86 protein-coding genes and 1 tRNA gene (2 of these 87 running past the window's edge) are annotated in these 115,343 nt (G+C 69.7%); 51 read left to right on the top strand and 36 right to left on the bottom strand.

Features of this window, described 5'->3' with window-relative positions:
* Positions 1–1,996: the 3' portion of a carbohydrate-binding protein gene (locus NYO99_RS00730; RefSeq protein WP_268165182.1), read on the top strand. 605 nt of this gene lie to the left of the window's left edge; the window shows 1,996 of its 2,601 coding nt (coding positions 606–2,601); its start codon lies off the left edge, out of view; its stop codon occupies positions 1,994–1,996.
* Positions 1,997–2,105: 109 nt separating this feature from the next.
* Here the strand turns inward: NYO99_RS00730 and NYO99_RS00725 are convergent, their stop codons facing one another.
* Positions 2,106–4,790, bottom strand: coding sequence for a TonB-dependent receptor (locus NYO99_RS00725; protein WP_268165181.1), 2,685 nt, complete (start codon positions 4,788–4,790; stop codon positions 2,106–2,108).
* A 173-nt stretch (positions 4,791–4,963) separates the two neighbouring features.
* On the opposite strand from NYO99_RS00725, the gene NYO99_RS00720 reads away from it, so the two are divergent.
* The 5 genes from NYO99_RS00720 to NYO99_RS00700 all read left to right on the top strand — a co-directional run bounded on the left by NYO99_RS00720 (position 4,964) and on the right by NYO99_RS00700 (position 12,538).
* The gene (locus NYO99_RS00720) at positions 4,964–6,022 is read left to right on the top strand and encodes an asparaginase (protein WP_268165180.1); all 1,059 of its coding nucleotides are present in this window, start codon (positions 4,964–4,966) and stop codon (positions 6,020–6,022) included.
* Positions 6,023–6,079: 57 nt separating this feature from the next.
* Positions 6,080–6,733, top strand: coding sequence for a TetR/AcrR family transcriptional regulator (locus NYO99_RS00715; protein ID WP_268165179.1), 654 nt, complete (start codon positions 6,080–6,082; stop codon positions 6,731–6,733).
* Entirely contained in the window at positions 6,730–8,139 is a 1,410-nt protein-coding gene (locus tag NYO99_RS00710) for an efflux transporter outer membrane subunit (RefSeq protein ID WP_268165177.1), read from the top strand. Before NYO99_RS00715 ends, NYO99_RS00710 begins: the two co-directional genes overlap by 4 nt.
* A 184-nt stretch (positions 8,140–8,323) precedes the next feature.
* Positions 8,324–9,451, top strand: a complete 1,128-nt coding sequence (locus tag NYO99_RS00705; protein ID WP_268165176.1) for an efflux RND transporter periplasmic adaptor subunit — start codon at positions 8,324–8,326, stop codon at positions 9,449–9,451.
* Between the two features lie 12 nt (positions 9,452–9,463).
* Entirely contained in the window at positions 9,464–12,538 is a 3,075-nt protein-coding gene (locus NYO99_RS00700) for an efflux RND transporter permease subunit (protein WP_268165175.1), read from the top strand.
* A gap of 18 nt (positions 12,539–12,556) precedes the next feature.
* On the opposite strand, the gene NYO99_RS00695 is transcribed toward NYO99_RS00700, so the two are convergent.
* The 7 genes from NYO99_RS00695 to hutC all read right to left on the bottom strand — a co-directional run bounded on the left by NYO99_RS00695 (position 12,557) and on the right by hutC (position 19,249).
* Positions 12,557–12,838, bottom strand: coding sequence for a 2TM domain-containing protein (locus tag NYO99_RS00695; protein WP_268165174.1), 282 nt, complete (start codon positions 12,836–12,838; stop codon positions 12,557–12,559).
* A gap of 134 nt (positions 12,839–12,972) precedes the next feature.
* Positions 12,973–14,526 (bottom strand): methyl-accepting chemotaxis protein, encoded by a 1,554-nt coding sequence (locus NYO99_RS21325; protein ID WP_326494811.1) that lies wholly within the window; start codon positions 14,524–14,526, stop codon positions 12,973–12,975.
* Positions 14,527–14,594: 68 nt separating this feature from the next.
* Positions 14,595–15,965, bottom strand: a complete 1,371-nt coding sequence (gene hutF / locus NYO99_RS00680; RefSeq protein WP_268165173.1) for a formimidoylglutamate deiminase — start codon at positions 15,963–15,965, stop codon at positions 14,595–14,597.
* Entirely contained in the window at positions 15,959–16,753 is a 795-nt protein-coding gene (hutG, locus tag NYO99_RS00675) for an N-formylglutamate deformylase (protein WP_268165172.1), read from the bottom strand. The genes hutF and hutG overlap by 7 nt, the downstream gene beginning before the upstream one ends.
* Positions 16,750–17,925, bottom strand: coding sequence for an imidazolonepropionase (hutI, locus tag NYO99_RS00670; protein WP_268165171.1), 1,176 nt, complete (start codon positions 17,923–17,925; stop codon positions 16,750–16,752). Before hutI ends, hutG begins: the two co-directional genes overlap by 4 nt.
* Positions 17,922–18,473 carry a HutD/Ves family protein gene (locus tag NYO99_RS00665; RefSeq protein WP_268165170.1) on the bottom strand — a complete coding sequence of 184 codons (552 nt, stop codon included), beginning with the start codon at positions 18,471–18,473 and terminating at the stop codon, positions 17,922–17,924. Before NYO99_RS00665 ends, hutI begins: the two co-directional genes overlap by 4 nt.
* Before the next feature lie 59 nt (positions 18,474–18,532).
* On the bottom strand, positions 18,533–19,249 hold the full coding sequence (gene hutC, locus NYO99_RS00660) for a histidine utilization repressor (RefSeq protein WP_268165168.1): 717 nt from the start codon (positions 19,247–19,249) through the stop codon (positions 18,533–18,535).
* Positions 19,250–19,315: 66 nt separating this feature from the next.
* Between hutC and hutU the strand changes: the two genes are divergently transcribed.
* Genes hutU through NYO99_RS00645 form a run of 3 tightly spaced genes read left to right on the top strand, consistent with a single transcriptional unit; the run spans position 19,316 to position 23,303 of the window.
* Positions 19,316–20,992, top strand: coding sequence for a urocanate hydratase (gene hutU / locus NYO99_RS00655; protein ID WP_268165167.1), 1,677 nt, complete (start codon positions 19,316–19,318; stop codon positions 20,990–20,992).
* Positions 20,989–22,494: a histidine ammonia-lyase gene (gene hutH / locus NYO99_RS00650; RefSeq protein WP_268165166.1), complete on the top strand. Its 1,506-nt coding sequence runs from the start codon at positions 20,989–20,991 to the stop codon at positions 22,492–22,494. The genes hutU and hutH overlap by 4 nt, the downstream gene beginning before the upstream one ends.
* 53 nt (positions 22,495–22,547) lie before the next feature.
* Positions 22,548–23,303 (top strand): transporter substrate-binding domain-containing protein, encoded by a 756-nt coding sequence (locus tag NYO99_RS00645; RefSeq protein ID WP_268165165.1) that lies wholly within the window; start codon positions 22,548–22,550, stop codon positions 23,301–23,303.
* Here NYO99_RS00645 and clsB read toward each other — a convergent pair.
* The 5 genes from clsB to NYO99_RS00620 form a co-directional block, all read right to left on the bottom strand.
* Positions 23,297–24,556 (bottom strand): cardiolipin synthase ClsB, encoded by a 1,260-nt coding sequence (gene clsB / locus NYO99_RS00640; protein WP_268165163.1) that lies wholly within the window; start codon positions 24,554–24,556, stop codon positions 23,297–23,299. The genes NYO99_RS00645 and clsB overlap by 7 nt on opposite strands.
* Entirely contained in the window at positions 24,553–25,344 is a 792-nt protein-coding gene (locus NYO99_RS00635) for an endonuclease/exonuclease/phosphatase family protein (protein ID WP_268166434.1), read from the bottom strand. The genes clsB and NYO99_RS00635 overlap by 4 nt, the downstream gene beginning before the upstream one ends.
* Positions 25,344–25,817, bottom strand: coding sequence for a dihydroneopterin triphosphate diphosphatase (gene nudB, locus NYO99_RS00630; RefSeq protein ID WP_268165162.1), 474 nt, complete (start codon positions 25,815–25,817; stop codon positions 25,344–25,346). Before nudB ends, NYO99_RS00635 begins: the two co-directional genes overlap by 1 nt.
* A 55-nt stretch (positions 25,818–25,872) precedes the next feature.
* Complete coding sequence (locus tag NYO99_RS00625; protein WP_268165161.1) at positions 25,873–26,673, bottom strand: CsgG/HfaB family protein; 801 nt, start codon at positions 26,671–26,673, stop codon at positions 25,873–25,875.
* Between the two features lie 111 nt (positions 26,674–26,784).
* Positions 26,785–29,487 (bottom strand): zinc-dependent metalloprotease, encoded by a 2,703-nt coding sequence (locus NYO99_RS00620; RefSeq protein WP_268165160.1) that lies wholly within the window; start codon positions 29,485–29,487, stop codon positions 26,785–26,787.
* 122 nt (positions 29,488–29,609) lie between these two features.
* On the opposite strand from NYO99_RS00620, the gene NYO99_RS00615 reads away from it, so the two are divergent.
* The 12 genes from NYO99_RS00615 to NYO99_RS00560 all read left to right on the top strand — a co-directional run bounded on the left by NYO99_RS00615 (position 29,610) and on the right by NYO99_RS00560 (position 40,275).
* Complete coding sequence (locus NYO99_RS00615) at positions 29,610–30,200, top strand: YqiA/YcfP family alpha/beta fold hydrolase (RefSeq protein WP_268165159.1); 591 nt, start codon at positions 29,610–29,612, stop codon at positions 30,198–30,200.
* Positions 30,201–30,217: 17 nt separating this feature from the next.
* Positions 30,218–32,248, top strand: coding sequence for a ribonuclease catalytic domain-containing protein (locus NYO99_RS00610; protein WP_268165157.1), 2,031 nt, complete (start codon positions 30,218–30,220; stop codon positions 32,246–32,248).
* A gap of 2 nt (positions 32,249–32,250) precedes the next feature.
* Positions 32,251–33,102 (top strand): energy transducer TonB, encoded by an 852-nt coding sequence (locus tag NYO99_RS00605; protein ID WP_268165156.1) that lies wholly within the window; start codon positions 32,251–32,253, stop codon positions 33,100–33,102.
* A 58-nt stretch (positions 33,103–33,160) separates the two neighbouring features.
* Positions 33,161–33,976 (top strand): shikimate dehydrogenase, encoded by an 816-nt coding sequence (gene aroE / locus NYO99_RS00600; RefSeq protein WP_268165155.1) that lies wholly within the window; start codon positions 33,161–33,163, stop codon positions 33,974–33,976.
* On the top strand, positions 33,973–34,689 hold the full coding sequence (gene mtgA / locus NYO99_RS00595) for a monofunctional biosynthetic peptidoglycan transglycosylase (RefSeq protein ID WP_268165154.1): 717 nt from the start codon (positions 33,973–33,975) through the stop codon (positions 34,687–34,689). Before aroE ends, mtgA begins: the two co-directional genes overlap by 4 nt.
* 7 nt (positions 34,690–34,696) lie before the next feature.
* Positions 34,697–35,287, top strand: coding sequence for a hypothetical protein (locus tag NYO99_RS00590; protein WP_268165153.1), 591 nt, complete (start codon positions 34,697–34,699; stop codon positions 35,285–35,287).
* The gene (locus NYO99_RS00585; RefSeq protein WP_268165152.1) at positions 35,284–35,805 is read left to right on the top strand and encodes a TlpA disulfide reductase family protein; all 522 of its coding nucleotides are present in this window, start codon (positions 35,284–35,286) and stop codon (positions 35,803–35,805) included. The genes NYO99_RS00590 and NYO99_RS00585 overlap by 4 nt, the downstream gene beginning before the upstream one ends.
* 112 nt (positions 35,806–35,917) lie before the next feature.
* Complete coding sequence (aroQ, locus tag NYO99_RS00580; RefSeq protein WP_268165151.1) at positions 35,918–36,364, top strand: type II 3-dehydroquinate dehydratase; 447 nt, start codon at positions 35,918–35,920, stop codon at positions 36,362–36,364.
* 58 nt (positions 36,365–36,422) lie between these two features.
* On the top strand, positions 36,423–36,893 hold the full coding sequence (accB, locus tag NYO99_RS00575; protein WP_268165150.1) for an acetyl-CoA carboxylase biotin carboxyl carrier protein: 471 nt from the start codon (positions 36,423–36,425) through the stop codon (positions 36,891–36,893).
* Between the two features lie 133 nt (positions 36,894–37,026).
* Complete coding sequence (gene accC / locus NYO99_RS00570; RefSeq protein ID WP_268165149.1) at positions 37,027–38,376, top strand: acetyl-CoA carboxylase biotin carboxylase subunit; 1,350 nt, start codon at positions 37,027–37,029, stop codon at positions 38,374–38,376.
* A 40-nt stretch (positions 38,377–38,416) separates the two neighbouring features.
* Complete coding sequence (gene prmA, locus NYO99_RS00565; RefSeq protein WP_268166432.1) at positions 38,417–39,310, top strand: 50S ribosomal protein L11 methyltransferase; 894 nt, start codon at positions 38,417–38,419, stop codon at positions 39,308–39,310.
* Positions 39,307–40,275, top strand: coding sequence for a zinc-ribbon and DUF3426 domain-containing protein (locus NYO99_RS00560; protein ID WP_268165148.1), 969 nt, complete (start codon positions 39,307–39,309; stop codon positions 40,273–40,275). Before prmA ends, NYO99_RS00560 begins: the two co-directional genes overlap by 4 nt.
* Before the next feature lie 129 nt (positions 40,276–40,404).
* Here NYO99_RS00560 and NYO99_RS00555 read toward each other — a convergent pair whose 3' ends face one another.
* From NYO99_RS00555 to NYO99_RS00525, 7 genes are all read right to left on the bottom strand, one after another.
* The gene (locus NYO99_RS00555) at positions 40,405–41,064 is read right to left on the bottom strand and encodes a histone (RefSeq protein WP_268165147.1); all 660 of its coding nucleotides are present in this window, start codon (positions 41,062–41,064) and stop codon (positions 40,405–40,407) included.
* 208 nt (positions 41,065–41,272) lie between these two features.
* Positions 41,273–42,445, bottom strand: coding sequence for a ribonucleotide-diphosphate reductase subunit beta (locus NYO99_RS00550; RefSeq protein WP_268165146.1), 1,173 nt, complete (start codon positions 42,443–42,445; stop codon positions 41,273–41,275).
* Positions 42,446–42,601: 156 nt separating this feature from the next.
* Positions 42,602–45,520, bottom strand: a complete 2,919-nt coding sequence (locus NYO99_RS00545) for a ribonucleoside-diphosphate reductase subunit alpha (RefSeq protein WP_268165145.1) — start codon at positions 45,518–45,520, stop codon at positions 42,602–42,604.
* A 528-nt stretch (positions 45,521–46,048) separates the two neighbouring features.
* Positions 46,049–47,503: a sigma-54-dependent transcriptional regulator gene (locus NYO99_RS00540; protein WP_268165144.1), complete on the bottom strand. Its 1,455-nt coding sequence runs from the start codon at positions 47,501–47,503 to the stop codon at positions 46,049–46,051.
* Positions 47,500–49,182 (bottom strand): sensor histidine kinase, encoded by a 1,683-nt coding sequence (locus NYO99_RS00535; RefSeq protein ID WP_268165143.1) that lies wholly within the window; start codon positions 49,180–49,182, stop codon positions 47,500–47,502. Before NYO99_RS00535 ends, NYO99_RS00540 begins: the two co-directional genes overlap by 4 nt.
* The gene (locus tag NYO99_RS00530) at positions 49,169–49,399 is read right to left on the bottom strand and encodes a PP0621 family protein (protein WP_268165142.1); all 231 of its coding nucleotides are present in this window, start codon (positions 49,397–49,399) and stop codon (positions 49,169–49,171) included. Before NYO99_RS00530 ends, NYO99_RS00535 begins: the two co-directional genes overlap by 14 nt.
* Positions 49,396–50,280 carry a cytochrome C assembly family protein gene (locus NYO99_RS00525; protein ID WP_268165141.1) on the bottom strand — a complete coding sequence of 295 codons (885 nt, stop codon included), beginning with the start codon at positions 50,278–50,280 and terminating at the stop codon, positions 49,396–49,398. Before NYO99_RS00525 ends, NYO99_RS00530 begins: the two co-directional genes overlap by 4 nt.
* A gap of 57 nt (positions 50,281–50,337) precedes the next feature.
* Between NYO99_RS00525 and ffh the strand changes: the two genes are divergently transcribed.
* Positions 50,338–51,723: a signal recognition particle protein gene (gene ffh, locus NYO99_RS00520; protein ID WP_268165140.1), complete on the top strand. Its 1,386-nt coding sequence runs from the start codon at positions 50,338–50,340 to the stop codon at positions 51,721–51,723.
* A gap of 61 nt (positions 51,724–51,784) precedes the next feature.
* On the opposite strand, the gene NYO99_RS00515 is transcribed toward ffh, so the two are convergent.
* Positions 51,785–53,836 carry a S9 family peptidase gene (locus NYO99_RS00515; RefSeq protein ID WP_268165139.1) on the bottom strand — a complete coding sequence of 684 codons (2,052 nt, stop codon included), beginning with the start codon at positions 53,834–53,836 and terminating at the stop codon, positions 51,785–51,787.
* Between the two features lie 192 nt (positions 53,837–54,028).
* Between NYO99_RS00515 and NYO99_RS00510 the strand changes: the two genes are divergently transcribed.
* Complete coding sequence (locus tag NYO99_RS00510) at positions 54,029–54,565, top strand: hypothetical protein (protein WP_268165138.1); 537 nt, start codon at positions 54,029–54,031, stop codon at positions 54,563–54,565.
* Between the two features lie 46 nt (positions 54,566–54,611).
* On the opposite strand, the gene ftsY is transcribed toward NYO99_RS00510, so the two are convergent.
* Complete coding sequence (ftsY, locus tag NYO99_RS00505) at positions 54,612–55,856, bottom strand: signal recognition particle-docking protein FtsY (protein ID WP_268165137.1); 1,245 nt, start codon at positions 55,854–55,856, stop codon at positions 54,612–54,614.
* 124 nt (positions 55,857–55,980) lie between these two features.
* Here ftsY and NYO99_RS00500 point away from each other — a divergent pair, with 124 nt between their 5' ends.
* From NYO99_RS00500 to NYO99_RS00470, 7 genes are all read left to right on the top strand, one after another.
* Positions 55,981–59,880, top strand: a complete 3,900-nt coding sequence (locus NYO99_RS00500; RefSeq protein ID WP_268165136.1) for a beta-galactosidase — start codon at positions 55,981–55,983, stop codon at positions 59,878–59,880.
* A 40-nt stretch (positions 59,881–59,920) separates the two neighbouring features.
* Entirely contained in the window at positions 59,921–61,084 is a 1,164-nt protein-coding gene (bglB, locus tag NYO99_RS00495; RefSeq protein ID WP_268165135.1) for a beta-galactosidase BglB, read from the top strand.
* A 79-nt stretch (positions 61,085–61,163) separates the two neighbouring features.
* The gene (locus tag NYO99_RS00490; protein WP_268165134.1) at positions 61,164–62,819 is read left to right on the top strand and encodes an MFS transporter; all 1,656 of its coding nucleotides are present in this window, start codon (positions 61,164–61,166) and stop codon (positions 62,817–62,819) included.
* An 18-nt stretch (positions 62,820–62,837) separates the two neighbouring features.
* Complete coding sequence (locus NYO99_RS00485; RefSeq protein WP_268165133.1) at positions 62,838–64,103, top strand: rhamnogalacturonan acetylesterase; 1,266 nt, start codon at positions 62,838–62,840, stop codon at positions 64,101–64,103.
* Positions 64,104–64,111: 8 nt separating this feature from the next.
* A complete protein-coding gene (locus NYO99_RS00480) occupies positions 64,112–65,350 on the top strand; it encodes a serine hydrolase domain-containing protein (protein ID WP_268165132.1) in 1,239 nt (412 codons plus the stop codon).
* Between the two features lie 194 nt (positions 65,351–65,544).
* Complete coding sequence (locus NYO99_RS00475) at positions 65,545–67,371, top strand: rhamnogalacturonan lyase B N-terminal domain-containing protein (protein ID WP_268165131.1); 1,827 nt, start codon at positions 65,545–65,547, stop codon at positions 67,369–67,371.
* Between the two features lie 14 nt (positions 67,372–67,385).
* Positions 67,386–68,048, top strand: a complete 663-nt coding sequence (locus NYO99_RS00470) for a PEP-CTERM sorting domain-containing protein (RefSeq protein WP_268165130.1) — start codon at positions 67,386–67,388, stop codon at positions 68,046–68,048.
* A gap of 73 nt (positions 68,049–68,121) precedes the next feature.
* Here NYO99_RS00470 and NYO99_RS00465 read toward each other — a convergent pair whose 3' ends face one another.
* Both NYO99_RS00465 and NYO99_RS00460 read right to left on the bottom strand, forming a co-directional pair.
* On the bottom strand, positions 68,122–69,495 hold the full coding sequence (locus NYO99_RS00465; protein WP_268165129.1) for an FGGY-family carbohydrate kinase: 1,374 nt from the start codon (positions 69,493–69,495) through the stop codon (positions 68,122–68,124).
* Between the two features lie 5 nt (positions 69,496–69,500).
* Positions 69,501–70,466, bottom strand: a complete 966-nt coding sequence (locus NYO99_RS00460) for a DeoR/GlpR family DNA-binding transcription regulator (RefSeq protein WP_268165128.1) — start codon at positions 70,464–70,466, stop codon at positions 69,501–69,503.
* Positions 70,467–70,841: 375 nt separating this feature from the next.
* On the opposite strand from NYO99_RS00460, the gene NYO99_RS00455 reads away from it, so the two are divergent.
* From NYO99_RS00455 to NYO99_RS00400, 12 genes are read left to right on the top strand one after another with little or no spacing between them, the layout of a single operon-like run.
* Positions 70,842–72,950, top strand: coding sequence for a bifunctional rhamnulose-1-phosphate aldolase/short-chain dehydrogenase (locus tag NYO99_RS00455; protein WP_268165127.1), 2,109 nt, complete (start codon positions 70,842–70,844; stop codon positions 72,948–72,950).
* A 20-nt stretch (positions 72,951–72,970) separates the two neighbouring features.
* Complete coding sequence (gene rhaI / locus NYO99_RS00450; protein ID WP_268165126.1) at positions 72,971–74,269, top strand: L-rhamnose catabolism isomerase; 1,299 nt, start codon at positions 72,971–72,973, stop codon at positions 74,267–74,269.
* Positions 74,269–75,651, top strand: coding sequence for a glycoside hydrolase family 28 protein (locus NYO99_RS00445; protein WP_268165125.1), 1,383 nt, complete (start codon positions 74,269–74,271; stop codon positions 75,649–75,651). The genes rhaI and NYO99_RS00445 overlap by 1 nt, the downstream gene beginning before the upstream one ends.
* A 21-nt stretch (positions 75,652–75,672) precedes the next feature.
* Positions 75,673–75,996, top strand: coding sequence for an L-rhamnose mutarotase (locus tag NYO99_RS00440; RefSeq protein ID WP_268165124.1), 324 nt, complete (start codon positions 75,673–75,675; stop codon positions 75,994–75,996).
* On the top strand, positions 75,960–76,715 hold the full coding sequence (locus NYO99_RS00435; protein ID WP_268165123.1) for a DUF6250 domain-containing protein: 756 nt from the start codon (positions 75,960–75,962) through the stop codon (positions 76,713–76,715). Before NYO99_RS00440 ends, NYO99_RS00435 begins: the two co-directional genes overlap by 37 nt.
* Before the next feature lie 8 nt (positions 76,716–76,723).
* Positions 76,724–78,265, top strand: a complete 1,542-nt coding sequence (locus tag NYO99_RS00430) for an alpha-N-arabinofuranosidase (protein ID WP_268165122.1) — start codon at positions 76,724–76,726, stop codon at positions 78,263–78,265.
* Positions 78,262–80,106: a glycoside hydrolase family 2 protein gene (locus NYO99_RS00425; protein ID WP_268165121.1), complete on the top strand. Its 1,845-nt coding sequence runs from the start codon at positions 78,262–78,264 to the stop codon at positions 80,104–80,106. Before NYO99_RS00430 ends, NYO99_RS00425 begins: the two co-directional genes overlap by 4 nt.
* 19 nt (positions 80,107–80,125) lie before the next feature.
* On the top strand, positions 80,126–82,849 hold the full coding sequence (locus tag NYO99_RS00420) for an exo-rhamnogalacturonan lyase family protein (protein WP_268165120.1): 2,724 nt from the start codon (positions 80,126–80,128) through the stop codon (positions 82,847–82,849).
* Positions 82,846–84,264 carry a glycoside hydrolase family 28 protein gene (locus NYO99_RS00415; protein ID WP_268165118.1) on the top strand — a complete coding sequence of 473 codons (1,419 nt, stop codon included), beginning with the start codon at positions 82,846–82,848 and terminating at the stop codon, positions 84,262–84,264. Before NYO99_RS00420 ends, NYO99_RS00415 begins: the two co-directional genes overlap by 4 nt.
* Before the next feature lie 36 nt (positions 84,265–84,300).
* Complete coding sequence (locus NYO99_RS00410) at positions 84,301–86,673, top strand: glycoside hydrolase family 95 protein (RefSeq protein ID WP_268165117.1); 2,373 nt, start codon at positions 84,301–84,303, stop codon at positions 86,671–86,673.
* 5 nt (positions 86,674–86,678) lie between these two features.
* A complete protein-coding gene (locus NYO99_RS00405; protein WP_268165116.1) occupies positions 86,679–87,719 on the top strand; it encodes a glycoside hydrolase family 43 protein in 1,041 nt (346 codons plus the stop codon).
* The gene (locus NYO99_RS00400) at positions 87,716–88,486 is read left to right on the top strand and encodes an alpha/beta hydrolase (protein WP_268165115.1); all 771 of its coding nucleotides are present in this window, start codon (positions 87,716–87,718) and stop codon (positions 88,484–88,486) included. Before NYO99_RS00405 ends, NYO99_RS00400 begins: the two co-directional genes overlap by 4 nt.
* A gap of 9 nt (positions 88,487–88,495) precedes the next feature.
* Here NYO99_RS00400 and NYO99_RS00395 read toward each other — a convergent pair whose 3' ends face one another.
* Entirely contained in the window at positions 88,496–89,071 is a 576-nt protein-coding gene (locus NYO99_RS00395; protein WP_268165114.1) for an excalibur calcium-binding domain-containing protein, read from the bottom strand.
* Between the two features lie 196 nt (positions 89,072–89,267).
* On the opposite strand from NYO99_RS00395, the gene NYO99_RS00390 reads away from it, so the two are divergent.
* Positions 89,268–91,094 carry a hypothetical protein gene (locus NYO99_RS00390; protein ID WP_268165113.1) on the top strand — a complete coding sequence of 609 codons (1,827 nt, stop codon included), beginning with the start codon at positions 89,268–89,270 and terminating at the stop codon, positions 91,092–91,094.
* Here NYO99_RS00390 and NYO99_RS00385 read toward each other — a convergent pair.
* The 3 genes from NYO99_RS00385 to NYO99_RS00375 are packed head-to-tail and all read right to left on the bottom strand — an operon-like array spanning position 91,091 to position 93,791.
* Positions 91,091–91,747 (bottom strand): DUF2306 domain-containing protein, encoded by a 657-nt coding sequence (locus NYO99_RS00385; RefSeq protein WP_268165112.1) that lies wholly within the window; start codon positions 91,745–91,747, stop codon positions 91,091–91,093. The two genes, NYO99_RS00390 and NYO99_RS00385, sit on opposite strands and share 4 nt — an antisense overlap.
* 35 nt (positions 91,748–91,782) lie before the next feature.
* Entirely contained in the window at positions 91,783–93,120 is a 1,338-nt protein-coding gene (locus NYO99_RS00380) for a sensor histidine kinase (RefSeq protein ID WP_268165111.1), read from the bottom strand.
* Positions 93,117–93,791 (bottom strand): response regulator, encoded by a 675-nt coding sequence (locus NYO99_RS00375; RefSeq protein WP_268165110.1) that lies wholly within the window; start codon positions 93,789–93,791, stop codon positions 93,117–93,119. Before NYO99_RS00375 ends, NYO99_RS00380 begins: the two co-directional genes overlap by 4 nt.
* A 138-nt stretch (positions 93,792–93,929) precedes the next feature.
* On the opposite strand from NYO99_RS00375, the gene NYO99_RS00370 reads away from it, so the two are divergent.
* Positions 93,930–94,694 (top strand): MipA/OmpV family protein, encoded by a 765-nt coding sequence (locus NYO99_RS00370; RefSeq protein WP_268165109.1) that lies wholly within the window; start codon positions 93,930–93,932, stop codon positions 94,692–94,694.
* A 111-nt stretch (positions 94,695–94,805) separates the two neighbouring features.
* On the opposite strand, the gene NYO99_RS00365 is transcribed toward NYO99_RS00370, so the two are convergent.
* The 7 genes from NYO99_RS00365 to NYO99_RS00335 all read right to left on the bottom strand — a co-directional run bounded on the left by NYO99_RS00365 (position 94,806) and on the right by NYO99_RS00335 (position 108,082).
* A complete protein-coding gene (locus NYO99_RS00365) occupies positions 94,806–95,786 on the bottom strand; it encodes a family 43 glycosylhydrolase (protein WP_268165108.1) in 981 nt (326 codons plus the stop codon).
* On the bottom strand, positions 95,783–97,780 hold the full coding sequence (locus NYO99_RS00360) for a rhamnogalacturonan lyase (protein WP_326494810.1): 1,998 nt from the start codon (positions 97,778–97,780) through the stop codon (positions 95,783–95,785). The genes NYO99_RS00365 and NYO99_RS00360 overlap by 4 nt, the downstream gene beginning before the upstream one ends.
* 8 nt (positions 97,781–97,788) lie before the next feature.
* Positions 97,789–100,218: a glycosyl hydrolase 115 family protein gene (locus tag NYO99_RS00355; RefSeq protein ID WP_268165107.1), complete on the bottom strand. Its 2,430-nt coding sequence runs from the start codon at positions 100,216–100,218 to the stop codon at positions 97,789–97,791.
* Between the two features lie 5 nt (positions 100,219–100,223).
* Entirely contained in the window at positions 100,224–101,228 is a 1,005-nt protein-coding gene (locus NYO99_RS00350) for a glycoside hydrolase family protein (RefSeq protein ID WP_268165106.1), read from the bottom strand.
* On the bottom strand, positions 101,225–103,066 hold the full coding sequence (locus NYO99_RS00345; RefSeq protein WP_268165105.1) for a rhamnogalacturonan lyase: 1,842 nt from the start codon (positions 103,064–103,066) through the stop codon (positions 101,225–101,227). Before NYO99_RS00345 ends, NYO99_RS00350 begins: the two co-directional genes overlap by 4 nt.
* A gap of 188 nt (positions 103,067–103,254) precedes the next feature.
* Positions 103,255–106,398, bottom strand: coding sequence for a TonB-dependent receptor (locus tag NYO99_RS00340; RefSeq protein WP_268165104.1), 3,144 nt, complete (start codon positions 106,396–106,398; stop codon positions 103,255–103,257).
* 331 nt (positions 106,399–106,729) lie between these two features.
* A complete protein-coding gene (locus NYO99_RS00335; RefSeq protein WP_268165103.1) occupies positions 106,730–108,082 on the bottom strand; it encodes a TolB-like translocation protein in 1,353 nt (450 codons plus the stop codon).
* A gap of 133 nt (positions 108,083–108,215) precedes the next feature.
* Between NYO99_RS00335 and NYO99_RS00330 the strand changes: the two genes are divergently transcribed.
* The 4 genes from NYO99_RS00330 (at position 108,216) to miaB (ending at position 111,814) form a co-directional block, all read left to right on the top strand.
* Complete coding sequence (locus NYO99_RS00330; protein ID WP_268165102.1) at positions 108,216–109,895, top strand: rhamnogalacturonan acetylesterase; 1,680 nt, start codon at positions 108,216–108,218, stop codon at positions 109,893–109,895.
* 8 nt (positions 109,896–109,903) lie between these two features.
* Positions 109,904–109,980 (top strand) — tRNA-Met (locus tag NYO99_RS00325).
* A 107-nt stretch (positions 109,981–110,087) separates the two neighbouring features.
* Positions 110,088–110,465 (top strand): hypothetical protein, encoded by a 378-nt coding sequence (locus tag NYO99_RS00320; RefSeq protein ID WP_268165101.1) that lies wholly within the window; start codon positions 110,088–110,090, stop codon positions 110,463–110,465.
* Positions 110,462–111,814 (top strand): tRNA (N6-isopentenyl adenosine(37)-C2)-methylthiotransferase MiaB, encoded by a 1,353-nt coding sequence (miaB, locus tag NYO99_RS00315; RefSeq protein WP_268165100.1) that lies wholly within the window; start codon positions 110,462–110,464, stop codon positions 111,812–111,814. The genes NYO99_RS00320 and miaB overlap by 4 nt, the downstream gene beginning before the upstream one ends.
* Here the strand turns inward: miaB and NYO99_RS00310 are convergent.
* Entirely contained in the window at positions 111,804–112,079 is a 276-nt protein-coding gene (locus NYO99_RS00310) for a hypothetical protein (protein ID WP_268165099.1), read from the bottom strand. The genes miaB and NYO99_RS00310 overlap by 11 nt on opposite strands.
* Before the next feature lie 57 nt (positions 112,080–112,136).
* Between NYO99_RS00310 and hemA the strand changes: the two genes are divergently transcribed.
* The 3 genes from hemA to prmC form a co-directional block, all read left to right on the top strand.
* Positions 112,137–113,399, top strand: coding sequence for a glutamyl-tRNA reductase (gene hemA, locus NYO99_RS00305; RefSeq protein ID WP_268165098.1), 1,263 nt, complete (start codon positions 112,137–112,139; stop codon positions 113,397–113,399).
* 69 nt (positions 113,400–113,468) lie between these two features.
* Complete coding sequence (prfA, locus tag NYO99_RS00300; protein ID WP_268165097.1) at positions 113,469–114,554, top strand: peptide chain release factor 1; 1,086 nt, start codon at positions 113,469–113,471, stop codon at positions 114,552–114,554.
* On the top strand, positions 114,551–115,343 hold the 5' portion of the coding sequence (gene prmC, locus NYO99_RS00295; protein ID WP_268165096.1) for a peptide chain release factor N(5)-glutamine methyltransferase. 11 nt of this gene lie beyond the right edge of the window; only the first 793 of its 804 coding nucleotides appear in the window; its start codon is at positions 114,551–114,553; the stop codon falls past the right edge of the window. Before prfA ends, prmC begins: the two co-directional genes overlap by 4 nt.

Raw genomic sequence — 115,343 nt, 5'->3', positions numbered from 1 at the left:
CGGCGGCCAGACGCCCAACGACCACACCGGCTGCTCGGGCCAGAACAAGTACTGGACCGACACCGACGCGCAGGAGCGCACGCGCTGGCTGTGGCAGCAGATCGCCGCCAAGTACAAGGACGAGCCGGTCGTGGCGGCGTATGACCCGCTCAACGAACCCTGGGGCTCCACGCCCGAGGCCATGGTCACCCGCGTGGAGGAGCTCTACAAGACCATCCGCGCCATCGACCCCAAGCACATCGTGCTGCTGCCCAGCCACTACGGCAGCATCGACGCCTACGGCGACCCGACGGCCAAGGGCATGACCAACGTGGCGTTCGAGATCCACCCCTACCCCGGCCTGTTCGGCGACCGCCCGGGCGACTCGCACTACAAGGTGCACCGCGACTGGCTGCGCTGCGGCCCCACCGGCACCACCGGCGTGTGCGCCTACGACAAGCAGGTCAGCGCGCTCAAAGTGCCGCTGCTGGTGGGTGAGTTCCAGCCCTGGCAAGGCGCCGGGCTGGACCTGGGCGGCCAGATCGGCCGCGCCACCTACGACACCTACGCCAAGTACGGCTGGGCCTCCACCTCGTGGGCCTACAAGATCGTCAGCCCGGCGGGTGGCTCGGGCAAGGGCACCTGGGGCATGGTCACCAATGCGCCCAACACCAACTTCGACACCGGCGTGGGCATGGTCACCAAGGCCAGCACCTGGGACTGCGCCGGCTGGAACAGCAGCTTCGCCAATGCCTGCGCCGTGAAGGCGCCCACCATCAAGGTCGGTGGCAGCGGCCCCAAGACCTACTACTTCGTCATCAAGACCGGCGCGCTGGGCGGCAGCAACCCGGACGTCACGTTCGACAAGATCAGCCTCGTCGACACCACCAGCAACGCCGAGCTGATCGCCAACGGCGGCTTCGGCAGCGCCAGCGGCTGGACGACGCTGACCATCAGCGGTGCATTGCAGCTGGACTTCAACCACACCGGTGCCGGCCAGGCGCCCACCGGCAGCGACGGCGCCATGCTGCGCGTGACGCGGCCGGCCGGCAGCACGGGCGAGGTCAACGGCGGCATCTACCAGGCCATCACGCTGCAGGGCGGGCGCAGCTACACGCTCAGCGGCCTGTTCCGCGACAACGGCAGCGCCAACACCTGGGCCGAGATGTACCTTGTGGACACGGTGCCCGTGGCCGGCAAGGACATCGTCGACATGACCGGCAAGGTGGACTTCGCCACCGCCCCGGTCGCCGACATCGAGGCCTTGTTCAAGGGCTATGCGACGCAGGCCTATGAAGTCCACAGCGGCCTGGCGCAGTGGATGACCAGCGCCACCGCGCCGGAGGTCTTCCAGCTGCCCGAGCGCCCGGCCGGCCTCAAGCTCACCGAGGGTGCCGGCGGCAATGCGCTGAGCTGGACGGCCAGCACCGACGCCAAGGTCACGGGTTACAGCGTCTACCGTGCCAGCAGCGCGGCCGGCAACTACGCGAAGCTGGCCGACAAGGTCAGCACCGCCAGCTACACCGACACCAGCGCCACGCCCGGCGCCACGTACTACTACGTGGTGACGGCGCTGACGGCGGTGAACGAGAGCTACGACAGCGCCGCGGTCAGCACCACCATCGCGCATGTGCCGGTGCCCGCCACGCTGCAGGCCGAGAGCTTCACGGCCATGAGCGGCGTGCAGCTGGAGAACAGCAGCGACACCGGGGGCGGCCAGAACGTCGGCCACTTCGACCCCGACGACTACATCGAGTTCAAGATCAGCGTCGCCACCGCCGGCAACTTCACCCTCGACTACCGGCTGGCGAGCGCCAACGGCAGCACCGGCTTCGAGGTCTGGGTGGACGGCACCAAGGTGCTGAACGCGATGGCCGTGCCCAACACCGGCGGCTGGCAGACCTGGGTCACGCAGACCAGCACGGCCTTCCCGCTGACGGCCGGCAACCACACGCTGCGGCTCAAGTCGGTGGGCAAGGAGTGGAACCTGAACTGGCTGAAGGTGAACGCCCAGTAACGGGGCAAGTCGCGCGGCCCGTCGGTCGCGCGGCCCGTCTGCCAGGCGGCGAACCTGCCCGGCTCGCCGCTGGCGCCCCACGCATCGCGCGGGGCGCCGCCCGCGCGCGTCAGAAGCGCCAGGTCGCGCCCACGCTCAGGTAGCGGCCCACGGCGCCCTCCTGGTGCAGCGAGGGGTTGTAGTGCGCGCCGCCCGAGGACACGCCGCCGCCGCTGGAGCCGGACGCGAAGGCGTCGATGGGCGCGGCCCGGTCGAAGAGGTTGGTGACCGCCATGCGCAGGCTGAGGCCCGGCGTGAGCTGCCAGCTGGCGTTGAGGTTAACCGTGGTGAAGGACGGCACGCGGCACAGCGGCGAGCCCCCTGCGGGCAGGCCGTTGGGATAGATCGTGGACAGGGCCGAGGCGCAGTCGGGCAGGTTGTAGCTGCTGTCCTCCACCTTCATGCCGCTCACGTAGTTCAGCGTGCCGCTCAGCTCCACCGGCCCGCGCGCCCAGGCCAGGCCCAGCGAGGCGCGGTCCTTGGGCGTGCCGGTGTTGGTGGAGACAAAGCTCGGGCCGTGCGTGCCTGCCATCTCGTAGACCTGGCCGGGGCCGCGGTCGATGGTGTAGCGGATCATGTGCGACCACTGCAGCTGCGGCGTGAACTGGCCCCAGGCGCCGGCATCCAGCTTCATGCGCCAGTCCACATCCACGCCGCTGGTGCGCGCGCTGCCCAGGTTGATGAAGGGATAGGTGCCGTACAGGATGGTGTCGTCGGCCCCCGTGGGCGCGGCGTTCGGCGTGGTGGGGCTGTTCACGCGGTAGAGCTTGGTGCCGTAGGCCTCGGGTGTGTCGATCTGGCCCTGGCCGAACAGGCCCACCGACACGATCTGGTTGCGAATCTTGATGTCGTAGTAGTCGACCGACACGTTCATCGTCGGGATGGGCTCGAACACGAAGCCCAGCGTCATGGAGCGCGACTTCTCCGGCTTGAGGTCCTTGCCCGGCAGCTGCAGCTGCGTGCCGCCCACACCGATGTCGCAGGGCTGGCCCGGCTGCACCAGCTTGCACAGCGCGGTGTCCACCAGCGGCGGCAGGTAGCCAGCGCTCGACCCGCTGGTGCCGATCTCCACCGGGTTGGGCGCGCGGAAGCCCCCGGCCCAGGTGCCGCGCAGGATGAGCTCCTTCACCGGCACGTACTTCACGCCGGCCTTGGGCGTGACGGACGACCCATAGGTGTCGTAATGGTCCACGCGCATCGCAGCGTCCACTTCCAGCTGCGGGGTCAGCGGCGCCGCCAGCTCGACATAGCCGGCCGTGATGGTCTGCTTGCCCACACCGAAGGCGTAGATGTTGCTGGCCTGGGCGCCGCTGGAGAAGCCCTCGGGGAAGCGCTCGTTCAACGACCGCTTGCTGAACTCCACACCGGTGCCCAGCGCCAGGTTGCCGCCGCCGAGCTTCATCAGGTCGCGGCTGGCGCGCAGCGAGATGAAGTTCAGCGTGTTGGTGGACGTGGAGCGACCTTCGGGCGTGAGGCTGGCCAACACGCTGGCCGGGTTGTTGGCACCGATGACGTACTTGCCGCTGCTGAGCGCCGCTTGCAGCGCCGGCAGGCTGACGATGTTCTTCAGCGTCAGGTCGGTCGCCACCCGGGTCAGGCCGAGCGTGGCCTGCAGGTCCCAGCCGGCGATGCCGCCCGACAGCTCGGCCACCAGGCGCTGCGACTGCGTGGACGTCTGCGAGCGCTGGGCCGGCAGGTCGGTGAATTCATAGTCCACCGGGCTGCCGGTGGCCGGGTCGATGACGTTGGTGCCGTTGAGCAGCGTGGGCTGCGGGCTGGGGTGGTTGGGCCCGAAGTTGAAGGTGGTGATGCCGCCGTCCGGCGACACCCAGTTCAGCAGGCCCACCTGCGTGGCCCGGCTGCCCAGCACCGAAGCGGCGACCGACAGCGTCCAGTCCTGCGGCAGCAGCGCCGTCACCTTGCCGAGCAGGCTGTAGGTGCGCGTCTCGGGCGCCACCTGCAGCTCGGGGTTGGCCACCAGGCCGAGGTCGTCACCGCCGTAGCGTGTCCAGTCCGAGCCGCCCAGCGCCGGCCGCTCACTCAACAACACCGCGTTCTGGCGCCGAAAGCCCGCGCTCAGATAACCCGCGACCCCGTCGCGCGTGAGATCGCCAAAGCCGCGGATGCCCGAGACCTTGACCATGCGGCCATCGCCCTTGGACGCGCTGCCCACCTCGGCCTGCAGCGTCGTGCCCTCATGGCTGCGCTTGAGGATGACGTTGACGACGCCGGCCATCGCATCCGATCCGTAGATGGCCGACGCGCCGTCCTTCAGCACCTCCACGCGCTCGACGGCCTCGACCGGGATGGACGCGATGTCGACGAAATCACGCTGGCCGTCGTCCGGCAGCGGGTAGGACGCCATGCGGTGGCCGTCGATCAGCACCAGCGTCGCGCCCACCGTCAGGCCGCGCAGCGAGATGCCGCTGCCGCCGGCGCCGAAAGCGCCCGGCGTGGCCTGGCCCAGCGAGCCCATGTTGTTGGCCGACAGGTGCTGCAGCACCTCACCCAGCGTGCTGTAGCCACTGCGGGCGATGTCGGCGGCGCTGAGCTTCTGCACCGGGCTGGGCGTCTCGGCACTGGCGCGGCGGATGTTGGAGCCGGTGACCGTGACGCGGGCCAGCGAGGCCTTGTCGGCCGCCTCGCCACCCGCCGCACCATCACCGCTCGTGGCCTGGGCCCACAGGGCCGGGGAGAAGCAGGTCAGCAGGGCTGCGGCCAGTGGCAGCAGGGGCAGGCGGCGGGTCGTGTTCACAGTGAGGTCACCTCGTTGGGTTGGAGAAACGGCAAAAAGTGCGCGATTCTCGAGTCAGCAAGAACCGCGCCGCGCAAGCGTGTGCGCAAGTGGCGCGGGGTGTGGGCGCGCGGCAACGCATCGGCCGCCACGACCATGCCTGGCGCCACCGCGCAGCCTCCTAGACTCGCCGCATGAACCCCACCCTCATCGACGTCCTGCGGGGCGACACCATCGAGTCGCGCCACACCGGCGCCTTGGCCATCGTCGACGCCTCGGGCCGCGTGCACACCGCGCAGGGCGACGTGGACCGCCCCGTGTTCCCGCGCTCCGCCGTCAAGCTGCTGCAGGCGTTGCCGCTGGTGGCCAGCGGCGCGGCCGACGCCTTCTCGCTGACCGACGAGGAACTCTCGCTGGCCTGCGCCTCGCACAGCGGCGAACCCGCGCATGTGGCCACCGCCGCCGGTGTGCTGGCCAAGCTGGGGCTCGACGCGAGCGCGCTGGAATGCGGCACCCAATGGCCCGGCCGCGAGCCGGTGCTGCGCGCCATGGCGGCGCGCGGTGACGTCGCCACGCCGCTGCACAACAACTGCTCGGGCAAGCACAGCGGCTTCGTCTGCGTGGCCTGCCTGATGGCGCGCCAGGCCGGGGCGGAGCCGGCCGAGTTCGCCCGCGGCTATGTGGCCGCCGAACACCCCGTCATGCGCGAGGTGTCGGCCGCGCTGTCGGCCGCCACGGGCGTGGACGTCGAACACGCGCCGCGCGGCATCGACGGCTGCTCCATCCCCACCTTCGCGCTGCCACTGCGCGCGCTGGCGCTGGCCTTCGCGCGCGCCGGCACTGGCCAGGGCCTGTCCGACGCCCATGCCCACGCGGCGCGCCGGCTGCGCCGCGCGGTGACCGCGGCGCCGTTCATGGTCGGCGGCACGGACCGCTTTGACACCGTCGTCATGCAGGCGCTGGGCGAGCAGCTGTTCTGCAAGATCGGCGCCGAGGGCGTGTACTGCGCCGCCCTGCCCGCGCTGGGCCTGGGCGTGGCGCTGAAGATCGACGACGGCGCGGCGCGCGCCGCCGAAACCGCCATGGCGGCCGTGGCCGCCGCGCTGCTGCCCGGGCTGGACGACGCGCAGCACCGCCTGCTGGCGGGCCTGCACCACCTGACGCTGCGCAACTGGCGCGGCACCGAGGTGGGACGCCTGCAGCCGGCCGCGCCACTGGCCGCCGCGCTCGGCGGCGTCCTCAATCCGACGTAAAAAACGATACAAAACGAGACCAAGCAAGCGCTTGGTTGGCGGTAGAGTGCGGCCGCCATGCCCGCCCGACCGCCGCCCGACCCTGCTGCCGCTCCTGCACCCGCCCTCCCCGCCCGCGAGCGCCTGCTGGCCGAAGCCATGCGGCTGTTCGGCGAGCGCGGCTTCGACGCGGTGACCACCCGCGAAATCTGCAGCGCCGCCGGCGTGAACCCCGGCGCCATCCACTACCACTTCGGCGACAAGGACGGCCTGTACGCCGAGGTGCTGCGCGGCCCGGTGCGCGACCTGCAGCTCAGCATGGCCGGCTTCGACGACCCGGCCATCAGCCTGCACGAGGCCATCTGCCGCTTCGTGCGGCCCTTCCTGTTCGACGACGGCAGCTGCAGCACCCAGCTCTTTCTGCGCGAGATGGTGGCGCCCAGCCGCATCTTCATGGAGATGGTCACCGGTGAGATCGGGCCCATCTTCGACCGCTTCGCGCAGCTGCTGGCCCGCCACGCCGGCATGGACGCGCCCAACGCCGCGCTGCACCAGCTCGCCATGGGCCTGCAGGCCATGGCGCACGACTACGCGCTGAGCCGCCCCGTGCTCGACGCCTTCCACCCCGAGCTGCTCGCCGACGACCCGCACCTGGAACAGACCTGCCACCGCCTGGCCGACTGGGGCTGCGTGCTGGTCGACTACGAACGCCAACGCCACCTGAACCCATGACCACACGACTCCTGCTCGCTGCCCCGCTGCTGGCGCTGCTCGCGGCCTGCACCACGGCCCCGCCTGCCGCGCCGCCGGCGTCCACCGCCATCCCCGCCGCCTGGCGCTCGCCACTGCCCCATGGCGGCAGCACGGCCGCCTTGGGCACCTGGTGGCAGGCCTTCAGCGACCCGGCCCTGGCCCGCCTCATCGAGCGCGCGCAAGGCCAGAGCCCGACGCTGGCCCAGGCCGCCGCACGCCGCCGCCAGGCCGAGGCCGGTGCTGCCCAGGCCCGCGCCGCGCTGCTGCCCGCGCTGACCGCCAACGCCCAGGCCCAGCGCGGCCGTGCGCTCAACGGTGTGCCCGGCAACAGCACGCAGGCCGGCGCCACGCTCAACGCCAGCTGGGAGATCGACCTCTTCGGCGGCCAGCGCGCCGCCGCCGAGGCCGGTGCCGCCGAGGCCTCGGCCGCCACGGCCGACTGGCATGCCGCCCGCGTCAGCCTGGCCGCCGACGTGGCCCAGGCCTATGTGCAGCTGCGCCTGGCCCAGGCCCGCGAGGAAAGCGCCGAGCTCGACACCCGCTTCGCCGAGCAGACCGCCGCCTGGGGCCGCCAGCAGCAGGCGGCCGGCCTCCTCAGCGCCAGCGACGCCGCGCTGCTGAACACCGAGCGCGCCGTGGCCACGGCCAACCGCAGCCAGTGGCGGGCGGAGGCGCAGATCGCGCTGCAGACGCTGGCCCTGCTGTGCGGCGAGCGCGCCGAGGTGCTGGCCGCCGAGCTGGCACCGCCGGCCGTCGCGCCGGAAGGCATCGCACTGCGCCGCAGCCAGCCCCGCGCGCCTGCCTTTGACGTGACCGGCCTGCCCGCCCAGCTGCTCGCCCAGCGGCCCGATCTCGCCGCCGCGCACCAACGCTGGATCGCCAGCGTGCAGCAGCAGCGCAGTGTGGAGGCGCAGCGCTGGCCGCAGCTCAGCCTGGCCGCGCTGGCCGGCGAGACGCGGCTGCGCGCTGGTGGCATCACCAGCAACGCCTCGACCTGGGCCTTCGGCCCCTCGCTGAGCCTGCCGCTGTTCGATGCCGGCCTGCGCCAGGCCCGCGCCCAAGGCGCCGAGGCCGCGGCCGACGAAGCCGCCGCGGCGCTGCAGGCGCGCTGGCAGCAGGCCGTGGCTGAGGTGGAGGAGCAACTGCAACGCGTGGCCGCCAGCAGCGAGCGCGAGCGCGAGATCGACGCCGTCAAGCGCGAATGGGAAGGGATCGCGCTGCGCACCGGCGCCCAGGCCCAGGCCGGCCTGCAAAGCGGCGTGCAGCGCAACACCACCTACCGCAACGCGCTGGCCGCCTACGACGCCGTGCTGGGCGTGCGCGCCGAGCAGGCGCTGGCCTGGATCAGCCTGTACCGCGCCCTGGGCGGCGGCTGGAAGGAATGAAGCCCCTCGCCCTGTCCGGCCGCGCTGAACGCGGGCCGGCCCGGTCGGTCCCCCCAGGGGACGGCGATGCATGCGGCCTGGAGCCGCATGCACATCGCCTCAGGCGGGCCGACTTGGGAGCGGCCCGGCGCTCGGCCCGCAAGAACGCACGACGTGAGCCCACAAATTTCCCTGGACAACTGACATGAAGACCCGCATCCCCACCCTCCTCACCGCCACCCTGACGCTCGCGCTGGCCGCGGCCTTCGTCATCGCGCTGTCCGGCCCGGCCGAGGCCCAGCAGGCCGCCGCCAGTGCGGCGCCCAAGCCGGCACTGACCGTCAAGCGCGTGCTGGCCCAGTCGGCCACCTGGCCGCAGACGCTCGCCGGCACCGGCTCCATCGCGGCCTGGCAGGACGTCGTCATCGGCGCCGAGATCGGCGGCCAGCGCCTGGCCGCGCTCAATGTCGACGTGGGCGACCGCGTCAAGAAAGGCCAGCTGCTGGCCCGGCTGAGCCCCGGCACGCTGGAGGCCGACCTCGCCGCCAGCAAGGCCGCGCTGTTGGAGGCCGAGGCCGCTGCCCGCGAGGCTGGCCAGACGGCAGCGCGCGTGAAGACGCTGCAGGGCAGCGACGCACTGTCGGCCCAGGCCATCGACCAGGCGCTGGCCGCCGACGCCGCCGCCCAGGCCCGCGTGGCCGCGGCGCGGGCCCGCGTGCAGGCCGATCAGCTGCGCCTGTCCTACACGCAGATCACCGCGCCGGACGACGGTGTGATCAGCGCCCGCATCGCCACGCCCGGCGCGCTGGTGCAGCCGGGCCAGGAGCTGTTCCGTCTGCAACGCAGCGGCCGCCTGGAGTGGCGCGCCGAGGTGCCCGGGGCCGAGCTGGGCCAGCTCAAGATCGGCCAGAAGGTGCGCGTGCAGCCCAGCGGCGCGCCACCGGTGGACGGCCGCGTGCGCCGCATCGCGCCGCAGATCGACCCGCAGACCCGCAACGGCCTGGTCTATGTGGACATCAGCGGCGGCGGCGAGGCGCTGCGCGCGGGCCTGTTCGCACGCGGCGAGTTCGTGCTGGGCGAGAGCGCCGCGCTGACGCTGCCGCAGAGCGCCGTGCTGCTGCGCGACGGCTTCAGCTATGTGTTCCGCATCGACGGCAACAAGGTGCGCCAGCAGAAGGTGCAGGTGGGCCGCCGCGAAGGCACGCGCATCGAGATCCGCGCGGGCCTGGCGGCCGGCACGGTGGTGGTGGAGTCGGGCGTGGGCTTCCTGGCCGATGGCGACACGGTGCTGGTCGCCACCGCGACGGGCGACGCCGCCCGCGCGCCCAAGTAAGGAGCCGCTGCGATGTTCAACGTCTCCCGCTGGTCCATCGCCAACCCGGTGCCGGCCATCATGTTCTTCATCATGCTGACGGCCGCCGGCCTGTACGGCTTCAAGCAGATGAAGATCCAGCAGTTCCCCGACATCGAACTGCCCACCATCGTCATCTCCGCCTCGCTGCCGGGCACCGCGCCCGCGCAGATGGAAACCGAGGTGGCCCGCAAGATCGAGAACTCGGTCGCGTCGGCCCAAGGCGTCAAGCACATCTACACCAAGGTGCAGGACGGCAGCGCCAGCATCACGGTCGAGTACCGGCTGGAGAAGCCGCTGCAGGAGGCGCTGGACGACACGCGCGACGCGGTGGCCCGCATCCGCGCCGACCTGCCCGCCGACCTGCGCGACCCGGTCATCACCAAGATGAACCTGTCGGGCATGCCCATCCTGACCTACACGGTCTCGTCCAGCGCGATGGATGACGAGGCGCTGTCCTGGTTCGTCGACAACCAGGTCACCAAGCGCATGCTGGCCGTGCGCGGCGTGGGCTCGGTGGCCCGCGTCGGCGGCGTCAGCCGCGAGCTGCGCGTGGCGCTGGACCCGTCCCGCATGCTGGCGCTGGGCGTGACCGCCGCCGAGGTGTCGCGCCAGCTGAAGAACGTGCAGCAGGAAGCCCCGGGCGGCCGCGCCCAGCTGGGCGGCGCGGAGCAGTCGCTGCGCACCATCGCCACCGTGCAGAGCGCCGAGGAGCTGGCCGCGATGGACATCCCGCTGGCCGACGGCCGCCGCGTGCGCCTGGATCAGGTGGCCACGGTCAGCGACACGCTGGCGGAGCGGCGCGCCGGTGCCTTCCTGAACGGCAAGCCGGTGGTGGGCTTCGAGGTCGTGCGCGCCAAGGGCGCGGGCGAGGTGGACGTGGCCGAGCGCGTGCGCGCGGCGCTGGAGGAGCTGAAGGCGGCGCATCCGGACATCACCGTCACCGAGGCCTTCAACTTCGTCGACCCCGTCATCGAGAACTACGACGGCAGCATGAAGCTGCTGCTGGAAGGCGCCTTCCTGGCCGTCGTCGTGGTGTGGTTCTTCCTGCGCGACTGGCGGGCCACGCTGGTCAGCGCGGTGGCGCTGCCGCTGTCGGCACTGCCGGCCTTTTATGTGATGTACCTGATGGGCTTCACGCTCAACGTCGTGACGCTGCTGTCGCTGTCGCTGGTCATCGGCGTGCTGGTGGACGACGCCATCGTCGAGATCGAGAACATCATGCGTCACCTGACGCAGGGCAAGACACCGCTGGAAGCCGCCCGCGAGGCGGCCGACGAGATCGGCCTGGCCGTCATCGCCACGACCTTCACGCTGATCGCGGTGTTCCTGCCCACGGCCTTCATGAGCGGCGTGGTGGGCAAGTTCTTCGTGCAGTTCGGCTGGACGGCGGCCATCGCCGTGTTCTTCTCGCTGGTGGTGGCCCGCATGCTGACGCCGATGATGGCGGCCTACATCCTGAAAGCCCCCAAGCACGCGCACAAGGACCCGTTCTGGATGCCTGCCTACATGCGCTGGGCGCGCTGGGCGTTCACGCACAAGGGCAAGACGATGGCGCTGACCGTCGCGTTCAGCATGGCCGCTTGCGCACCGCTGTTCATGGACAAGATCTCCAAGGCCTTCATCCCGCCGGACGACCTCAGCCAGACGCAGATCAGCATCGAGCTGCCGCCCGGCAGCACCTACGAAGAGACCCGTGTCATTGCCGAGCAGGCCCGCGCCGTGGCGGCCCAGCACGGCCACGTCAAGCTGATCTACACGGCCGTGGGCGGCGGCAGCGCCGGCGGCGACCCGTTCGCGATGAGCGGTGCGGCCGAGGCCCGCAAGGCCACGCTGACGCTCAACCTCACGCCGCGCCAGGAACGCAGCGGCATCAGCAAGCAGCAGATCGAGCGCGAGCTGCGCACGCAACTGGCCAGCATCGCCGGCGCGCGCATCAAGGTCAGCTTCGGCGGCTCCAGCGAGAAGTACCAGTTGGTGCTCGCCGGCGAGGACGGCGAGACGCTGGCCCAGCACGCCGCCAAGGTGGAGAGCGAGCTGCGCGGCCTGCCCGGCATCGGCCAGGTGACCAGCAGCTCCAGCCTGCAGCGGCCCGAGCTCATCGTGCGCCCCGACGCCGCCCGCGCCGCGGACCTGGGTGTGAGCACGGCGGCGATTGCCGACACGCTGCGCATCGCAACGGCCGGTGACTACGACCAGCTGCTGCCCAAGCTCAACCTCAGCCAGCGCCAGGTGCCCATCGTCGTGCGCCTGCCGGACGCCGCCCGCGCCGACCTCGCGCTGCTGGGCGAGCTGACCGTGCCGGGCGCACGCGGCCCGGTGCCGCTGCGCCAGGTGGCCGAGCTGCAGCTGGCCAGTGGCCCGGCGCAGATCGACCGCTACGACCGGCTGCGCAACGTCAACTTCGAGCTGGAGCTCAACGGCCAGTCGCTGTCCGACGTGCAGGCCGCGGCCGACAAGCTGCCCAGCCTGAAAAACTTGCCGCCGGGCGTCACCAAGGCCGAGATCGGCGACGCCGAGGCCTTCGCGGAGCTGGGCCAGGGCTTCCTGCTGGCCATGGGCACGGGCGTGGCGTGCATCTACATCGTGCTGGTGCTGCTGTTCCACGCGTGGGTGCAGCCGGTCACCATCCTCGGGGCGCTGGTGCTGTCCATCCCGGGCGCCATCCTGGCGCTGTTCGTGACGGGCACCGACCTGTCCATGCCGGCCATGATCGGCATGATCATGCTGATGGGCATCGCGACGAAGAACTCCATCCTGCTGGTGGAGTACGCCATCGTCGCGCAGCGCGAACACGGCCTGTCCCGGCTGGATGCGCTGCTGGACGCCTGCCACAAGCGCGCGCGGCCCATCGTCATGACGACGCTGGCCATGGGCGCAGGCATGATGCCCATCGCGCTGGGCTTCGGCACGGACCCGAGCTTCCGCGCCCCGATGGCCATCGTCGTCATCGGCGGCCTGATCACCAGCACCTTCCTGAGCCTGCTGGTGATCCCGGTGCTGTACGAGATCGTGGACGACGTGATCCAGAAGTTCAGCCGCAAGCGCGGCACGGCGGCCGCGGCCTGAGGCCGCGCCCGGCCTCGCTCAGCGGCGCTGCAGCGAGGCCAGCTCGGCGCTGACCAGGCGCTCGCGCAGGTTCCAGCCCATCAGGCTGGCGGCGGTGCCCACGCCGTGGGCCACCAGGCCGATGGCCCAGCCCCACACGGGGAAGAAGGGCTGGAAGCTGCCGCCAGCCAGGTAGCGGGCCAGCGAGATGCCCAGGTTCACCGCCAGGAACACGCCCAGGTGGATCAGGAAACCCATCTTGATGTCCACACGGCGCTGGGCCAGGGCGTGCAGGTCGGTGGTGTTGAGGTCGTGGTTCATGGGGCGGCTCCTTGCGGTTCGGGTTGCGATGCACGCATGGTGCGTCGCCGCCTGGCCCGGCCCCAGCGCGCCGCGACGGATGGCGAGGCCGCGCGCTGAATCGACAGCCGCCCCACCTGGGCGGCGGCCCGCAGTCACCCCAGCTTGAACACCGCCACCGAGCGCGCCAGCTCATCGGCCTGCTGGCGCAGGCTGGCGGCTGCGGCGGCCGACTCCTCCACGAGCGCCGCGTTCTGCTGCGTCATCTGGTCCAGGCCCGCGATGGCCTGGCCGATCTGGCCGATGCCGGTGCTCTGCTCGCCGGTGGCATGGCTGATCTCCGACACGATGCTGCTGACGCGCGCGATCGCCTCGATGATCTCGTGCATGGTGCGGCCCGCCTGCGTGACGAGCTGGGCGCCGTTGTCCACGTTCTCGCCGCTGTGGGTGATCAGCGTCTTGATCTCCTTGGCGGCTTCGGCCGAACGCTGGGCCAGCGTGCGCACCTCGCCGGCCACCACCGCAAAGCCCCGCCCCTGCTCGCCGGCCCGCGCGGCCTCCACGGCGGCATTCAGCGCCAGGATGTTGGTCTGGAACGCAATGCCGTCGATGACGGCAATGATGTCGGCGATCTTGGCGGACGAAGCGCTGATCTGACCCATGGTCTGCACCACCTGGTCCACCACCGTACCGCCACGCCGAGCCACCTCGGCCGCGTCGCCGGCCAGTTGCTGGGCCTGCCGGGCCGACTCGGCGTTGTGCGTGACGCTGGCCGTCAGCTCTTCCATGGCCGAGGCCGTCTCCTGCAGGTTGGACGCCGCCTGCTCGGTGCGGTTGCTCAAGTCCTGGCTGCCGATGGCCACCTCGCGGGAGGCGGTGGCGATGCTGTCGGTGCTCTGGCGCACGCCCGTCACCACCTGGGCCAGGGACTCCTGCATGCCCCGCACACCCCGCATCAGCGCGGAGGTTTCGTCACGCCCGACGACGCGGATGGCCTGGCTCAGGTCGTGCGCCGCAATACGCTCTGCCGCGCGAACGGCAACCGCCAGCGGCGCCAGGATGGAACGGATGTTGACCGCCGTGTAAGCCAGCAGCAGCAGCACCGCCGCCGCCACCACCAACACCAGATTGCGCCGGATGCTGGCCTCATGCGCCGCCAGCTTCGCGACCTGGTCGGCGGAATGCTTGTCGATGCGCTCCGTCATCTCGTTCAGTGTCTTGTCCATGGCCCGCACCGGGCCCTTGACCGGCTCCATCGCCTGGTTGGCAGCCGCCGTGTCGGCAAACTCGCCGCGCGCCAGGCGCTCCAGGATGCCGCTGAAACCGCTGCGGTAGTCCTGCAGGGACTTCTGCAACTCCGCCGGCATTCGCTGCACGTCAGCCGGCATGTCCAGCTTGGCGATGCGGTCCAGGCTGGTGGCGACCTTGTCGAACGTCGCCATCCAGTCCTTGCGGTAGCGCTCGACCGACTTCGCATCCGTCAGGTTGATGAGCAAGTCCTTCTCGTAGCGCCGCAGATTGCCCACACCGGCGCGTATGCCGGCCAACTGCGTCAGCGCGTCCACATCGTTGGCCACGTAGTGCGCGAACTCGGCGTTGGACTGCGACAGGCTGCGCAACCCTTGAATGCCGACAACCAGCATGCCCAGCACCGCCAGGGCAGCCAAGGCGAGCAGGCGCGCCTTGATCGTGAAATCGCTCAGCTTCATCACCACACCCTCCGAGGTTGTGGCGGGAGCCTAGCCGCTCCCCACGACAACGCCAAGCGTCGGACTGATCAGGGGCTGTCAGCCGCCCACAGCGCTTGCATGGCGTTCGTGAAAGCATCACGAATCCGCTGCGGCTCGCGCCACGGCCGCGCCCGGCCCGCCACCCACACCGACTGCCACGGCATGCCGTTACTGCCGAACACGACGGCATCCAGCAGCGCGTCGTCAGGCAGCCCGCGCAGACCATCGGCATCGCGGTTCAGCACCAGCGCATCGGCCCGGGCGCCGGGCGTCAGGCCCCAGGCCGCGAAACCGGCCGCACGGGCGCCGCCATGCACGGCCGCCTCGAACAGCCGGGCCGCGCTGGACGGCTGCACGCCAGGCAGCGCGGCGATGTTGCGCTGCCGGTGCAGCAGGCGCTGGCCATACTCCAGCCAGCGCAGCTCCTCCACCCAGCCGCGCGTGACCTGGCTGTCCGAACCCACCGTCAGCGGCACCCCGGCCTGCAGCCAGCGCGGCAGATCCGCGAAACCGTCACCCAGGTTGGCCTCGGTGCCAGGGCAGATGACGATGCCGGCGCCGCTGGCGGCCACGGCCTCGATCTCGGCCGGCTCGGCATGCGTGGCATGCACCAGCTGCCAGCGCGTGTCCAGGTGGCCGCCCTCGGCCAGCCATTGCAGCGGCCGCTGGCCGGTGGCGGCCAGGCAATCGGCCACCTCGGCCGTCTGCTCGGCGACGTGGATGTGCAGCGGCAGGTCGTGGCTGCCCACCACCTCGCGCAGCCGCTTGATGTCGGCCGGCGACGCGCCGCGCAGCGAATGCAGCGCGACACCCGCGTTGACGCGCGGCAGCCCGGCTGCGTTGATGCGCTGGCAGGCCCGCCAGGCCCAGTCGGCATCGGCTGCAAAGCGATGCTGGTCGGGGCGCAAGCCGGCGGCGGCAAAGCCGCTGCGGGTGTAGACCACCGGCAGCAGCGTCAAGCCGATGCCGGTGTCTTCGGCCGCGCCGGCCAGCGCCCAGGCCATGTCCAGCTCGTCCTCGAACGCCTGGCCGGCGGCCGGGTGGTGCAGGTAGTGGAACTCGCAGACCTGGGTGTAGCCGCCCCGCAGCAGCTCGGCATAGAGCTGGCTGGCCACGGCGCGCAGTTGCTGCGGCGAGATGCGCAGCGCCAGCGCGTACATGCGGTCGCGCCAGCTCCAGAAGTCGTCCTGCCCGGCCTCGCGCCGCTCGGCCAGGCCGACGAAGGCGCGCTGGAAGGCGTGGCTGTGCGCGTTGACCAGGCTGGGGATGACCGGCCCGGCCAGCAGCTCCGCGCCGGGCGGCGCCGGGTGGTTGACGGTGATCTCGGCCCAGTGGCCGGTGCCGTCCACGGTCAGCAGCACATCGCGCTGCCAGCCGCCGTTGACCCAGGCCAGGGGCGCATGGAGTTGCTTCAGCATGCCAGCAACTCCGTCAGCAGCTGCTCGATGAGCGGCGCCACGCGGGCGGCGGCGGCTTCGTCATAGGCCTCGCGCGGGTCGCGCGCCTCGTCCATGTAGCAGCGCTGGCACATCTCCAGCTGCACCGCATGCACGCCCTGGCCGGGCTGGCCGTAGTGGCGCGTGATGTAGCCGCCCTTGAAGCGGCCGTTGACGACCTGGCTGTAGGCCGTCTGCGCGGCCAGCACCGCGCCCAGCCGGCGGGTGATGGCAGGATCGCAGGACGCGCCGTCGGCCGTGCCCAGGTTCAGCGCCGGCAGCTGGCCGTCGAACAGCCAGGGCAGCTCGGAGCGGATGCTGTGGCCGTCGAACAGCAGTGCGCGGCCGTGCTCGGCATGCAGGCGCTGCAGTTCGGCGGCCAGCGCATCGTGGTAGGGCCGCCAGTAGGCGTCACGGCGCTCGGCAATGGCCGCGGCGTCGGGCTCGGCGCCGTCGCGGTACAGCGGCTCGCTGCTGAAGAAGCGCGTGGGCACCAGGCCCGTGCCGCCCGACGCGCCGGGGTACAGCGGCTGGTCATCCGGCGGGCGGTTCAGGTCGACGACGTAGCGGCTGTAGCGCGCCACGATGAGGCTGGCGCCCAAGGCCTCGGCCAGCGGACGGTACAGGCGCGCCAGGTGCCAGTCGGTGTCCTCGCTGGCCAGCGCACGGGGCACCAGGCGGTCGGCCAGCGCCGGCGGGATGTCGGTGCCCACGTGGGGCAGGCTGATCAGCAGCGGCACGCGGCCGCGCTGCAGTTCATAGACGCTCATGTTCCTCCCTGGCACACCCGTTCTATCAGCGGGTTATGTCCGAAGCATGCTGCCAGCTCGCGCGGATGGGCGCCATCCCAGAGACAGAAGTCGGCGCGCTGGCCGGCGACGAGCTGGCCGCGGTCGCGCAGGCCCAGCGCACGCGCTCCGTGGACGGTGATCCCGCGCCAGGCCTCCTCGGGCGTCAAGCGGAACAGCACGCAGGCCATGTTCAGCATCAGCAGCGGCGACAGCGTGGGCGAGCTGCCCGGGTTGTGATCGGTCGCGATGGCGATGGGCACGCCGGCATCGCGCAGCGCCTGCACGGGTGGCAGCCGGGTCTCGCGCAGCGCGTAGAAGGCACCCGGCAGCAGCACGGCCACGCTGCCGGCCTGGGCCATGGCCTGGATGCCGGCCGAGCTCAGAAACTCCAGGTGATCGCAGCTCAGCGCACCGTGGCGGGCGGCGAGTGCGGCGCCGCCCTGGTCGCTCAGCTGCTCGGCATGCAGCTTGACGGCCAGGCCCAGGCGGCCCGCCGCCTCGAACACCCGCGCCACCTGGGCCGGGCTGAACGCGATGTTCTCGCAGAAGGCGTCCACCGCATCGACCAGGCCCTCGGCATGCAGCGCCGGCAGCCAGGCACAGACGGCGTCGATGTAGGCATCGGCGTCGCTGAATTCGGGCGGCAGCGCATGGGCGCCCAGGTAGGTGGTGCGCACGTCCACGCCACGCAGCTGGCGGGCCACGCGCAGCATGCGCGCCTCGGTGCCGGCGTCCAGCCCGTAGCCGGACTTGACCTCCAGCGTCGTCACGCCCTCGCGCATCAGCGCCTGGGCACGGCGCGTGGCCGAGGCCAGCAGCTCGGCCTCGCTGGCGGCGCGCGTGGCCGCCACCGTCGAGCGGATGCCGCCGCCAGCCCGGGCGATGTCGGCATAGCTGGCACCGTGCAGGCGCTGCTCGAACTCCTGTGCGCGGTTGCCGCCATAGACGAGGTGGGTGTGGCAGTCCACCAGCCCCGGCGTGACCAGCGCGCCGTGCAGCTCCACCACCTCGTCGGCCGGCGGCGCCTCGGCGCTGGGGCCCACCCAGTGCAGCAGACCGTCGTCGCCCACCAGCAGCGCGCCGTCGTCGATCAGGCCCCAGCCGCGCTCACCGGCCAACGTGGCCAGGCGCCCACCCCGCCACAGCTTCATGTGTCGGCGCTCCAGGTCAGCCACCAGGCATGGCTGGCGGTGGCGTCGGGGCCCATGAAGACGCAGCTCTGCGCGGCCGGCGCCTCGCACCAGGCCAGCGTCAGCGGCGCCAGCGGCATGGCGCGGTGGCCGTGCTCCAGCAGCCCGCCTTCCACGGTGAACAGGCCCACCCACGGCGTGCGCGGCAGCAGCACCCGGCTGGCCGGCAGAACCTCCAGGTTGCCGTGGCGCTCCATGGCGTTGAACACGTCCGTCGCGCCGCGGATGAGCTGGGCGTCCGGGGCCAGCCCGCCGTCGAAGCCCAGCGGCTCGTCGCCCATGCTCTGCGGCCAGTCGAACAGGCGCAGCCCGGCGCCGCCGATGACCGCCAGTTGGCGGTGCACGCCGGGAAAGGCCGAGAACGGCCCATCGCGGTCCACGCGCGCGACGCTGACGCGCAGCACCCAATCGTGCGCATGCGGCCAGGCCAGCAGCTCACGCGTCGTGCCGCCACCGTTCTTCCAGGCCTGCGGCTGGACGTCTGCCGCGCTGACCTTGCTCCAACTCATGTTCTCGTTCCCGCTTCAATGGCTCGCCGCGGATTGTCGGCAGCGCCGGCCGGCATTCCTCACGCCGAGAAGCTCCCTTGCAATTGGTAACGTGCGCCCGGGTGGGTCAGCTTGACCGTTGTGACGGCCACGCCACGGCTGTAGGTGATGCGCTTGACCACCAGGCAGGGATCGCGCCGGCCGATGCCCAGCAGTTTGGCCTCCACCTCGCCGGGCAGGGCCGCCTCGATCATGTAGCGCGCTTCCGACAACGGCGCCACGTCGAGCAGGTAATGCGTGGGCGTGATGCGGGTGAAGTCCTGCGCCAGGTAGTCAGGCGCACAGGCCGGGTTGACGGCCCGCTCCTCGCACTGGATGGCCTGGCCGTTCTCCAGGTGCACGATGAGGCTGAGGAACACCGGCGCGCCGCGCTTCAGGCCCAGCTCGGCCGCCTGCTGCGGCGTGGCCTTGCCCTTGAGCAGCGCATGCACGCGCGCCTCGTGCTGGCCGCCGCGCTCGACGATTTCCTCGTGCACGTCGCGCACGTTCAGCGTGGAGGAGATGCGGTGCAGCTGCGCCACGAAGCTGCCCACGCCCTGCACCCGCTCGATCAGCCCCTCCTGCACCAGCTCACGCAGCGCGCGGTTCACCGTCATGCGGCTGACCTCGAACTGCGCCACCAGCGCGCCCTCGCTGGGCAGCAGGTCGCCCGCCACCCAGTGGCCGCTGGCGATGCCTTCGCGCAGGTGGTTCTTGACCTTCAGGTACTGGGGCTCGGGGCTGGCGATTCTGGGCATGCCCGGATGCTAGTTGACTTGACTTGTATAGACAACTAGAGTCCAGCGCGCCCCACAGGAGTACCCATGACCGCCCTGCCCCGCCCCGTCAAAGCGCCCACCGGCACCCAGCTGCACTGCAAAAGCTGGCTGACCGAGGCCGCCTACCGCATGCTGCAGAACAACCTCGACCCCGCGGTGGCCGAGAACCCGGATGCGCTGGTGGTGTACGGCGGCATCGGCAAGGCCGCGCGCAACTGGGAGGCCTTCGACCGCATCCTGGCCACGCTGCGCACGCTGGGCGACGACGAGACGCTGCTGGTGCAGAGCGGTAAGCCGGTGGGCGTGTTCAAGACGCATGCCGATGCGCCGCGCGTGCTGCTGGCCAACTCCAACCTCGTGCCGCACTGGGCCACGTGGGAGCACTTCAACGAGCTCGACCGCGCCGGGCTGATGATGTACGGCCAGATGACGGCCGGCAGCTGGATCTACATCGGCACCCAGGGCATCGTGCAGGGCACCTACGAGACCTTTGCCGAAGCCGCCCGCCAGCACTACGGCGGCGATGCCCGCGGCAAGTGGGTGCTGACGGCGGGCCTGGGCGGCATGGGCGGCGCGCAGCCGCTGGCGGCCACGTTCGCGGGCTTCAGCTCGCTGAACATCGAGTGCCAGCAAAGCCGCATCGATTTCCGCCTCAAGACCCGCTACGTGGATGAGCAGGCCACCGACCTGGACGACGCCATCGCGCGCCTGCGCCGCTACGGCACTGAGGGCAAGGCCATCTCCATCGCACTGCTGGGCAATGCGGCCGAAGTGCTGCCCGAGCTGGTGCGGCGCGTGAAAGCGGGCACCGCGCCCGCCCCGCACATCGTCACCGACCAGACCTCCGCTCACGACCTGCTCAACGGCTACCTGCCGGCCGGCTGGACGGTGGCGCAATGGCGGGCCGCCGCGGCCGACCCGGCCCAGCACGCCGCGCTGAAGGCCGCCGCCGCACAGGGCTGCGCCGTGCATGTGCAGGCCATGCTGGACTTCCAGGCCCTGGGCGTGCCCACGGTGGACTACGGCAACAACATCCGCCAGGTCGCCAAGGACCAGGGCGTGGCGAATGCCTTCGACTTCCCCGGCTTCGTGCCGGCCTATGTGCGCCCGCAGTTCTGCGAGGGCCGCGGGCCCTTCCGCTGGGTGGCGCTCTCCGGCGACCCGGAAGACATCCGCAAGACCGACGCCAAGATCAAGCAACTCTTCCCCGACGAGACCCGCGTGCACCGCTGGCTGGACATGGCCGCCGAGCGCATCGCCTTCCAGGGCCTGCCGGCGCGCATCTGCTGGCTGGGCCTGGGCCAGCGCCACCTGGCCGGCCTGGCGTTCAACGAGATGGTGAGGACCGGCGAGCTCAAGGCCCCCATCGTCATCGGCCGCGACCACCTGGACTGCGGCTCGGTGGCCAGCCCCAACCGCGAGACCGAGGCCATGAAGGACGGCAGCGATGCCGTCTCCGACTGGCCGCTGCTGAACGCGCTGCTCAACACCGCCGGCGGCGCCACCTGGGTGAGCCTGCACCACGGCGGCGGCGTCGGCATGGGCTTCTCGCAGCACAGCGGCGTCGTCATCGTCGCCGACGGGACTGAGGCCGCTGCCCAGCGGCTGTCGCGCGTGCTGTTCAACGACCCGGCCACCGGCGTCATGCGCCATGCCGATGCAGGCTACGACACGGCCATCGCCTGCGCCCGCCAGAACGAACTCAAGCTGCCCTCGCTATGAACCTCGACCCCGGACACCTGACCCTGGCCCAGTTGGCCGACATCGCCGCTGGCGGCATCACGCTTGAGCTGTACGACTGGGCGGCCGTCGACGCCAGCGCCGCGCTGGTGGCCGCCGCCGCTGCGGGTGACGCGCCGGTCTACGGCGTCAACACCGGCTTCGGCAAGCTGGCCAGCACCCGCATCGCCAAGGACCAGCTCGCCGCGCTGCAGCTGAACCTGATCCGCAGCCACGCCGTCGGCGTGGGCGCGCCCATGAGCCCGCCCGTCGTGCGCCTGATGCTGGCCACCAAGGCCGGCAGCCTGGCGCGCGGCTTCTCGGGCGTGCGCCGTGTCGTCGTGCAGTCGCTGCTCGACGCCTTCAACGCCGGCTTCATCCCCTACGTGCCCGCGCAAGGCTCGGTGGGCGCCAGCGGTGACCTGGCCCCGCTGGCCCACCTGACGCTGGCACTGATGGGCGAAGGCGAGGCGCTGGTGGACGGCCAGCGCGTCCCGGCCTGCGCCGAGCTGGCGCGCCTGGGCCTGGCGCCGCTGACGCTGGCGGCCAAGGAAGGCCTGGCTCTCATCAACGGCACGCAGGCCAGCACCGCGCTGGCGCTGCACGCGCTGATCCGCTTCGAGGGCCTGTTCGCCACTGCGCTGGCCAGCGGCGCGATGACGCTGGACGCCGCCCGCGGCAGCGACGGCCCCTTCGACGCCCGCATCCACGCGGTGCGCGGCCAGCCCGGCCAGATCGAGGTGGCCGGCATCTACCGCGCGCTGGCCGCCGGCAGCGCCATTCGCGCGAGCCACCGCGAAGGCGACGAGCGTGTGCAGGACCCGTACTGCCTGCGCTGCCAGCCCCAAGTCATGGGCGCGGCGCTGGACCAGGCCCGCCACGCGGCGCAGGTGCTGGTGCGCGAAGCCAATGCGGTGACCGACAACCCGCTGGTGTTCGACGACGTGATGATCAGCGGCGGCAACTTCCACGCCGAGCCGGTGGCCTTCGCGGCGGACAACCTCGCGCTGGCGATTGCCGAGGTCGGCGCCATCGCCGAGCGCCGCATCGCGATGCTGATCGACCCGGGCATCTCGCGCCTGCCGCCTTTCCTGACGGCCGATGCCGGCCTGCACAGCGGCTTCATGATCGCCCACGTGACGGCGGCGGCGCTGGCCAGCGAGAACAAGAGCCTGGCCCACCCGGCCAGCGTGGACAGCCTGCCCACCAGCGCCAACCAGGAAGACCATGTCTCCATGGCCACCTTCGGCGCGCGCCGGCTGCACGCGATGCTGGACAACACGGCCCACATCGTCGCCATCGAACTGCTGGCCGCCGCGCAGGGCATCGACTTCCTGCGCCCGCTGACCAGTTCGCCCGCCGTGGAAGCGCTGCATGCCCACCTGCGCCAGCACTGCGCCAGCATGCCGGCCGACCACTACCTCGCGCCCGACATCGAGCGCGCCGCCGCGCTGGTGCAGGCCGGCGCACTGGCCGCGCCGGGCGCGCCCCGCTTCGCCGGCTGAGGCGCGCACGCGCCGGCCGGGCGCAGAATCGGGGCAGACCTGGCTCCACCCCGATGCTGCGCCGCTCCCTCGTCGCCACCCTCGCCGTGCTGACCGCTGCGGCCGCCGCTGCGCCGGCCGCCGAGCCGGTCATGGTGGTGCACCACATCCCCCTGCCCGGCAGCGGGCCGGACGGCGCGCCCGCACTGCCCATGGCCGGCCGCGTCGCCACCTGGGCCCAGCGCGCCGGGCTGGCACTGCGCTGGGAGGCCGTGCCGCTCAAGCGCAGCCTGCAGGCGCTGCAGCGCAACACCGAACCGTTGTGCGTGCTGGGCATGTTTGACACGCCGGAGCGCCGGCGCTTCGCGCGCTTCTCGCGGCCCATCCACCAGGAGGAGCAGCAGGTCTTCCTGGTCGCGCGCCATGCGGCGGCGGCCTTGCGGGCCCTGCCCGATGCGCGAGCGGCTGTGCTGTCACCGCAGCTGAAGCTGCTGGTGTACGACGGCGTGGCCTACGGCGCGACGCTGGACGGCTGGATCGCGCAGCGCCGGCCGCCGCCACTGCGCGCCAGCGCCAGCAGCGCCCACCCGCCAACGATGCTGGCCCGCAGCCACGCGGACTTCACCATCTCGGTGGCCGGCGAGCTGCGCGAATGGCAGCGCCGCGGCGAGCCCCATGCCCAGGTGCTGGAAACCGTGCTGCTGCCCGGTATGCCGGCACCGCCGCGGCGCCACCTGGCCTGCAGCATGAAGGTCTCGCCCGAGTGGCTGCGCCGCTTCGATGCGGCCGTCGGCGCCGCGCCCCCGCCCCTGACGGGCGGCGCTCAGTAGCGCCCAGCCGCGCCCGCCACCCTCAGGAACACGTAGGCGAACCACGCCACCACGGCCCGGCGCAGCATGGCGCGCAGGCCCTTGCCGCCCGACGCGCCAACGCGCTGCGACACGGCGACGGCCGCGTCCACCTCACGGGCCAGTTGCGTGGCGAAGCCGGCGTCGTGCACGACGACGTTGGCCTCCAGGTTGAGCAGCAGCGACAGCGGGTCGATGTTGGAGCTGCCCACCGTGGCCCAGATGCCGTCCACCACGGCCACCTTGGCGTGCAGGAAGGCCGGCGTGTACTCGTGGATCTCCACGCCGTGGCCGATCAGCTCGGCATAAAGCGCCTCGGCGGCCCAGCCGGCCAGCCGGTAGTCCAGCTTGCCCTGCAGCAGCAGGCGCACACGCACGCCCCGGTCGGCCGCACGGCGCAGCGCCTGGCGGATGCGCTGGCCGGGATAGAAGTAGGGGCAGATGATGTCCACGCTGCTGCGGGCGTTCGTGATCGCATCGGCGTAGGCATGCTCGATGGTGCGGCGGCGGCGCAGGTTGTCGCGCAGCACAAAGGCTGCGCAGACCGGCGACATCGGCATCACCGGCTCAGGCAGGCGCTGCGGGCCACGCCAGACCTGGCTGAACCACAGGCCCAGGCGGCGGCGCAGCGGCACGTAGTCCAGCAGCGCGTCGTCGAAGTCGCGCCCCAGCCAGGCGCGCGACCAGACGGCCCGCACGCTCTGACCCACCAGCTCCACCAGACTGCCGCGCAGCGCGACGGCGAAGTCCAGCCGCGGCAGCTCGCTGGGGCCGTGGTGCAGGTCCAGCCGGTCGTCGATGACGTTGATGCCGCCGACGAAGGCCACGGCCCCGTCCACCACGCACAGCTTCTGGTGCAGCCGGCGCAGCTGGCCCGGCTGCAGCCAGCGCCACCAGCGGTCCATGGGCCGGAACACCGCCAGCGCCACGCCGCTGCCCGCGAAGCGCTCGCGCAGCTCGCGCAGGCTGCCGTTGCTGCCGAAGCCGTCGATCACCAGCCGCACGCGCACACCGCGCCGGTCAGCGGCGATCAACGCGTCGGCCAACGCGAGCGCGGTGGCGTCGCTGTGGAAGATGTAGGTCGCCAGCCAGATGTCGCTGTGCGCCTGACGGATGGCGTCATGCATGCGCGGGAAGAGCTCATCACCACCGCGCAGCAGCTCGACCTCGTTGCCACCGGTGAAGCCCACCTCGGCCGCACGCGCGCGGCGCCGGCGCAGCAGCTCCAGCCTCATTCCAGCACCAGCTCCACCAGCAGGGGAAGGTGGTCGGACATGCGCGCCCAGCTCGGGCCGCGCGGCACCTGCAGGCCGGTGCAGCGCAGGCCCACGGTGTAGACGCGGTCCAGCGCGAACACCGGCAGCCGCGACGGGAAGGTGGCGCGGCGCGCCCGCCCCTGCGGCAGGCCGGCACGGTGCAGGCCGTGGGCGCGCATGGCCGGGTCCAGCCGCTCGCCCCAGTCATTGAAGTCGCCCGCCACCAGCGCCGGCGCGCCCGCCGGCACATGCTCGCGCAGAAAGGCCGCCAGCCGGTCCACCTGGCGCATGCGGCTGGAATGAATGAGCCCGAAATGCGCCACCACCACATGCACCACCGTGCCCTGCCAATGCACGGGCACGTGCAGCAGGCCGCGCTGCTCGAAGGCGTGGTCCGACACGTCATGGTGGCCGACATCCCCCAGCGGCCAGCGCGACAGCAACGCGTTTCCATGCTCGCCGAAGCGGGTCTTGGCGTTGGTGCGGTAGGCCACCTCGTAGCCGGCCGGCGCCAGGAACTCGGCCTGCCCCTGCTCGGGCCAGCCGAACCAGGTCTGGTCGAAGAAGGCCGCCTCGCGGTGGTGGAACAGCCGCACCTCCTGCAGGCACACGATGTCGGCATCCAGCGCCGCCACGCCCATCTGCAGGTTGTGGATCTCCAGCCGCTTGGCCGGCCCCAGGCCGCGCACACCCTTGTGGATGTTGTAGGTCGCCACGCGCAGCACCGCGCCGGGCGCGTGGGGCGTGGGGCGGGCGACGGAGCGCATCACGCGGCGGGCCGGGCCAGCAGGCGCGGCAGCTGCAACACGGCCTCGGCGTTGGAGGGCGAGAAGCAACGGTCGGCCGCCTCCTGCCAGGGCAGCCATTGCCAGGCCAGGTGCTCGCGCGGTGCGAGCGTGGGCGTCAGCGGCGCGGGCAGTTGCAGGCCGAACACGTGCTCGGTGTTGCGCGTGACGCCGGGCGCATAGCGGTGGCGCCACTGCGGGTAGATCTCGTAGACGTTGGCCAGCTGCCAGTCGGTCAAGCGGGCGCCCAGCGCCGCGATGTCGAAGCCGGTCTCCTCCAGCACCTCGCGGCGCGCGGTCTCGGCGGCCGGCTCGTCCAGCGCGTCCTTGGAGCCGGTGACGCTCTGCCAGTAACCGGGGTGGTCGGCCCGCTCGATCAGCAGCACCTGAAGGTCAGGCGTGTGGATGACGACGAGAACGGATTCGGGGATCTTGAAGGGCTTGGCCGACTGCATGCGCCAAGCATAGCCACGCCGGCATCCCCGGCCGGCGTGCGGGCCCTTGGGCCGCTCAGCCGCCGCGGTTCTGGCGCGTCGCGACCGGTGGCGGCAGCGCCTTGGCCTGCAGCTCGCGCACCTGCACGACAAGCTGGTTGTGCGCGTCCATGAAGGCCGCGGCAATGACCTTGCCCTCGTTGGAATTGCTCCAGCCCGCGCCCGCGGCGCCGCCGAGCTTGCCCACCACCGCGCCGCCGACGCCCAGGTCTGCCACCTCGACCGACCCGGTGGCCGCCGCGACCTGCTCGGTGGTCTCGTTGTCGGTCAGCAGCAGCGCCGCCTGGGCCTGCTTGAGCTTGACCTGCTCGGCCGCGCCGACGAGCTTGTTCAGGTAGGGAATGGCCTGCAGGATGCCGCCGATCTGCCGGCCAGCGTCCTGCTCGCTGAAAGTGAGGCTGGGCGTCAGGCTGTACTGCGCCTCGTAGCCCTTGCCCTTGGCGACGGTGTTGCCGTCCTTGCGCAGGATGCCGGCATCCTTGAGCTCCTGCTCGCGCACGGTGGCCTTCAGGCCGGCGGAGCGGTCCACGACGCGGAAGCACCCGCTTTGCTGGGCCAGCAGGCGCACCAGCGGCACGGGGCTGGCGGGCAGCTGGTAGCTGCCGGCGTAGCTGTAGCCGTTGGGGTTCTCGATCAGCGCCATCGTGGCCACCGGCGCGTCGCACTTGACGAGCTGCCGGCTGGCATTGCTGGCGCCGGCCGGGCCGGCCGAGCCGCTGATCACCGAGCCGCCCTCCCCGAGCGAGGTGGACGACTTGCCACAACCGCCGAGCAACAGCACGGCAAGCGGGACGATGAGCAGACGGCAAACATTCATGGGCAGACCCTTCTCGCGAAACGAGGCGCGAGTCTGCCCGGGCGGCGAGCACAGGCCGGCCCTAGAACGTGGGATGTCTCCCGCGTCCACGGGGCCGGCCGGCCCGCGCGATCAGCTGCGCGTCAGCGTGGCCTTGAGCATGCTGTTGAGCATGTCCTGCAGCTCGGCGAAATGCGCCCGCGTCTCCACCGACAGGCCCGGCTTGGCCGCGCCCGTGCGCAGCTCGCCGGCCAGCTGGTTGGCGTGCCAGCGCGCCAGCGAGAAGGCGTCGGCGTAGCTGGCGGCCGCGTTGGTCGAGCGGTTCAGCTGCGCCTGCAGGCGCTTGACGTACTCGCGCTGCAGGCTGCGACGCATGCGGTCCACCTCGGCGCCGCTCTTCAGCTCGCTGAAGATGGCGCCCTGCAGGGTGCCGTAGACCTCGCTCAGCGACACCGCGCCCTTGCGCTGGGCCTCAGGCAGGTAAGCGCCCTGCTCAATGAGGCGGCGCGCGGTGGCGGCCGACATCAGGCGGTCCAGCACGCGGGCCTGCACGGCGGCCACGGCGTCGGGGATGGACAGCGGCAGGCCGCGCTCCCACTCGTTGTAGTCCACCGTCTGGGTGACGAGGAACTCGGGACGGAACTTGAACGCGTCGCTGGCCAGCAGGCCGCTGGCGATGAAGCGCAGCGCCTCGCGCTGCTGCGCGTTGTCCACCGGCTTGAAGGCCGGCCCCGGCGTGACGCCCGGCACCACGCGCTCGGCCTGCAGGCCGCCGACGTACTTGCTGACGTTGTGCGCCGTCATGCCCAGTTGGCGGAACGAGTCCAGGATGGAGCGGCGCGCGCGCAGCGGGTCTTCACCGGCCTGGGGCTTGCGCGTCTGCACGCGCTCCCACAGCTCCTGGCTGAGCTTGAGGCGCTTCTTGGCGTAGGCCAGCGGGTCGTCGCCCAGGTCGCGCTGGTTGCTGCGCGGGTCGAAGCCGTCGTATACGCCGCCCACGCCCTGGTCCATGTCGTCGGCATAGGCCAGCTGCGGCTCGATGGAGCGCGCGGCGATGCGGGCCAGCTCGGCCGCTTCCTGCTCGGCGGGCACCTGCTTGTAGGCGTACTCGATGGCCCAGTAGTCGTAGGCGCCCAGCGTGGTGTTGGTCAGGCTGGCCTTGGGCTCGCCCTTGAGCGGCAGGTTGTAGGCGTTGTAGTCCATCACCGAGTTGGAGATGCCGTTGGCCTCGGTGAAGGCCTTGTCCTTCAGCTGCGCCTGGGTGATGGTGGTGGACGAGCGGAAGTTGTGCTTCAGGCCCAGCGTGTGGCCCACCTCGTGCATGACGACGTCCTTGATGACAGCCTGGGCCAGCGCCTCGGCCTCGGGGCCGTCCATGTCCTGGCCGTCGCGCAGCGCCAGCAGGTCCAGCGCGAAGCCGAACTCGCCGGCCTGGTCGGCCATGTAGGTGCACTGCTGTTCGGCCAGCGCGCGGCTGCGCTCGCCCATCCAGCTGGCCAGCGGCGCATGGCTGTGGCCGTGGTCATGGCTGTGGCCGTGATGGGCGTGCTGGCCCAGCACGTCGTCACTGGCCAGGCGGCGGCTGCCGCGTCCGAAGACGTCGCTCATGCCGATGTCGGCGTCCAGGATCTCGCCGGTGCGCGGGTCCTTGGTGCTGGGGCCGATGGCAAAGCCGACGTCGGCGCCGGTGAACCAGCGGATGGACGCGTGCGTGGCGTCCATGTTGTCCCAGTCGGCATCGTCAGGCTGCTGCTTGGCTTGGACCGCGTCCTTGAAGCCGATCTTCTCGAAGGCCTTGTTCCACTCCAGGATGCCGGCCTTGACGGCCTCGCGGTACTTGACCGGGATGTTCTTGTCCATCCAGTAGACGATGGGCTGCACCGGCTCGGACAGCGCGGCGGCCGGGTCCTTCTTCTCCAGGCGCCAGCGGGTCAGCAGGTGCACGCGCGGGTTGGCCTTCAGGTCGTCACCAAGGTTGGTGTACGTCTCCATGAAATGACCCAGGCGCGGGTCGATGCGACGGATGGCCGCCGGCTGCTCGGGCAGCGCACGGAAGTTGTAGACGAAGCTGAAGAACATCGAGCGCGGGTCCGGCGTGGCCTGCGGCGGCGTGGGCACGGCCACGGGCGGCGGCGTCAGCGGCGGCGCCGGGATGCGCGCGGTGGCGAAGTGCACGCGCGAGGTCAGCGTGGTCAGGCCGGCCTCGGCGCGGGTGGACTCGATGTGCGAGTTGGCGCGATCGGGCGCATACGGCAGGCGGTAGACGGCCTCCAGGCGCGTGGAGTAGCCGGGGATGTCGCCCAGCAGCAGGCCGCTGGCGTCCACCAGCACCGACTTGCGGTCCGGGTGCTCGGCACTGGCCACCGGGCCCGACGTGATCAGGCTGGGCGAGAAGGACTGCTCCAGCGCACGGCGGTTGACGGCGTCATCGGTGCGGAACTTCATGTTCAGCGCGATCAGCTGGATCTGGTTGCCCACGCGGCGCCACTCGGCCATCTCGTCGCCCAGCATCTGGCTGGCGTAGAGGCCGCGCTCGCCCACGGCGTTCGCGACGTTGACGGTGAACAGGAAGGGCTTGTTGAAGGCTTCCTTGGGGATTTCCAGCCAGACCTTGTCGTCCTTGCGCCAGATGGGGAACAGGCCGGGCTGCTCCTTGGCCCCCTTGATGACGTCGGCAAACGGCTTGGGCGCGGTGGGGTCCACCGGCGGGCGGGCCGCGGCGGCGGCGGGTGCAGCAGGCGCCGCGGCGGTGGCCGGTGCGGCAGCCGGGGCCTGGGCCTGGGCCAGGGCCGCCAGCGCGAGTAGCGCGGCGGTGGCCAGAACGGAACGCGACATCGGGGTCATGAGATGTGTCCGAAGGAAACCAAAAGCGGGCGACTTTAAGCGCGGCGACACTTGCGTCAATCCGATGCCGCCCCCGTCGCGGCAGCACCAAAGTTCACGCGAAAACTTCTGTCATGGCGCTCAGTCATCTGCTTTATTTGCATGGGTTCCGGTCCTCGCCCGCCTCGGCCAAGGCCGTGCGCATGGCCCAGTGGGCTGCCACCCAGCCCGGCCTGGTGTTCGCCTGCCCGCAGCTGCCGCCCTCACCGCGCGACGCGATGGCCCTGGTGGCCGCGCTGGTGGCCGGCTGGCCGGCCGAGGGCGCAGCCGTCATCGGCAGCTCGCTGGGCGGCTTCTACGCCACCTCGCTGGCCGAGCAACCGGCCCACCGCGGCTGGCGCGCGGCCGTGCTGAACCCGGCCGTCAACCCGGCGCGCGACCTCGCCCAGCACATCGGCGAGCTGACCGCCTGGCATGACCCGACGCTGAAGTTCGACTTCACGGCCCAGCACGTGGCCGAGCTGGCGGCGCTGACGCCGCCAGCACGCCTGAGCACCCCGTCGCGCTACTACGCGCTGATCGCCAAGGGCGACGAGCTGCTGGACTGGCGCGAGATGCTGGCCCGCTATGCCGGCTGCGACGGCGAGGTGGTGGACGGCAGCGACCACGGCCTGAGCGACTTCGAGGCGCATCTGCCGCCCTTGCTGGCGCACCTCACCCGCTGAGGGACAATCCGGCCCCTATGTTTGCGCTGTTTGATGACGCCGGGAAATTCCTCGCCGGCCGGGTGATGAGCGAGGCCGATGCTTCGCTCCAGGTGGAGCTTGATTCCGGCAAACGGGTCAAGGTCAAGTCCGCCAACGTGATGCTGAAGTTCGAGAAGCCGGCACCCGCCGAGCTGCTGACCGAGGCGCGCGCCTTGGCCGACGACATCGACCTGGACCTGGCCTGGGAGTTCGCGCCCGAGGGCGAGTTCGGCTTCGCCGACCTGGCGCGGGACTACTTCGACGCCAAGGCCGGCGTCGTGCAGCAGGCCGCCGCGCTGTTCCGCCTGTTCGACGCGCCGCACTACTTCCGCCGCGCCGGCAAGGGCCAGTTCAAGAAGGCGCCCGAGGAAACAGTGAAGGCCGCGCTGCTGGGCATCGAGCGCAAGCGCCAGCAGGCGCTGCAGATCGAGGCCTGGGCGCAGGAGCTGGTGGCGGGCACCTGCCCGGCACCCATCCAGGACCAGATCTACAAGATCCTGTTCAAGCCCGACAAGAACGGCCCCGAGTACAAGGCCGTCGTCGAGGCCAGCAAGCTCGCGCACAAGGCGCCACTGGATCTGCTGCAGGGCGCCGGCGCCATCACCAGCGCCTACCAGTTCCACTGGAAGCGCTTCCTGTTCGAGAACTTCCCCAAGGGCGTGGGCTTCCCGGCCCTGACCGCGCCGGAGATCAAGGACGAGCTGGCGCTGAGCCCGGCGCGCGCCTTCTCCATCGACGACTCGCAGACCACCGAGATCGACGACGCCCTCTCCGTGCAGGGCCTGGGCACCGGCACCATCACCTTCGGCGTGCACATCGCCGCACCCGGCCTGGCCATCACGCCGGACTCGGCCGTCGACAAGGTCGCCCGCGAGCGCCTGTCCACGGTCTACATGCCGGGATGGAAGATCACCATGCTGCCCGACGAGGTCGTGCAGGCCTACACGCTGATCGAGGGCCGCGACTGCCCGGCCGTGTCCATCTACTTCACGATGGACGAGGCGACGTTCGAGATCAAGGCGAAGGAAACCAAGCTGGAGCGCGTGCACATCGCGTCCAACCTGCGCCACGACAAGCTGGACGGCATCGTCACCGACGCCTCGCTGTCGGGCGAGGCGCCGGCCGACTACGCCTTCGCGCCCGAGCTGGCCTTCTGCTGGCGCCTGGCGAAGCACCTGAAGGCGCAGCGCGAGCTGGTGCGCGGCAAGCCGGAGAACTTCAACCGGCCGGACTACAACTTCCGCCTGGCCGGCGAGCGCATGGAGCCGCCCAACGGCAGCGAGTCGGTGGAGATCAGCGTGCGCGCCCGCGGCAGCTCGCTGGACCTCATCGTCGCCGAGGCCATGATCCTGGCCAACTCCGCCTGGGGCGGCTGGCTGGCCGAGCTGGGGCTGCCGGGCATCTACCGCAGCCAGGCGAGCCTCGCGCCCGGCATCAAGGTGCGCATGGGCGTGAAGGCGCTGCCGCACGCCGGCATGGGCGTGGCGCAGTACACCTGGGCCACATCGCCGCTGCGCCGCTACGTGGACCTGGTCAACCAGTGGCAGATCATTGCCTGCGCGCGGCACGGCCGCACGGCCGCGCTGGCCGCGCCGTTCAAGCCCAAGGATGCGCAGCTGTTCTCCATCATCTCGGGCTTCGAGTCGGCCTACGCCGCCTACAACGGCTTCCAGAACGGCATCGAGCGCTTCTGGACGCTGCGCTGGCTGCAGCAGAACGGCACCACCGAGCTGACCGCCACCGTCATGAAGGAAGGCCTGGTGCGCGCCGACGAGCTGCCGCTGGTGTTCAAGGCGCTGGGCTGCGAGCCGCTGCCGCGTGGCAGCCATGTGAAAGTGCGCATCACCGGCCTGGACGAGATGACGCTGGACGTGCATGCAACGCTGGTCGAGCGCCTGGACGAGCAGGCCGCCGCAGACGAGGCGGAAGGCGACGACGACGACCTGGCGGCCGCTGCGGCGCCGATCGCGCTGGCCATCGACCTCAACGACGGCAACGCCGACACCGAGGCCACGCCCGCCGCCTGACGATGCGCCGCCTCAGCACCCTGCAAATCGCCCTTGCCTGCTCGCTGGGCGTGCATGGCGTTCTGCTGGGCTGGCGCATGGGGTCGCCGGAGTCCTTCAACCGCGTGTTCAAGGACACGCCGCTGGAGGTGGTGCTGGTCAACACCCGCTCCAACGAGCTGCCCACCAAGGCGGCCGTGCTCGCCCAGGCCAACCTGGCCGGCGGCGGCAATGCCGAGCAAGGCCGCGCCACCTCGCCGCTGCCGCCCGCCCGGCACAGCGAGGAGGGCGACGCCGCCGAGGCCCAGAGCTCGCAGATCGCCCAGCTGCAGCAACAGCAGCAACAGTTGCTGGCCCAGGTGCGCCGCGAGCTGGCGCTGCTGCCGCCGCCCGACCCGCGCCGCGAGAAGACCGACGCCCGCGAGCGCGCCCAGGCCGAGAAACGCCGCCAGCTGGTGGACCTGCTCGCCGAGATCGAGAAGCGCGTCAACATGGAAAGCGCCCGGCCGCGCAAGCGCTATGTGAGCCCGGCAGCACGCGAGGTGGTCTACGCGCAGTACTACGACGGGCTGCGCCGCCGCATCGAGGAGCGTGGCACGCGCGACTTCCCCGAGTACCGCGGCAAGAAGCTCTACGGCGAGCTCATCATGAACATCCACGTGGACCACAAAGGCCGCGTCATCGAGACGGAGATCGTCTCGCCCAGCGGCAACGCGACGCTGGACAAGCGCGCCATCGCCATCGTTCAGGCCGCATCGCCGTTCGGCGTCTTCACCAAGGAGATGCTCAAGGGCGCCGAGGTGCTGGTGATCACATCCCGCTTCAAGTTCACCCGAGATGAAGAGCTGGAAACCTCGCTGGCCGGACAGTCCTGACCCCTGAACCGCTCGCGGCCGCGCGCGCACGGCCGATCAGCCTCCAAGAAAGCCTGCCATGACCGATCGATACGCCGTTGTCGGCAACCCGGTGGAACACAGCCGCTCGCCGACCATCCACGCCCTGTTCGCCGAACAGACCGGCCAGGCCCTGCGCTACGAGCGCCTGCTGGCGCCGCTGGACGGCTTCGAGGCCTGCCTGCGCGGCTTCGCGGCCGCTGGCGCCAAGGGCTGCAACATCACCGTGCCGTTCAAGTTCGACGCCTTCGAGCTGTGCAGCCGCCGCACCGAGCGCGCGCAGCTGGGCGGCGCCGTCAACACGCTGCGCTTCGACGCCGACGGCTGGACCGGCGACAACACCGACGGCGCCGGCCTCGTCAACGACATCCAGAAGAACACCGGCCGCCCGCTGGCCGGCCTGCAGGTGTTGCTGGTGGGCGCCGGTGGCGCGAGCGCCGGTGCCCTGGGCGCGCTGATCGCGGCCGGACCGGCGCGCATCACCGTCGTCAACCGCACGCTGGACAAGGCGCAGGCGCTGGTGGCCAGCCATGCCGACCTCGGCGTGCCGCTCACCGCCGCCACGCTGGCCGAGGCGCCCGCCGCGCAGGACATCGTCATCAACGCCACCAGCACCAGCCTGTCCGGCGCGGCCGCGCCGGTCGGCGCCCACGTGCTCAAGCCCGGTGCGCTGGCGCTGGACATGATGTACGGCCCCAAGGCACAGGCCTTCCTGGACTGGGCCGCCAGCCACGGCGCCGAGCCGCGCGACGGCCTGGGCATGCTGGTGGAGCAGGCTTCCGAGGCCTTCTTCTTCTGGCGCGGCGTGCGCCCCGACACCGCGCCAGTGCTGAAGGCGCTGCGGGCCACGCTATGAAGCGTCATGCCTTGCGGCTGCTGGCCGTGCTGGCGCTGGCCGTGCTGTGCCTGCAGCTGTGGTTTGCCGGGCGCATCGCGCTGATGAATGTGTTCGCGCCGCAGTCCACCAGCTTCCAGCGCAGCGAGGCGCTGCGGCTGCTGAAGGACAAGCAGCAGGTGGCCTGGGCGCAGGCCTGGGTGGATGACGAGCGCCTGCCGCGCACGCTCAAGCGCGCCGTCATCGCCAGCGAGGACGACGGCTTCGCCACGCACGGCGGCGTGGACTGGGAGGCCCTGCAGGGCGCCTGGAAGAAGAACGAGAAGGCGCAGGCGCGCGTGGAGGCGCGCGGGCGCGGCGTGGCCAAGGTCATCGGCGGCTCCACCATCACGCAGCAGCTGGCCAAGAACCTGCTGCTGTCGGGCGAACGCACGCTGCTGCGCAAGGGCCAGGAGCTGGTGCTGACGCTGATGCTGGAAACCCTGCTCAGCAAGCAGCGCATCCTGGAGATCTACCTGAACAACGTCGAATGGGGCGAAGGCCTGTTCGGTGCGCAGGCAGCGGCGCGACACTACTTCCGCACCGATGTGTCACGCCTGGGCACCTTCGAGGCCGCGCGGCTGGCGGTCATGCTGCCGGCGCCCAAGCGCTTCGAGCGCCAGCCGGGCTCGCCCTATGTGATGGGCCGCGCAGCGCTCATCATGGGCCGCATGAACAGCGCCCAACTCCCCTGACACCGCCATGACCGAGCTCACCGCAGAGATCGCCGCCGCCGCGGCCCGCCTCATCGTCGACGAGGGCATGGACTGGGGCCCGGCCAAGCAGCGCGCGGCACGCGACCTGGGCATGCCGCGCGGCGCGCTGCCCGGCAACGACGAGGTCGAGGACGCCGTGCGCGAGCACATCGCCATCTTCCACGCCGACACCCAACCTGCCGAGCTGCGCGCGCTGCGCGAACTGGCCGCCGTGTGGATGGCGCGGCTGGCCGACTTCCGCCCGCACCTCACCGGCGCCGTCTGGCGCGGCACCGCGACGCGGCTGTCCAACATCCACCTGCAGCTTTACTGCGACGACGGCAAGGCCGCTGAGATCGCGCTGCTGGACCGCGGTGTGGACTTCGACGTCGCCGAGACGCGCGGCGGCAAAGGCCGCACGGTGGACATGCTTGTGTTGGACGCTCCCTGCCCCGCCCTGCAGGAGCGTGTCACGATCTGCCTGACCATCCTGGACTTTGACGATTTGCGGGGCGCCCTCAAGCCTGACGCGCGCGGCCTGACGGAGCGCGGCGACCTGGCCGCCCTGCAAACCTTGCTGGACACCGCTGACGAATGACGCCTCTCTCACGCCGACTCCTGCTGGCCAGTGCCGGCCTGGGCGCAGCCGCGCTCGGCGCCACCTTTGCATGGCGCCAGGGCAGCAAGCCACCGCCGTCGGCGGCCGCCGAGGCCTTCTGGGCGCGCCGCTTCCCCGGGGTCGACGGCGCGGAGCTGGACGTTGCCCGCTGGCGCGGCCAGCCGCTGTTGGTTAACTTCTGGGCCACCTGGTGCCCGCCGTGCATCAAGGAGCTGCCTGAGATCAATCAGTTCTACGGCGAAGCCAAGGGCAAGGGCTGGCAGGTGCTGGGCCTGGCCATCGACCAGGCGGAGCCGGTCAAGGCCTTCCTGAAGAAGACGCCGCTGGACTTCTCCATCGCGCTGGCCGGCGCCCAGGGGCTGTCGCTGGTGCGTGAACTGGGCAACCCGGCTGGCGGCCTGCCCTTCTCGCTGGTCTTCGACGAGAGGGGCGAGATCAGCTGGCGGCGCCTGGGGGTCACACACCTGCAGGAACTGCGGGCGCTGGCCTCAACTTGAGAAAAACCCCTATCCCCCGCGGAAATCGGCGCCAAAACGCGTAAAGTGCGCCCTTCCTCAATTTAGTGGCGACTCTCTAGACCTTTGGGTCCGGTCCGGCGCCACGTGTTTGATGCAAATTCTTGTCCTGCATGGGCCCAACCTCAACCTGCTCGGCACCCGCGAGCCCGAGGTCTACGGCTCGCAGACCCTCGCCCAGATCGACGCTGAACTGAGCGCGATCGCCGCCGATGCCGGCGCCAGCCTGACGAGCTTCCAGAGCAACCACGAAGGTGCGCTGGTGGATCGCATCCAGGCCGCGCGCAGCGACGGCACGCGCTTCATCGTCATCAACCCGGCCGCCTACACGCACACCAGCGTCGCCATCCGCGATGCGCTGGCCGGGGTGGCGCTGCCGTTCATCGAGGTTCACCTCTCCAACATCCACCGCCGCGAGCCCTTCCGTCATCACAGCTATCTGAGTGATCTGGCGGTGGGCGTCATCTGCGGCCTGGGCGCCAACGGCTACCGCCTGGCCGTGCGCCACGCTCTTCAATCGTTGGGAGCCACCGGCGCCTGATCTCCGGCACCGGTTCTCCTTTTCTCACGCCACAACAACAACATCGCCTGGAGCCATGATGGACCTGCGCAAGCTCAAAACCCTGATCGACCTGGTCTCGGAATCGAACATCTCCGAACTGGAAATCACCGAAGCCGACGGCAAGGTCCGCATCGTCAAGTCTGACCCGGCCGCCGCTGTGGCCGTGCAGCCGGTGTATGCCGCCGCGCCTGCCGCGCCGGTGGTCACGGCCGCCGCACCGGTTGCAGCACCGGCCGTCGCCGCTGCGGCGCCGGCTGCCGCGCCGGTCGAGACGGGCCACGTGGTCAAGTCGCCCATGGTGGGCACCTTCTACCGTGCGTCCAGCCCGAACGCGAAGCCGTTCGCCGATGTGGGCCAGGCCGTCAAGGAAGGCGAGGCCATCTGCATCATCGAGGCCATGAAGATCATGAACGAGATCGAGGCCGACAAGACCGGCACGATCACCAAGGTCTTGTGCGAGAACGGCCAGGCTGTCGAGTTCGGCCAGCCGCTGTTCATCATCGAATAAATGAAGCCCGCTCCCTACCGGCCTTGCCGCCCGCAGTTCGGGCGCACTGTCGGTGGCCTGGCAACGCCAGTGCCACCTCAGCCGCTGGATAGGGCCCTTTGCTTCGATGCGCCCCGTGCGCTGGGCAACTGCAATGTTTAAAAAAGTTCTGATCGCGAATCGCGGGGAAATCGCCCTGCGCATTCAGCGTGCCTGCCGTGAACTCGGCATCAAGTCCGTCGTCGTCTACTCCGAGGCCGACCGCGAAGCCAAATACGTGCGCCTGGCCGACGAGGCCGTCTGTATCGGCCCCGCGCCCTCGGCGCAGAGCTACCTCAGCATGCCGGCCATCATCGCGACCGCTGAAGTCACCGATGCCGAGGCCATCCACCCGGGCTATGGCTTCCTGAGCGAGAACGCTGACTTCGCCGAACGCGTCGAGCGCAGCGGCTTCACCTTCATCGGCCCGACCGCCGACTCCATCCGCCTGATGGGCGACAAGGTGTCCGCCAAGCAGGCCATGATCCGCGCGGGCGTGCCCTGCGTGCCCGGCTCCGAAGGCGCGCTGCCTGAAGACCCGAAAGAAATCATCCGCATCGCCCGCTCGGTGGGCTACCCGGTCATCATCAAGGCGGCCGGCGGCGGCGGCGGTCGCGGCATGCGCGTCGTCCACACCGAAGCTGCCCTGGTGCACGCCGTGCAGACCACGCGTGCCGAGGCCGGCGCGGCCTTCGGCAACCCCGAGGTCTACATGGAGAAGTTCCTGGAGAACCCACGCCATGTGGAGATCCAGGTGCTGGCCGACACGCACAAGAACGCGGTCTGGCTGGGTGAGCGCGACTGCTCAATGCAGCGCCGCCACCAGAAGATCATCGAGGAAGCGCCGGCTCCCGGCATCCCGCGTCGCCTCATCGAGAAGGTGGGCGACCGCTGTGCCGCAGCCTGCAAGAAGATGGGCTACCGCGGTGCCGGCACCTTCGAGTTCCTGTATGAAAACGGCGAGTTCTACTTCATCGAGATGAACACCCGCGTGCAGGTGGAGCATCCGGTGACGGAGCTGGTCACGGGCATCGACATCGTGCAGCAGCAGATCAAGATCGCGGCCGGCGAGAAGCTCCCCTTCACGCAGCGGCAGATCGAGATGCGCGGCCACGCCATCGAGTGCCGCATCAACGCGGAAGACCCGGTCAAGTTCGTGCCCTCGCCCGGCCGCATCACGATGTGGCACGCCCCGGGTGGCCCGGGCGTGCGGGTGGACTCGCATGCGTACACGAACTACTTCGTGCCGCCCAACTACGACTCCATGATCGGCAAGATCATCGTCCACGGCGACACCCGCGAGCAGGCCCTGGCCCGCATGCGCATCGCGCTCAGCGAGACGGTCGTGGAAGGCATCCAGACCAACATCCCGCTGCACCGCGAGCTGATGGCGGACGCCAAGTTCATCGAGGGCGGCACATCCATCCATTACCTCGAAGGCTGGATGGCGGCTCACAAGCGCTGATCCGGCGCCTTGTCGCGGGACAATACGCCGCATGAGCCAACTGTTTGAACTAGCCCTGGTCTGCCGCGAGGCCGACGTCGAGATCGTCAGCGATGCGCTGATGGAGATCGACGCCCTCGCGGTCTCTGTCGAGGACGCGGACGCCGACACCGACGCCGAGCGCGCCCTCTTCGGCGAGCCCGGCATGCCCGCGCCCAAGGCGGGTTGGGAACGCTCGGTGGTGAAGGCCCTCTTCCCCACCGAGCCCGAAGCCACCGAGGCCGCCACCTTGCTGCTGGCCCAAGAGTGGGCTGCCGATGTGCATGTGCAGGCCATCCAGGCCGTGCCCGAACAAGACTGGGTGCGCCTGACGCAAAGCCAGTTCGCCCCCGTCGAGATCACGTCCGAGTTCTGGATCGTGCCGAGCTGGCACGAGGCCCCTCCGCAGGCCAAGCGCGTCATGCGCCTGGATCCCGGCCTGGCCTTCGGCACCGGCACCCATCCCACCACGCGCATGTGCCTGCGCTGGATCGCGACGCGCGGACAGGCCTGGCCCCGTGTGCTGGACTACGGCTGCGGCTCGGGCATCCTGGCCATCGGCGCCGCACTGCACGGCGCGCAGTCGATTGACGCCGTGGACATCGATCCGGCGGCTGTCACCTCGTCGCGCGACAACGCCAGCGCCAATGGCGTGATGCTCAATGTGGGCCTGCCGGAACTGGCCTCGGGCGAGTACCCGCTGGTCATCGCCAACATCCTGGCCCAGCCGCTGAAGCTGCTGGCGCCGCTGCTGTGCGCCCACGTCGCAGCCGGGGGCCACCTCATCCTGGCCGGCATCCTGTCGCGCCAGGCGGATGAACTGAAGACCGCCTACGCGCCCTGGCTGGCGCTGGACGTCAGTGATGAAGAGGATGGCTGGATCCTGATGACTGCCCAGAGGCCCGCTCAGCAATGAGTCTGGCCACGCGCTGCACCGCTTGCGGCACGATCTTCCGGATCGTCGAAGACCAACTCCGTGTCTCCGACGGCTGGGTGCGTTGCGGCCGCTGCGCCGAGATCTTCGACGCGCGTGAGCTGCTGTTCGACATCGAGCAGGAAACGCCCCCGCCCTGGCCCGCCGCCTTCGTGCCGCCGCCCGCCCCGGCGATGCAGGCGCCCCTGCCGCCGCCGCCCGCACCGCAGCCACCGCCGGCGCCCGAACCCAGTTGGATGCCGCCGCCCGAGCCCGAGCCGCGCATCGACCCGCTGCCCACGGGATGGCCGCCTGCCGACGATCTGCGCCAGGAGCCTCGCTGGGAAGAGCAAACCCACGACCTGGCCCCTGAGGCGGCCCCACCAGCGTCGGCGCCTGCACCTGACGTGCTGGCTGCCGAGCCCAGGCCAGACGCACCGGCGGCCGCGCCAATCCCCGTGCCAGAGTTCATGCGCAGGGCCGAGACGGCTGCGCGATGGCAGCGCCCCGGTGTTCGCCTCGCCCTGATTGCCGCCACGGTGCTGCTCACGCTGCTGTTGCTGCTGCAGATCGCCCTGCACTTCCGCCATGCCCTGGCCGCACTGCACCCGCCGCTGCGCGCCGGGCTGCAAGCCCTGTGCAGCGTGGCGGGCTGCGAGGTACAAGCCTGGCAGCGCATCGACGCCCTCAGCATCGATGCGACATCGCTCAACCCACTGGGCAGCAGCGGGTACAAGCTCAATCTGACGCTGCGAAACAAGACGGCGGTCGATGTGGCCCCTCCCTGGCTGGAGTTGAGCCTCACCGACGCCCAAGGCGCGCCGCTCGCGCGCCGCGTCATCGCCCCTGAGGCTTTGCTGCCGTCGTTGCAGCGCGTGAATGCCGACTCGGAGCAGGCCCTGTCCTTCAGCTTCAGCACCGGCACCCAGCGCGTCAGCGGTTACAGCGTCGTCGCGTTCTATCCCTGACGCCTGACGCTGCTCACAGCGACCATCGCCAGCGCCTCGCAGAGGCAGGCATAAAAAAACCCGGCGTCGCGCGAGCGTGCCGGGTTTTGCGCGTCTGGAACGGGCCCAAGGGCCCGTCAGAACAAACGCTCAGGGCTTGTTGCCGGTCGGGAAGGGCCAGGCAGCCTGCGGGCTCAGTGCCGTCTTGGCGGCGGGAGCGGGCGCAGCAGCAGCCGGCTTGGCGGCAGGGGCAGGCTTGGCAGCGGCCTTCTTGGGAGCAGGCTTGGCTGCCGGCTTGGCAGCGGCGGCCTTCTTGGCGGGCGTGGCAGCAGCCTTCTTCGCCGGAGCAGCGGCCTTCTTCGCCGGGGCAGCAGCCTTCTTTGCAGGAGCAGCAGCCTTCTTCGCCGGGGCAGCAGCCTTCTTCGCCGGGGCAGCAGCCTTCTTCGCCGGGGCAGCGGCCTTCTTCGCCGGAGCAGCGGCCTTCTTCGCCGGAGCAGCGGCCTTCTTGGCCGGAGCGGCGGCCTTCTTTGCCGGGGCAGCGGCCTTCTTCGCCGGAGCAGCAGCCTTCTTCGCCGGAGCAGCAGCCTTCTTGGCCGGAGCAGCGGCCTTCTTCGCCGGAGCAGCAGCCTTCTTCGCCGGGGCAGCGGCCTTCTTCGCCGGAGCAGCAGCCTTCTTTGCCGGAGCAGCAGCCTTCTTCGCCGGAGCAGCGGCCTTCTTCGCCGGAGCAGCGGCCTTCTTTGCCGGAGCAGCGGCCTTCTTCGCCGGAGCGGCGGCCTTCTTGGCCGGAGCGGCCTTCTTTGCAGTTGCCATGGTTTTCTCCTTGATCAAGTGGAAAAGTCACCGCCCTGTGCGGACCGGTCCGCGCAGATACGGCTATTCACCGTCCGAGAGTCGCTCAGGAGGAACGCCTCGGTACGGTGAATGGGTTCGCCATGCAGCCCCGCCACCTCAAGGGTGTGGATGCGGGTTTCGCTCGGTGGCTGCATTGGCCAGGTCTTGATCGGGTGGTGGCTGGGGGTCAATCCCAGCTCAAGGCCCCGCCCGATTGGTACTCGATGACGCGGGTCTCGAAGAAGTTGCGTTCCTTCTTCAAGTCGATCATCTCGCTCATCCACGGGAAGGGGTTTTCTTCGTTCGGGAACAGCGGGTCCAGGCCGATCTGCACCGCGCGACGGTTCGCGATGAAGCGCAGATAGCCCTTGAACATCGATGCATTGAGGCCCAACACGCCGCGCGGCATGGTGTCCTCGGCGTAGCGGTATTCCAGCTCGACGGCCTTCAGGAACAGCGCCTTGATTTCGGCCTTGAACTCGGCCGTCCACAACTGCGGGTTCTCGTTCTTGAGCTGGTTGATCAGGTCGATGCCGAAATTGCAGTGCATGGACTCGTCGCGCAGGATGTACTGGTACTGCTCGGCAGCACCGGTCATCTTGTTCTGGCGGCCCATGGCCAGGATCTGCGTGAAGCCGACGTAGAAGAACAGGCCTTCCATCAGGCAAGCAAAGACGATCAACGACTTCAGCAGCGTCTGGTCGTTCTGCAGCGTGCCGGTCTTGAAGTCGGGGTTCATGATCGCCTCGATAAAGGGGATCAGGAACTCGTCCTTGTCGCGGATGGACTGGACTTCGTTGTACGCGTTGAAGATCTCGCTCTCGTCCAGACCCAGGCTTTCAACGATGTATTGATAAGCGTGCGTGTGGATGGCTTCTTCAAAGGCCTGGCGCAGCAGGAACTGGCGGCACTCGGGCGCCGTGATGTGGCGGTACGTGCCCAGCACGATGTTGTTGGCAGCCAGCGAGTCGGCGGTGACGAAGAAGCCGAGGTTGCGCTTGATGATGCGGCGCTCGTCTTCGGTCAGGCCGTTGGGATCCTTCCAGAGCGCGATGTCGCGGCTCATGTTCACTTCCTGCGGCATCCAGTGGTTGGCGCAGGTGGCGAGGTACTTCTCCCAGGCCCACTTGTACTTGAAGGGCACCAGCTGGTTGACGTCGGTCTGGCCGTTGATGATGCGCTTGTCAGCCGCCTTCACGCGGCGGGCCGTCGTGGCCTCACCAGACAGCTGTGGCGAAGGCATCGAGACGCTGGCTGCTGCGTGCGTGGCTGCCGCAGACAGCGCCGCCGACGGCATGGCCGCGAGGGGCTTCGCGGCGTGGGTATCAGTGGACTTCAGGTCTTCGTCCCAATCCAGCATGGTGTGCTTCCTATCACTTCGAATTATCTGCAGTGCTGGCGCGGTTCAACAAGAACCAGCAACTGCTATTTGCGCCATTCGCGCAAACTTTGTTGCGCAAGGGCATCGAAAACTACAACGCCAACTTGTCTATACAAGCTGGCGTTGTCTCGCCAATTACTGGCAAGCCTCGCAATCGGGGTTGTCGATCGAGCAGAACTTCATGTCCGTCGCCGGCAGTTCGGGCTCGACAGCCGCCACCGGTGCGACCGGCTGCGCCATCACCGGCGCCGCACCGGCGGACACGGCGTTGAGCTGACCCGAGCGCGTGACCGTGCTCTTCTCGGCCTGCGTGGCGCTGATGGTGCGCAGGTAGTAGGTCGTCTTCAGGCCGCGCTGCCACGCGAGCTTGTAGGTCTCGTCCAACTTCTTGCCCGACGCGCCGGCCATGTAGATGTTCAGGCTCTGCGCCTGGTCGATCCACTTCTGACGGCGCGCGCCGGCTTCAATGAGCCACGAGGTGTCGACTTCGAAGGCCGTCGCGTACAGCGCCTTGATGTCCTCGGGCACGCGGTCGATGCGGCGCAGCGAACCGTCGAAGTGCTTGAGGTCCATGACCATCACGTCGTCCCACAGGCCCAGCGCCTTCAGGTCACGCACGAGGGACTCGTTGATGACGGTGAACTCGCCCGACAGGTTGGACTTGACCGACAGGTTGCCGAAGCAAGGCTCGATGGAGGCGTCCACGCCGATGATGTTGGAGATGGTGGCCGTCGGCGCGATGGCGACGCAGTTGCTGTTGCGCATGCCGTGTGCGGCGATGCGGGCACGCAGCGCGTCCCAGTCCATGCTCACCGAACGGTCGACGTCGACATAGCCGCCACGGGCCTCGGCCAGCAGGTCCAGCGAGTCGATCGGCAGGATGCCGCGATCCCACAGCGAGCCCTTGTAGGACGAGTAGCGGCCACGCTCCTCGGCCAGCTCGGTCGAGGCCCAGTAGGCGTGATAGCAGACGGCTTCCATCGAGCGGTCGGCGAACTCAACGGCGGCTTCGGATGCATACGGCGTGCGCAGCGCGTACAGCGCGTCCTGGAAGCCCATGATGCCCAGGCCCACCGGGCGGTGGCGCAGGTTGGAGTCGCGGGCCTTCTTGACGGCGTAGTAGTTGATGTCGATGACGTTGTCGAGCATGCGCATGGCCGTGCGCACCGTCTTCTTCAGCTTGACCTGGTCGATGGCACCGTCCTTCAGGTGCTGGGCCAGGTTGACGGAGCCGAGGTTGCAGACCGCGATCTCGCTGTCGTTGGTGTTCAGCGTGATCTCCGTGCACAGGTTGGACGAGTGCACCACACCGACATGCTGCTGCGGGCTGCGCACGTTGCAGGCGTCCTTGAACGTGATCCAGGGGTGGCCCGTTTCGAACAGCATCGACAGCATCTTGCGCCACAGGTCCTTGGCCGGCATGCGCTTGAACAGCTTGATCTCGCCGGTCACGGTCTTGCGCTCGTACTCGACGTAGGCCTTCTCGAAGGCAGCGCCGAACAGGTCGTGCAGGTCCGGGCAGGTGGAGGGGCTGAACAGCGTCCAGTCACCGCCCTCGATGACGCGCTTCATGAACAGGTCGGGAATCCAGTTCGCCGTGTTCATGTCGTGCGTGCGGCGGCGGTCGTCGCCGGTGTTCTTGCGCAGGTCCAGGAACTCTTCGATGTCCAGGTGCCACGATTCCAGGTAGGCGCAGACCGCGCCCTTGCGCTTGCCGCCCTGGTTCACGGCCACGGCCGTGTCGTTGACCACCTTCAGGAAGGGCACGACACCCTGGCTCTTGCCGTTGGTGCCCTTGATATGCGAGCCCAGCGCGCGCACCGGGGTCCAGTCGTTGCCCAGGCCACCGGCGAACTTGGAGAGCAGTGCGTTCTCCTTCAGCGCCTCATAGATGCCGTCCAGATCGTCGGCCACCGTCGTCAGGTAGCAGCTGGACAGCTGCGAGCGGCGCGTGCCACTGTTGAACAGCGTGGGCGTGGAGCTCATGAAGTCGAAGCTGGACAGCACTTCGTAGAACTCGATGGCGCGGGCTTCGCGGTCCACCTCGTTCAGCGCCAGGCCCATGGCCACGCGCATGAAGAACGCCTGCGGCATTTCGATGCGGGTGTCTTCGATGTGCAGGAAGTAGCGGTCGTACAGCGTTTGCAGGCCGAGGTAGTCGAACTGCAGGTCACGGTCGGCCTTCAGCGCAGCGCCCAGCTTGGCCAGGTCGTACTGGCCCAGCTTCTCGTCCAGCAACTCAGCGGCAATGCCCTTCTTGATGTAGCCGGGGAAATAGTCGGCGTACTTGGCCTGCATCTCGGCCTGCGTGACCTCGCCACCGACGATCTCGCGGCGGATGGTGTGCAGCAGCAGGCGGGCGGTGGCGCGGCTGTAGCCGGGGTCCTTCTCGATCAGCGTGCGGGCGGCCAGGATGGCGGCCTTGTAGACCTCGTCGATGGCCACGCCGTCGTACAGGTTGCGCTGGGTTTCGGCCAGCACCGGCTCGGGACGCACGTCGGCGCCCAGGTTCTCGCAGGCCGACGCGACCAGCGACCTCAGCGCACCCAGGTCCAGCGGACGGCGCTCGCCGCCGTCCACCACCATCAACTGAGGCTCGGCAGCACGCGCGGCCTCGCCTTGAGCGGCACGCTCCTGGGCGCGGCGCTCGCGATACAGCACGTACGCGCGGGCCACGTCGTGCTGGCCACTGCGCATCAGGCCCAGTTCCACCTGGTCCTGCACGTCTTCGATGTGGAAGGTGCCGCCGCTCGGCCGCGAGCGCAGCAGCGCGCGCACCACGTTCTGCGTCAGCTGCTCAACCGTTTCGCGCACGCTGGCCGAGGCCGCGCCGCTGGTGCCGTGAACGGCCAGGAAGGCCTTCATCAGCGCGACGGCAATCTTGCTGGGCTCGAACGAGACCACGGCGCCATTGCGGCGAATGATCTGGTAGGCCTGGTAGCTCGACTGCATGGGAGCTCCGGTGGCTTGCGCGTCGGATCCAAACGCGCCCGGAGTTACCGAGGACAGCGAGGCGGCGGGAGCGGCCTGGCCGGTGGCGGCTTCATTCAGCATGGAGAGATCCTTTTATCGAGAAATGACGGGCAAATGCGCGGCCCGAGCCCGGAAATTCCAGGGCTGGATCAGCGCATCGTGCGTTGCTTCAGTGGGAGTTCTTCGGCCCTGCCGGTCCATCACCAAACCGGCGTTCCGGCTGGTGTCTCGGGTGCTTTGCCGCCGTGGACTAGCCACTGCAAACAGCGATGCCGAGAAGATGTTCATGGGGGGTCGACTGAGTCAGCAGGATACCACGAAGGAACACTATATCTATGGCCAGTACCCCCCTCAAGCACTACCGCTAGTGTGAAACCCGGCGTGGTTCAGCACCCCCAAACGGGCCCTTCCGGCCCTCCAGGCCCATCAGATCGGGGGTCGCAGCGCACGACCCGCATCGGCATTGGGCTGGCGGGCCGAAACACCCCGCAAAGCCCCGCCATTGCTGGACCCGTGGTGGACGGCACCCGCCCGGCGAGCACCGCACGGGAATTTCAACAAGGGCAAATCCCGAGGCTGCCGTCAGGAGGCGAGCGCGAGAGGCCGAGCTCAGCTCTCGCCAGCCGAAATACCCAGCCGCGCCATGCGGTAGCGGATCTGGCGCAGCGAGAGCCCCAAGCTGGCTGCCGCCGCCGTGCGGTTGAAGCGGTGCACCTCCAGCGCGCGCAGCAGGATGGCGCGCTCCACCTCGTCAAGGTAGGCCGCCAGATCGGCGGGCAACTGCTCGGGCAGCGTCAGGCCCTCGACACGCGGCGCCGCCTGCACGGGCGTCTGCAATGCAGCGAACTGCGAAACGCTGCCGCCATCGTCCAACACGGCCTCGGGCAGGCCCAGGTCCTCGGCATCAATCCACTCGCCGCCGGCCAACGCCAGCGCACGGTGCAGCAGGTTCTCCAGCTCGCGCACATTGCCAGGGAAGGCATAGCGCGACAACGTCTGCAGCGCGCCAGGCGTCAGCCGCGGCGTCGGCGACACACCGGCGTCCTGCGCGATGCGTGCCAGCACGCGGTTGCTGATGAGGCCCAGGTCCTCCAGCCGCTCGCGCAGTGGCGGCACGCGGATCTGGATGACGTTGAGCCGGTAGAACAAGTCCTGCCGAAAGCGCCCGGCCGCCACCTCGGCCGACAAGTCCTTGTGCGTGGCGCTGAGAATGCGCACGTTGACCGGGCTCTCGGCCGTGGCGCCCACCGGCCGCACCGAGCGCTCCTGGATGACGCGCAACAGCTTGCTCTGCATGGCCAGCGGCAGGTCGCCGATCTCGTCCAAGAACAGCGTGCCGCCGTCGGCCGCCTGGAAGAAGCCCTCCCGGTCCTCATTGGCGCCGGTGAACGCGCCCTTGCGGTAGCCAAAGAACTCGGCCTCCAGCAGGTTCTCCGGAATGGCGCCGCAGTTCACGGCCACGAAACGCTGACCGGCGCGGGCGCCGTGGTCGTGGATGGCGCGCGCGACCAGCTCCTTGCCGGTGCCGGACTCACCATGCACCAGCACCGGCGCCATGCTGCGCCCCACCTTGTCGATCAGCGCCCGCACCGCCCGGATGGCCGGTGACTCGCCCACCAGGCGAAGCGCAGAGGCCGGCCCCACCGACTCAACAGCCGGCGCAGCGGCAGCAGACGGCGCTGTTGCCGCCTGGCGCCCCAGCGCAGCCCCCACCACCAGGCGGAACTGCCGCAGATCCACCGGCTTGGTCAGGTAGTCAAACGCGCCCGCCTTCAGAGCCTCCACCGCGTTCTCGGCCGAACCGAACGCGGTGATCACCACGGCCTTCTCCGGCCGACCGGCCTGCTCCAGCCAACGCAGCACGGCCAGGCCCGAGCCGTCCGGCAGCTTCATGTCGGTGATGACGGCGCTGTAGGTGGCCGCCTGCAGCTGGGCCAGCGCCTCGCCGACCGAGCCCGCACTGTCCACTTCGTAGCCCTCGCGCAGCAGCGTGAGCTCGTACAGGGTGCGGAGGTCGGGCTCGTCGTCGACGACCAGCAGGCGTGCAGCTTGGGCAGTGCTCATGGGGCAGCGTGCGTGCGCAAAAGCACACAGAACTCGTTGGCATCAGCGCCGCTGGCGCGGCGGAATTCGATACGGGCGCCGTGGCGCTCGCACAGCTCACGACAGATGTACAGGCCCAGGCCCGAGCCCCGGCTGCGCGTGGAGAAGAAGGGCTCGAACAAGTGCCGCTCCACCTCCGGCGCCACCGGCGGGCCGGCGCTGCGCACCACCAGGGCCAGGCCGTCGTCCTCCCGGCTCAGCAGCACGCGGATGGTGCCCGGGCCGTCGTCAGCATGGCGCAGCGCGTTGTCCAGCAGGTTGACGAGCACGCGGCGCAGGTGCTCGGCATCAAAACGCCCCACCAGCGCGGGCGCCTCGATCTGCAGCCGGAAGCGGCTCTGCGCTCCGGCGTCCAGGCCGTTGACGACCACCCAATCCACACAGGTCTCGTGCACCAGTTCGCTGAGGTCCAGCGCCTGCGTGTCGGGCTGCACGCCGGGCGCAAGTTCCGTCACGTCATCCACCAGCCGCTTCAGCCGCTGCACGTTGGACGCCACCATGCGCGTCAGCGGCTCGGCGCGCAGGCCGGCCACGTCCTCGGCAATCAGCGCATTGGCCTGGGCGATGGCTGCCAGCGGGTTGCGGATCTCATGCGCAATGCCAGCCGACACCCGCCCCATCGCCGCCAGCTTCTCCTGGCGCGAGCGCGCGAGCAGTTCGCGGTTGTCCTCCACAAACAGCACGCACAGCTCCTCGCTGCCCTCGCGCTGACGCGTGAAGCGCAGGCGCAGGCGCAGGCTGCGCATGACGCCACTGGCCAGCGGCAGCGCCACGTCCTGCTCGCTGCCCCGGCCGGTCGCATGGGCCTGCTCCAGCGCCTGCGCCAACGGCTGCCAGTCGGGGCGGCCGCGCAGCTGCCAGCTCAGCTCGCCGCCATCGGCATCAAGCAGCGTGCGGGCGGCCGGGTTCATCGCGCGCACGCGGCCGCGACGGTCCACCACCAGCACGCCCTCCTGCATCTCGTCGATGACCAGCCGGTTCAGCGACTCCTGCTGCCGCGCCAGCGCCAGGCTGCCGCGCGCTGCCTTTTCCTCGCGCGCCAGCCGAGCACTCAGTTCACCGGCCAGCAGGCTGACGGCGAACAGGCCGCCCCCCACCAGGCCCGCCTGCGTCGTCTTCACGCCCACGTCCAGGTCCATCAGCATCGGCCACCCCGCTGCGGCCAACAGACCGAGTGCCGCCATCGCTGCCGTGGCCAGCGCCAGCCGGCGCGGGCACAGCACGGCCGCCATCAGCACAGGCATGACGAACAGCGCGCCGTAGTTGACGCCGCCTGGGTCCAGCGCGTGCAGGGCCCCGAACAGCAGCAGGTCCAGCCCGATCGCCGCCCACCAATGCAGGCTGCTGATGCGCGCCAGGCTGCGGGCGCTGGCGCCCAGGCGCAAGCGCGGCAGCAGCCACAGCGCGATGGCGGCCGCGGCATAGGTGATGCACAGCACCAGCGTTGTGCGCGGCGGCGGCGTGGACAGCGCCGACGAGATCAGCTGCGCGGCCACCAGCGCCAAGCCCAGCGCGGCTCGCGCACTCAAGAACGCGCGGTACAGGCGGTCGAACGACGCACTGCCCTCGGCCGGCTCGGCCGGCGGCGACTCGACGAACCAGCCTGTGCCGGCCATGGCCACGGCCTCAGCGGGCTTCAAAGCTGGCCCGGTGCGCTGCGCTGCAGAAGGCGCCGCCCTTGCCCGGCAGGGCCTCGTCCACCGGCAGGTGCATGCCGCATTCCGCGCAGCGCAGCATGGCCTGCGGCCCGGCGGGCGGCGGCGGCGTGCGTGCTTCGGGTGAGCGCGGGCGCGCCCGGCGCGCGCCCCACAGCAGCGCCAACACGGCCAGCACCAGCAGCAGCAACAAGTACTTCATGCGCCACCGCCCTGGACACCGCGCTGCAGCAACACCTCCAGCACGAAGCGCGAGCCGACGTAGGACAGCAGCAGCATCGCCGCCCCGGCGTACAGCCAGCGCGTCGCACGGCGGCCGCGCCAGCCGTAGATGCGCCGGCCCACCAGCAGGCCGGTCAGCACCAGCCAGCCCAGCACGGCCAGCAGGTTCTTGTGATCCCACTTCCACTGCGGTGTGAACCACCAGCCCAGCAGGATGGCCAGCGACAGCACGCCCACGCCGGCGGCCACGAAATTAAAGGTCAGGCGCTCCAGCCGCAGCAAGGGCAGCCCGCCGGGCGTGGCGCGCTGGTGGCGCAGCCGCGCCTCGGCGCGGTTCATCAGCGCCGCGTGCAACACCGCCACGCCAAACAGGCCATAGGACGCCAAGCCCAGCACCCAATGCAGCGGCGCCCACGGCGACGCCGCCTGCGGCCGGCTTTCGCCGGGAAAGCTCCAGGCCAGCAGCACCGCGGCCGCTGCCAGCCAGGCCAGCACGCGCCGCACACTGTGCAGGGGCAGGAAACGGCTTTCGATCAGATACACCGTCAGCACCAGCCAGGCCGTCATCGACAGCGCAGGCGCAAAGCCGAAGCGCGCACCGGGCGTGGCCAGCCCGTAGCCGCTGATGTCGATGAACAGGGCCGCAAACTGTGCCGTCCAGGCCAGCGCCATGGGCGGCACGGAGCGCAGCGGGCGGCGCACCACCGCCTCGCCCGGCGCGGCCGTCGGGCGCAGCAGGCCGACCCAGATGTAGCCCACCAGGGCCAGTGCGCTGGCAATGGCCAGCGCCAGGCCCGGCCCGACGGCGGCACCCGAGGCGGCACCAGCGGCATCAGCAAGGAGGGCGGGCGATAAACTCATGGCAGCAGTGTACTTTTGGGCTGTCGCCGTTCTGGCCAATCACGCCCCTCCCCCACCATGGCATCCACCCTCACCGACCGCCTGAGTCGCCTCGTCAAGACGATGCGCGGGCAGGCCCGCATCACCGAAAGCAATGTGCAGGACATGCTGCGCGAGGTGCGCATGGCTCTGCTGGAGGCCGACGTGGCCCTGCCCGTGGTGCGCGACTTCATCGCCCGCGTGAAGGAGAAGGCGCTCGGCCAGGAGGTCGTCGGCTCGCTGAACCCGGGCCAGGTGCTGGTGTCGGTCGTCCACAAGGAACTCGCCGCGACCATGGGCGAAGGCGTGGCCGACATCAACCTCGCCACCCAGCCGCCCGCCGTCATCCTGATGGCTGGCCTGCAGGGCGCCGGCAAGACGACGACGACCGCCAAGCTCACCAAGCACCTGATCGAGAAGCGCAAGAAGAAGGTGCTGACAGTCTCGGCCGACGTCTACCGCCCGGCCGCCATCGAGCAGCTCAAGACCGTCACGAAGCAGGCTGGTGGCGAGTGGTTCCCGTCTGCGCCCGACCAGAAGCCGCGCGACATCGCGCTGGCCGCGCTGGACCACGCCAAGCGCCACTACTTCGACGTGCTGCTGGTCGACACGGCCGGCCGCCTGGCCATCGACGAAGCGCTGATGGCCGAGATCAAGGACCTGCACGCGACGGTCAACCCGGTCGAGACGCTGTTCGTCGTCGACGCGATGCAGGGCCAGGACGCGGTCAACACCGCCAAGGCCTTCAAGGACGCCCTGCCGCTGACTGGCGTCATCCTGACCAAGCTGGACGGCGACTCGCGCGGTGGCGCGGCGCTGTCGGTGCGCCAGATCACCGGCGCGCCGATCAAGTTCGCTGGCGTGTCCGAGAAGATCGACGGCCTGGAGGTCTTCGACGCCGACCGCCACGCCGGCCGCGTGCTGGGCATGGGCGACATCGTCGCGCTGGTGGAGCAGGTCACGGCCAGCGTGGACATGGCCTCGGCCCAGGCCATGGCGGAGAAGCTCAAGAGCGGCAGCGGCTTCGACCTGAACGACTTCCTGCAGCAGATCGCGCAGATGAAGAAGATGGGCGGCCTCGGCGGCCTGATGGACAAGCTGCCACAGAACATGATGGGCAACAAGCAGCCCGGCCAAGCCGACATGGACCGTGCCGAGCGCGACATGAAGCGCATGGAAGGCATCCTGCGCGCCATGACCGCCAAGGAGCGCGCCCAGCCCACGCTGCTGATGGACGGCAAGAGCAAGGCCAGCCGCAAGCGCCGCATCGCCGCCGGTGCCGGCGTGCAGATCCAGGACGTCAACCGCCTGCTGAACCAGTTCGATCAGATGCAGGGCATGATGAAGAAGATGCGCGGCGGCGGCCTGATGAAGATGATGAAGAAGATGGGCGGCATGAAAGGCCTGCCCGGCATGGGCGGCTGACCTCAGCGCCACCACGAGAAAAGGCCCCGTGGGGCCTTTTCGTTTTTCAGCTCGCGACGGCTTACTTCTTCTCGGCCGCGGCCTTCAGGCCCGGCAGGAAGTCGGCGCCGTGCACGATCTGCGCGGTGGACGCACGCACCGTCTCGCCCAGCGGCTCGACACGGCCGCCCAGGCAGTTGCCCAGGAAGCTCTCGGCAATCGCGTTGAAGCCGATGCGGTTGTTGGGCTTGGCGAAGCCGTGGCCTTCGTCCGGGTACAGCACATAGGTGACCGGGATGTTCTTGGCCTGCATGGCCTGGACGATCTGGTCGCTCTCGGCCTGCTTGACGCGCGGGTCGTTGGCGCCCTGCCCGATCAGCAGCGGGCGCACGATCTGGTCGGCCTTGTACAACGGCGACGCGGCACGCAGGATGGCCTTGCCCTCGTCAGTTGTCGGGTCGCCCATGCGGCTGTACATCTGCTTCTTGCCAGCCTCCCAGTACGGCGGGATGGTGCCCAGCAGCGTCTCCAGGTTGGACGGCCCGACGATGTCGACCGCGCAGGCGAAGGTCGTGGGCGTGAAGGTCAGGCCGGCCAGCGCCGCGTAGCCGCCGTAGCTGCCGCCCATGATGGCGACCTTGTCGGCGCTCGTGACGCCTTGCTTGACGGCCCAATCGACGGCGTCGATCAGGTCGTTGTGCATGGCGAGGCCCCACTGCTTGTTGCCGGCATTCAGGAACTTCTTGCCAAAGCCCGTGGAGGCGCGGAAGTTCACCGACAGCACGGCATAGCCGCGGTTGGCCAGCCACTGGTGCGTGCCGTTGTAGCCGTAGCCGTCGCGCGCCCAGGGGCCGCCGTGCACCAGCAGCACCAGGGGCACGGCCTGCTCGGCCTTGCCGTCGCCGTTCTTGTCGGCGCCCTGCGGCAGCGTCAGGTAGCTGGGCAGCGTCAGGCCGTCACGGGACTTGATCTCCACCGCATGCATGGACACCAGCGGTGCGTTCTGCAGCTCGGGCCGGGCCACATACAGCGGCGACAGCTTCTTGGCCTTGCGGTCGTACAGGTAGGTCGCGGACACCTTGGACACCGGGTCGATGCCGACGATCCACTTGTCGTCCGCGCGGGTGCGGCTGGCCACGAAGACCTCGCCCTTGCCCAGTTGCTGCTGCAGCCAGTCGAAGTCGGCCTTGAGGGACTTGTCGATGAAGTGCCACTCGGTCGTCAGGTAGTCCACTGCATAGGCCTGCACCTCGCCGGTGAGGGTGTTGCGCAGCGTGGCGCCGAGGTCGGCGCGGGCATCCTGGGCGATGAGCTTGCGGGCGCCGGTGGCGGTGTCTTCGGCGAACACGGCCGTGGTGTCACGGTCGCGCGAGTCCATCCAGTACAGCGTCTTGCCGTCGGCGGTGTAGCCCAGCGGGCTGGTCGCGTTGTCTTCCAGGTTGGTGCTCAGGAAGGGCTTGTCGGCCACCGCGCCGTCCTTGACCTGGAAGTAGTCGATGCCGCCGGCTGCGTTCGGGCGGGCGCCCATGCGCACCTGCAGGTCCTCGTCGGTCTGGAAGCCGGCGAAGCCGTCGGCCTTCATGACCAGCTTGAGTTCGCCGGTCTTCAGGTTCAGCAGGTGCACGTCATGCCAGCGCGGGTCGCGGTTGTTGATGCCCACCAGCACCTCATCCACGCGCTTGCGCGACGTGCCCATCATGCGCACGCGCACCTTGTCGAAGGGCGTGTAGTCGCGCTGTGCGCCGGTCTTCACGTCCACGCCGTAGAGGCGGAAGTTCTCGTCGCCGGCGTTGTCCTTCACGAACAGCAGCTGCTCGCTGTTGCCCGACCAGAAGTGGCCGGGGATGGGGCGGTCCTTGGAGTCAGTGACGGCCTTGGCCGCCTCGGGCTTGGCGGCAGGCGCCACCCAGACGTTCATCACGCCGTTGACGGGTGCCATCCACGACAGCCACTGGCCGTCGGGGCTGAGCTGGGCGCCGGACTTCACCGGGTTGCCGAACAGCGCCGCGCGCGAGATCAGCGGCGTGTCGCCCACGGTGATGGTGGCCTTGCGGGCGTCAGCAGCGAGCGCGGCCGTCGGCAGCGCAGCGGCCAGCGCCAGGGTCAGCGGAAGCAGGGTCAGAGAACGGGACATGCGAGCCTCGATCAGATGAAAAACTCGCAGCATAGGCAGTCCGGCGCCCCATGCCGTCCGTCAGGGGGCGGCCGACGGTCATCCCTTAAGGGTTGCCGCTGAGCGCGACACATGCGCTCACATTTGCCCCCAAGTTCGAGGGACATGGCGGCGTGGTCAAGACCCGACACGGCCGCTAGCGTGCAGCCCATGATGAATCTCCACCTCCCCCGCGCCGTCGGCGCGCTGCTGAACCGCCTGACCGGCCAGGATGGCGCACCGCTGCCCGTCGACGCTAGCGACACCGTCATGCGCTGGCCGCCCACACCGGCGCGCGTGCTGGCCAGCGGTGAGCGCCACGCCCACAAGTGCATTGCGCGGGCGCTGGCGCTGGAGCATCCCAAGGGCTTCCTGCTGGCGCAGGTGCCGCTGCACAAGCTGGTGCGCGTGCCCAAGCAGAACTCCTACCGCGAGTGGCTGTCGCGCACCGGGCTGTTGACGGTGGACTTCGCGCTGTGCGACGAGCACGGCGTGGTGCGCGCCATCGTGCTGATGCCGCTGCCCGATGACCAACTGCGCCCGCGCCGCAAGCGCGAGCGGCTGCTGCGCGTGCTGGAGGCCACCGGCCTGCCCGTCGCACTGTGGGACCGGGAGTGGCAGGCCGAGCATGACGCTCAGCGCCTGCGCACCACGCTGTTTCCGCGCCTGGCCAGCAGCGGCCAGTACAGCGACACGCCGCACGCCCATTGACGTGCCTGACGCGCGCCGCCTTTGAGGCGGGCGCGGCCCGACAGCCTTACTCGAGCAACGCGCGGGCGAACTCGCGCGCGCTGAAGGTTTCGAGGTCTTCCAGCTTCTCGCCCACGCCGATGAAGTAGACCGGCACGGGCCGCTCGCGCGCGATGGCCGCGAGCACGCCGCCCTTGGCCGTGCCGTCCAGCTTGGTGACGATGAGGCCCGTCAGGTTCAGCGCCTCGTCGAAGGCCTTGACCTGGTTCAGCGCGTTCTGACCGGTGTTGCCGTCCACCACCAGCAGCACCTCGTGCGGCGCGCCCTCCTGCGCCTTGGTGATGACGCGCTTGATCTTCTTCAGCTCCTCCATCAGGTGGATCTGCGTGGGCAGGCGGCCGGCGGTGTCGGCGATGACGACATCAGCCCCGCGCGCGCGGCCGGCGTTGACAGCGTCGAAGGACACGGCCGCCGGGTCGCCCCCCTCCTGGCTGATGATCTCCACCTGGGCGCGGTCGGCCCACACGCCCAGCTGCTCGCGGGCGGCAGCGCGGAAGGTGTCGGCAGCCGCCAGCAGCACCTTCTGGTCGGAGTCCGCCAGGTGGCGGGTCAGCTTGCCGATGCTGGTGGTCTTGCCGGCGCCGTTGACGCCGACGACCATCATCACCGTGGGCGTGAAGCGCCCCACCTCCAGGCCCTTCTCCAGCGGCTTGAGCAGCTCGGCCAGCGCATCGACCAGCAGCGCGCGCACGGCCTGCGGGTCGGTGGCCCTGGCGTCCTTGACGCGGCGCTTCAGGTCATCCAGCAGGAACTGCGTGGCCTTGACGCCGGCGTCGGCCAGCAGCAGCGCCTCTTCCAGCTCCTCGTAGAGTTGCTCGTCGATCTTGGTGCCGGTGAAGACGCTGGCGATGCTGCCGCCCGTCTTGCGCAGGCCGGCGCGCAGGCGCTCCATCCAGCTGGCACGCGGCGGCGGCGCCGGGGCGGCCACGGGTGCCGGCGGCGGCACGACGTTGACCACAGGGGCTGGCACCGGGACGGGCGCAGCCACAGGCCGCACCGCAGGCGCGGCGGCCTGCACCACGGCGGGCGGCTGCTGCGGCACCGGGACGGGTGCCGGGCTGGGCGCTGGCACCGGGGCTGGCGGCGGCACCACCACGGCCACCGGCAGCGCCTCTGGCACGGGAGCGGCGGCGGGCGCAGCCACAGGTGCGGGTGCAGCCGCGGGCCTGGTGGCCCAGCCCTCGGGCAGCAGCGCCGGGGCTTCGTCGGGCACGGGCGCCGGGGCCGACTTCTTCTTGAAGAAACTGAACATAGGCCGCCATTTTCGCCTGTCGCCATGACGGCGCTGCCGAGGCCGCTTTCTCGCATGCGCTTGATTTTTTGGCGCCGGGGAACCGGGTGAAACTTCTTGAAGATCCCCGCACTCCCGGTCCGCCATGCACGCTGCCCTGCCTTCCGTCCTCCGGTCCATCCCGCTCGCCGCCCTGCTGCTGTGCACCAGCGCGCTGGCCCAGGACTTGCCCGGACAGCAACCGCCCACCGCGGTCAGCACGCCGGCGCTGCCGCTCAAGCCGGTGGTCAAGGGCGAGAAGACCTTCCTGATGTCAGCCTTCATGGCCACGTCGCAGAACAAGCTCAGCCTGTTCTCCTCAAGCGACGGCGTGAACTTCACATCGCTGGGTTCCGAGGTTTACCAGCCGCCCAAGGACCTGCTGCGCGACCCGTCCATCATCCGCGCCGCCGACGGCCTGTACTACATCGCCTACACCACCAACTGGGACGGCTCGACCTTCGGCATCGCCAAGTCCGCCGACCTGAAGAGCTGGACTCACATCGGCGATGTGACGGTCAAGCTGCCCGGCATCACCAACGTCTGGGCGCCCGAATGGTTCCGCGACACGGACGGCAGCCTGCATCTGGTGATGAGCCTCTCCAAGGGCGGCACCAAGGGCCCGTTCACGGCCTACACCATGAAGGCGCTGGACGCCGGCTTCACCAAGTTCTCCGACCCCGTGCCCATGGCCGGCCTGGAGAACAACTTCATCGACACCTTCGTCGTGCAGCACGAGGGCCGCTACGTGGCCTTCACGAAGAACGAGACCACCAAGCACATCGAGTTGGCCACCGCGCCGTCGCTGAACGGGCCGTGGACGCTGGAGAAGACCGGCGACTGGGCCGGCTGGGGCAACTGGACGGAAGGCCCGGCGCTGGTGCCCATCAAGGGCGCGGACGGCAAACCCGGCTGGCGCATCTACTTCGACGAGTACACGACCAAGCGCTACTGGTACAGCGACAGCTTTGACGGGTTCAAGACCTGGACGCCGAAGAAGGAGCTGGGCGGCGTGTCGGGCACGGTGCGGCACTTCACCGTCATCGCCGAAGACACGGCGCAGCTGGAGCGCGCGACGGCGCCCAGGGCCAAACCCAAGACGGTGGCCTGGGACCGCCACTCGCTGATCATCGACGGCAAGCGCGAGATGATCTTCGGCGGCGAGTTCCATCCCTTCCGCCTGCCCTCGCCCAGCCTGTGGCGCGACGTGCTGCAGAAGATGAAGGCCTCGGGCCTGAATGCCGTGGCCTTCTACTTCGCGTGGGGCTATCACTCGGCCAAGCCGGGCCACTACGACTTCACGGGCATCCGCAACGTCGAACGTGCGCTGGAGATCGCCAAGGAAGAAGGCATGTACGTCATCGCCCGCATGGGCCCGTACGTGAACGCCGAGCTGAGTGCCGGCGGCTTCCCTGGCTGGCTGTTGCGCCAGCGCGCCGAGGCCCGCACCGATGCGGCCGACTACCAGGCCGCCACCGACGAGTGGATGACGCAGATCAACGCCATCCTCGCGCGCCACCAGATCACCAACGGCGGCGGCAACATCATTGCGTACCAGCTGGAGAACGAGCTGTTCGCGGTGAACCCCAAGAACATCCGCCACATGCAGCATCTGGCGGACAAGGCGCGCGCCGACGGCATCACCGTGCCGCTGTTCCACAACGCCGCCTCGCGCCTGCCCGACTGGACGCCCAAGAACTCGACCGCGCCCTTCGCCAACCCCGGCCCGACCGACATTTACGCCTTCGACGGCTATCCCGGCGGCGTCTGCGATGTGTTCGGCCAGCCTGGCACGCCGGCCCCGGCGCCGGACTGGGGCATCTACGGCAAGAACTTCCCCCGCGTCGGCTCGCTGGCTTCGCCCAACACGCCGGGCTTCGTCGCCGAGATCGGCGCCGGCTGGTTCGACTACTGGGGCAGCAACGGCACCTACGAGTGCACCGCCAAGCGCCAGGGCCCGGGCTACCAGCGCGTGTTCTATGGCAGCAGCCTCATCAACTCGCTGACCATCCACTCCCTCTACATGGCCTTCGGCGGCACCAGCTGGGGCTGGCTGGCCGGGCCGGTGGTCTACACCAGCTACGACTACGGCTCGCCCATCAACGAAAGCCGCGCGCTGCGCGACAAGGCCTATGTGCTGCGCCAGATGGGCAGCATGGTGCAGGCCGCCACGCCCGTGCTGGCCGCGCAGGACAAGGCCGAGCCCATCGACCCGCGCAACGCCAAGGTGCGGCTGTATCACAACATCAACAAGGCGCTGGGCACGCATGTGCTGCTGGCCCAGCACAACCACCTGTCGGGCACCGAGGCCTTCAGCATCAAGCTCACGACGCGTGACGGCAGCTACGCCATCCCGCAGGCCGGCAAGCTGACGCTGACGGGCCAGGACGCCAAGATGCTGTTCGCGTCCTACGCGCTGGAGCGCCAGCACCTGGTCTATTCCACCTCCGAGCTGCAGACCCATCTGCAGCAGGGTGAGCGGGACCTGGCGCTGCTGTACGGCCGCGACGGCGACGACGGCGAGACCGTGCTGCGCTACTCGACCAAGCCGACGGTGAAGTTCCTGCGCGGCAACGCCCAAGTGAGCTGGGACGCCAAGACCGGCGACCTGCGCCTGAACTACGCGCACAAGGGCCTGATCGAGGTGCTGATCAGCGGCGGCGGCCGCGCACCGCTGCTGCTGCTGCTGGCCGACGAGAAGACCGGCTGGGAGTTCTCGCGTCTGAAAGCTGGCGAGCACAGCGTGCTGGTGCGCAGCCCGGCCCTGATCCGCAGCGCCGCCATCAGCGGCAAGACGCTGGCGCTCACCGGTGACACCACCGCCACCAGCACGCTGCGGGCATGGACGCCGGACGGCATCACCGGCCTGAGCTTCAACGGCCAGACGGTCGCTGCCAGCGCACAGGACCAGAGCCTCGTGGGCCGCGCCACGCTGCCGGGTCCCGACGCCATCAAGCTGCCCGATCTGATGCAGCAGGCCTGGACACGCCGCTTCGACTCGCTGGAGGCCGACCCGGCCTTCGACGACAGCGCCTGGCGCAAGACGGACGCGTCCGTCTCCGCCGCCAACGTCTACACCGCCACCGACAAGGGCCAGCCCGTGCTGGCCATGAGCGACTACGGCTTCCACCCGGGCGATGTCTGGTACCGCGGCCGCTTCAGCACCACCGACAACAAGGCGCAGCAGCTGGAGCTGTTCTTCGGCGGCGGCGGCGCCGGCATGATCCAGGTCTGGGTGGACGGCAAGTTCATCGGCCAGCAGGACCTCGACACCGGCCGCCCCTTCCCCGAGACGACCGACACCTTCCGCGCGACGCTCAAAGACCTGCCGCCCGGCGAGCACGTCATCGCCGTCGTCGTGCGCAACAACTCGCACAACTGGGACCTGTTCGCCGACGACGTGCACAAGGAAGCCCGCGGCCTGATCTCCGCCTCGCTCACGCCCAAGGGCGGCACCCGCTTCGGCACCCCCATCGCCTGGAAGATCCAGGGCAACAAGGGCGGCGAGGACATTGCCGACCTGGTGCGCGGACCCAAGAACAACGGCGGCCTGCATGGCGAGCGCATGGGCTGGCACCTGCCGGTGGACCCGGCCAAGCCGCAAAAGGACTGGGCCGCCACCACCGTGGGCGCAGCACCGCCGGCCCCGGGCACCTACTGGCTGCGTACGAACTTCAAGCTGGACATGCCGGCCGGTCACGACGTGCAACTGGGCCTGGCCTTTGGTGACACCACCAAGCCGCGCTCGGCACGCGAAAACCGCGCACTGATCTTCGTGAACGGCTGGAACCTGGGCCAGTTCATCGCCCACATCGGCCCGCAGCGCACCTTCGTGCTGCCGCCCGGCATCCTCAATCCCAACGGCGACAACACGCTGACGCTGGCCGTCACGACCGATGGCGACGCCGCCAACGCGCTGGAGCCTGTCAAGCTGGTGCCGCTGGCCGTGGCGCGCGGCGGCGTGCCGCTGGAACCCGTGCCGCAACCGCGTACCCTGCAGCGCTGAGCTGCGCCCCGACCCTCAAGTAGTACCCGAGAGACAACCCATGTCCAACCAGATCCTCAAGCCCGTCGACTCCTCCAAGATCCACCCGCTGCTGGCCCACCACACGGCCCACCTCGGCGCGGACCGCGACGACATCCGTGGCGCCATCGACCGGCTGATCCACAACCTGATCAACATCGAGGACAAGGACGGCAAGTTCCTGCTGCGCCTGGACGATGGCCGCGTGCTGGACACCAAGGGCTGGAACGGCTTCGAGTGGACCCATGGCGTGGGCCTGTACGGCGTCTACAAGGTCTGGGAGCTGACGGGCGACCCCAAGGCCTGGGACATCATGACCAGCTGGTTTGAGGCGCGCTTTGCCGAAGGCATGCCCAGCCGCAACATCAACACGGTCGCGCCCTTCCTGACGCTGGCCTACCTGTTCGACCGCACGGGTGACCGCCGCTACCTGCCCTACATCGACCGCTGGGCCGAGTGGGTCTACCACGAGCTGCCGCGCACCGAGGAAGGCGGCTTCCAGCACATCGTCTACAACAGCGTGAACCACCAGCAGCTGTGGGACGACACGCTGATGATGTCGGTGCTGCCGCTGGCCAAGTTCGGCCTGCTCCTGAACCGCCCCCACTACGTCGAGGAAGCCAAGCGCCAGTTCCTCGTCCACATCAAGTACCTGTCGGATCGCAAGACGGGCCTGTGGTTCCACGGCTGGACCTTCGACGGCCGCCACAACTTCGCCAACGCGCTGTGGGCGCGCGGCAACTCGTGGGTCACCATCGTCATCCCCGAGTTCCTGGAGCTGCTGAACCTGCCGGAGGGTGATGCCTTCCGCCAGCACCTGGTGTCCACGCTGGAGGCGCAGGTCAAGGCGTTGGCGCAGTTTCAGTCGCCGTCGGGCCTGTGGCCCACGCTGCTGGACGACCCGACTTCCTACGACGAGGCCGCGGCCTCCGCAGGCTTTGCCTACGGCATCCTGAAGGCCGTTCGCAAGGGCTACATCTCCAAGGACTACGAGGCCTTCGGCGTGAAGGCGGCGCTGGCGGTGCGCAAGCACATCAACGACGCCGGCGAGCTGACGCAGGTGAGCTTCGGCACGCCGGTGTTCAACACGCTGCAGGAATACAAGGACATCCCGCTGACCTCCATGCCGTTCGGGCAGGCCATGGCGCTGCTGGCGATGGGCGAGCTGCTGGTGCGCTTCATCTGAGCCCGGCCGGGCCGGCGACGGCCCGCCCGGCATCGAAGAAAAACGCGCGGCAGAGACAGGCGCGCAGACACGGACAACCATGATCACCAAGAACCTTCACCCAGCAGCCCGACAACCCACCTGGGTCAATTACTGGGGCTGGGGCTCGGGCGACATGCTCGGGGCCGGCGCGCAGGCCGTCATCACCGGCTGGCTGTTCTATTTCTTCACGACCTTTTGCGGCCTGAGCGCGGCCGAGGCCGGCCTGGTGCTGGGCCTGCCGCGGTTGATCGAGGCCATCACCTGCCCGCTGATCGGCTACGTGTCGGACAACCTGCGCCACACCTGGGTGGGCCGCAAGATCGGCCGGCGCAAGCTGTTCCTGCTGATCACCATCCCGCTGCTGCCCAGCTTCGCGCTGATCTTCCGCACCGGCCACACCTTCTATTACTACCTGCTCGTCTTCATCTTCTTCGAGCTGCTGTACACGATGTTTCTCATCCCCTGGGAGACGCTGGCGGCCGAGATGACCAAGGACTACAAGGAGAAGGCCAAGTTCGCCGGCGCGCGCATGATCGTGGCGCAGAGCTCGGCCATCCTGGCCTCCTACCTGCCCACGCTGCTGATCAACCAGTTCGGCGGCAAGGACTCGCCAGACACCTTCTTCTGGATGGCAGCCATCTTCGGCGGCATCTTCTCGCTGGTGGTCACCATCGTCGTGCTGACGAGCTGGGAGCGCCCCTACGGCCCGCGTGAGCTGGCCGTGCTCTCGCAGACCTATGGCGGCGTCAGCCTCAAGGTGGTGCTGAACATCCCCGTCAAGATGTTCCGCGACCTGTTCTCCACGCTGAAGATCCGCGCCTTCCGCCAGCACCTGTCCATCTACCTGGGCGGCTACCTGTCGCAGGACATCTTCAACAGCGCCTTCGCGTTCTTCGTGGCCACCGTGCTGATGGGCGCCACGCTCGTCATCTCGCAGCTGATGACAGTGATGTACGTGGCGCAGCTGATCTCGGTGATGGTGGCCATCCAGATCGTCATCCGCACCGGCCCCGTGCTGGCCTACCGGCTGGCGGGCTCGCTGTTCGGCGCCGCGCTGCTGCTGTACCTGGCCTTCTACCTGGTGCGCCCCGAGGGCTTCGCCGCGAGCTTCAACGCGCTGGGCACCAACCTGTTCGGCGCCCTGAACCCGGCGGGCGAGCACTTCTCGCTGAGCCTGGTGTTCTGGCTGTTCGTGCCCATCGTGCTGGCGGGCCTGGGCCGCGGCACGCTGAACTTCGTGCCCTGGTCGGTCTACAACTACCTGCCCGACGTGGACGAAGCCGTCACCGGCCAGCGCCGCGAGGGCATCTTCGCCGGCGTGATGACGCTGGTGCGCAAGCTCGCGCAGAGCGCCGCCATCATAGCCAGCGGCTGGATCATCGACCTGGGCGGCTACATCAAGACCAAGCCCGGCGAGGTGGTCGTGCAAACGCCCGAGGCCATCCAGACCGTGACGCTGCTGATGGTGGGAGGCCCGCTGCTGATGCTGGTGCTGGGTGCACTGGCGTCGTGGAAATTCCGCCTCAACGCCAGCACGCATGCGGTGCTGGTGCACGAGGTCGAGCGTCTGCGCAACGGCGCCACCGAGGCCGAGAGCGACGAGAACCGCCGCATCGTCGAGGACCTGACCGGCTGGCGCTATGAGCAGCTGTGGGGCCGCGCCAGCGGCCACGCCGCCGACTCCACGCTGAGCCCGCTGCCCCAGCGCAGCTGAACCGCAGGCCGACACGCCATGAAGCCCACCCTGCTCCTTGCCGCCTGCCTGCTCGCCGCGCCCGCCTGGGGCGCCGAGGTGCTGCGCTTCAACTTCGACGGCCAGCCCGCCCCAGGCGAGCGCGCCGTATCGGCTGACACGGCCTACAGCCGGGAGCGCGGCCACGGCTTCGAGGCGGGCGAGGCGCGCAACGGCGCCGGCCTGCCCTACTTCTTCTCGGTGGACCTGCCCGACGGCAACTACCGCGTCACCGCCACGCTGGGCGGCCCGGCCGCCAGCGACACGACGATCAAGGCCGAGTTGCGCCGCCTGCAGCTGGACAGCGTGCGCGTGGCCGCCGGCCGCACCGAGACGCACAGCTTCATCGTCAACGTGCGCACGGCCAACATCGCCGCCGTGCCCGGCGAGCCCCCCATTGCGGCCGGCCGCGTCAAGCTCAAGGAGCGCGAGATCCAGAGCGAGGCCTGGGCCTGGGACCGCCGACTGACGCTGGAGATCAACGGCGCGCAGCCAGCGCTGCGCAGCCTCGCCATCGCGCCCGTCAGCGTGCCCACCGTCTACCTGCTGGGTGACTCCACGGTGGCCGACCAGCACGGCGAGCCCTACGCCAGCTGGGGCCAGATGCTGACCGTGCTGTTCAAGCCGACGGTGGCCGTGTCCAACCATGCCGAGTCGGGTGAGACCTTCCGTGATTCGCTGGCGCGCCGCCGCATCGACAAGATCCTGTCCACGCTGCAGCCCGGCGACACCGTGCTGCTGCAGTTCGGTCACAACGACCAGAAGCAGCAAAAGGACGGCAGCGGCAACGCCCAGACCTACCAGGCCGAGATGCGCACCCATGCCGAGGCCATCCTGGCGCGTGGCGGCGTGCCGGTCATCGTGTCGTCCATGGAGCGCCGCAACTTCGACCCGGCCACGGGCAAGCTGCGCCCCAGCCTGACCGAGTACGCAAACGCCGCCCGTGCCGTCGCACAGGACATGAAGCTGGCCTACATCGACCTCAATGCCATGAGCATCCAGCTCTACGAGGCGCTGGGCCCCGAGCGTTCGCAGGCGGCCCACCCGCTGAACAACGGCAAGCTGGACAACACCCACCACAACAACTACGGCGCCATGCAGTTGGCCCGTTTGGTGGCGCTGGGCCTGCGGGAAGCCCGGGTGCCGGTGGCCGCGCAGCTGCGCGACGACCTGGGCGCCATCGTGCCGGCCCAGCCGCAGGCGCCCGAGCAGTTCCGCGTCGCCATCAGCCCCGGCTACACCCAACTCCGCCCCTTGGGCGACTGAGTCCTGCCATGAAGCACATCGCCCTTGCCGTGGCGCTGGCCTGCGCCGCGCTGACCCACGCACCCGCCACGACCGCCGCGCCGCGCCAGCCAGCGCTGACAGCCGGCTTCTCGGCCGAGCGCCTGCAGCGGCTGGATGCCGCCATCGCGGAGGACATCGCGCGTCAGCAGCTGGCCGGCGGCGTGATGGTGGTGATGCGCGACGGCAAGCCGGTCGTCTTCAAGGCCTACGGCCAGCGCGACCTCGAGAACGCGCAGCCCATGCGCACGGACACCATCTTCCGCATCGCGTCCATGACCAAGGCGCTGACCTCGGTGGCCGTAATGATGCTGTACGAGGAAGGCCGCTTCCTGCTGAAGGACCCGGTGGCCAAGTTCCTGCCGGCCTTCGCCAACCTGCAGGTGGCCAAAGCCGACGGCGGCACCGAGAAGGCACGCCGCGCGCTGACCATCCACGACCTGCTGACCCACACGGCCGGCATGAGCTACGGCGCCGGCCCGGCCAAGGCGGCCTACGACGCGGCGGGCATGAAGGACTGGTACCTCGTCGGCCACGACGAGACGCTGGCCGCCTGGACCGACCGCCTGGCCGCGCTGCCGCTGCAAAGCCAGCCGGGCGAGCAATACATCTACGGCTACGCGACCGATGTGCTGGGGCGCCTGGTGGAGGTGGTGTCGGGCCAGTCGCTGGAGCGCTTCATCCAGACGCGCATCACCGGCCCGCTGCGCATGCCGGACACGCACTTCTTCCTGCCGGCCGAGAAGGTGGGCCGCCTGGCCAACGTCTACGGCCTGGAGGGCGGCCAGCTCAAGTTGCTGGAGACGCCGGCCCGCAGCGACTTCGTCAACGGCCCACGCAAGCTGTTCTCCGGCGGCGCCGGGCTGCTGTCCACCGCCGGTGACTACACGCGCTTTCTGCAGATGCTGCTGAACCAGGGCGAGCTCGACGGCGTGCGGCTGCTGTCGCCCAAGACCGTGGCGCTGATGACGGCCAACCACCTGGGGGACAAGGCGCGCGGCGACGCCGACGGCTTCGGCCTGGGCTTCTGGGTCAACGTGAAGACCGGCGGCTTCAAGGAGCTGGGCAGCGAAGGCGCCTACGGCTGGGGCAGCGCCTACTTCCCGCAGTACACGGTGGACCCGCAGGAGCGCCTGATCATCCTGTTCATGACGCAGCTGCGCCCGGCCGGCGGCTCGACGCTCAACCACCGCGTGCGCAACCTGACCTACCAGGCCCTGATCAAGTAGGCATTTCGGGCCCGCAGCCATCAGCTTTTTGCACGGCCGTATCACGTGCCGGCATAGCAGAGCGCACCAACGCCGTACCTGCATGAAACGCTCATGCGGTTGACCGCACGGCGCTGCCATGTCTCCCTAGAGTCCGCCGCCACGGACAGGCGAACAGCCTGTCGCGTGAACAACGACACAAACCAGGAGACTTCATGCACACGACGTGTTTGCGCACACGCGGGTTGCGCTGGCTGGCCACAGGCCTGCTGGCCGTGGCCGCGCCCGCGGCCATGGCCGCCTTCAGCATCACCACCGTCCACGACAGCAACAACCCGGCGCGCCCGCAATACATCATCGACACCGATGGCGGGCTGGTCTTCAAGATCCGTGGCTACGAAAGCAGCAGCACCACGGCCATCGGCGACATCTCGAGCATGGTCTACAAGGGTGTGGAGTACGCCGACCCGGCACGCGGCACGCAGGTGAACTCGGGCGCCGACTGGCTCTACAACGGCGTCAGTGCCGTGGGCCTGAAGGTCGAAGCGCTCAGCGCCAACGGCACCGTGACGCCCGCGGCCACCACGAACGGCGGCGTCGTCAACGCGAGCGACTACATCCGCGTGACCGTCACCAGCACGAGCACCAAGGGCGGCGTGTTCACGCACTACTACGTCGTCAAGCGCGGCGAGACCAACATCCACATGGGCACGCACTTCACCGAGCAGCCCGATGTGCACGGCCTGGTGCGCTTCATCGCGCGCGTGCCCATCGCCAAGCTGCCCAACGGCGGCCCGGCCAACGCCGCGGGCGGCCTGGTGACCTACAACGGCGAGAGCTACTGGGCCGAGGACCTGCGCGGCACCAGCGGCGCCATCGAGGCCAGCGACGTGTTCGGCTTCCCGAGCACCGACCCGCGCTACGGCCAGTCGCGCTCCAAGCACTACGCCAACCGTCGCCTGAAGGACTGGGAGTTCCTCGGCGGCACCGGCCCCGGCGTGGGCATCTGGTTCTGGCGTGACAACAACGAGGGCGGCTCCAGCGGCCCGTTCTACCGCAGCCTGCTGCAGCAGATCACCAGCACGCACAACGAGCTGACCTACATGGTCAATTACGGCGAGGCGCAGACGGAGCCCTTCCGCCTGAACGTGCTGAACACCTACACGATGATCTTCAACGACGGCAGCACACCGACGGCCAGGCCTGACACCAGCTGGTACGGCCAGGTGGGCATGGTGGGCTACGTGCCGCCGCAGGGGCGCGGTGGCGTGACCGTCGCCGGCCTCAGCGGCCGCGTGGCCGGCGTGCCTTACACCGTCGGCTTTGCCAATGCGCAGGCCCAGTACTGGGTGGATGCCGACCCGGTCGACGGCCACTTCAGCATGCAAGGCATGCTGCCGGGCACCTACACGATGACGGTCTACAAGGGCGAGCTGGCGGTGCAGACGGCGCCTGTCACCGTGACCGCCAACACCAGCTACGCGCTGAACACCGTGGCCATCACCGCCGACCCCGAGGCCACGCCGGCGCTGTGGCGCATCGGCCGCTGGGACGGCACGCCGCAGGAGTTCATCAATGGCGACAAGCTGACCTTCATGCACCCCAGCGATGTGCGCATGGCCTCGTGGAAGGTCGGGCCCTACGTGGTGGGCCAGTCCACACCGGCCCTGCACTGGCCGGCCTACCAGTGGAAGGACCACAACAACGGCCTGCAGGTGCGCTTCGTGCTCAAGCGCGGCCAGAACACCGCGCCGCTGCGGCTGCGCCTGGGCATCAGCGCTGACTTCAACAGCGCCCGCCCGCAGGTCACGGTGAACAGCTGGAGCTCGGCCATCCCGTCCGCCCCGCCCAAGGTGTCGCGCAACATGACCGTGGGCACCTACCGCGGCTTCAACCGCACCTACACCTACGACATCCCGGCCAGCCAGCTCGTCGTGGGCACCAACGTGCTGACCATCTGGACCGTCAGCGGCACGGCCGGCGCCGGCTTCCTGAGCCCGTCCCTGTCCTTCGACGCCATCGACCTCGTTGCGGCCAACTGATGCCTGAGCACACCATGAAAACCAAACTCCTCTCCCTGATGGCCGCGCTGTTCGCCGCGCCCGCCATGGCCGCCGTTGTGCAGACCACCGGCGCCGGCAACACCACGCCCGGCCAGGCTGCGCACCTGTCCTATGTGGCCGACTTTGAAGCCAACGTCACGCTGGCCAGCCCCTGGGCGGAAGGCGGCCTGGTCATCTCGCACACCGGCATCGGCAACGACAACGGCGGCTGCGGCTTCGCCGGGCTGGACTGCCTGGTCGATCCGGCCGACATCTACACCGAGGCCTTCAGCGGCAACTTCTTCGGCACGGCCGGCACCAATGCCTACGTGTCCATCCGCAGCGCGGGCGCTGACCTGCACGGCATCGAGCTGGCCGTCAGCTCGGGCTTCAGCAACATCTACGCGCGCTGGGTGACGCTGCTGGACGGCGCTGTCACCGGCAGCGGCAACGTCGGGCTGGGCAGCCAGCTCGTCGGCGGCGTGCTGGGCCTGAGCGACCTGGCGGGCTTCGACGAGGTGCGCATCTACGCGTTCGACAGCGCCACCGACACCAGCGGCTACAGCCGCGCCGAGATCGACAGCGTGCGGGCCTTCACCCTGCCCGAGCCGGGCTCGCTGGCGCTGGTCGCGCTGGCCGGCCTGGGCCTGGCGGGCGTGCGTCGCCGCCGCGGCTGACCGGGAAGCGCCCATGAACAAAGGGCCGGCCTCTTGCGAGGCCGGCCCTTTTCACTGGCGAAGCGTCAGCGCGTCACTGCGCGCCCGCCTGCTGGCGCCACAGATCGCGGTAGGCCAGCCACCCCGGCGGGCACCACGCCGCCACCGGCGCGGGCGCCGGCGCAGCCTCGCGGCCCCAGGCCGCCAGCAGCCAGGCACCGCAGGTCGTGCCACTGCCGTCGTCGGACACCGCCACGTCGCGCCCATCCGCCAACCCGGCCAGCAACGGGCCGAACCACGGGTTGACCGTGAACGCCCCTTCCACGACCACGCGGCCGCTGGCACCCAGCGCCTGCAGGCAGTGATCGGTCATCAGCACGACGTAGAGCGTGGCCAGCGCGGCGCGCTCGGCATCGCTCTGCGGCATGGGCCCGGCCACACGACCAGCCTGACCAGCGAACGGCCCGCCGGTTTCGGCAAAGCACGGCAGCGCCATCGTCTGCTGCCCGATCAGGCGCTCGACATCCGCCGCCGTGAACGGCGCCGGTCGCTCGCCTGCGAGTGCACCAAACTCACGGCCGCCCATGAAGCGCATGCAGGGCACGGCCTCACCGAAGACATCGCAGTTGGCGAGCATGTCCTGCGCCTCGACCAGCGGCTTGGTGGCCGAGCCCAGCGCCGCGGCAATCAGCCACGTGCCCGTGGACAGTACCGTGCAAGGGCCGCTCTGTTTGAGTGTCAGCAGGTGGCGCAGCAGCGAGGCATTGCTGTCGTGGATGCCGCAGACGACCTCGCAGTCGGCGGGCAGGCCCGTATCGGCCGTCAGTTCTGGCCGCAGCACGCCCAAGCGCGCCCAGGCGTCGCGGCGCGGCGGGAACAGCGGCTCCCAGCCCAGCCGCTCGACGAGGCTGGAGAAGCGCCCCACGGCGGGCCGCCACAGATCGGTGTGGCAACCCAGCGAGGTGACCTCGCTGGCCGCCACGCCGCACAGGCGCCAGGCCCAGTACTGCGGGTACATCAGCACATGTTTGGCCCGTGCGAACTCGGCCGGGAAGCGCGCAGCCAGCCAGTCCAGCTGGCGGCCAAGGTTGAGGCCGGCCGGCAGCGCGGGCGATCCGCTGTCGGCGAACACCGGCCGCAGCCCGGCATAACGCGACGCGTCGGCGGCGTCGCCGGGCACATGCTCGTAGTCCAGCACCGGCAACACCAGGCCGGCGTCATCCACCAGCGCCGCCGTCGCGCCATGCGTGACCGGCACGATGGCACGGATGTGCGCCCGCTGCGACAGCTCACGCAGCTGACCCAGCATCCAGGCCCACAGCCGCTCCGTGTCGTGGTGCGGGTAGGGGCCCAGGTTGCGCACCGTGTTGGGCGTGCGCACCTCGGCCAGCGTGTGGCCGTCGGCGTCGATCAGGGTCAGCTTCGCGTTGGTCTTGCCAATGTCGAGAACAACGGTTCCGGGAGACAAAGCGCTCAAGAGTTCAGCCCCGCGTGACGGTGGTAAGCGCCCGACTCCAGCACGGCCGCATAGTCATGCGAACTCATCGCCGAAGCCTCCACCACGCGAGGGTCCACGGGTTCCGGCTCCACGGTGATCACGCGCACGCCGTAGTGCTCCAGCAGCTGCACCGCGCTGTCAGAGGCGCCGGTGTCGGTGATGACGGTGGACACGCGGTTCAGCCCGCACAGCACCAGGCCCGCCTTGCGCTGGAACTTGCTGCTGTCCACCAGCACGACGAGCTCCTCCGCCTGGCCGATGAGGCGCTTCTCGGCCTGGATCAGCAGCGGGTCGGCCTCCATCAGACCCAGGATGGACAGGCCGTAGACGCCCATGAACATCTTGGCCGCGTAGTGGTGCTGGGCCACATCGTTCTCGAACGGGCTCAGGATGACGTTCTGCTCGCGGTAGACGCGGCCGCCGGGCAGGATGATCTCGTTGTCACTGGTGACGAGCAGGCGCTCGGCCATCAGGAACGAATTGGTCAGAATCTTCAGCTGTTTCTCGACGAGAAACTCCGCCATCATGAACGTGGTGGTACCGCCGTTGATGATGATGGTTTCGCCGTTATTGCACATCGAGGTGGCATAACGGGCAATGGCACGTTTGGCCGCAGTATGTTGCTGCGCGTTGTTTTGAAAGGTCTCGCTCGACAGCGTATAGGCCTTTTTCTTTTGCTCCAGGCGCTGAGCGCCACCGCGCGTGCGCGTCAGCTGGTTTTTCGCGGCCAGCCAGGAAATATCCCGGCGCACGGTTGCGGCCGATGCCGACAACCATTCCATCAATTGCTGAACGCTGGCGTGCTCACGCTCGTCCAGCAGTTTGAGCAGACGCTTGTGCCGTTTGTGATTGATCATGGAGTCACCTTGTTCTCGGGCGCCCTCCTGCAGCGGCGGCGACCGTTGTCTCTCGGGAGTTGCCCGACCTCTTGGGGTGGGCATCGCTTTGCCGGACGGCGCCTTCGCTGGCGCCCCCTCGGGTCACACCCCTGCAGCAGGCCGCCGGGTGCCGTCGCCATGTTGCAGTGCAATCAAGAACGCTCAGATCGCAGGTGAAACACGGTTCCGAAAGCAGATTACGTCAGTCGAATGACAGCGTCAATCAAGAAACGCTCACGGCCATGAGCGTTTCTTGAGCGGCACCGCGGCGGTGCGCGCTTTCGATCATCCTTTTGATTTCCTGCGGGAGCGCCGCGCCGGGCGCAGTGTTTCGGCTCACACTGCGGCCCGTTTCCACCATGGATCACCCGTCGCTGACAGGTGCCGGCGCGCCGCACAAGCCCCGGGCAACGAATACGACTGAAACCAGGCAAGCTGATGACTGCAAATTCCCAAACCTCTGCGCAAACTCCCATCGTCTCCAAGTGGGATGACGCCGTGGCGGCCTCCTTGAGCGAACCCGAACTGCTGCTGTATCGCTCGAATCTGCTCGGCTCTGATTTGCGCGTGACGAATTTCGGCGGCGGCAATACCTCGGCCAAGGTCACGATGCGCGACCACCTGACCGGTGAAGACGTGCAGGTGCTGTGGGTCAAGGGCTCGGGCGGCGACCTGGGTTCCATCAAGCTCGATGGTTTCTCCACGCTCTACATGGACAAGCTGAATGCGCTGAAGAAGCGTTATCGCGGCCTGGAACATGAAGACGAGATGGTGGATTACCTGCCGCACTGCACGTTCAACCTGAACCCGCGCGCCGCCAGCATCGACACCCCGCTGCACGCCTACATCCCGAAGGCGCATGTGGACCACATGCACCCGGACGCCATCATCGCCATCGCCGCCTGCGCCGACAGCAAGCGTCTGACCGAAGTCATCTTCGGCGGTCAGCTGGGCTGGCTGCCCTGGCAGCGCCCCGGCTACGACCTGGGCCTGAAGCTCGAAGCGCTGGCCACCTCGCAGCCGCAGCTCAAGGGCATCATCCTGGAAGGCCACGGCCTGTTCACCTGGGGTGACACCGCCAAGAGCTGCTATGAGATCACGCTGGAGATGATCCGCCTGGCCGAGCAGTGGCTGGGCGAGAACGTCAAGCAGCCGGTGTTCGGCGGCGTCAAGACCATCACGCTGCCCGCCGAGCAGCGCGCCGCCATCGCCGCACAGCTGATGCCCGCACTGCGCGGCCGCATCAGCGCCGGCGAGCGCAAGCTGGGCGACTTCAACGACAGCGACGCCGTGCTGCAGTTCGTCGCCAGCAACGACCTGGCCGCGCTGGCCGCGCTGGGCACCTCCTGCCCCGACCACTTCCTGCGCACCAAGATCCGCCCGCTGGTGCTGGACTTCGACCCCGCCAAGCCCGACGTCGACGCGCTGCTGGCCGGCCTGGACAAGGCGCTGGAAGACTACCGCGCCGACTACACGGCCTACTACGAGCGCTGCAAGCGCGCCAACAGCCCGGCCGTGCGTGACGCCAACCCCGTCATCTACCTGATCCCCGGCGTCGGCATGCTGTCCTTCGCCAAGGACAAGGCCACCGCCCGCATCGCCGGCGAGTTCTACATCAACGCGATCAACGTGATGCGCGGCGCCAACGGCGTCGACAAATACGTCGGCCTGCCCGAGCAGGAAGCCTTCGACATCGAGTACTGGCTGCTCGAAGAAGCCAAGCTGCAGCGCATGCCCAAGCCCAAGAGCCTGGCCGGCCGCGTGGCTCTGGTCACCGGCGGCGCCGGTGGCATCGGCCAGGCCGTCGCCCGCCAGCTGCTGCAGGAAGGTGCCTGCGTCATGCTGACCGACATCGACGCCGGCGCGCTGGCCGAAGCCCACGCCAACCTGGTCAAGGTGGCGGGCAAGGACAACGTCGCCACCGTGCAGGGCAACATCACCTCCGAGAAGGAAGTGGAGGCCGTGCTGTCGGCCACCGCGCTGCGCTTCGGCGGCCTGGACATCCTCGTCTCCAACGCCGGCATCGCCTCCGCGGCCCCGCTGGAAGACACGACGCTGGAAATCTGGCAGCGCAACCAGGACATCCTGGTCACCGGCTACTTCCTGGTCGGCCGCGGTGCCTTCCGCCTGATGAAGCAGCAGAAGATCGGTGGCTCCATGGTGTTCGTGGCCAGCAAGAACGGCCTGGTTGCCTCTGCCGGCGCCTCGGCCTACTGCACGGCCAAGGCCGCTGAAATCCACCTGGCCCGCTGCATCGCGCTGGAAGGCGCGGCCGTCGGCGTGCGCGTCAACGTCGTCAACCCCGACGCCGTCATTCGCGGCTCGCGCATCTGGGACGGCAAGTGGAAGGAAGAGCGTGCCGCGTCGAACAAGATCGACAGCGACAACATCGAAGAGTTCTACCGCCAGCGCAGCATGCTCAAGCTCAGCGTGCTGCCGGAGGACATCGCGGAAGCCGTGTACTTCCTGGCCAGCGACAAGTCCGGCAAGAGCACGGGTAACGTGCTGAACGTGGATGCCGGCAACGCCGCCGCGTTCACGCGATAAAAAGCCGCCAGGAGACGAACATGACCAAGCACATCATCGACGCGGCCCAGGTCGAACAGCACAACGCCAAGCTCAAGGCCGAGCTGCAGGCCGACTACGACGCGCTGGGCGGCATGCTGTCGCGCCGCGGCGTGGACATCGAGGCCCTCACCGCCAAGGCCCAGACCTTCGGCGTGGCCGTGCCCAGCTGGGGCGCAGGCACCGGCGGCACGCGCTTTGCGCGCTTCCCCGGCAAGGGCGAGCCGCGTGACGTGACCGAGAAGCTGGAAGACTGCGCCGTCATCCACCAGCTGACCCGCGCCACACCGGCCGTGTCGCTGCACTTCCCGTGGGACAAGCCCGCTGACCCCAAGGCCCTGCGCCAGCAGGCCGACGAGCTCGGCCTGGGCTTTGACGCTGTCAACAGCAACACCTTCCAGGACCAGGCCGGCCAGCCCGCCACCTACAAGTTCGGTAGCCTGACCAGCACCAACAAGGCCTCGCGCGAGCTGGCCGTGCAGCACAACATCGACTGCATCGAGCTGGGCAAGACGCTGGGCTCCAAGGGCCTGACGGTGTGGGTGGGCGACGGCGCCAACTTCCCCGGCCAGAGCAACCTGCGCGGTGCGCTGGAGCGCTACATCGACTCTGCCCGCGGCATCTACGCCGCCCTGCCGGACGACTGGCAGATGTACATCGAGCACAAGCTGTTCGAGCCGGCGTTCTACTGCTCCGTCATCGCCGACTGGGGCACCAGCTTTGCCGTCGCGCAGACCTTGGGCCCCAAGGCGAAGTGCCTGGTGGACCTGGGCCACCACGCGCCCAACACCAACATCGAGATGATCGTGGCGCGCCTGGCGCAGTTCGGCAAGCTCGGTGGCTTCCACTTCAACGACAGCAAGTACGGCGACGACGACCTGGACTCGGGTTCCATCGACCCGTTCCAGCTGTTCCTGATCTTCAACGAGCTGGCGGACTCGCAAGCCCGTGACGGCGCCGGCTTCAACCCGTCGTACATGCTGGACCAGTCGCACAACGTGACCGATCCGATCGAGAGCCTGATGAGCAGCGCCGTCGAAGTGCAGCGCGCCTTCGTGCAGGCGTCGATGGTGGACCGCGTTGCCCTTGCCGGCTTCCAGGAATCCAACGACGTGCTGCAAGCAGCGCAGACACTGAAGAAGGCCTTCCGCACCGACGTGAGCCCCATCCTCGCGATGGCCCGCCTGCGCTCGGGCGGCGCGATCGACCCGGTGGCGGCCTACCGCGCTGCCGGCTATCGCGAGCAGGTCGCCGTCAAGCGTCCGCCCAAGGCTGGCGCCAGCGGCTCCGGCATCGTCTGATGACGCGGGCTTGCGTGCAAGCGCAGGCCTACGGTGCACGCGGCGACGGGTGCACCCTCAACACCCGCGCCCTGCAGGCCGCTATCGATGCGGCGGCTCTGCAGGGCGCGGAGTTGCGTCTAGGCCCCGGCGTCTACCTGACAGGCGCGCTGTTCCTGAAGAGCGGCATGACGCTGCACCTGGCGCATGGCGCCACGCTGCTCGGCTCTCGCGACCTGGCTGATTACCCGCTGCTGCCCACCCGCGTGGCCGGCATCGAAATGCGCTGGCCGGCCGCACTGGTCAACGTCTATGGCGAGCAGGACGTCACCCTGACCGGCGAGGGCTGCATCGATGGTGATGGCCAGGTCTTTTGGGACAGCTACTGGGCGCTGCGCGCCACCTACGAGCCGCGCGGCCTGCGCTGGGCCTCGGACTACGACTGCCAGCGCCCACGGCTGATCCAGGTCTTCGAGTCCGCGCGCATTCACATCGGCGGCGGGCTGCTGCTGCGCCGCTCGGGCTTCTGGACGCTGCACCTCTGCTACTCGGAAGACATCACTGTCGACGGCGTCACCATCCGTAACAACGAGGACGCGCACGGCCCGTCCACCGACGGCATCGACATCGACTCCTCGCGCCGCGTGACCATCCGCCATGCCGACATCGCCGTCAACGACGACGCGCTGTGCCTGAAGGCTGGCCGCGATGCCGACGGCCTGCGTGTCGCGCGCGTCTGCGAGGACATCCACATCAGCGACTGCGTCGTCCGCGAGGGCGCCGCCGGCCTGACCTTCGGCAGCGAGACCTCGGGCGGCATCCGCCGCATCACCGCCGAGCGCATCACCGTGCACGGCCCGGTGCCTGTCGGCCTGCTGTTCAAGTCCGCGCCCACACGCGGCGGCTTCGTGCAGGACCTGCGCATCACCGACCTGCAACTGCTGAACGTGCCCGTGGCCCTGCGCGCCACGATGAACTGGAACCCCGCCTACAGCCGCGCCACGCTGCCCGAGGCCGAGGCAGCACACGCCCCGCCCCACTGGCACACGCTGGCCGCACCGGTTTCGGCCGAACAAGGCCGCACCCGTGTCGAGGGCGTGCGACTCACCCGACTCAGCGCGCAGGGCGCGGACGTGGCCTTCGAGGTGGACGCCACCGACGAAGTGCCGCTGCGCGACTTCGAGTTCAACGCGCTCGACATCCAGGCCCGCCGCGGCGGCCATGTGCAGGACGTGCGCGGCTGGCAGTTCGGCAGCGATTGCCGGCTGCAGCTGGCCAGCCCCATCCGCGTCGGCACCCGCTGTGAGCTCGCCGGCCTGCCGCCCCACACCACCCTGGCCGACGCCGCGCTACAGCGCCGTGACGTGTCCACCCTGAGCATGGCCGAGCAGGACGTGCTCTGAGCAAACAGGAGACAAACCCCCATGAGCGACGAGATTCGCGCCTTCAAGATGCAGCTCAAGCCCGGCGTGGTCGCCGAGTACAAGAAGCGCCATGACGAGCTGTGGCCCGACCTGGCCGAAGCGCTGCGCGGCGCCGGCATTCACGACTACTCCATCTTCCTGGACGAGAGCACGCTGAGCCTGTTCGCCGTGCTCAAGCTCAAGCCTGGCTACCCCATCGCCGAGCTGCCTTTGCAACCCGTCATGCGCCGCTGGTGGGACTACATGGCCCCGCTGATGGAGGTCGAACCCGACAACAAGCCGCGCCAATGGGACCTGCCGTCTGTCTTCCACTTTGCGGGCTGATCCTCGTCGCGCCGCTGGCTGCAGCGGCGTGGTGCGAGGCACCCAAGAAGCTGGAGCAAGTCGCCGCTGACGACTTCCACGCCGGCCTCACCCGCTGGCGGCTGGAGGCCGAAGACACGCGCGCCGTCGTCACTGCCGCAGGCGGTGTGCTGGACATCGCCACACCTGCAGGCTTGAGCTTGTGGTGGCGCGAGCCGCTGTCTGGCGACTACGCCGTGAGCTTCACGGCCGTAGCCCTGCCCGCACCGGCCAGCGCCGGGCCGCACGCAGGCCGCATCTCCGACCTGAACATGTTCTGGAATGCGCTCGAAGCCGACGGCAGCGAGCCCTATCCACGCACCGGCAAGTTCGCTGGCTACGACACGCTGCCCACCTACTACGTGGGCTTCGGCGCGAACGCCAACACCACCACGCGGCTGCGCCACTACACCGGCAGCGAGCGCCGGCTGCTGGCGGGCTTCGCCGACGGTGCAGGCGTCGAGCCCGGCGAACAGCCGATGACGCGCGCGACCCGCTTGCGAACGGGCCAACCAATCAGCATCGAGATTGTTTCGCGTCAACCCACGGCCAGCGACCCCGTTCACCTGCGCTGGCGGGCCGACAGCAACGAACTCTTTACACGCGCCGACGCCAATCCACGCCTGCACGGCCACTTCGCGCTGAGGACAACAGCCAGCCGTTTGCAGATCAGAGATTTCCAAATCCTTCGCTGCCAATGATGAAACACATGCTCCCCGCCCTCAGCCTCGCGCTCAGTTCCCTGACCACGATCGCTGCGCAGGCGGTGGAGCCGGTGAAGCTGGACATCCAGGCCGATCAACCTGGCCCCGTCATCGCGCGGCAGATCTACGGTCAGTTCGCCGAGCACCTTGGCAGCGGCATTTATGGCGGCCTGTGGGTAGGCACGGACAGCAAGATCCCCAACGTGCGCGGCTGGCGCAGCGATGTCGTGGGCGCGCTGAAGGCCGTCAAGGTGCCGGTGCTGCGCTGGCCCGGCGGCTGCTTCGCCGACGAGTACCACTGGCGCGACGGCATCGGCCCCCAAGCCCAGCGTCCGCCACGCGTGAACACCAGCTGGGGTGGCGTCATCGAGCCCAACACGGTGGGCACGCACGAGTTCATGGACCTGGCCGACCAGCTCGGCACCGAGGTCTACATCAACGCCAACCTGGGCTCAGGCACCGTGCAGGAGATGGCGCAGTGGCTGGAATACCTGACGGCCGAGGGCGACACCGCGCTGGCCCGCGAGCGCCGCGCGAACGGCCGCGACAAGCCCTGGCGCGTGCAGTACTGGGGCATCGGCAACGAGAGCTGGGGCTGTGGCGGCAACATGAAGCCCAGCTACTACGCCGACCTCTACAAGCACTGGGCCACCTTCGCCAAGGCGCCACGCGGCAACCGCCCCAAGCTCGTCGCCAGCGGCGGCCAGGAGCTGGAGCTGCACTGGACCGAGACGCTCAGCGCCGAGATCAAACAGATGAGCGCCATCACCCACCATCAGTACTCGCTGCCCACGCGTGACTGGAAGAAGAAGGGCGCGGCTGTGGGCTTCCCCGAGGCCGAGTGGATCTCCACGCTGGCCGTGCCCCAGACCATCGACAACTACCTCGCCAAGCACCGCGAGATCCTGGACCGCAACGATCCGGCCAAGAAGTTCGCCATCTACTTCGACGAGTGGGGCAGCTGGTACGACCCCGAGCCCGGCACCGACCCCGGCTTCCTCGTCCAGCGCAACACGCTGCGCGACGCGGTGCTGGCGGCGCTGCACTTCCATGTGTTCCACCGCCATGCCGAGCGCGTGAAGATGGCCAACATGGCCCAGATGGTCAACGTGCTGCAGGCCATGATCGTCACGGACAAGGAACGCATGGTGCTGACGCCGACCTACCACGCGTTCGCGATGCACCTGCCCTTCATGGACGCCACCTCGCTGCCGGTGCAACTGAGCGGCGTGCCCGGGTACACACTGGGCCAGTACAGCATCCCGGCCCTGAGCGCCAGCGCCGCCAAGGCGGCCGACGGCAAGCTGGTCCTGAGCCTGACCAACACCCACCCCCATCAGCCGCTGCCGCTGCAGCTCGCCGTGGGCGGCAAGCCCGTGCGCGCCGTGAGCGGCCAGTTGCTGACCGCCGCTGCGATGGACGCCCAGAACTGGTTCGACACGCCGGACCGCGTGAAGCCGCAAGCCTTCAAGGCCGAGGCGAAGAACGGCCTACTCGCGCTCACGGTGCCGGCCAAGTCCGTGCTGGTGCTGGACGTGCAGCCATGAAGCGCCTGCTCGCCCTGGTGGCGCTGGTCGCGCTGGTGGCCGCGCCGGTGCTGGCGGCAGACACGCTGCGCCCGCCGCTGCTCCTGACCGGCCAGCGCGCCGACGTGCAGGACCTCTCCGGCCGCTGGACCTACTCCAAGGACTACTACCGCACCGGCCTCACCGACATCAACGGCTGGGTCGCCAAGAGCCGCATGCAGCGCCACCGTGACGTGGACATCGCGGCCGAGGAGGCCAAGCCCGGCACCGGCTTCTTCGAGTTCGACCTGGACCGCGCGCCCGGCATGCAGATCCCCGGTGCCTGGAACGCCGCCGAGCCCGAGCTGCGCTGGTACGACGGGCTGATCTGGTTCCAGCGGCGCTTTGACGTGAAGCCGCCGCTGGCCGGTGAGCGCAGCTTCCTGCGCTTCGAGGGCGTCAACTACCGCGCCCACGTCTACCTGAACGGCAAGGAAGTCGGCCGGCACGAGGGCGGCTTCACGCCCTTCGTGCTGGAGGTCACCGACGCGCTGCGCGCCAGCGGCAACCGCCTCGTGGTCGGCGTGGACGCCAAGCACGACGCGCAGAGCATCCCCGGCGAGATCACCGACTGGGATCTCTACGGCGGCATCACACGCCCCGTGACGCTGATCCGCGTGCCCGCCACCTTCATTGACGACGCGACGCTGCGCCTCACCGACGCCGGCCGGCTGGTGGGCAGCGTGCAGCTCAACGGCGCGCAGGCCGCCGGCCAGGCCGTGAGCCTGCAGATCGCTGCACTGGGCCTGAAGGCGCAGGCGACCACCGGCGCCGACGGCGAGGCGCGCTTTGACCTGCCCGCGCCGGCAACGCTGAAGCGCTGGTCGCCGGAGTCGCCACAGCTGTACGCGGTGCGCTTCGCGGCCGGTGCCGACGCCGTGAACGAGCGCATGGGCTTTCGCACACTGGCCGTCAAGGGTGCTGACATCCTGCTCAACGGCAAGCCCATCACGCTGCGCGGCGTGTCCATCCACGAGGAAGAGCTGGGCGCCAATCCGGCCCGCCGCCTGACCGAATCGGCCGCGCGTGCGCTGCTGACCGAGGTGAAGACCGGCCTGAACGGCAACTACGTGCGCCTGTCCCACTACCCGCACAACGAAACCATGCTGCGCGTGGCCGACGAGCTGGGCCTGATCGTCTGGAGCGAGATCCCCGTCTACTGGACCGTGGACTGGGACAACCCCGCCGTGCTGCTGAAGGCCCGCCGCATGCAGGCCGAGACCCTCTACCGCGACCGCAACCGCGCCGCGCTCGCGTTGTGGAGCGTGGGCAACGAGACGCCGGTGGCTGACAACCGCACGCGCTTCCACGCCGCGCTCGCCGCCACCGTGCGCGCGCTGGACCCCAGCCGCCTCATCAGCGCCGCGCTGCTGGTGGAGCGCGAGGGCGACACGGTGAAGATCGCCGACCCGCTGCTGCCGCACCTGGATGTGATGGCCGTCAACACCTATGCGGGCTGGTACGGCAACGACACGCTGGCCGACCTGGCCAAGATCCGCTGGGCGCTGCCAACCGACAAGCCGCTCGTCATCTCCGAGTTCGGCGCCGACGCGCTGGCCGGCCATCACGACCTGGGCGAACAACCCAGGAAGTGGAGCGAGGAGTTCCAGGCCGCCTACTACCGCGCCACGCTGCAGATGCTCAGCCGCATCCCCAACCTGCGCGGCCTGTCGCCCTGGGTGCTGAAGGACTTCCGGTCCCCGCGCCGCGAGCACCCCATCTTCCAGAACGGCTGGAACCGCAAGGGCCTGATCTCCGAGACCGGCCAGCGCAAGCAGGCCTTCGACGTGATGGCCGACCACTACCAACGCCAGGCTCGCTGAGCCGGCGCCGGAGACATACATGCCCGCATTCCCTTCCCGTCGCGGCTTCCTGCAAGCCACCGCCGCCGCCTCGCTCGCCAGCACCCTGCCCCAGCCGGGCCAGGCCGCCACGGCCAACGTGCCGACCACCACCACACCGGTCAGCGACACGACGCTGCGCTGGCTGGACGGCGCCGCCCCTGCGCGCTTCGAAGGGGCCACCTTCGGCGTGCCCTGGCCGCGCGGCCAGCTGCGCGGCAAGCCCGACTTCAAGCTGGGCAACCACCCGGTGCAGTCCTGGCCGCTGGCCTTCTGGCCCGACGGCTCGCTGAAGTGGACGGCGCATGCGCTGGCCGGCGGCACGCCGCCAGGCCCGCTGACGCTGGGCACCGGCAAGCCGGCGCCGGGCGGCCTGAGCCTGACGCAGTCCGCCACGCAGATCGTCATCAGCGTCGGTGACTTGCAATGGACGGTGCCCACGCGCGGCACCGTGCTCATCGAGCAGGCCACGCGCGCCGGCCGCGTGACGATGCAGAACCTGCAGCTCGTCGCGCTGCGCCAGGACGGCGCCGAGCCCGAGCTGGCCGGCAAGACGGCCCGCCAGGCCTTCAGCAGCCAGGTCCACACCGTGACCGTCGAGCAGCAAGGCCCCGTGCGCGCCGTGCTCAAGCTCGACGGCACCCACCGCGCGACGGGCGACGGCCAGAGCCGCGACTGGCTGCCGTTCTCGGTGCGGCTGTACTTCTACGCCGGCACCGAGAGCGTGCGACTGGTGCACAGCTTCATCTGGGACGGCGACCCGGCCCGTGACTTCATCGCCGGCCTTGGCGTGACGGCGCAGGTGCCCATGTCGGACGCCACCTTCGACCGCCACGTGCGCTTCTCGGGCGAGGGCGTGGGCGTGTGGGGCGAGGCCGTGCGCCCCGTCACCGGCCTGCGCCGCGACCCCGGCCAGGCCTTCAAGGACGCCCAGGTCGCCGGCCGCGCGCTGCCGCCGCTGGACGGCATGGCCCGCCCGGTCTTCAACGGGCTGAAGTGGATTCCGGAATGGAGTGATTTCTCGCTGTCGCAGGCGAACGCCGACGGCTTCACCATCACCAAGCGCACCCAGCCCGGCCACGCCTGGATCGACGCCAACGGCGGCACCCGCAGCCAGGGCCTCGTGTACGCCGGCGGCGCCGCGGGCGGCGTGGCGCTGGGGCTGAAGGACTTCTGGCAACGCGCGCCCGTGCGGCTGGACGTGCGCGGCGCGGCCACGCCGCTGGCCACGGTGACGGCCTGGCTGTACTCGCCCTCCGCCCCGGCGATGGACATGCGCTCCTACCGCGCTGTGGGCGGCATGGACACGCACGAGAAGGAGATCGAAGGCCTCAACATCACCTACGAGGACTACGAGGCCGGCTGGGACTCGTCGGTCGGCATCGCCCGCAGCTCCGAGCTGCAGCTGTGGGTGCTGGGCGGCACGCCGTCGCACCAGGTGCTGTCCGACATGGCGGAGCAGGTGGCCCGCCCGGCGCGCCCGGTGCTGACGCCGCAGCGCCTGCACGCGGCCGGCGTGTTCGGCGACTGGGACCCGGTGGACGCCAGCACGCCCGGCCGCAAGCTGCTGGAAGACCGGCTCACGCTGCAGCTGGACCAGTACCTGCGCGAGGTGGAGCAGCACCGCTGGTACGGCTTCTGGCACTACGGCGACGTGATGCACAGCTACGACGCCGACCGCCACATGTGGCGCTACGACATCGGCGGCTACGCCTGGGCCAACTCCGAGCTGTCGCCCGACCTGTGGCTGTGGATGAGCTACCTGCGCAACGGCCGCGCCGACGTGTTCCGGCTGGCCGAGGCCATGACGCGCCACACCGGCGAGGTGGACGTGTATCACCTCGGCCGCTTCAAGGGTTTCGGCACGCGGCACGGCGTGCAGCACTGGTCCGACTCGTCCAAGCAGCCGCGCGTCTCCAACGCGGCCTACCGGCGCATCTACTACTTCCTCACCGCCGACGAGCGCGTCGGCGACCTGATGCGCGAGCTGCTGGACTCCGACGCCGACATCGCCAAGGTCGACATCTCGCGCAAGCTCGCCCGCAGCGCCGCCCCGCCGCAGACCGACCTGCCCGGCGTGGGTTTCGGCACCAGCTGGGGCTCGTGGATCGCGGCCTGGCTGGCCGAGTGGGAGCGCACCGGCAACACGCGCTGGCGCGACAAGATCGTCGCCGGCATGCAGAGCATCGGCGGCATGCAGCGCCGCTGGTTTGCCGGCGGCGCGCCCTATGACGCCAAGACCGGCCGCTTCGCCGGCCCGGGCGACGTGGTGCAGATCTCGCACCTGAACGCCGTGTTCGGGCTCATCGAGATGAACTCGGAGCTGCTGACGCTGGTGGACGTGCCGGCCTACCGCCACGCCTGGCTGGAGTACTGCCGCTACTACAACGCCCCCAAGGCCGAGATCGCCGCGCTGCTGGGCCGCGACCCCGGCGGCCGCAACCTCGCCGACACCGGCTCGCGCATGACCGCCTACGCCGCCTTCCACGAGCGCGACCGTGCGCTGGCGCTGCGCGCCTGGCGCGAGTTCTTCGCTTCGCGCGCGCTCAAGGGCGGCGGCACCGTGCGGCGCATCAGCGGCCCGGCCGTGCTGCGGCCGCTGCAAGAGCAGGCCAGCATCAGCACCAACGACTCGTCGCAATGGGGCCTGGCCGCCATCCAGAACCTGGCGCTCATCGGCGACTCGCTGGACGAAGCCGCCCGCGCCGCCGGCCTGCTGCCGTGAGGCTGAGCCGCCGCACGCTGCTGGCCGCCGGCACCGCAGCGGCCGCCAGCAGCACGCTGACGGGCTGCGCCGTGCCGGCGGCCCGGCCGCTGGCCACCGAGCGCCTGCCGGTCGGGCCCACGCCCTTCGACATGCCGGCGCTGACGCTGCCGGTCTTCACCGGTCGGCCGCGCTTCACGATCACCGACTTCGGCGCCCGCGTCGACAGCCAGGCCGCCACGTCGGCCGCGCTGGCTGCGGCCATTGCCGCCGCGCATGGCGCCGGTGGCGGCACCGTCATCGTGCCGCCCGGCCGCTGGCCCACCGGGCCGGTGCACCTCAAAAGCCGTGTCGAGCTGCACCTGAAGGCGGGCGCCACGCTGCACTTCTCTTCCGACCCGGCCGACTACCTGCCCGCGGTGCAGGCCAGCTGGGAAGGGCTGGAGTGCATGATCCATTCGCCCCTGGTCTACGCCTTCGGCGCCGAGGACATCGCCGTCAGCGGCGCCGGCACGCTGGAAGCCGGCATGGACGTGTGGACGCAGTGGTTCACGCGGCCCAAATCGCACATGGATGCGCTGGTGGCGCTGTACCGCATGTCCGTCGACGGCGTGCCCGCCACCGAGCGGCGCATGACGGACGAGGCCTTCATGCCCGGCGCGCGGCTGCGCCCGCCCTTCCTGCACTTCAACCGCTGCCAGCGCGTGCGGCTGGAGGGCGTGCGCATCGTCAACAGTCCGTTCTGGACGGTGCATCCCTTCCTCTGCGAGGACGTGTTGATCCGCGGCATCAGCATCCGCGCCCACGGCCACAACAACGACGGCATCGACCCCGAGATGAGCCAGCGCGTGCTCATCGAGGACTGCACGTTCGACCAAGGCGACGACGCCATCTCCGTCAAGTCCGGCCGCGAGCGCGACGGCTGGCGGCTGGCCACACCGTCGCGGCACATCGTAGTGCGGCGCTGCAAGGTGCTCAACGGCCACCAGCTGATGGCCATCGGCAGCGAGCTGGCGGGTGGCGTGTCGGAGGTGCTGGTGGAGGACTGCGAGGTCGACAACCGCGCCAGCACGCACAAGGTGCAGCTGTTCAACCTGCTGTTCGTGAAGACCAACGAGCGCCGCGGCGGACACGTGCGCAACATCCACCTGCGCCGCGTGAAGGCGCACCGGCTGGTGGGCAGCGTGCTGGACGTGGACATGGACGTGCTCTACCAGTGGCGCACGCTGATGCCGACGCTGGAGAAGCGCCTCACGCCCATCGAGGGGGTGTTCGTGTCCGACGTCGAGGTGGCCGAGGCCCAGCACGTGAGCCGGCTGCGCGGGGAGGCGTCGCTGCCGGTGCGGGGTGTCCGCATCCGGCGCGTGCGCGTGCAGCGGCTGCTGGGCGGCGCCCACGACCACCGCCACGCCCAGCAGGTCGACATCGCAGATTGACACTCGGCACCACAACAACACCACAGGAGACACCCCGTGACCGACACCACGCGCCGCAGCTGGCTGCAACAGCAGGCGTCCCAGGCCGCACTGCTGCGCCTGGGCGTGCCCCTCATGCCCTTGCTGGCCGCTCCGACCCAAGCGCAGGCCGCCGGCAGCGAACACCGCCTCTGGTACCGCCGCCCCGCCGATGAATGGGTGCAGGCGCTGCCGGTAGGCAATGGACGACTGGGCGCCATGGTGTTCGGCGGCACGCACATGGAGCGGCTGCAGCTCAACGAGAACAGCTTCTTCTCCGGCGGGCCCTACGACACGACCAACCCGAAGGCGCGCGAAGGCCTGCCCAAGGTGCGCGAGCTGGTGTTTGCCGGCCGCTACGCCGAGGCCGAGAAGCTGGCCAACGAGACGCTGCTGGGCACGCCCAACCGCCAGATGAGCTACCAGCCGCTGGCCGAGCTGCTGCTGGTCTTCCCCGGCCTGGACGGCGTGCGCGACTACGAACGCAGCCTGGACCTGGACGAGGCCGTCGCCACCACGCGCTTTCGTGCCGGCAGCGCGACGTTGACACGCGAGGTCTACGCATCGGCAGCCGACCAGCTCATCGTCGTGCGCCTGTCCGCCGACAAGCCCAAATGGATCACCGCCGACATCACGCTAACCGCGCCGCACCAGAAGTCCAGTGGCGGTGAAGGCCAGCACACGCTGTGGGTGGCCGGCACCAGCCCCACGGTGGGCGGCATCGAAGGCCGGCTGCCCTTCGAGTGCCGGCTGCAGCTCATCGCACGCGGCGGCAAGGTCTCGGCCCGCAACGGCGGCCTGGCCGTGCAAGGGGCCGACGAGGTGTTCATCCTCATCGCTGGCGCCACCGGCTACAAGCGCTTCGATGACATCTCCGCCGACCCGGCCGCGCTGAACGCGCAGACGCTGGCTGCCGCCCTGGCACGCGGGCCCGAGGCACTGCGGCAGGCCCACCGCGAGGATCACCAGGCGCTGTTCCAGCGCGTGGCCATCGACCTCGGCACCGGCCCCAACGGCGCCCTGCCCACCGACGAGCGCATCGCCCGCTTCGCCGAGGGGCGCGACCCCGGCCTGGCCGCGCTGTACCTGCAGTACGGCCGCTACCTGCTGCTGGCCAGCTCACGCCCGGGCTCGCGCTTCCCGGCCAACCTGCAGGGGCTGTGGAACGAAAAGACCAACCCGTCTTGGGGGTCCAAGTGGACCATCAACATCAACACGGAGATGAACTACTGGCCCGCCGAGCTGTGCAACCTCGGCGAGACCGTGGAGCCGCTGTTCGCGATGGTGGAGGACCTGGCCATCACCGGCGCGGGCGTGGCGCAGAAGATGTTCGGCGCCCCGGGCTGGGTGGCCTTCCACAACACCGACGGCTGGCGCGTGGCCGCACCGACCGACGGCGCCCAGTGGGGCCTGTGGCCCATGGGTGGCGTGTGGCTGGTGAATACGCTGTGGGAGAGCTGGCTGTTCCGGCGTGACCCGGCGCTGCTGCGGCGCCTGTACCCGCTGCTGAAGGGCGCCGCCGAGTTCCAGCTCGCCACGCTGGTGAAGGACCCGAAGAGCGGCTTCATGGTCACCAACCCCAGCGTCTCGCCCGAAAACAGCCACCCGCACGGCTCCTCCGTCTGCGCCGGCCCGGCCATGGACAGCCAGCTGCTGCGCGACCTGTTCGCCTACGCCGCCGAGGCCGCGCGCGAGCTGCGCACCGACCGGCCGTTCGCTCGCGACTGCCTGGCCATGCGCGACCGCCTGCCGCCCGACCGCATCGGCCAGGCCGGCCAGCTGCAGGAATGGCTGGAGGACTGGGACCTGCAGGCCCCGGAGCTGCAGCACCGCCATGTGTCGCACCTGTATGCGCTGTACCCGTCGGCACAGATCACGCCCGAGGACACGCCGGCACTGGCCGCCGCCGCCCGCAACGTGATGGTGCGCCGCGGTGACGACACCACCGGCTGGGGCATAGGCTGGCGCATCAACCTGTGGGCGCGCCTGCAGGACGGCGAGCAGGCCTACGCGACGCTGAACCGCCTGCTGCACCCCAAGCGCAGCTACCCCAACCTGTTCGACGCGCACCCGCCCTTCCAGATCGACGGCAACTTCGGCGGTGCGGCCGGCATTGCCGAGCTGCTGCTGCAGTCGCACCGCGGGCGCATCACGCTGCTGCCCGCCTGCCCCAAGGCCTGGCCCGACGGCCGCGTGCGCGGGCTGTGCGCGCGCGGCGGCTTCGAGCTGGCGTTCAGCTGGCGGGGCGGCGAGCTGCAGACGCTGAGCATCGCCAGCAAGATTGGCGGCAGTACAGAACTGCGCTGGCGCGGCGGCCAATTGCCCCTGAAACTCGCGGCCGGCCAGACCGCCCGCTTCGAACGCCGCGACGGCCGGCTGCAACGCCTCTGAGACCCATGACCCACGCATTGAACCGACGCCACCTGCTGGCCGCTGCCCTGCTCACGCCTGCCCTGCCCGCGCTCGCGCAGGCGCCCGCCGCACCCGCCCCGGCCGCCCTGCCCTGGCCCAATCCGCTGGTCACCCAGCGCGCCGACCCTCAGATCCTGCGCCACGACGGCTGGTACTACCTGATGGCCACCGTGCCCGCCTACGACCTGCTGGAACTGCGCCGTGCCCGCAGCATTGCCGGCCTCGCCACGGCCGACGCCAAGGTCATCTGGCGCAAGCACGACAGCGGCCCCATGAGCCGCCACATCTGGGCGCCTGAGCTGGCCTTGCTGGACGGCCGCTGGTTCATCCATTTCAGCGCCGGTGAAGCGAAGGAGCCCTGGAAGATCCGCCTGTGGACGCTGGAGAACACGTCCCCCGACCCGATGCAAGGCGAGTGGGTGGAGCGCGGCCAGGTCAAGACCGCGTGGGACACGTTCACGCTGGACGCCACCGTCTTCGAGCACCGCGGCCAGCGCTACATGGCCTGGGCCCAGACGGATCCGGCCAAGAAGAACCACAGCACCGACATCTACCTCTCGCGCATGAAGAGCCCCACCGAGCTGGAAGGGCCACAGGTGCGCCTGACCCAGCCCGAGTACGCATGGGAGAAGGTGCGCCACCAGGTCAACGAGGCGCCGGCCGTGCTGGTCCGCGGCGGCCGCGTGTTCATGACCTACTCGGCCGCCGGCACCGGCGCCGAGTACTGCCTGGGCCTGCTGTGGGCCGACGAGAACGCCGACCTGCTGGACCCGAAGAGCTGGCGCAAGTCGCCCGGCCCGGTGTTCAGCAGCAGCGCAGAGAACAGCCAGTACGGCCCCGGCCACAACAGCTTCCTCGTCGAGCCCGACGGCACGGTGCTCAATGTCTTCCACGCCCGCAACTACCGCGACGTCAAGGGTGACCCGCTGAAGGACACCGGCCGCGCCACCCGCGTGCAGCCGCTCGCGTTCACGGCCGACGGCATGCCCGACTTCGGCCAGCCGCTGAAGGAGACGCAGCGATGAGCGCCGTGATCGCCCTGACCGACGGCGCCCCCAACACCTTCGACGGCAGCGCGCCGGACCGCATCTGCCGCCGCCCCACGCGCGCCGAGCTACACGCCTACCCGTCACCCACACCCGCCCGCGGCCGCGCCCTCGTCTACGCCGGTGGCGGCTACCTGCAGCTGATGCACGACAAGGAGGGCGTGGAGGTCGCGCAGTGGCTGAACACGCTGGGGCTGGACGCCTACGTGCTGGTGCACCGCCTGCCCGGCCACGACGGCCACCCCTTCGACATCGCGCTGCAGGACGGCCTGCGCGCGCTGGACGTGCTGGCCACGCTGCCGCCGCTGCCGCTGCTGCACGTGGGCCTGTCCTCCGGCGGCCACCTGGCCGGCGTGATGGCCTGCCAGCGTGACAGTGCCGGCGCCGTCATCGCCTACGCGCCGCTGAACGCCAACCACCGCAGCCACAAGTTCCCGCCAGGCAAGCCCGACTTCCCGCCGCCCGAGAAGCAGGCCTTCTACGACGCCTGGCCCATCGGCATCGCCACCGAGCCCCACGGCCTGCCCAAGTGCCCCGTGTTCCTGGCCTATGCGCTGCACGACCCCGTCGTGCCGGTGCAGCATGCGCTCAACCTCATCGTCGCGGCGCAGCAGCACCAGCTGGATGTGGAGGCGCACGTCTTCCCGCAAGCCGAACACGGCTTCGCGCTGCGCGGGCTGGACGGCACGCAGGATCAGTGGCCGGGGCTGGTGGCGCGGTGGCTGCAGCGCCTGCTGGCAGTCTGAGCAACGACCTCAGCGGCCGAGCGAACCCGTGCACAACTGCTGCTCGCAAGGTACGCCGTCGTGATTGCCGTCCATCTGCGTTCCGGGGCAGTGGTTGATGAACCACGTTGCCTCGGCGCAGGAATTCATCTGCGAGCAATGGGTGCGCCCATCGCAACGAAAGCCCGCATCCGCAGCGGCCGCCGGTTGGGGCGCCACGCTGGCGGGTTGGTCTTCCAGATGACGGCGGTGGTTCTGCGCCTCGAACGAGCGATAGACCCAGGTAGCCCCGCCGGCCAGCACTGCCAAGACCAGCGCGCCAGACAGAAGCGTGGACAACAACCCGCTGGAACCACCCCGTGGCCGGGCCACCGGGCGCCGCGCGGGCGGCGTGCCGACCGCCAGCCGAACCACACGGACGGCGCGCGGGCGCCCATCCTCGCCGCGCCCCAGCTCGTAGCGCAGCGTTTCACCGACCACCGGCCGACTGCCATCACGCGGCAAGTCACCAATGTGGACAAAGATTTCTGCACCGCCATGGCTGGGTGCGATGAAGCCGAACCCCTTGTCGTCGTGCCAGGTCCGTAACTTTCCAATCAAAGGCATTGTCTTGAGTCCCCCTGTCCAGACGAACTATGCCCGCAGCAGCATCCTGACCGCCCCAGGCCACGTCGCCGGATTGATGAGGTCTCGGCCTGCAGCTCGCCAAGATCGCGCAAGCAAACGGCGGCACGCACCGCAAGGATGGCGCGCACCGTGCCCCACTGGACCAGCGGCTGCCCGCACCTCGATAGACACCCACATGCGCAAACACGCTCCGCTCATCTCGCTGGCCATGGCTTGTCTGCTCGCCGCCTGCGCGACACCCTCATCGCCACAGCTCACGCCACCCGCCTTCCCCGGTGCCGAGGGCGAAGGCGCGATCTCCGTCGGCGGCCGCGGCGGCCGGGCGATCTACGTGACGACGCTGGCCGACGACGGCCCGGGCTCGCTGCGCGCCGCCGTCGAGGCCAGCGGCCCGCGCACCGTCGTGTTCGCCGTGTCCGGCACCATCGCGCTGAGGAAGCCGCTGCGCATCACCGAAAGCCGCATCACCATCGCCGGCCAGACCGCGCCGGGCGACGGCATCACGCTGCGCGACCATCCGCTGATGATCGACGCGGACGATGTCGTCGTGCGCTTCATCCGCTCACGGCTGGGAGACGAGGCCAACGCGGACGACGACGCGATCAGCGTCGGCTCGGGCCAGCGCATCATCCTGGATCATGTGTCCACCAGTTGGTCCAGCGACGAGTCGCTGTCGGTCTCGGTCGCGCGGCCGGACCTGGGCCGGCCGGCCTACCAGCACGTCACCGTGCAGTGGAGCCTGATTGGCGAATCGCTGAACTGCAACACCGCCAAGAAGGGCGCTTGCCACGGTTTCGGCAGCCTGCTGCGCGGCGCACACGGCACGCGGCTGTCCCTGCACCACAACCTCTGGGCCCACCATCAGGACCGCATGCCTCGCCCAGGCAACTACCTCACGCCGGACAAGGACAAGCTGGGCGGCTTCTACGACCTGCGCGCCAACGTGTTCTACAACTGGGGCACCGAGCGCTCGGGCTACAACCTGGACCGCCATGGCGAGCGCGCCAGCTACAACTTCGTCGGCAACGTCTACCTGCGCGGGCCCAGCTCCAAGGGCGCGTTCGCGTTCGAGGAGAGCAACCCCGGCGCCAGCGCCTTCTTCGCGTGGAACAGCATGGACGGCCAGTTGCCAGCCGACCCGTGGGCGCTGGTGCGCGCCCACAAGGGCCACCTGCCCGCCGGCCTGCCGCTGGGCTACCAGCAGCCGGGCCCCTTCCGCCTGGCGCCGGTCACGGTCGAGGCGCCCAACCGGACGCTGGCGCGGGTACTGGACGGCGTGGGCGCCTCGCTGGTGCGCGACGCGGTGGACCTGCGCATCATCGAAGACGTGCGCCAGCGCCGCGGCACGCTCATCAACAGCCAGACCGAGGTGGGCGGCTGGCCGGTGCTGCAGAGCCGGCCCGCACCGCTGGACAGCGACGGCGACGGCATGCCGGATGCGTGGGAAACGCAGCAAGGCCTGAACCCGCGCAACGCGTCAGACGCCGCGCGCGTGGACCCCGCCACCGGCTACACGGCGCTGGAGCGCTATCTGAACGGCCTGGTGGCCCACCTGCCCGGCGCCACGGCGGCCGAGCCGCGGCCCGACCTGTCCTTCGTGGCGCAGGAGCCTTTCCGCAAGGCCAAGCAGGCGCTGGACACCTCGTCCATCACGACGGCCCATGAGGCCCGCGTGATAGCCGAGGCCATCACGCCCATCATGCGGTTGCTGGTGGCCGGCAGCTACGTGGATCTGCCGAACAGCGTCAGCCGCGAGGTGCTGACCGAGCACGGCCGCAGCGTGCTGCGCCAGTTGCCAATGAGCAGGCAGAGCCAACGGCTGGGCGTTGCACGCGTTGGCGGCTGGCAGGTCTGCGGCGACGACCGGCTGTCGTTCACCGCCATCCACCACGACCTGTTCCGCAAAAACCCGCAGGCGCACAGCTATCTGTTCAGGAAGGTGGCAGGCGTCTGGCGCTTCGACGACCACGCACTGATCGGCGTGGACGAGACCTGCCACTAGGCGTCGATGCGGGTCTCGGCCCAGGCATCGCCCGTGCGCGCGCCAGGCGCGGGACGGTGCAACCACCACTCCAGCCACAGCGCCTGCGGCAGCCACGACGTCCAGGCCAGGGCCGTGTAGTAGGCCTCGATGGGCAGGCCAGCCAAGTTGCCCGCCACGATCTGCAGCCGCAGCGTGATGCCGCCAGCCGTCAGCGCGAAGCTGCGCAGCATCCAGCGGCGGTGCTGGGCGATGCGACGGGCGCGGATGTGGATCAGCGCGACGGCCGTGCTCGCCAGCCACAGCCCACCCAGCAGCCCGAAGCCCCACTGCGCGATGGGGCCGCCGTCGGACTGCGCGGCCAGCGGCAGCGCCGCCAGCCCGCCCAGCAGCAGGCAGGCCGCATAGGCCCAGCCCAGCGCACGGTGCAGCTGCGGGCGGCGCTGGCGCAAGCGTGTCGAGAACTGCCACGGCCCCAGCATCAGCGCCAGGCCACCGGCCACCGCATGCAGCACCAGCAACTCGCGCTGCAGCGTCAGATTGGGCAGCGGCGGCGCGAAGGGCTGGCCCGGCAGCGCATAGCGCAGCGCCATCACGCCGGTGAGCACGGACAACACCAGCAGCAGCTCGTAGGCGGCCAGGCGGATGGGATGAGCAGGTGAGGAGGTCTTCATGCCGCTCAATCTAGGCGGCATGAATGAATCTGGACTTAGGGCAGATGCACCCGGGCGAGCAGCCCGGTCTGCCCGTCGTCCCGGGCGCGCAGCTCGATGCGCAGCCCGTGCCGCAAGCCCGCCTGCCGCGCAATCGCCAGGCCCAGGCCACTGCCGCCGGGCGGTGCGTCGGGCATGCGGAAGAAGCGGTCGAACACGCGCTCGCGCATGGCCTCGGGCAGGCCCGGGCCGCTGTCGATGATGTCCACCCACTGCGGCGTCAGCCTCAGCTCCACCTCGCCGCCCGGTGGCGTGTGGCGCAGCGCATTGCTGATGAGGTTGTCGAACAGGCTGCGCAGGTCGCCCTCCACGGCGGGCAGCACCACGGCGCCGTCGGCGGCATCGACAAAGCCCATCTCCACGCCGCGCCGGTCGGCCTCGGCCAGGCCCAATGCGATGCTGGCGCGCAGCAGCTCGCGCAGGTCCAGCGGCTGCAGCGGCAGGCTGGGCGCCAGGTCTTGCCGTGACAGGCTGAGCATCTGGTCCAGCAGGTGGCTGGCGCGGCGCATGCCCTGCTGCAGCTGCTCGAACTCACTGCCGGCCGACTGCAGATGGGGGCGCAGGTTCTCCAGCTGCAGGCTGAGTGCCGTCAGCGGCGTGCGCAGCTCGTGGGCCGCGTCCTGCACGAAGCGCCGCTGCGAGGCCAGCGCGCCGCGCAGCCGCGCCAGCACGCCCTCGAAGGCCTGCACCAACGGCTCGATCTCGCAGGGCACCTGCAGCTCGGCCACCGCGCCGCTGTGTTCATCGCGCCGCGCCAGCTGCTGGGCCGACTGCTCCAGCCGGCGCGAGGTACGGCCCACCACGCGCACGGTCACCATCACCGAGATGGGCAGCAACAGCAAGCCCACCAGGCTGGCCAGGAATGTGCGCGCGCCCACCTCGCGCTGACGGAACACCAGGCTCTGGGCCACCTGCACGCGCACCTCGCTGCCACTCGCCGCCGCCGTGTACACATGCCAGGGCGAGCCGCTCGCCTGCACCTCGTGCCAGCCGGCGCCGGGGTGCAAGGGCAAGGCCAGCGATGGCAGGTCGCTGACATGGCGTGCCGGGTCTTGCGCGCACCAGATCTGCACGACGAACTGCCCGCCCTCATGCACCTCCTGCTCCGGCTGCGGCGACACCGGCAGGTCCAGGCTGGCGCAGCTGCGCGCCGCGTGGGAGCGGGCCAATGCCTGCATCTGCCCGTCCATGAACTCGAACACCGTGACGGCGTAACTGTCGGCGAACAGCCAGGCCAGCCCGCCGGTCATCAGCAGCTGCAGCGGCAGCAGCCACAGCACCAGCTGCCCCTGCAGCGAGCGCGGCCAGCCCGGGCGCAGGCGGCGGCGCGTCATGCAGCGGCGTCGGCCAGCGCGACGCGCCAGCCCAGGCCGCGCACGTTGCGGATGGCGTCGGCCCCGAGCTTGCGGCGCATGCCGTGGATGAGCACGTCGATCATGTTGCTGCCCACCTCCTCGCCCCAGCCGTAGATGCGCTGCTCCAGCTGCTCGCGCGACAGGATGGCGCCAGGCCGCTCCAGCAAGGCTCGCAGCAGCGCGAACTCCCGCGCCGTCAGCGCCTCGCGCTGGCCGCCGCGCAGGGCCTCACGGGTGTTGAGGTCCAGCTGCAGCGCGGCGCCCACGCCCAGCAGGGATTGCGCGGCACCGCTGGCGCGGCGCAGCAGCGCGCGCATGCGGGCCAGCAGCTCGCCCAGTTCGAAGGGCTTCACGAGGTAGTCGTCGGCACCGAGGTCCAAGCCGGCGATGCGGTCCTCCACACCGTCGCGCGCGGTCAGCACCAGCACCGGCGTCAACTCGCCGCGCCCGCGCAGCAGGCGCAGCAGGGCCAGGCCGTCCAGCCGCGGCAGCCCCAGGTCCAGCAGCACGCAGGCGTAGCCGCCATCAGTGAGCGCGGCACGGGCCGGTTCGCCGTCACGCACCCAGTCCACCGACCAGCCGGCCCGTGCCAGCGCCTGGGTCAGGCTGTTGCCGATCATCTCGTCGTCTTCCACCAGCAGTGCGCGCATGCGCGGCAGCTTAATCGGGCTGACTTAAGGCTTCGTGAGGATGCCCGGCCCGCCGTCGCTGCGCTGGCTAAGGCCTGGCTAAGTCGTGGCTTCTAGCCTGCACGGCGTTGACTGACTCACGCCTTCAAGGACGCTCCCATGCATGTCTGCACCTCCCTTCTCGCCACCTTGCTGATGACGGCCCTGCCGGCGCTGGCCCAGGCCACCCCGCCCGAGGCCGGGCCGCCCGACTCGGTGACCATTGCCGGCCTGGGCGGCGGCGCGGTGCGCGAGCCCTACCGCGGCATGAAGACCCGCACCCGCGTGCTGCCGCTCTTGATCTACGAGAACCGCTGGGTGTCCGTGGCCCTGCCCACCGTGGACGTGAAGCTGGGCCACACCGGCCCGGTGAGCTGGCGGCTGCGCACGCGCTTCGGCTTCGACGGCTACAAGCCCAAGGACTCAGCCTTCCTCGCCGGCATGGCGCGCCGCAAGGAAAGCCTGTGGCTGGGCAGCGCCGCCATCTGGGACGCCGGCCCGCTGGGCGAGCTGTCCGTGGAAGCCGTCGCCGATGCGCTGGGCCACAGCAAGGGCCGCGTCTTCGCGCTGCAGTACGAGAAGCGATTCGAGTTCGGCGACCTTGCCGTCACGCCCCGCGCCGGACTGCGCGGCGTGGACCGCAAGTACGTGGACTACTACTTCGGCGTGCGCCCGACCGAGGCCCTCACGGGCCGGCCCGTCTACGTCGGCGACTCGGCCACGCAGGTCGAAGCCGGCCTGCGCCTGGCGTACGCGACGGGCAAGAACGAGATGCTGTTCGCCGACCTGTCAGGCCTGAAGCTGGGCCGGCCGGTGGAGAACAGCCCGCTGGTGGCGCGGCGCTACCAGGCGAGTGTGTTTGCGGGGTGGTTGTACCGGTTCTGAATGCCGGACTGATGCGGCTCGCCACGGTGCCTTTCAGGCAGCGGTGTTGCCGGGATTCCACCCCGGTGGGTGGCTTCCCGGCACGGGCCTTCGCATCCGCCAGCTGCAGCCTCAGCGCCCACTGCGCACCCGCCGGGAAAAGTCGTTGACACCGTCCTGCGTCCGCTCCACCTTGCGGATCGTCCCGTCGTTGTTGAAGTGCAGGTATTCAGCCGTCACATGGCGCTGCTTCTTGTTCGCACAGGCCGCGCCGGGTGTGTCCAGCCAGCGGTGATAGAACAGCAGCCACTGGCCCTGGTACTCCACGATGGAGTGGTGGTTGTTGGCGTTGTTCTCCTGCTCCATGAAAACACCGCGATACGTCCATGGGCCGGTGGGCGAGGTGGCGGTGTAGTAAGTCAGGATGCGGTTGTGCTCCGGCATCGTGAAGTAGTAGAGGCCCTTGCGCTTGAACACCCACGGCCCCTCCATCGGCGGCTCATAGCCGCCCATGTCCATCGGCTGCAGCTCGCCCTTGATGCTGCGCATGTCGTCGGCCATCTCGGCCACGAGGTAGTTTTTTCCTGAGGTGCGGCTGTAGAGGTAGGCGCGGCCGTCGTCGTCGATGAACAGCACCGGGTCGTTCGCATAGGGCTTGCGCCACAGCGGCGCGCCGATCATGTCCTTGAAGGGGCCGGCGGGGTTGTCACTTTCGGCGATGCCGATGCCCATCCACTTGGTGCTGTTCTTGGGGTTCTGGCGGTCCTTGATGCCGGTGCCGGCCGGGAAGACCAGGTAGTACTTGCCGTTCTTGTAGGCCGCATCGGGCGCCCAGGCGTAGTCGTTGGCCCAGGCCAGGTCCTTCACCGACAGCACGGCGCCGTGGTTCGTCCAGTTCACCAGGTCGGTAGACGAGAAGGCATACCAGTCCTTCATGTGGAAGTCGGCCTGGCATTCCTCGTCGTGTGAGGTGTAGAGCCACAGGCGACCGTCCTTCCACACATGGGCGGACGGATCGGCGGTGCGCAGGTCTTGGCCGAGCTTGAGTGGGTTTTGGGCGTGGACCGAGGTGACGAGCAAGGCCCACAGCAACAGCAACGACACACGCTTCATGGCCGGGCAGCGCCCTGGTTCACGGCCGCCTTGCCCGCTGGCACGACGATCTGCGGCACAGCGGGCTCCTGCATGCCGTGGCCCAGCTGGAAGCTCGGGTAGGGCGGCTGGTTGTAGGCCGTGTTCTGCCACGCGATGGCCACGCGGTACTGCGCGTCGTGCATCAGCGTGACCAGGCGCCGCTCGGTCGCATGGGGCGTGGTGTAGATGCGCAGGAACTTCTCGTCGGGCGTGCGCCAGACCACCTCCTCGCGCCAGTCGCCCAGCAGGTCGGCCGACACGACCGGCACGTTCTTCGTGCCATTGCTGTGCACCACGCCGCTGGCCTCCAGCAGCGTGGTGGACTTGCCCGCCGTCCAGTCCCACTTGTTGATGCGGTTGCGGTCGAACAGTTCGCGCAGCTCGTCGCCGTCCCACCAGACCAGGAAGCTCTGCTCGCGCGGGCGCTTGACGCCGGGGATGGGCTGGCCTTGCGCGGTATAGAGCACGTCCTGGTTGGTGGCCCAGGCCTCGGCGCCGGGGAAGCGCGGGTCGATGTCGGCGGCCACGCCGCGGCCGGTGTCCTGCGTTGCCGGCGCGCTCCACAGCAGCTTGCCCGTGCGCGCGTCCAGCATGGCGGCGCCGATGCCGCCGTTGTGCCTCACCACCTCGTGCACGCCGAACTTCTCCAGGCCAGGGTTGGCGGGGTCGAGATCGCCCACACCCATCGCATCACCGTGCAGCAGGCCGGCACTCCACAGCCCCTTGCCGTTGTCGTCCACGGTCATGGCGCCGTAGATGATCTCGTCGCGGCCATCGCCGTCCACATCGGCCACGCTGAGCTGGTGGTTGCCCTGGCCGCCAAACGCGGCGTTGCCGGGCGCTGCGCTGTCAAAGGTCCAGCGCCGGGTCAGCTTGCCGTCACGCCAGTCCCAGGCGGCCAGCGCCGTGCGACCGTAGTAGCCCCGCGCCATGATGATGCTGGGCCGCTCGCCGTCCAGGTAGGCGGTGCCGGCGAGGAAGCGGTCCGAGCGGTTGGCGTAGCCGTCATCCCAGACCTCCTTCATCTGCGCAGCGGTCGGCGCATCGGTGCGCGGATCGCGGGCCGGCCAGTAGGGCTCGCTGGCCAGCGCCTTGCCGGTCAGGCCGTCGAAGACGGTCAGGAACTCCGGGCCTTTCAGGATGCGGCCCTGCAAGGGCGCGACGAAACCGCCTTCGGGCTGCGGCTTGCCACCAGTGCGGTCGGTCGACGGCACCTCGCCATCGGCCTCGCGCCAATCGGCGTTCGCATCGCCCAGCACGCGGCCGGTGCCGTCCACCGTGCCGTCGCTGGTGCGCACGGCCAGCTCGGCACGGCCGTCACCGTCGTAGTCATACACCTGGAACTGCGTGTAGTGCGCGCCGGCACGGATGTTCTTGCCGAGGTTGATGCGCCACAGGCGCTGGCCGTCCAGCTTGTAGGCATCGAGGATGACCGGACCGGTGTAGCCGTGGAAGGCGTTGTCCTTGGCGTTGGTCGGGTCCCACTTCAGGACGATCTCGTAGCGGCCGTCGCCGTCCAGGTCGGCCACGCTGGCCTCCTGGGCCGAGTAGGTGTAGGCCTCGCCGGTGGGCGTGACGCCGCCCTCAGGCTGCTGCAGCGCGATGCTGAGGTAGCCCGGCTCCCACACCGGCACGGGCGGGCTGGCATCGCCCTCGCGACCGTTGACGCGGCTCTTGACGACATAGGTCGACTGCGGCGTGCCGGCCTTGTCGACGAAGTTGGTGCCCCCGCTCAGCGGCTGGGCGTTGACCTGGGTGCCGTCGCGGTAGACGTCGAACGCCGTCTTGGGCGCGTCGGTGGCCAGCAGTCGCCAGCTGATGAGCACGCCGCCGCCGGCCGCCGGCACGGCGACGGCGCCGCGATCCAGCTTCTCCATCCAGCGCGGCGCGGCAGCGGCGGTCGTGGCGAGGCCAAGGGCTGCCGCGCTCAGCAGCAGGGCCTGGGGCAGACGGCGCTTGAATGGCTTGGTCATGTTCAGCTTCATGGATGGGTCTTGCACGCACCAGGCAGCAGCTCGGCACCGTCAAACATCAGGTCGCGCTGCTGCGCGCGCAGTTGCAGCTTGAGCGGGCCGCTGCGCTCGGGCAGCGTTACCGACGCCTGCAGCCGGTTGTTGAGCACACCCTGGGCCCAGGCGGCGTCCTGCGGGCCGCGCGGCCAGCGCAGCGGCAAGGTCTGGCCGTCCACCAGTACATCGGCGGCCCAGGCCTCGCCCGGGGTGGCGGTGTAGCTGGGCAGCACGTGCACGCGCAAGCAGCTGGGGCCGGGCGCGGTGCCGGGGGCGGCGATCTCCAGCGTGGCGCCCGGCTGGCGGGCGGCCAGCACGCCATCGCCACGACCCAGGCCGGGCACGCGGCGCCAGGCGGCGCTGTCCGTCACGCGCAGCGCAGGTGCGACGGGTTCGAGCAGCGGCAGCGGGGCCAGGTCGGCACTGGCCCGGGTCAACTCGGTCAGCGCATCAGGCGCCGAGCCCCCAAGGCCCGGCGCGGGCAGCAGCGGCGCGATCTGGCGGTAGCTGGTCCACAGCCCGTCGGCCGGCTCCTCGGCCAGGATGCCGGCCCAGCGGCCGGCGTTGTAGCGCGCAGTCAAGGCCTTGAGGCGCTGATCGGCGCGCACGGCTTGCGCGGCGAAGGCGCGGGCGCCGGCGGGGTCTCGCTCCAGCGTGGCGGCGTAGCGCTCCAACGCGAAGAAGCGCTCGTTGGCCAGTGCCGAGGCGCGCACCGGGTACTCGACGAGCTGGAAGAACGCCGCCTGCTGCGCCGCCGCGACGCGCGGGCGCACGGCGTCCAGCCGGGCCAGCAACGTGGCGAAGCGGTTCAGCCGTTCGTGCACCGCAGCCAGCGGCCAGCCGCTGCGCTTCATGCGTTCGCCGGCCAGGTGGAACTGCAGGTGCTCGGGGCGGCGCTCGAAGTTGACGCGGTAGTGGCCGTCCCAGATGTCGCTGATGTCGGCCACGCCGAACAGCCGCTGCGCGAGCTCGCGCAGGTAGCCGCCCTGCCCCTGGGCGCGCACGGCGGCCGGGTTCCAGGCCAGGTCGAACCAGTGGCTGAGGTTGACCTCGTGCGGCTTGATATCGCCCGCATTGACCACCCACAGCTGACGCGCGCCGGCCTCGAAGGCGCGGCCCATCTCCTCGGCCACCAGCGCGGGCGGCGTGGTGTCCAGCCACAGGTAGGACAGCGGCGCGCCGAGGTAGCTCAGGTGGTAGTAGATGCCGGAGCCGCCAGAACGCCTCGATTGAGCGGCATCGGGGAACTGGCGGATGTAGCCGAAGTTGTCATCGGGCCAGACGAGGGTCACGTCGTCCGGCAGCGCCAGGCCGGGCAGCAGCGGCAGCACTTCCTTGTAGGGCACGAAGATCTGCGGCGTGGTCGTCGGGTCGCCCACGTGCTGGCGGATTAGCTCGCGCTGGTCGGCGATCAGCCCGTTCAGCAGCGCCTGCTTCTCGGCCACCGTGCCGCCGCCCTGCATGCCGGAATCGTGAATGCCGCGCATGCCCAGCGTGAACAGGCTCTCGTAGCGGCCGTTGGTCTTCAGCCGCTCGGCCCAGTAGTCGCGCACCTGCTGCGGGTGGGTGGCGTAGTTGTACTGGTCGTGCGGCGCGGTCCATTCCGACACGTTGTTGCGCAGCAGGGGCTCCGCATGCGAGCTGCCCATGACGATGCCGTAGCGCTGTGCCAACTCGGCGTTCTTCGGGTTGTCGTTGAACGCGCGGGAGACCTGGTGCATGGCCGGCCACAGCGTGTTGGCCTTCAGGCGCAGCAGCAGGCGGAAGACCTGCTCATAGGTCTTGGGCCCGATGTTGCGCGCCTCGGGCTCGAAGGTGTTGGCGGCCCAGGGGTGCAGGCCCCAATCCTCGTCGTTGATGAACAGGCCCCGGTACTTCACGGCAGGACCGTCCTGCAGCGGCTCACTGAGCGACAGGTGCAGCGGGCCACGCTGGCGCGGCGCGAGATCGGCCCACCACACCCACGGCGACACGCCCAGCGCCTGGCTCAGCGTGTAGACGCCGTAGGCCGTGCCGCGAAGGTCGGCGCCCGCGATGACGAGGGCCTGCTTCACGCCCGGCGCCGGGTCGCGCAGCACGGCGATGCGGAAGCACTCCCAGCAGCCCTTCAGCGCGCCGAGGCCGAGCCGCTCGGCCTGCGCATCGATCTGCGCATGGCGGCCCGCGGTGCCGACCCAGATCTGCACAGCGCCTTGGGTGGCCGTGCGCAGGCCCAGGCGCGTCAGGTCGCCGGCCAGGTCTTGCGTGACGAAGGCTTCCAGCGGGTCGGCGGACGGGCTGCCGACGATGACGACGCCGTCCAGCGGCAAGCTACCGGGCGTGGCGCGCGTGGACACGTCCAGCCCGGCCTGGGCGAGGCCGGCCAGCATCAGCAGGTACAGGGACGTCAGCAGCTGGCGCATGGGGGTCACCGAGCCTTGAAGGCCGCGCGCAGGTCGGGCGGCGGCGCGTTGCGGTCGACGTGGAGCCAGCCGTCCTTCAGCGTCAGCTCGGCGGCCTGGATGACGGTGCGCTGGTGCCAGCGGTCGTCGGTCTTCGCCTCGGGCTCGCCGCTCTGGTGCGTAAAGTAGAAGAGGTAGGCCCGGTCGTCCACGACGGTCACGCCGGGGTGTTGGCCCTTGGCGCGGTCGGTGGGGTGGTCGCCGATGCCGGCCAGCAGACGCGTGGGTTGCTCCTCCCAGGTCAGTGCGTCATCGGAGCGCAGCACCAGCAGGCCCTTCCACAGGTCGGCCACCAGCCACCACTTACCGCCGAACCGGAACACCGTCGGGCCTTCGCCCGGCAGGTGGCTGACGGGGCCGCGCACGGTCCAGGTCTTGAGGTCGGGGCTGTCGGCCACCTTGAGCTTGCTGCCGGCCTGCTCGTCCTTGAACCACATGCGCCAGCCGCCCTGCGGCGCGCGGATGACGGACGCGTCGATGACCTTGGGCGAGCCCAGGTCCACGCGGCCGGCGCAGGTCCAGGTGCGCAGGTCGGTGCTGGTGAGATGCTCGATGCGGCGCTCGCCCGTCCAGCTCTTGTGGATGCCAGGCACGATGGTGAGCCACAGGTGGTAAAGCCCGTCGAATTCCTGGATCTCGGGGGCCCACAGCGTGACGCCGGTGCATTCGGCAGGGAACTTCGCCTCGCTGTCGAAGGTCCAGCGGTTGCCATCCTGCGTCGTCGCAATGCCGATGGGCGTGGCGTGCACCCAGCTGACGTCCTTGGGGTCGTCCAGCCGCAGCGTGGCGCGGCGGTTCGTGTAGAACATTTCCCAGCGCTTCAGGCCCCGGTTGAAGACGAGGGACACGTCGGCCGCGCCGTCCAGCGTGGGGTCGCGGTAGAGCGGGCGCGGCGCGGGTTCAGGGGCGCTGGCGCAGCCGGCCAGCGCAGCCAGCGCAGCCAGCAGCGTGAGCGTGGCGATGAGCTTCATGGCGTGACCTTGATGGGCAGGTAGCGCGGCGTCTTCATCGCGGCGCCCAGGTGGTAGCTGGTGTGCGGCGGCTGGTTGTAGCCGGCGTTCTGCGCTGCCACCTGCACGCGGTACTGCGGGTCGTGCATCAGCGTCACCAGCCGGTGCTCGCTCGGGTGCGGGGTGGAGAACACCAGCAGCGCCGTGCTGTCCTCGTTGCGCCAGACGACCTCCTCGCGCCAGTCGCCCAGCAGGTCGGCTGACAGCACTGGGTTGCCTTTGGTGCCGTTGTTAGACGCCGCACCAAAGGCCTTGCCGCTCAGCAGCGGCTCGAACTTGAAGCTGGCCGGGTTCCACTTGTCGATGGCGACATGGTCCAGCGACTCGCGCAGCAGGTCGCCGTCCCACCAGGCAGCGAAGTTGTAGCGGTTGGGGTGCTTGTCGCTGATGAGCTTGCCGCTGGCGTTCATCAGGCCACCCACATTGCCCCAGCACTCGGCGCCCGGGTGCGCGGGATCGATGTCGAAGCACACGCCGCGGCCCACGTCGGTGTTGTTGCCGGACATGCTCCATAGAACCCGGCCGGTCGCGCCGTCGTGCATCTCCAGGCCGTGCGCGCCGTAGCAGCGCGGGCTCTCGTGCACCATGAAGACCTGCTGACCCTCGCGATCCGGGTCGTGATTGCTGACGTGCAGCGCGTCGCCATGGCACAGACCGGTGCTGTAGAGCAGCTGGCCGGTGCTGGCAATGGTGGCAGCGCCGTAGATGATGTCCTGCCGGCCGTCGCCATCCACATCGGCCACCGAGAACCAGTGTGCGCCCTGCCCGGCCGCGGGCTTGCTGGCGGCATCGCGGTCGCTGTCGAACACCCAGCGTTGGGTGAGCTGTCCGCCACGCCAGTCCCAGGCTGCAATGACAGCACGCGTGTAGTAGCCCCGCGCGAACACGGCGCTGGGCCGCTGGCCGTCCAGGTAAGCCACGCCAGCGGTGAAGCGGTCCACGCGGTTGCCATAGCGGTCGCCCCAGGCGCCCACGTCGCCGCGCGGCGGCGTGTAGTCGGTGCTCGCCATCGCGGCGCCGGTCTGACCGTTGAAGACGGTGAGGAACTCCGGCCCGGACAACACATAGCCGCCCTCGTTGCGGAAGTCGGCCTTGGCATCGCCGATCACCCGGCCGGTGCCGTCCACCGTGCCGTCGGCCGTCTTCATCATCACCTCGGCACGGCCGTCGCCATCGAAGTCGTAGGCGACGAAGCTGGTGTAGTGCGCTCCGGCGCGGATGTTGGGGCCCAGGTCGATGCGCCACAGCCGGGTGCCGTCCAGCCGGTAAGCGTCGAGCAGCGTGGGGCCGGTGTGGCCGCGGTGCGAGTTGTCCTTGGCGTTGGTGGGCTGCCACTTGACGATGAGCTCGTACTGGCCATCGCCGTCGACGTCGGCTGGCGCGCCGTCGTTGAGCTGGTAGGTGTAGGCCACGCCATCGGGCGTGGTGCCGCCCTCGGGCTTGTGCACCGGCACGCGCAGGTAGGGCTGGGCCCAGGGTGCGGTGGCCGCCGAGGCCGGCTGCTCGCGGCTGTCGATGACGGCGCGCACCGTGTAGAGGCTGTCGGCGCGGCCCTGCGCGTCCGTGAAGTGGGTCAGCGCCTGCGGTGCGCCGTTGAGCCGCCTGCCATCGCGGTAGACGTTGAAGCGCACGCTGGCCGGCTCGTTGCCAAGCAGCCGCCAGCTGACGAACACGCCCGACGGCGCGCTCAGCGCGACCACGCCGCGGTCGAGCTTCTCGACCTGCAGCACATCGGCCTGCGCCAGGCCCGCCACAGCCAGCAACAGGCCGCAGGCCAGCCTGGAGATCGGTGAACGCATCGTCATGTCCGTGTTCCTTCCATCGTCACGCCGCCGTTGTGCCCGTACGGGTGCTCGGGCCGAGCGCCGTGCCGCCCCAAGCCGTCCCCTGGGCGAGGGGCACCATCCATAAAAAAACGGCCTCTTGCGAGGCCGGGCACCTGCAGAACAGGTGCAACAGGATTGGCCGCTCAGGCCAGGCCCGGAGATCAGAGCTTGTAGCCCAGCGTGACGTAGTAGCGGCGGCCCGACCACGCCAGCTCGTTGGGGCGCGACAGGTCGCCCGCGTAGCTCAGCTCGGCCTGGTCGGTGAGGTTCTTACCCTCGACCGACAGCGTCAGGTTGTTGGTGGCCTTCCACTGCAGCTTGGCGTCCAGGTAGCCGGTCTTGTCGCGGAAGTTCGGGTTGCCCGACACGTCATTGCCGCCGGTGTAGTACTTGTCGCGGTGGTGGTAGGCCAGGCGCGCATTGATCACGCTGTTGTCGTACCACAGGCCCACGTTGTAGGCCAGCTTGGACATGCCGGGGTAGGGCAGCACCGAGTTGTCCAAGGGGCTGATCAGCTGGTTGCCGGGGGCGTAGCTGAAGCTCATGCGGGTGACGTTGGCGTTCACGCCGAAGCCGCTCAGCCAGCCGGGCAGGAAGGTCAGCGCCTGGTTGCCGTCCAGCTCGATGCCCTGGGTCTTGGCGCCCTGGCCGTTGATGGGCTGGGTCACGTCGAACAGCCGGCCGTCGCCGTAGAAGTTCACGCTCGGCTGGTAGATGTTGTTGCGCACATAGGTGTCGATGCCGGTGCGGAACAGCGCCAGCGACAGCTTGGTGTCACGGTTCGGGTAGAACTCCAGGCTCAGGTCGTACTTGGTGCCACGGTAGGGCTTGAGGTCGGGGTTGCCGGCCGTGCAGTCGTCGGTACCGTCGCCGCCACGGCCGGTGTCACCGCTGCCGGTCGTGCAGGTGATGTTGGGCGCCAGCAGGTTGAGCGCAGGACGCGACATCACCTTGGCCCAGCCGCCGCGCACGATCAGCTTGTTGGGGATGACTTGCAGCGCCGCGTTCAGGCTGGGCAGCACGTCGCTGTAGCTGTTGTCGACGGACACCACCTTGTTGGCGACCACGCGCGCCGTGCAGCTGCTCAGCACGGCCGGATCGCAGATGCGGTCCACCTGCACGCCGGTGGACGTCACGTCGGTGCGGGCGTAGCGCACGCCCACGTTGCCGTCGAGCATCATGCCCAGCAGCTCGGTGCCCCAGTCCAGGCGCACATAGGCCGCCTTGACCTTCTCGGTGATGAAGAAGGCCGGGATCTGCGGGTAGACCTTGCCGTCGCTGCCCGGCGCTTCGTACAGGTAGTTGTGGTTGAACGCGCTGGTGTCGAAGATGCCGGACGCCGCGGCCGCGGCGTAGCTCGGCGCCGTCCAGTTCGCCGGCAGGCCCGACGTGCCGTAGCCCCCCATGAAGGTGCCGGGCGACGTGGTGCGCAGCGCGTTGACGATCTCCTGCATGCGCGCGCCGTTCACATAGGACGTGCGGTAGCCGCTGTTGATGAAGGTCTGCGTGTCGTTCGGGCGCTGCGCCGTGCCGGCATACAGCGGGTCGAAGTTGATGATCTGGTTGACGTTGGCGGTGCGGACGTTGATGTCCACGGCCTCGTCGGTCGCGCTCAGGCTGCCGTTGTTCTGCAGCAGGTAGCCGCCGCCGTTGTACTGGCGCGCGCTGTTCTCGCTGACCCGGCCACCAAACCACAGGCTCTGGAAGAAGTCGTGGTCGAAGTTGTATTGCAGGTCCAGCTTGCCCTGGCGCTCGGTGTTCCGGGTCGCCGTGGGTCGGTACTGCAGTTGGGCCTGCACGTAGGAGGCGGCGTTGTCCGGGCTGTAGTTCGCCAGGAAGGTGAATTGCGGCAGGCGGTCGGCACCGAGCTTGACCACCAGACCGGGCGCGTTCTGCGTCAGGATGAGGTTGTTGGTCTCGTTCGAGTAATCAGCCTGCGAATCGACCAGCTTGCCTTCCACGCGCCAACGGTCGTTCTTGAACTTGAAGCCGGCGCTGGTGTACTTGGACTCGATGTCCTGCGCGAAGTCGCGCGCCGAGGTGCTGAACGCCGCCTGGCCGCCCACACCCGCCACGTTCAGGCAGTTGCCCACCGTGTACTGCGTCACATGGTGGTTCTCGACCGTCATGCCGGCCGGCGTGGCGCTGCCGCTGACGCCGGTGCAGGTGCCGCCGGACGGCACGGCCGTGGCCGAGTAGGTGGGCGCGTTGCCGGCGTTGGACAGGCGTGTCGTCGCCGAGAAGTCGGTGCCGAAGTTGCGGTCGTTCAGCGTCGACGTGCCGGTGTTGGTGTTGTGGTTCACGTAGACATCGAAGTCCTTGGTGAACTGGTACTGCGCCGTCACATCGACCGAGCTGCGCTTGTGGTCGCGCGTCCAGATGCCATAGCGCGAGATGCGCGGCGAGTAGTCGAACCATTGCCGATTGCAGTCGGCGACGTTGGTGGCGTTGCCCGTCAACGCCGAGCAGCCGGTGCGGCTGGTGATGGCTGCGGCCGCCGGGTTCAGGCTGGTCAGCGTCTTCTCGTCGGAGAAGTCCCAGTCGCGCAGGAAGGCCCATGACGTGTTGCGCACGAAGTCACCGCGCGTCAGCACGTTGTCGTAGACCAGCATGCCCATCACGCCGAGCTTGCCGTCCAGGAACTTGTCGGCCAGCAGCAGCGAACCGCGCGGCTGCACGCCGCCACGCAGGCTGCCCTGCTCGGCCGCCAGCTGCAGCGACACGGTGCGCTCCTTGAAGTCCAGCGGCTTGCGCTTGACGATGTCCACGGTGCCGCCGACGCCGCCTTCGATCATGTTGGCCGTGACGCCCTTGACCACGTCGATGGACTGGATCATCTCGGCCGGCAGCTCGCGCAGGTCGGCGCCGCGACCGGCACCGCCGCCGCTGTTCAGCACCGTCATGCCGTCGATCTGGATGCGGTTCAGGTCGGGCTCGACACCGCGGATGGACACCTGCGTGCCTTCGCCGAAATCACGCGACAGCTGCACGCCGGTCACGCGCGACAGCGCCTCGCCAACGTTCTTGTCAGGGAACTGGTCGATGTCCTCGGCCACCAGGCTGTCCTGCACCGTCGCGGCGTTCTTCTTGCGATCGTTGGCGCTGCGGATGGAGCTGCGGATGCCGCTGACCACCACGGTGTCCAGCTGCTGGGTCTCCTTCGCGGCCGGCTTGGCGGCCGGCGCGGAGGCCGCGGGCGCGGCGGCCTGCTGGGCCTGAACCGGGCCGGCCAGGGCGGCCGACACGGCGATGGCAAGGGGAGACCAGCGCAGCACCGGCGCGTGGCGGGAATTCAACTTCAGCATTGGCGACTTCTCCTGAAACTCATCGAGGCGGCACTGGATGCCTTGTTATTCATGCCCCTGCAATCAAGTCTAGGGCGCGCGATTCCGCGCCCCTCAGGCACGCACCAAAGAATCACAGCGCTGATTGCTTGGCTTCGTGCAAACCCTGGTTCGGTGCACAAATCGCTCAAATCCTTGCGCAATCAAGCACTTCAATGCGCGGCGGCGCGCACCTCGGCGGTGCATTTGCAGCAACCACAACGCCGCCGTTGAGTATTGAAAATAATCAACTCCTATTTTTGAATATTCAACTTCGCGTCGCGATATTCACCATCGACATGCACTTGGCGGCTTATTTCCTGTCCAGCCACGACTGCGGCACCGGCACGATACAGATACTCATCTCGCGGCCGTCGGCCGCCAGCATGGCCGACTGGATCTGGAACTTCTTTCCGTCCGGGCTGAAGGTGGGGTGGGGGTGGTCGCGCGCCGTGTCCTTGTGGCCGGTGGTCAGCATCACCATCTCGCGCGTGCGGCGGTCGATCAGATAGAGGCTGCGACTGAAGTCGTCGCCCACGGCGAAGCGCCCGTCTGGCGAGCCGTGCACATGCCACAGCCCACTGCCCGAGGGCGTCTGGCCGGCGATGGTCATCTCGCGCGTGCGCAGGTTGATGATGGCCAGGCCCGTGGGCTTCTCGCGCGTGCCGGTGTTGCCCCAGCCGTCTTCCTGGCCGGGGTTGGCGCCTTCCACCGCCGTGCCCGGTGCGCGCTTGGGGTCCGGAACACCGGGAATGGGCCGGTGGCCCATGATGGCCAGCGCCACCTCGTCCTTGCCGATGATGGCCTCGTGCGTGACCCACTCGTACGGCGCCTCGGGGTAGAGCGGGCGCAGGCCGCTGCCGTCGCCCTTGACCGTCCAGGTGCGCTGCGGCGACTTGCCGCCGGTCTCCCAGCTGAACACCAGCTCGCCCGGGTTCCAGCTGTTGCTCTGGATGTGGCCGATCTGGAACGGCACCGAGACGACGTGCTGCACCTCGCCCGTCTTCACGTTGATCTTGCCGATGGCATGCGGGCCGGCGCCCATCTTGCGCGGGCCGAACGCCGGCTCGGGCTTGGTGCCCGCCGGCAACCGGGCGCCGGCATAGGCCTTGCCCTGGATGCGGAAGTAGAACCACTGGCCGTCGGCGTCCAGCGCGTTGTCGCCATAGGCTTCCAGCTCGGCGGGCAGCGTCGCGAAGATGCGCTGGTAGGCGCTGGCCGGCTTCATCGTGCCGGCCTTGCTGTCGGCGAACACGCGGTCCAGATCCACCTCGACGGCCTGGCGCACCTTGTCGTTGCCCCCGGCCGGGTCCCTGCGCAGGAAGTACAGCCGGTTGCCGCCCGACTGCGCGAGGTTGAGCATGCCTTCGTAGCCGCCTTCGGTGACCTGCACCATCTCGCCGCTGGCCTCATGCACGGCGATGGCCTCGCCCTTCACGCGGTTGGAGCGGAACACCAGCCACTGGCCATCGGCCGTCCACTGCGGATGGCTGGGGTAGATCTTGGCATCGCCGCGCGGCTGCGTGGTCAGGAAGGTCAGCGGCGTGCCGGTGACGGGGTCGTTGACGACCTTCTTCTCCGACGGAAAGCGCTGGCCGATCTGGGCCCAGGCGGGCGCCACAGCGATCAGGACGGCCAGCAGCAGGGAAGTCTTGCGAAAGGACATGGTGGGTTCCCGGTTCAAGGTGGCGGCACTCTAGGAGCCGCCACGTTGCTGCATGTTGCTGGCCGCCAATCGCTCAAGAACTTGCGTCATCCCGGCCGGTGCGTGCGGGCCGCCTGCTCCTAGCATGCGCGCCATGACCGCCCTGCCCACCCAGCGCCTGACCCGCCGCCTGCTGGCGTCGCTGCTGTTCACCCTGCCCCTGGCCCCGCTCCAGGCCCAGGAATTCACCGCCACCACCGACCCCGCCCGCGCGCAGGTGACGCTGCCGGAGCCGGCCAACCCGGCCCTACCCTCGCTCATCCTCATTGGCGACTCCACCGTGCGCAACGGCCGCGACGACGGCCAGGGCAAGGGTGCCGAGGGCCAGTGGGGCTGGGGCACGCCCATCGCCCATTACCTCGACACCAGCAAGATCAACGTCGTCAACCGCGCCGTGGGCGGCCTCTCCAGCCGGACCTACCGCAGCAGCGGCCACTGGGAGCGCACCAAGCCCTTCATCAAGCGCGGCGACTGGGTCGTCATGCAGTTCGGCCACAACGACGCCAGCCCGGTGAACGACAACAGCCGCGCGCGCGGCGTGCTGCGCGGCACCGGGCCCGAGAAGGAAGACATCAACAACCTGCTGACCGGCAAGCCCGAGACGGTGTTCACCTACGGTGCCTACCTGCGCGGCTACATCGCCGAGATCCGCGCCGCCGGTGCCACGCCGGTGGTCGCGTCGCCCGTCATCCGCAAGCGCTGGGAGGCCGACGGCGTGACCGTCACGCGCGCCGGCGGCAACTTCGCCGGCTGGGCCGCCGAGGTCGCCAAGCAGGAGGGCGTGGCCTTCATCGACCTGAACGAGTGGGGCGCCAAGCGCTACGAAGGCCTGGGCAAGGCCGTGGTCGCCACCCTCTTCCCGCCCGACCCAGAGACCGTGCACACCAACTGGCTGGGTGCGGCAGTGAACGCCCAGCTCGTGATCGCCGGGCTGCTGCAGAACAAGGTGCTGCCGGAAGATGTCTACAAGCAGCGCTTCGCGCCGGACGGCAGCGACGACCGGCCGGTCGTGGATGCCCGCAAGGTCAAGGTCGAGGCCCCGCGCGACGCCAAGCTGCCCAGCATCGTGCTGATCGGCGACTCCACCGTGCGCAGCGGCGGCCAGAACGGCGCCATCGGCTGGGGCGAGCGGCTGGCGCCGCTGTTCGACACGCAGCGCGTCAACATCGTCAACAACGCCATTGGCGGCCGCAGCAGCCGCACCTTCTTCACCGAAGGTCGCTGGGCCTCGGTGCTGGAGCAGCTGAAAGCCGGTGACTGGCTGCTGATCCAGTTCGGCCACAACGACGGCGCCCGCATCGGCGACCCTGCCGGCAAGAACCGCGGCTCGGTGCCCGGCCTCGGCGACGAGACCGTGGAAGACACCCGCCCCGACGGCAGCAAGGAAGCCGTGCACAGCTTTGGCTGGTACCTCAAGCGCTACATCACCGACGCCCAGGCCAAGGGGGCCAAGGTCGTCGTGCTGTCGCCCATCCCGCACAAGGACCGCTGGAAGCCCGAGCAGCCGCGCGACTTCGAGAACTACGCTGCCTGGGGCGAACAGGTCGCCCGGGCCCAGGGCGCGCACTTCATCGACCTGACGCTGCTGGTCGCCCAGGCCTATCGCGCCGTGGGCGCCGAACGCGTCGACGGCTTCTTCTCCGACGCCCGCACGCACACCAACGACGCCGGCGCCCGCTTCAACGCCGAACGCGTCGTGGAAGGCCTGAAACGCCTGCCCGACAACTTTTTTCAGAACATGCTTGCAAAGCCCTCAAAACTGCGCTTAGAATAGCGGGCTTAGGCGCTTTAGCTCAGCCGGTTAGAGCGACGGAATCATAATCCGCAGGTCCGGGGTTCGAATCCCTGAAGCGCCACCAAAATCCGAACGGCCCGAGCATCTGCTCGGGCCGTTTGTCTTTGCAGCGTTGTCTCAACCCTCAGGCGATCGCCACGTCGCCGCTCACGCAGCCACTGGACACATACCATGTACCGCTGTGCACTCCCCCTGGCGCTTGCCGCCAGCTGCTTGGTCGCTCACGCGCAGCAGCACCGCCCCTTCCCCGCCCACGCGCTGCGCGGCGAACTCGTCATCACGCAGTTCCCCGACGCGACCATGAACGGCAAGCCCGTGCGCCTGGCACCCGGCAGCCGCATCAAGGGCGACACCAACCTCTGGGTGCCGCCGGCCGGCCTCACCGGCCAGAAGCTCGTCGTTCACTACACGGTCGAGAGCAGCGGGCTGGTCATGGACGTCTGGGTGCTGAACCCGGTCGAACTCGCCAACAAGCCCTGGCCGGCCACGCCCGCTGAAGCTGCGGCGTGGCAGTTCATCCCCGCCAGCCAGACCTGGATCAAGCCATGACCGACACCTCCAAAAAGGTCTACATCAAGACCTTCGGCTGCCAGATGAACGAGTACGACTCGGACAAGATGGCCGACGTCCTCGAAGCCGCCAAGGGCTACACCCCCACCGACGACCCCGAACAGGCCGACCTCATCCTGTTCAACACCTGCTCGGTGCGCGAGAAGGCGCAGGAGAAGGTCTTCAGCGACCTCGGCCGTGTGAAACACCTGAAGGCCAAGGGCGTCATGATCGGCGTCGGCGGCTGCGTGGCTTCTCAGGAAGGCGCCGCCATCATCGAGCGCGCGCCCTATGTGGATGTGGTCTTCGGCCCGCAAACGCTGCACCGCCTGCCGCAGATGCTGGAAGCCCGCCGCGAGCAGCGCCGCCCGCAGGTGGACATCTCCTTCCCCGAGATCGAGAAGTTCGACCACCTGCCGCCGGCCAAGGTCGAGGGCGCCTCGGCTTTCGTGTCCATCATGGAAGGCTGCTCCAAGTACTGCAGCTACTGCGTGGTGCCCTACACCCGCGGTGAAGAGGTCTCGCGCCCGTTCGACGACGTGCTGACCGAGATCGCCGGCCTGGCCGACCAGGGCGTCATGGAGATCAATCTGCTGGGCCAGAACGTCAATGCCTACCGCGGCAAGATGGGCGACACCAGCGAGTTCGCCGACCTGGCCCTGCTGCTGGAATACGCCGCCGAAATCCCTGGCATCCAGCGCCTGCGCTTCACGACGAGCCATCCGAACGAATTCAGCCCGCGCCTCATCGAGGCCTACGGCAAGGTGCCGCAGCTGGTGAACCACCTGCACCTGCCGGTGCAGCACGGCAGCGACCGCATCCTGATGGCGATGAAGCGCGGCTACACCGCGCTGGAGTTCAAGAGCATCGTGCGCAAGCTGCGCGCCATCCGCCCGGACCTGCGCCTGGCCAGCGACTTCATCGTCGGCTTCCCCGGCGAGACCGATGAAGACCACGCCAAGCTGATGAAGCTGGTGCACGACGTCGGCTTCGACGCATCGTTCAGCTTCATCTTCAGCCCCCGCCCCGGCACGCCGGCAGCTGCCTTGGAAGACACGACGCCCTACGAGGTCAAGGTCAAGCGCCTGCAGGAGCTGCAGGCCGCCATCGAGGCGCATGCGCTGACCATCTCGCAAAGCATGGTCGGCCGCGTCGAGAAGGTGCTGGTGACGGGCAATGCCCGCAAGGACGCCAACGAGCTGATGGGCCGCACCGAATGCAACCGCATCGTCAACTTCCCTGGCGCCCAGCGGCTGATGAACCAGCTGGTGGACGTACGCATCACGACCGCCTTCGCGCATTCGCTGCGCGGCGAGGTCGTGACGACGGAAGACGTGCTCAGCGCCTGAGGCTGAACAGGTACCACTGCGGCAGGGCGACGCCGAGCACCAGCAACGCGTAGCCCACCATCCGGCCGTCGCGCCCCAGCAGCACCAGCGACACGATCACGGCCACAGCACCGCCCACCGAGCCCCAGCCCCACAGCCGCAGCCAGCGCAGCGGCTTCGCCTCGCGCCACCAGGCCAGCTTGATGGCAGCCGCCAGCAGCGCCGCCAGCCCCCAGGCCGGCGCGAACAGGTTGGCGATATGCCAGAAAGCATCCAAAGGGCTCATGCGGGGATTGATCCGTGTCAGGGGCGGCGAAGGCCGCGAATCCTACAATTGCCATCCATGTCGGTCTTCGCTCTCGGCCTGAACCACCACACTGCCCCGCTGGATCTGCGCGGGCGGTTTGCGTTCACGCTGGAGCAGCTCGCCCCGTCGCTGGCTGGCCTTCGCCAGAGGCTGCCGGGCGCGCCGGAGGCCGCCATCCTGTCCACCTGCAACCGCACCGAGCTCTATGTGGCCGCGCCGTCGACCCAGGTGCAGCCCGCCATCGCCTGGCTGGCCCAGACCGGCGGCGTGGAGGCCGGCGCGCTGCGCGAACATGCCTTTGTGATGCAGGGCAGCGCCGCTGCGCGCCACGCCTTCCGCGTGGCCAGCGGGCTGGATTCCATGGTGCTGGGCGAGCCGCAGATCCTCGGCCAGATGAAGCAGGCCGTGAAGGAGGCCGAAGCCGCCGGTGCCCTGGGCACCACGCTGCATCAGCTGTTCCAGCGCAGCTTCTCGGTGGCCAAGGAGGTGCGCAGCTCCACCGAGATCGGCGCCCACTCCATCAGCATGGCCGCCGCAGCCGTGCGCCTGGCCGGCCAGCTGTTCGAGGACCTGGCGCAGACCCGCGTGCTGTTCGTCGGCGCGGGCGAGATGATCGAGCTGACGGCGACGCACTTCGCCGCCCGCACGCCGCGCCACATGGCCGTGGCCAACCGCACGCTGGAGCGTGGCGAGAAGCTGGCCACGCACTTCGGCGCCGAGGCGCTGCGCCTGTCCGACCTGCCCGAGCGCCTGCACGAGTTCGACATCGTCGTGAGCTGCACCGCGTCCAGCCTGCCGCTGATCGGCCTGGGCGCCGTCGAGCGCGCGCTCAAGAAGCGCAAGCACCGCCCGATGTTCATGGTCGACCTGGCCGTGCCGCGCGACATCGAACCCGAGGTCGCCCAGCTGGACGACGTCTACCTCTACACCGTCGACGAGCTGGCCCAGCAGGTACAGACCGCCGGCGAGAAGCGCCAGGCCGCCGTCGAGCAGGCCGAGGCCATCGTCGAGACCGGCGTGCAAGGCTTCATGCACTGGCTGGACCAACGCCACTCGGTGCCGCTGATCCAGGCTCTGCATGCGCAGGCCGACGACTGGCGTGCCATCGAGATGGCGCGCGCCCGCAAGCTGCTGGCCAAGGGCGCCGATGTGGACGAGGTGCTGGACGCGCTGTCCAAAGGCCTCACGCAGAAGCTGCTGCACGGCACGCTGGCCGAGCTGCACGCCAGCGATGGTGAGCAGCGCCTGCAGTTGGCGCAGACCGTCTCGCGCCTGTTCCTGCGCAACAAGCAGTCCTAGCGGCGCTGATCCCCGCCGCCCGGCGCGTCGCTCGCGCCGCATCCTGACTGCTTCTTCGATCGCCGCCCCATGAAAGACTCCCTGCGCCAGCAGTTCGACCGCCTCGGCTTCCGCCTCGCCGAGCTGGACACCATCCTGGCCGACGGCAGCATCGCCGCCGACCTGAAGCGCTACCGCGCCCTGACCCGCGAGCAATCCGAGGTGGCCGGCCTCGTCGAGCGCTACCGCCGCTACCAGGCGCATGAGGCCGACCTGGCTGCCGCGCGCGACATGCTCGCCGACCCCGAGATGGCCGAGATGGCCCGCGAGGAGATCGCGTCCAACGAAGCGGCGCTGGCCACGCTGGACCAGGAACTGCAGCTCGCGCTGATCCCCAAGGACCCGGACGACGAGCGCAACGCCTTCCTCGAGATCCGCGCCGGCACCGGCGGCGATGAGTCAGCCCTGTTCGCAGGAGACCTGGCACGCATGTACCTGCGCTTTGCCGACAGCCAGGGCTGGCGCACCGAGATCCTGTCCGAGAACGTGTCGGACCTGGGCGGCTACAAGGAACTGGTCGTGCGCGTCGAGGGCGACGGCGTCTACGGGCGACTGAAGTTCGAGAGCGGCGGCCACCGCGTGCAGCGCGTGCCGGCCACCGAAACCCAGGGCCGCATCCACACCAGCGCCTGCACCATCGCCGTGATGCCCGAGCCCGACGAGGCCGAGGCCATCACGCTGAATCCGGCCGACCTGCGCATCGACACCTTCCGTGCCAGCGGCGCCGGCGGCCAGCACATCAACAAGACGGACTCAGCCGTGCGCGTCGTCCACCTGCCCACCGGCATCGTGGCCGAGTGCCAGGACGGCCGCAGCCAGCACAGCAACAAGGCCAAGGCGCTGCAGGTGCTGCAGGCGCGCATCCAGGAGAAGGAGCGCAGCGAGCGCGCCGCCAAGGAGGCCGCCACGCGCAAGGGCCTGATCGGCACCGGCGACCGCAGCGACCGCATCCGCACCTACAACTTCCCGCAAGGCCGCCTGACCGACCACCGCATCAACCTGACGCTCTACAAGCTGGGCCAGATCATGGACGGCGATCTAAGCGACGTCATCCAGGGTCTGCTGGCCGCGCAGGCCACCGAGCAGCTGGCCGAACTGGAAGCCGGCCGCGCATGACGGTCGACGACGCCCTCGCCCTGGCCCGCCAGCTGGGCGTCGAGCGCGGCGACGCGCAGACACTGCTGGCCCACCTGACCGGCCAGAACCGCACCTGGCTCATCACGCACGGCGATGCGTCCGTGCCGGATGCTGAAAGCCTGTTGCGCCGCCTGGCCACCGGCGAGCCGCTGGCCCACCTGACCGGCTGGCAGCCCTTCCACGGCCTGACGCTGGCCGTCACGCCGGCCACGCTGATCCCGCGGCCCGACACCGAGGCGCTCGTCGACTGGGCGCTGGAACGCCTGGCCACGCTACCCGGCGAGCCCCGCGTCGTCGACCTCGGCACCGGCAGCGGCGCCATCGCACTGGCCCTCAAGGCCGCCTGCCCGCGCGCGCGCGTCACGGCCGTCGATGCCAGTACTGATGCGCTGGCGGTTGCCCGCGCGAACGGTGAGCGGCTGGCGCTGGACATCGACTGGCGCCACGGCAGCTGGTTCGCCCCGCTGGCCGGCGAGCGCTTCGACCTCATCGTCAGCAACCCGCCCTACATCGCCGGCGACGACCCACACCTGCCCGCGCTGCGTCACGAGCCGATCACGGCGCTGACGCCCGGCGGCGACGGGCTGTCGGACCTGCAGGCGCTGATCAGCGGCGCGCCCAGTCACCTGCACGCGGGCGGCTGGTTGCTGATGGAACACGGCTGGGATCAGGCCGACGCCGTGGCCGCTCGCCTGGCCGCCCAGGGCTTCGCCCACGTGGCGCTGCGCCGCGACCTGGCCGGCCGCGCGCGCGCCAGCGGCGGCTGCT

Origin of the sequence: Roseateles hydrophilus, from assembly GCF_026712245.1 — a bacterium.
Taxonomy (GTDB): domain Bacteria; phylum Pseudomonadota; class Gammaproteobacteria; order Burkholderiales; family Burkholderiaceae_C; genus Pelomonas; species Pelomonas hydrophilus.
The sequence above is the reverse complement of the archived record's forward strand: the minus strand, read 5'-3'. Positions and strand labels throughout refer to the sequence as shown.

What these genes read in the sequence shown, in the direction of transcription:
- nudB (WP_268165162.1), bottom strand. Translation starts at nt 25,817, where the DNA reads ATGCAGTCGGCCAAGCCCTTCAAGATCCCCGAATCCGTTCTCGTCGTC.
- NYO99_RS00345 (WP_268165105.1), bottom strand. Translation starts at nt 103,066, where the DNA reads ATGCGTTCACCGATCTCCAGGCTGGCCTGCGGCCTGTTGCTGGCTGTG.
- NYO99_RS00375 (WP_268165110.1), bottom strand. Translation starts at nt 93,791, where the DNA reads ATGCGCGCACTGCTGGTGGAAGACGACGAGATGATCGGCAACAGCCTG.
- prfA (WP_268165097.1), top strand. Translation starts at nt 113,469, where the DNA reads ATGAAAGACTCCCTGCGCCAGCAGTTCGACCGCCTCGGCTTCCGCCTC.
- NYO99_RS00525 (WP_268165141.1), bottom strand. Translation starts at nt 50,280, where the DNA reads ATGAGTTTATCGCCCGCCCTCCTTGCTGATGCCGCTGGTGCCGCCTCG.
- hutF (WP_268165173.1), bottom strand. Translation starts at nt 15,965, where the DNA reads ATGCTGAAGCAACTCCATGCGCCCCTGGCCTGGGTCAACGGCGGCTGG.
- hutU (WP_268165167.1), top strand. Translation starts at nt 19,316, where the DNA reads ATGACCGCCCTGCCCCGCCCCGTCAAAGCGCCCACCGGCACCCAGCTG.
- miaB (WP_268165100.1), top strand. Translation starts at nt 110,462, where the DNA reads ATGACCGACACCTCCAAAAAGGTCTACATCAAGACCTTCGGCTGCCAG.
- NYO99_RS00425 (WP_268165121.1), top strand. Translation starts at nt 78,262, where the DNA reads ATGAAGCGCCTGCTCGCCCTGGTGGCGCTGGTCGCGCTGGTGGCCGCG.
- NYO99_RS00720 (WP_268165180.1), top strand. Translation starts at nt 4,964, where the DNA reads ATGAACCCCACCCTCATCGACGTCCTGCGGGGCGACACCATCGAGTCG.
- hemA (WP_268165098.1), top strand. Translation starts at nt 112,137, where the DNA reads ATGTCGGTCTTCGCTCTCGGCCTGAACCACCACACTGCCCCGCTGGAT.
- hutC (WP_268165168.1), bottom strand. Translation starts at nt 19,249, where the DNA reads ATGCCCAGAATCGCCAGCCCCGAGCCCCAGTACCTGAAGGTCAAGAAC.
- NYO99_RS00435 (WP_268165123.1), top strand. Translation starts at nt 75,960, where the DNA reads ATGGGACCTGCCGTCTGTCTTCCACTTTGCGGGCTGATCCTCGTCGCG.
- NYO99_RS00310 (WP_268165099.1), bottom strand. Translation starts at nt 112,079, where the DNA reads ATGAGCCCTTTGGATGCTTTCTGGCATATCGCCAACCTGTTCGCGCCG.
- clsB (WP_268165163.1), bottom strand. Translation starts at nt 24,556, where the DNA reads ATGAGGCTGGAGCTGCTGCGCCGGCGCCGCGCGCGTGCGGCCGAGGTG.
- NYO99_RS00625 (WP_268165161.1), bottom strand. Translation starts at nt 26,673, where the DNA reads ATGAATGTTTGCCGTCTGCTCATCGTCCCGCTTGCCGTGCTGTTGCTC.
- NYO99_RS00645 (WP_268165165.1), top strand. Translation starts at nt 22,548, where the DNA reads ATGCTGCGCCGCTCCCTCGTCGCCACCCTCGCCGTGCTGACCGCTGCG.
- NYO99_RS00330 (WP_268165102.1), top strand. Translation starts at nt 108,216, where the DNA reads ATGACCGCCCTGCCCACCCAGCGCCTGACCCGCCGCCTGCTGGCGTCG.
- NYO99_RS00430 (WP_268165122.1), top strand. Translation starts at nt 76,724, where the DNA reads ATGCTCCCCGCCCTCAGCCTCGCGCTCAGTTCCCTGACCACGATCGCT.
- NYO99_RS00390 (WP_268165113.1), top strand. Translation starts at nt 89,268, where the DNA reads ATGCGCAAACACGCTCCGCTCATCTCGCTGGCCATGGCTTGTCTGCTC.
- NYO99_RS00695 (WP_268165174.1), bottom strand. Translation starts at nt 12,838, where the DNA reads ATGAACCACGACCTCAACACCACCGACCTGCACGCCCTGGCCCAGCGC.
- NYO99_RS00515 (WP_268165139.1), bottom strand. Translation starts at nt 53,836, where the DNA reads ATGTCCCGTTCTCTGACCCTGCTTCCGCTGACCCTGGCGCTGGCCGCT.
- NYO99_RS00540 (WP_268165144.1), bottom strand. Translation starts at nt 47,503, where the DNA reads ATGAGCACTGCCCAAGCTGCACGCCTGCTGGTCGTCGACGACGAGCCC.
- NYO99_RS00715 (WP_268165179.1), top strand. Translation starts at nt 6,080, where the DNA reads ATGCCCGCCCGACCGCCGCCCGACCCTGCTGCCGCTCCTGCACCCGCC.
- NYO99_RS00400 (WP_268165115.1), top strand. Translation starts at nt 87,716, where the DNA reads ATGAGCGCCGTGATCGCCCTGACCGACGGCGCCCCCAACACCTTCGAC.
- hutG (WP_268165172.1), bottom strand. Translation starts at nt 16,753, where the DNA reads ATGAGCGTCTATGAACTGCAGCGCGGCCGCGTGCCGCTGCTGATCAGC.
- NYO99_RS00360 (WP_326494810.1), bottom strand. Translation starts at nt 97,780, where the DNA reads ATGACCAAGCCATTCAAGCGCCGTCTGCCCCAGGCCCTGCTGCTGAGC.
- NYO99_RS00320 (WP_268165101.1), top strand. Translation starts at nt 110,088, where the DNA reads ATGTACCGCTGTGCACTCCCCCTGGCGCTTGCCGCCAGCTGCTTGGTC.
- NYO99_RS00335 (WP_268165103.1), bottom strand. Translation starts at nt 108,082, where the DNA reads ATGTCCTTTCGCAAGACTTCCCTGCTGCTGGCCGTCCTGATCGCTGTG.
- mtgA (WP_268165154.1), top strand. Translation starts at nt 33,973, where the DNA reads ATGAAGCGTCATGCCTTGCGGCTGCTGGCCGTGCTGGCGCTGGCCGTG.
- NYO99_RS00445 (WP_268165125.1), top strand. Translation starts at nt 74,269, where the DNA reads ATGACGCGGGCTTGCGTGCAAGCGCAGGCCTACGGTGCACGCGGCGAC.
- NYO99_RS00590 (WP_268165153.1), top strand. Translation starts at nt 34,697, where the DNA reads ATGACCGAGCTCACCGCAGAGATCGCCGCCGCCGCGGCCCGCCTCATC.
- NYO99_RS00485 (WP_268165133.1), top strand. Translation starts at nt 62,838, where the DNA reads ATGAAGCCCACCCTGCTCCTTGCCGCCTGCCTGCTCGCCGCGCCCGCC.
- NYO99_RS00615 (WP_268165159.1), top strand. Translation starts at nt 29,610, where the DNA reads ATGGCGCTCAGTCATCTGCTTTATTTGCATGGGTTCCGGTCCTCGCCC.
- NYO99_RS00490 (WP_268165134.1), top strand. Translation starts at nt 61,164, where the DNA reads ATGATCACCAAGAACCTTCACCCAGCAGCCCGACAACCCACCTGGGTC.
- NYO99_RS00480 (WP_268165132.1), top strand. Translation starts at nt 64,112, where the DNA reads ATGAAGCACATCGCCCTTGCCGTGGCGCTGGCCTGCGCCGCGCTGACC.
- NYO99_RS00470 (WP_268165130.1), top strand. Translation starts at nt 67,386, where the DNA reads ATGAAAACCAAACTCCTCTCCCTGATGGCCGCGCTGTTCGCCGCGCCC.
- accB (WP_268165150.1), top strand. Translation starts at nt 36,423, where the DNA reads ATGGACCTGCGCAAGCTCAAAACCCTGATCGACCTGGTCTCGGAATCG.
- NYO99_RS00585 (WP_268165152.1), top strand. Translation starts at nt 35,284, where the DNA reads ATGACGCCTCTCTCACGCCGACTCCTGCTGGCCAGTGCCGGCCTGGGC.
- NYO99_RS00350 (WP_268165106.1), bottom strand. Translation starts at nt 101,228, where the DNA reads ATGAAGCTCATCGCCACGCTCACGCTGCTGGCTGCGCTGGCTGCGCTG.
- hutI (WP_268165171.1), bottom strand. Translation starts at nt 17,925, where the DNA reads ATGAAGCTGTGGCGGGGTGGGCGCCTGGCCACGTTGGCCGGTGAGCGC.
- NYO99_RS00605 (WP_268165156.1), top strand. Translation starts at nt 32,251, where the DNA reads ATGCGCCGCCTCAGCACCCTGCAAATCGCCCTTGCCTGCTCGCTGGGC.
- NYO99_RS00395 (WP_268165114.1), bottom strand. Translation starts at nt 89,071, where the DNA reads ATGCCTTTGATTGGAAAGTTACGGACCTGGCACGACGACAAGGGGTTC.
- NYO99_RS00610 (WP_268165157.1), top strand. Translation starts at nt 30,218, where the DNA reads ATGTTTGCGCTGTTTGATGACGCCGGGAAATTCCTCGCCGGCCGGGTG.
- ftsY (WP_268165137.1), bottom strand. Translation starts at nt 55,856, where the DNA reads ATGTTCAGTTTCTTCAAGAAGAAGTCGGCCCCGGCGCCCGTGCCCGAC.
- NYO99_RS00500 (WP_268165136.1), top strand. Translation starts at nt 55,981, where the DNA reads ATGCACGCTGCCCTGCCTTCCGTCCTCCGGTCCATCCCGCTCGCCGCC.
- NYO99_RS00530 (WP_268165142.1), bottom strand. Translation starts at nt 49,399, where the DNA reads ATGAAGTACTTGTTGCTGCTGCTGGTGCTGGCCGTGTTGGCGCTGCTG.
- NYO99_RS00460 (WP_268165128.1), bottom strand. Translation starts at nt 70,466, where the DNA reads ATGCCCACCCCAAGAGGTCGGGCAACTCCCGAGAGACAACGGTCGCCG.
- NYO99_RS00510 (WP_268165138.1), top strand. Translation starts at nt 54,029, where the DNA reads ATGAATCTCCACCTCCCCCGCGCCGTCGGCGCGCTGCTGAACCGCCTG.
- NYO99_RS00710 (WP_268165177.1), top strand. Translation starts at nt 6,730, where the DNA reads ATGACCACACGACTCCTGCTCGCTGCCCCGCTGCTGGCGCTGCTCGCG.
- NYO99_RS00385 (WP_268165112.1), bottom strand. Translation starts at nt 91,747, where the DNA reads ATGAAGACCTCCTCACCTGCTCATCCCATCCGCCTGGCCGCCTACGAG.
- NYO99_RS00560 (WP_268165148.1), top strand. Translation starts at nt 39,307, where the DNA reads ATGAGTCTGGCCACGCGCTGCACCGCTTGCGGCACGATCTTCCGGATC.
- NYO99_RS00555 (WP_268165147.1), bottom strand. Translation starts at nt 41,064, where the DNA reads ATGGCAACTGCAAAGAAGGCCGCTCCGGCCAAGAAGGCCGCCGCTCCG.
- NYO99_RS00440 (WP_268165124.1), top strand. Translation starts at nt 75,673, where the DNA reads ATGAGCGACGAGATTCGCGCCTTCAAGATGCAGCTCAAGCCCGGCGTG.
- aroE (WP_268165155.1), top strand. Translation starts at nt 33,161, where the DNA reads ATGACCGATCGATACGCCGTTGTCGGCAACCCGGTGGAACACAGCCGC.
- NYO99_RS00455 (WP_268165127.1), top strand. Translation starts at nt 70,842, where the DNA reads ATGACTGCAAATTCCCAAACCTCTGCGCAAACTCCCATCGTCTCCAAG.
- NYO99_RS00340 (WP_268165104.1), bottom strand. Translation starts at nt 106,398, where the DNA reads ATGCTGAAGTTGAATTCCCGCCACGCGCCGGTGCTGCGCTGGTCTCCC.
- NYO99_RS00420 (WP_268165120.1), top strand. Translation starts at nt 80,126, where the DNA reads ATGCCCGCATTCCCTTCCCGTCGCGGCTTCCTGCAAGCCACCGCCGCC.
- aroQ (WP_268165151.1), top strand. Translation starts at nt 35,918, where the DNA reads ATGCAAATTCTTGTCCTGCATGGGCCCAACCTCAACCTGCTCGGCACC.
- NYO99_RS21325 (WP_326494811.1), bottom strand. Translation starts at nt 14,526, where the DNA reads ATGAAGCTGAGCGATTTCACGATCAAGGCGCGCCTGCTCGCCTTGGCT.
- NYO99_RS00545 (WP_268165145.1), bottom strand. Translation starts at nt 45,520, where the DNA reads ATGCTGAATGAAGCCGCCACCGGCCAGGCCGCTCCCGCCGCCTCGCTG.
- ffh (WP_268165140.1), top strand. Translation starts at nt 50,338, where the DNA reads ATGGCATCCACCCTCACCGACCGCCTGAGTCGCCTCGTCAAGACGATG.
- NYO99_RS00665 (WP_268165170.1), bottom strand. Translation starts at nt 18,473, where the DNA reads ATGAGTTGGAGCAAGGTCAGCGCGGCAGACGTCCAGCCGCAGGCCTGG.
- NYO99_RS00355 (WP_268165107.1), bottom strand. Translation starts at nt 100,218, where the DNA reads ATGCGCCAGCTGCTGACGTCCCTGTACCTGCTGATGCTGGCCGGCCTC.
- NYO99_RS00705 (WP_268165176.1), top strand. Translation starts at nt 8,324, where the DNA reads ATGAAGACCCGCATCCCCACCCTCCTCACCGCCACCCTGACGCTCGCG.
- accC (WP_268165149.1), top strand. Translation starts at nt 37,027, where the DNA reads ATGTTTAAAAAAGTTCTGATCGCGAATCGCGGGGAAATCGCCCTGCGC.
- NYO99_RS00550 (WP_268165146.1), bottom strand. Translation starts at nt 42,445, where the DNA reads ATGCTGGATTGGGACGAAGACCTGAAGTCCACTGATACCCACGCCGCG.
- NYO99_RS00620 (WP_268165160.1), bottom strand. Translation starts at nt 29,487, where the DNA reads ATGTCGCGTTCCGTTCTGGCCACCGCCGCGCTACTCGCGCTGGCGGCC.
- NYO99_RS00380 (WP_268165111.1), bottom strand. Translation starts at nt 93,120, where the DNA reads ATGACGCGCCGCCGCCTGCGCCCGGGCTGGCCGCGCTCGCTGCAGGGG.
- NYO99_RS00405 (WP_268165116.1), top strand. Translation starts at nt 86,679, where the DNA reads ATGACCCACGCATTGAACCGACGCCACCTGCTGGCCGCTGCCCTGCTC.
- NYO99_RS00370 (WP_268165109.1), top strand. Translation starts at nt 93,930, where the DNA reads ATGCATGTCTGCACCTCCCTTCTCGCCACCTTGCTGATGACGGCCCTG.
- NYO99_RS00365 (WP_268165108.1), bottom strand. Translation starts at nt 95,786, where the DNA reads ATGAAGCGTGTGTCGTTGCTGTTGCTGTGGGCCTTGCTCGTCACCTCG.
- hutH (WP_268165166.1), top strand. Translation starts at nt 20,989, where the DNA reads ATGAACCTCGACCCCGGACACCTGACCCTGGCCCAGTTGGCCGACATC.
- NYO99_RS00635 (WP_268166434.1), bottom strand. Translation starts at nt 25,344, where the DNA reads ATGCGCTCCGTCGCCCGCCCCACGCCCCACGCGCCCGGCGCGGTGCTG.
- NYO99_RS00475 (WP_268165131.1), top strand. Translation starts at nt 65,545, where the DNA reads ATGCACACGACGTGTTTGCGCACACGCGGGTTGCGCTGGCTGGCCACA.
- bglB (WP_268165135.1), top strand. Translation starts at nt 59,921, where the DNA reads ATGTCCAACCAGATCCTCAAGCCCGTCGACTCCTCCAAGATCCACCCG.
- NYO99_RS00700 (WP_268165175.1), top strand. Translation starts at nt 9,464, where the DNA reads ATGTTCAACGTCTCCCGCTGGTCCATCGCCAACCCGGTGCCGGCCATC.
- rhaI (WP_268165126.1), top strand. Translation starts at nt 72,971, where the DNA reads ATGACCAAGCACATCATCGACGCGGCCCAGGTCGAACAGCACAACGCC.